The 115,343-nt window shown below is 73.6% G+C and carries 79 protein-coding genes (1 of these 79 running past the window's edge); 40 read left to right on the plus strand and 39 right to left on the minus strand.

Translation table 11 applies throughout. The features are described 5' to 3' along the window. Positions 1-137: 137 nt before the first annotated feature. The 14 genes from HHX33_RS28300 (at position 138) to HHX33_RS28365 (ending at position 37,078) form a co-directional block, all read left to right on the plus strand. Positions 138-10,151 carry a type I polyketide synthase gene (locus HHX33_RS28300; RefSeq protein ID WP_259402946.1) on the plus strand — a complete coding sequence of 3,338 codons (10,014 nt, stop codon included), beginning with the start codon at positions 138-140 and terminating at the stop codon, positions 10,149-10,151. A 63-nt stretch (positions 10,152-10,214) separates the two neighbouring features. Beyond that, entirely contained in the window at positions 10,215-21,023 is a 10,809-nt protein-coding gene (locus HHX33_RS28305; RefSeq protein WP_182877267.1) for a type I polyketide synthase, read from the plus strand. After that, positions 21,016-24,483, plus strand: a complete 3,468-nt coding sequence (locus HHX33_RS28310) for a type I polyketide synthase (RefSeq protein ID WP_182877268.1) — start codon at positions 21,016-21,018, stop codon at positions 24,481-24,483. The genes HHX33_RS28305 and HHX33_RS28310 overlap by 8 nt, the downstream gene beginning before the upstream one ends. Continuing rightward, positions 24,480-26,396, plus strand: a complete 1,917-nt coding sequence (locus HHX33_RS28315) for an HAD-IIIC family phosphatase (protein ID WP_182877269.1) — start codon at positions 24,480-24,482, stop codon at positions 26,394-26,396. Before HHX33_RS28310 ends, HHX33_RS28315 begins: the two co-directional genes overlap by 4 nt. A gap of 91 nt (positions 26,397-26,487) precedes the next feature. Continuing rightward, the gene (locus tag HHX33_RS28320; RefSeq protein ID WP_220502306.1) at positions 26,488-27,474 is read left to right on the plus strand and encodes an MsnO8 family LLM class oxidoreductase; all 987 of its coding nucleotides are present in this window, start codon (positions 26,488-26,490) and stop codon (positions 27,472-27,474) included. Between the two features lie 110 nt (positions 27,475-27,584). Next, positions 27,585-29,261, plus strand: a complete 1,677-nt coding sequence (locus HHX33_RS28325; RefSeq protein ID WP_220502307.1) for an ABC transporter substrate-binding protein — start codon at positions 27,585-27,587, stop codon at positions 29,259-29,261. Continuing rightward, positions 29,246-30,256: an ABC transporter permease gene (locus HHX33_RS28330; protein WP_182877270.1), complete on the plus strand. Its 1,011-nt coding sequence runs from the start codon at positions 29,246-29,248 to the stop codon at positions 30,254-30,256. Before HHX33_RS28325 ends, HHX33_RS28330 begins: the two co-directional genes overlap by 16 nt. A 2-nt stretch (positions 30,257-30,258) precedes the next feature. Next, positions 30,259-31,059 (plus strand): ABC transporter permease, encoded by an 801-nt coding sequence (locus HHX33_RS28335; RefSeq protein ID WP_220499863.1) that lies wholly within the window; start codon positions 30,259-30,261, stop codon positions 31,057-31,059. Next, positions 31,056-32,708 carry a dipeptide ABC transporter ATP-binding protein gene (locus HHX33_RS28340; RefSeq protein ID WP_182877271.1) on the plus strand — a complete coding sequence of 551 codons (1,653 nt, stop codon included), beginning with the start codon at positions 31,056-31,058 and terminating at the stop codon, positions 32,706-32,708. Before HHX33_RS28335 ends, HHX33_RS28340 begins: the two co-directional genes overlap by 4 nt. 126 nt (positions 32,709-32,834) lie before the next feature. Continuing rightward, on the plus strand, positions 32,835-34,022 hold the full coding sequence (locus tag HHX33_RS28345; protein WP_182877272.1) for a cytochrome P450: 1,188 nt from the start codon (positions 32,835-32,837) through the stop codon (positions 34,020-34,022). Between the two features lie 5 nt (positions 34,023-34,027). Next, positions 34,028-34,234: a ferredoxin gene (locus HHX33_RS28350; protein WP_182877328.1), complete on the plus strand. Its 207-nt coding sequence runs from the start codon at positions 34,028-34,030 to the stop codon at positions 34,232-34,234. Between the two features lie 116 nt (positions 34,235-34,350). Next, on the plus strand, positions 34,351-35,451 hold the full coding sequence (locus HHX33_RS28355) for an acyltransferase family protein (protein WP_220502308.1): 1,101 nt from the start codon (positions 34,351-34,353) through the stop codon (positions 35,449-35,451). A 131-nt stretch (positions 35,452-35,582) separates the two neighbouring features. Next, positions 35,583-36,821: a cytochrome P450 gene (locus tag HHX33_RS37435; protein ID WP_182877274.1), complete on the plus strand. Its 1,239-nt coding sequence runs from the start codon at positions 35,583-35,585 to the stop codon at positions 36,819-36,821. Between the two features lie 29 nt (positions 36,822-36,850). After that, complete coding sequence (locus HHX33_RS28365) at positions 36,851-37,078, plus strand: ferredoxin (RefSeq protein WP_182877275.1); 228 nt, start codon at positions 36,851-36,853, stop codon at positions 37,076-37,078. A 61-nt stretch (positions 37,079-37,139) separates the two neighbouring features. Here HHX33_RS28365 and HHX33_RS28370 read toward each other — a convergent pair whose 3' ends face one another. From HHX33_RS28370 to HHX33_RS28385, 4 genes are all read right to left on the minus strand, one after another. Further along, the gene (locus tag HHX33_RS28370; RefSeq protein ID WP_117409459.1) at positions 37,140-38,138 is read right to left on the minus strand and encodes an aldo/keto reductase; all 999 of its coding nucleotides are present in this window, start codon (positions 38,136-38,138) and stop codon (positions 37,140-37,142) included. A gap of 13 nt (positions 38,139-38,151) precedes the next feature. Beyond that, positions 38,152-38,697, minus strand: a complete 546-nt coding sequence (locus HHX33_RS28375; protein WP_165900865.1) for an allene oxide cyclase barrel-like domain-containing protein — start codon at positions 38,695-38,697, stop codon at positions 38,152-38,154. A gap of 77 nt (positions 38,698-38,774) precedes the next feature. After that, a complete protein-coding gene (locus HHX33_RS37440) occupies positions 38,775-41,534 on the minus strand; it encodes a helix-turn-helix transcriptional regulator (protein WP_182877276.1) in 2,760 nt (919 codons plus the stop codon). 281 nt (positions 41,535-41,815) lie between these two features. Further along, the gene (locus HHX33_RS28385) at positions 41,816-42,403 is read right to left on the minus strand and encodes a TetR/AcrR family transcriptional regulator (RefSeq protein WP_182877277.1); all 588 of its coding nucleotides are present in this window, start codon (positions 42,401-42,403) and stop codon (positions 41,816-41,818) included. Positions 42,404-42,542: 139 nt separating this feature from the next. On the opposite strand from HHX33_RS28385, the gene HHX33_RS28390 reads away from it, so the two are divergent. After that, a complete protein-coding gene (locus tag HHX33_RS28390) occupies positions 42,543-43,970 on the plus strand; it encodes an MFS transporter (RefSeq protein ID WP_182877278.1) in 1,428 nt (475 codons plus the stop codon). Between the two features lie 116 nt (positions 43,971-44,086). Here HHX33_RS28390 and HHX33_RS28395 read toward each other — a convergent pair whose 3' ends face one another. From HHX33_RS28395 to HHX33_RS28405, 3 genes are all read right to left on the minus strand, one after another. Further along, positions 44,087-44,845 (minus strand): AfsR/SARP family transcriptional regulator, encoded by a 759-nt coding sequence (locus HHX33_RS28395; protein ID WP_182877279.1) that lies wholly within the window; start codon positions 44,843-44,845, stop codon positions 44,087-44,089. Positions 44,846-44,988: 143 nt separating this feature from the next. Continuing rightward, complete coding sequence (locus HHX33_RS28400; protein ID WP_182877280.1) at positions 44,989-45,228, minus strand: hypothetical protein; 240 nt, start codon at positions 45,226-45,228, stop codon at positions 44,989-44,991. Beyond that, positions 45,225-45,881, minus strand: a complete 657-nt coding sequence (locus HHX33_RS28405) for a hypothetical protein (RefSeq protein ID WP_182877281.1) — start codon at positions 45,879-45,881, stop codon at positions 45,225-45,227. Before HHX33_RS28405 ends, HHX33_RS28400 begins: the two co-directional genes overlap by 4 nt. A gap of 209 nt (positions 45,882-46,090) precedes the next feature. Here HHX33_RS28405 and HHX33_RS28410 point away from each other — a divergent pair, with 209 nt between their 5' ends. After that, positions 46,091-46,798 carry a ThuA domain-containing protein gene (locus HHX33_RS28410; RefSeq protein ID WP_182877282.1) on the plus strand — a complete coding sequence of 236 codons (708 nt, stop codon included), beginning with the start codon at positions 46,091-46,093 and terminating at the stop codon, positions 46,796-46,798. Between the two features lie 120 nt (positions 46,799-46,918). On the opposite strand, the gene HHX33_RS28415 is transcribed toward HHX33_RS28410, so the two are convergent. Then, the gene (locus HHX33_RS28415; protein ID WP_182877283.1) at positions 46,919-48,007 is read right to left on the minus strand and encodes a glycoside hydrolase family 11 protein; all 1,089 of its coding nucleotides are present in this window, start codon (positions 48,005-48,007) and stop codon (positions 46,919-46,921) included. Positions 48,008-48,719: 712 nt separating this feature from the next. On the opposite strand from HHX33_RS28415, the gene HHX33_RS28420 reads away from it, so the two are divergent. After that, on the plus strand, positions 48,720-49,721 hold the full coding sequence (locus HHX33_RS28420) for a glycoside hydrolase family 11 protein (protein WP_182877284.1): 1,002 nt from the start codon (positions 48,720-48,722) through the stop codon (positions 49,719-49,721). A 118-nt stretch (positions 49,722-49,839) separates the two neighbouring features. Here HHX33_RS28420 and HHX33_RS28425 read toward each other — a convergent pair whose 3' ends face one another. Both HHX33_RS28425 and HHX33_RS28430 read right to left on the minus strand, forming a co-directional pair. Next, positions 49,840-50,046, minus strand: coding sequence for a DUF397 domain-containing protein (locus HHX33_RS28425; RefSeq protein ID WP_182877285.1), 207 nt, complete (start codon positions 50,044-50,046; stop codon positions 49,840-49,842). Further along, positions 50,037-50,864 carry a helix-turn-helix domain-containing protein gene (locus HHX33_RS28430; RefSeq protein ID WP_182877286.1) on the minus strand — a complete coding sequence of 276 codons (828 nt, stop codon included), beginning with the start codon at positions 50,862-50,864 and terminating at the stop codon, positions 50,037-50,039. Before HHX33_RS28430 ends, HHX33_RS28425 begins: the two co-directional genes overlap by 10 nt. A 301-nt stretch (positions 50,865-51,165) precedes the next feature. Between HHX33_RS28430 and HHX33_RS28435 the strand changes: the two genes are divergently transcribed. After that, a complete protein-coding gene (locus HHX33_RS28435; protein WP_182877287.1) occupies positions 51,166-51,651 on the plus strand; it encodes an ATP-binding protein in 486 nt (161 codons plus the stop codon). Between the two features lie 74 nt (positions 51,652-51,725). On the opposite strand, the gene HHX33_RS28440 is transcribed toward HHX33_RS28435, so the two are convergent. Continuing rightward, a complete protein-coding gene (locus HHX33_RS28440; protein ID WP_182877288.1) occupies positions 51,726-52,607 on the minus strand; it encodes an aminotransferase class I/II-fold pyridoxal phosphate-dependent enzyme in 882 nt (293 codons plus the stop codon). Positions 52,608-52,777: 170 nt separating this feature from the next. On the opposite strand from HHX33_RS28440, the gene HHX33_RS28445 reads away from it, so the two are divergent. Beyond that, on the plus strand, positions 52,778-53,584 hold the full coding sequence (locus HHX33_RS28445; RefSeq protein ID WP_182877289.1) for an arylamine N-acetyltransferase family protein: 807 nt from the start codon (positions 52,778-52,780) through the stop codon (positions 53,582-53,584). Between the two features lie 270 nt (positions 53,585-53,854). On the opposite strand, the gene HHX33_RS28450 is transcribed toward HHX33_RS28445, so the two are convergent. Both HHX33_RS28450 and HHX33_RS28455 read right to left on the minus strand, forming a co-directional pair. Next, positions 53,855-54,256, minus strand: coding sequence for a cobalamin B12-binding domain-containing protein (locus HHX33_RS28450; protein WP_182877290.1), 402 nt, complete (start codon positions 54,254-54,256; stop codon positions 53,855-53,857). Continuing rightward, the gene (locus HHX33_RS28455; protein ID WP_182877291.1) at positions 54,241-55,899 is read right to left on the minus strand and encodes an acyl-CoA mutase large subunit family protein; all 1,659 of its coding nucleotides are present in this window, start codon (positions 55,897-55,899) and stop codon (positions 54,241-54,243) included. The genes HHX33_RS28450 and HHX33_RS28455 overlap by 16 nt, the downstream gene beginning before the upstream one ends. Positions 55,900-56,065: 166 nt before the next feature. Between HHX33_RS28455 and HHX33_RS28460 the strand changes: the two genes are divergently transcribed. From HHX33_RS28460 to HHX33_RS37445, 5 genes are all read left to right on the plus strand, one after another. Beyond that, the gene (locus HHX33_RS28460) at positions 56,066-56,977 is read left to right on the plus strand and encodes an SDR family oxidoreductase (RefSeq protein ID WP_138462681.1); all 912 of its coding nucleotides are present in this window, start codon (positions 56,066-56,068) and stop codon (positions 56,975-56,977) included. A gap of 150 nt (positions 56,978-57,127) precedes the next feature. Further along, a complete protein-coding gene (locus HHX33_RS28465; protein ID WP_182877292.1) occupies positions 57,128-58,201 on the plus strand; it encodes a GNAT family N-acetyltransferase in 1,074 nt (357 codons plus the stop codon). Beyond that, entirely contained in the window at positions 58,201-59,517 is a 1,317-nt protein-coding gene (locus tag HHX33_RS28470; protein ID WP_182877293.1) for an MFS transporter, read from the plus strand. Before HHX33_RS28465 ends, HHX33_RS28470 begins: the two co-directional genes overlap by 1 nt. 61 nt (positions 59,518-59,578) lie before the next feature. Continuing rightward, positions 59,579-60,595, plus strand: coding sequence for an aspartyl/asparaginyl beta-hydroxylase domain-containing protein (locus HHX33_RS28475; protein WP_182877294.1), 1,017 nt, complete (start codon positions 59,579-59,581; stop codon positions 60,593-60,595). A gap of 67 nt (positions 60,596-60,662) precedes the next feature. Next, positions 60,663-61,619, plus strand: a complete 957-nt coding sequence (locus tag HHX33_RS37445) for a GNAT family N-acetyltransferase (protein ID WP_182877295.1) — start codon at positions 60,663-60,665, stop codon at positions 61,617-61,619. Between the two features lie 43 nt (positions 61,620-61,662). Here HHX33_RS37445 and HHX33_RS28485 read toward each other — a convergent pair whose 3' ends face one another. The 6 genes from HHX33_RS28485 to HHX33_RS28510 form a co-directional block, all read right to left on the minus strand. Beyond that, positions 61,663-62,439 (minus strand): cyclase family protein, encoded by a 777-nt coding sequence (locus HHX33_RS28485; protein ID WP_182877296.1) that lies wholly within the window; start codon positions 62,437-62,439, stop codon positions 61,663-61,665. Between the two features lies 1 nt (position 62,440). Next, positions 62,441-62,839, minus strand: a complete 399-nt coding sequence (locus HHX33_RS28490) for a Rieske (2Fe-2S) protein (RefSeq protein WP_111701505.1) — start codon at positions 62,837-62,839, stop codon at positions 62,441-62,443. A 93-nt stretch (positions 62,840-62,932) separates the two neighbouring features. After that, positions 62,933-64,540 carry an FAD-dependent monooxygenase gene (locus HHX33_RS28495; protein WP_220502309.1) on the minus strand — a complete coding sequence of 536 codons (1,608 nt, stop codon included), beginning with the start codon at positions 64,538-64,540 and terminating at the stop codon, positions 62,933-62,935. Continuing rightward, positions 64,537-65,910 (minus strand): hypothetical protein, encoded by a 1,374-nt coding sequence (locus tag HHX33_RS37450; RefSeq protein WP_220502310.1) that lies wholly within the window; start codon positions 65,908-65,910, stop codon positions 64,537-64,539. Before HHX33_RS37450 ends, HHX33_RS28495 begins: the two co-directional genes overlap by 4 nt. After that, complete coding sequence (locus HHX33_RS28505; RefSeq protein ID WP_220502311.1) at positions 65,897-67,138, minus strand: aminotransferase class V-fold PLP-dependent enzyme; 1,242 nt, start codon at positions 67,136-67,138, stop codon at positions 65,897-65,899. The genes HHX33_RS37450 and HHX33_RS28505 overlap by 14 nt, the downstream gene beginning before the upstream one ends. Further along, positions 67,135-67,842: a tryptophan 2,3-dioxygenase family protein gene (locus HHX33_RS28510; protein WP_182877297.1), complete on the minus strand. Its 708-nt coding sequence runs from the start codon at positions 67,840-67,842 to the stop codon at positions 67,135-67,137. The genes HHX33_RS28505 and HHX33_RS28510 overlap by 4 nt, the downstream gene beginning before the upstream one ends. Positions 67,843-68,023: 181 nt before the next feature. On the opposite strand from HHX33_RS28510, the gene HHX33_RS28515 reads away from it, so the two are divergent. From HHX33_RS28515 to HHX33_RS37455, 3 genes are all read left to right on the plus strand, one after another. Beyond that, entirely contained in the window at positions 68,024-69,427 is a 1,404-nt protein-coding gene (locus tag HHX33_RS28515; RefSeq protein WP_182877298.1) for an alpha/beta hydrolase family protein, read from the plus strand. Positions 69,428-69,530: 103 nt separating this feature from the next. After that, complete coding sequence (locus tag HHX33_RS28520) at positions 69,531-72,266, plus strand: alpha/beta fold hydrolase (protein ID WP_220502312.1); 2,736 nt, start codon at positions 69,531-69,533, stop codon at positions 72,264-72,266. Positions 72,267-72,279: 13 nt separating this feature from the next. Next, positions 72,280-73,491 (plus strand): ABC transporter permease, encoded by a 1,212-nt coding sequence (locus tag HHX33_RS37455; protein ID WP_310741565.1) that lies wholly within the window; start codon positions 72,280-72,282, stop codon positions 73,489-73,491. Positions 73,492-73,694: 203 nt separating this feature from the next. Here the strand turns inward: HHX33_RS37455 and HHX33_RS28530 are convergent, their stop codons facing one another. Further along, positions 73,695-74,282 (minus strand): flavin reductase family protein, encoded by a 588-nt coding sequence (locus HHX33_RS28530; protein WP_182877300.1) that lies wholly within the window; start codon positions 74,280-74,282, stop codon positions 73,695-73,697. Between the two features lie 437 nt (positions 74,283-74,719). Here HHX33_RS28530 and HHX33_RS28535 point away from each other — a divergent pair, with 437 nt between their 5' ends. Further along, entirely contained in the window at positions 74,720-75,796 is a 1,077-nt protein-coding gene (locus tag HHX33_RS28535) for a glycerophosphodiester phosphodiesterase (protein ID WP_182877301.1), read from the plus strand. Positions 75,797-76,228: 432 nt separating this feature from the next. Here the strand turns inward: HHX33_RS28535 and HHX33_RS28540 are convergent, their stop codons facing one another. Continuing rightward, positions 76,229-76,906, minus strand: coding sequence for a methyltransferase domain-containing protein (locus tag HHX33_RS28540; RefSeq protein WP_182877332.1), 678 nt, complete (start codon positions 76,904-76,906; stop codon positions 76,229-76,231). A 622-nt stretch (positions 76,907-77,528) separates the two neighbouring features. Here HHX33_RS28540 and HHX33_RS28545 point away from each other — a divergent pair. Further along, positions 77,529-79,442 carry a helix-turn-helix domain-containing protein gene (locus tag HHX33_RS28545; RefSeq protein WP_182877302.1) on the plus strand — a complete coding sequence of 638 codons (1,914 nt, stop codon included), beginning with the start codon at positions 77,529-77,531 and terminating at the stop codon, positions 79,440-79,442. Here the strand turns inward: HHX33_RS28545 and HHX33_RS28550 are convergent. Next, positions 79,386-80,750 (minus strand): transposase, encoded by a 1,365-nt coding sequence (locus HHX33_RS28550; RefSeq protein WP_182877303.1) that lies wholly within the window; start codon positions 80,748-80,750, stop codon positions 79,386-79,388. The genes HHX33_RS28545 and HHX33_RS28550 overlap by 57 nt on opposite strands. A gap of 613 nt (positions 80,751-81,363) precedes the next feature. Between HHX33_RS28550 and HHX33_RS28555 the strand changes: the two genes are divergently transcribed. Continuing rightward, on the plus strand, positions 81,364-81,711 hold the full coding sequence (locus HHX33_RS28555) for a chorismate mutase (protein WP_182877304.1): 348 nt from the start codon (positions 81,364-81,366) through the stop codon (positions 81,709-81,711). Positions 81,712-81,763: 52 nt separating this feature from the next. Then, positions 81,764-83,758, plus strand: coding sequence for an AfsR/SARP family transcriptional regulator (locus tag HHX33_RS28560; protein WP_182877305.1), 1,995 nt, complete (start codon positions 81,764-81,766; stop codon positions 83,756-83,758). A gap of 81 nt (positions 83,759-83,839) precedes the next feature. On the opposite strand, the gene HHX33_RS28565 is transcribed toward HHX33_RS28560, so the two are convergent. From HHX33_RS28565 to HHX33_RS28605, 9 genes are read right to left on the minus strand one after another with little or no spacing between them, the layout of a single operon-like run. After that, positions 83,840-84,250, minus strand: a complete 411-nt coding sequence (locus tag HHX33_RS28565) for an MmcQ/YjbR family DNA-binding protein (protein WP_220499856.1) — start codon at positions 84,248-84,250, stop codon at positions 83,840-83,842. Further along, entirely contained in the window at positions 84,247-85,323 is a 1,077-nt protein-coding gene (locus HHX33_RS28570; protein WP_182877307.1) for a [LysW]-lysine hydrolase, read from the minus strand. Before HHX33_RS28570 ends, HHX33_RS28565 begins: the two co-directional genes overlap by 4 nt. Beyond that, entirely contained in the window at positions 85,320-86,150 is an 831-nt protein-coding gene (locus HHX33_RS28575) for a [LysW]-aminoadipate kinase (protein ID WP_182877308.1), read from the minus strand. The genes HHX33_RS28570 and HHX33_RS28575 overlap by 4 nt, the downstream gene beginning before the upstream one ends. 7 nt (positions 86,151-86,157) lie before the next feature. Further along, positions 86,158-87,180 carry an N-acetyl-gamma-glutamyl-phosphate reductase gene (gene argC / locus HHX33_RS28580; protein ID WP_111701492.1) on the minus strand — a complete coding sequence of 341 codons (1,023 nt, stop codon included), beginning with the start codon at positions 87,178-87,180 and terminating at the stop codon, positions 86,158-86,160. Then, positions 87,177-88,046 (minus strand): lysine biosynthesis protein LysX, encoded by an 870-nt coding sequence (gene lysX / locus HHX33_RS28585; RefSeq protein WP_111701491.1) that lies wholly within the window; start codon positions 88,044-88,046, stop codon positions 87,177-87,179. Before lysX ends, argC begins: the two co-directional genes overlap by 4 nt. A 3-nt stretch (positions 88,047-88,049) precedes the next feature. Next, positions 88,050-88,226 carry a lysine biosynthesis protein LysW gene (locus HHX33_RS28590; RefSeq protein WP_111701490.1) on the minus strand — a complete coding sequence of 59 codons (177 nt, stop codon included), beginning with the start codon at positions 88,224-88,226 and terminating at the stop codon, positions 88,050-88,052. Further along, a complete protein-coding gene (locus HHX33_RS28595) occupies positions 88,223-89,236 on the minus strand; it encodes a transketolase family protein (RefSeq protein ID WP_182877309.1) in 1,014 nt (337 codons plus the stop codon). Before HHX33_RS28595 ends, HHX33_RS28590 begins: the two co-directional genes overlap by 4 nt. Then, the gene (locus tag HHX33_RS28600; protein WP_182877310.1) at positions 89,233-90,084 is read right to left on the minus strand and encodes a transketolase; all 852 of its coding nucleotides are present in this window, start codon (positions 90,082-90,084) and stop codon (positions 89,233-89,235) included. The genes HHX33_RS28595 and HHX33_RS28600 overlap by 4 nt, the downstream gene beginning before the upstream one ends. Further along, positions 90,081-91,439: a DegT/DnrJ/EryC1/StrS family aminotransferase gene (locus HHX33_RS28605; RefSeq protein ID WP_182877311.1), complete on the minus strand. Its 1,359-nt coding sequence runs from the start codon at positions 91,437-91,439 to the stop codon at positions 90,081-90,083. Before HHX33_RS28605 ends, HHX33_RS28600 begins: the two co-directional genes overlap by 4 nt. 463 nt (positions 91,440-91,902) lie before the next feature. Between HHX33_RS28605 and HHX33_RS28610 the strand changes: the two genes are divergently transcribed. The 7 genes from HHX33_RS28610 (at position 91,903) to HHX33_RS28640 (ending at position 98,471) form a co-directional block, all read left to right on the plus strand. Next, the gene (locus HHX33_RS28610; RefSeq protein WP_182877312.1) at positions 91,903-92,388 is read left to right on the plus strand and encodes a hypothetical protein; all 486 of its coding nucleotides are present in this window, start codon (positions 91,903-91,905) and stop codon (positions 92,386-92,388) included. After that, entirely contained in the window at positions 92,385-93,479 is a 1,095-nt protein-coding gene (locus tag HHX33_RS37460) for a M48 family metallopeptidase (protein ID WP_182877313.1), read from the plus strand. The genes HHX33_RS28610 and HHX33_RS37460 overlap by 4 nt, the downstream gene beginning before the upstream one ends. Beyond that, complete coding sequence (locus HHX33_RS28620; protein ID WP_182877314.1) at positions 93,418-94,608, plus strand: hypothetical protein; 1,191 nt, start codon at positions 93,418-93,420, stop codon at positions 94,606-94,608. Before HHX33_RS37460 ends, HHX33_RS28620 begins: the two co-directional genes overlap by 62 nt. Before the next feature lie 268 nt (positions 94,609-94,876). Continuing rightward, the gene (locus HHX33_RS28625) at positions 94,877-95,635 is read left to right on the plus strand and encodes an ABC transporter permease (protein WP_244302360.1); all 759 of its coding nucleotides are present in this window, start codon (positions 94,877-94,879) and stop codon (positions 95,633-95,635) included. A gap of 59 nt (positions 95,636-95,694) precedes the next feature. Continuing rightward, on the plus strand, positions 95,695-96,762 hold the full coding sequence (locus HHX33_RS28630; RefSeq protein ID WP_182877316.1) for an ABC transporter substrate-binding protein: 1,068 nt from the start codon (positions 95,695-95,697) through the stop codon (positions 96,760-96,762). Beyond that, the gene (locus HHX33_RS28635) at positions 96,746-97,573 is read left to right on the plus strand and encodes an ABC transporter ATP-binding protein (protein WP_310741567.1); all 828 of its coding nucleotides are present in this window, start codon (positions 96,746-96,748) and stop codon (positions 97,571-97,573) included. Before HHX33_RS28630 ends, HHX33_RS28635 begins: the two co-directional genes overlap by 17 nt. A 28-nt stretch (positions 97,574-97,601) precedes the next feature. After that, positions 97,602-98,471, plus strand: coding sequence for a TauD/TfdA dioxygenase family protein (locus tag HHX33_RS28640; protein WP_111701483.1), 870 nt, complete (start codon positions 97,602-97,604; stop codon positions 98,469-98,471). Between the two features lie 2 nt (positions 98,472-98,473). Here the strand turns inward: HHX33_RS28640 and mdlC are convergent, their stop codons facing one another. From mdlC to HHX33_RS28680, 8 genes are read right to left on the minus strand one after another with little or no spacing between them, the layout of a single operon-like run. Continuing rightward, positions 98,474-100,108 carry a benzoylformate decarboxylase gene (mdlC, locus tag HHX33_RS28645; protein WP_220502314.1) on the minus strand — a complete coding sequence of 545 codons (1,635 nt, stop codon included), beginning with the start codon at positions 100,106-100,108 and terminating at the stop codon, positions 98,474-98,476. A gap of 20 nt (positions 100,109-100,128) precedes the next feature. After that, positions 100,129-101,010, minus strand: a complete 882-nt coding sequence (locus HHX33_RS28650) for a prephenate dehydrogenase dimerization domain-containing protein (protein WP_182877317.1) — start codon at positions 101,008-101,010, stop codon at positions 100,129-100,131. Further along, positions 101,007-103,394 carry an amino acid adenylation domain-containing protein gene (locus HHX33_RS28655; RefSeq protein WP_182877318.1) on the minus strand — a complete coding sequence of 796 codons (2,388 nt, stop codon included), beginning with the start codon at positions 103,392-103,394 and terminating at the stop codon, positions 101,007-101,009. Before HHX33_RS28655 ends, HHX33_RS28650 begins: the two co-directional genes overlap by 4 nt. Beyond that, positions 103,391-104,482 carry a guanitoxin biosynthesis L-enduracididine beta-hydroxylase GntD gene (gene gntD / locus HHX33_RS28660; protein WP_208759244.1) on the minus strand — a complete coding sequence of 364 codons (1,092 nt, stop codon included), beginning with the start codon at positions 104,480-104,482 and terminating at the stop codon, positions 103,391-103,393. Before gntD ends, HHX33_RS28655 begins: the two co-directional genes overlap by 4 nt. 26 nt (positions 104,483-104,508) lie before the next feature. Next, complete coding sequence (locus HHX33_RS28665; protein WP_182877319.1) at positions 104,509-108,960, minus strand: non-ribosomal peptide synthetase; 4,452 nt, start codon at positions 108,958-108,960, stop codon at positions 104,509-104,511. A gap of 36 nt (positions 108,961-108,996) precedes the next feature. Continuing rightward, positions 108,997-109,197: an MbtH family protein gene (locus HHX33_RS28670; protein ID WP_182877320.1), complete on the minus strand. Its 201-nt coding sequence runs from the start codon at positions 109,195-109,197 to the stop codon at positions 108,997-108,999. Between the two features lie 43 nt (positions 109,198-109,240). Then, positions 109,241-112,375: a condensation domain-containing protein gene (locus tag HHX33_RS28675; RefSeq protein ID WP_182877321.1), complete on the minus strand. Its 3,135-nt coding sequence runs from the start codon at positions 112,373-112,375 to the stop codon at positions 109,241-109,243. Next, positions 112,372-113,145 (minus strand): thioesterase II family protein, encoded by a 774-nt coding sequence (locus HHX33_RS28680; RefSeq protein ID WP_182877322.1) that lies wholly within the window; start codon positions 113,143-113,145, stop codon positions 112,372-112,374. Before HHX33_RS28680 ends, HHX33_RS28675 begins: the two co-directional genes overlap by 4 nt. A 233-nt stretch (positions 113,146-113,378) precedes the next feature. On the opposite strand from HHX33_RS28680, the gene HHX33_RS28685 reads away from it, so the two are divergent. Then, a complete protein-coding gene (locus tag HHX33_RS28685) occupies positions 113,379-115,274 on the plus strand; it encodes an AMP-binding protein (protein WP_182877323.1) in 1,896 nt (631 codons plus the stop codon). Then, on the plus strand, positions 115,271-115,343 hold part of the coding region annotated (locus HHX33_RS28690; protein WP_182877324.1) for a non-ribosomal peptide synthetase (this coding region is incomplete at its 3' end). 3,238 nt of the annotated region lie beyond the right edge of the window; 73 of 3,311 annotated nt are visible. The genes HHX33_RS28685 and HHX33_RS28690, both read left to right, overlap by 4 nt.

Genomic DNA, 115,343 nt, shown 5'->3' on the forward strand with positions numbered 1-115,343 from the left:
CGGCTGATGGGACGGGGTGGGCCGAGGGTGTGGGTGTGGTGGTGGTGGAGCGGTTGTCGGCGGCGCGGCGGGCGGGGCATCGGGTGTTGGCGGTGGTGGCGGGGTCGGCGGTCAATTCCGATGGGGCCAGTAATGGGTTGACGGCGCCGAATGGGCGGGCGCAGGAGCAGGTGATCGGGCGGGCGCTGGCGGAGGCGGGGCTGGGTCCGGGTGATGTGGATGTGGTGGAGGCGCACGGGACGGGGACGCGGTTGGGGGATCCGATCGAGGCGCGGGCGTTGGGTGCGGCTTATGGGCGTGGTCGGGTGGCGCCGTTGTGGGTGGGGTCGTTGAAGTCGAACATCGGTCATGCTCAGGCGGCGGCGGGGGTGGGCGGGGTCATCAAGATGGTGATGGCGTTGCGGCATGGGGTGTTGCCGGCGACGTTGCATGTGGATGAGCCGACGCCGCATGTGGATTGGGAGGGTTCGGGGCTGGCGTTGCTGACCGGTCCGGTTGCCTGGCCGGAAGGGGAACGGCCGCGCCGGGCGGGGGTGTCGTCGTTCGGGATCAGCGGCACCAACGCCCACGTCATCCTCCAGCAACCACCCGCCACCGCCCTCGGACAACCACCCGCCACCGGCGACGACCCCTCCACCGGCCAGGACCCCGACGCGACGTCCGTCACCACGCCGTCCGTCACCACGACGACTGCGGGCCCCTCGACGGAGGAGGGCGTGCCGTTCGTCCTGTCGGCGAAGACGGAGACCGCGCTGCGCGCGCAGGCGGGCCTCCTGCACGACGTCCTCGCCGGCGGGTCCGCCGCGCCGAGGGACGTCGCGTTCACCCTCACTCGCCGGTCGCGGCTGGAGCGCCGGGCCGTGGTGGACACCGCGCTCGGGGACCCGGTGCGGGCTCTGGCCGCCCTCCGCGACGGCGTGCGCCACTCGGCCGTCGTCACCGGACGCGCCCTGCCGGACCAGCGGCTCGCGTTCCTGTTCTCCGGGCAGGGCGCGCAGCGGGCCGGGATGGGCGCGGGCCTGCTGGAGACCTCCACGGTGTATGCCGCCGCCTTCGACGAGATTTCCACGTTGCTGGAGCCCCACATAGGCACGAGACTGCGTGACCTGCTCGCCGACCCGGAGCGCCTGGGACAGACGCTTTACGCCCAGCCGGCGCTGTTCGCCGTGGAGGTCGCGCTCTACCGGCTCGCCGAGTCGTACGGCCTGCGGCCCGACTTCCTGATCGGCCACTCGGTCGGGGAGCTTGCCGCCGCGCACGTGGCGGGCGTGCTCGACCTCCCTTCCGCCTGTGCGCTGGTCGCGGCCCGGGGCCGCCTGATGCAGGCCGCCCGGGACGACGGCGCGATGGCCGCGTTCGCCGCCACCCCGGAGGAGGCGGCCGGGCTGGCCGCTTCGGCGGGCGGGACCGTCGAGGTGGCCGCGGTCAACGGCCCGGCGTCGGTCGTGCTGTCGGGCGACGCGGACGAGATCGACCGGCTCGTCGCCCGATGGAAGGACGAGGGCCGCAAGGCCACCCGGCTGAAGGTGAGTCACGCCTTCCACTCGGCGCACATGGACGGCGTGCTGGAGGAGTTCCGCCAGGTGGTGGCCGGGCTGACGTTCGCCCCCGCCCGGCTGCCCATCGTCTCGACGGCGACCGGGGCGCTCGCGGGCGAGCGCGAGATGTCCGGCCCGGACTACTGGGTGGCGCAGTTGCGCGGCACCGTGCGGTTCGCCGACGCGGTCAACGCGGCGCGGGAGGCGGGCGTGACCCGCTTCGCCGAGCTGGGCCCCGACGGGTCGCTCGCCGCGCACGCCCAGGAGACGTGCACCGCGCAGAGGGACACTGCGCAGAGAGACGCCGCGCAGAGAGACACCGCGAGAGGCGGCACGGCGGGGGGAGACGCGGCGAGGAGGGACGCCGTGGACGGAGAGGGTGCGCAGGGAGACACCGCGAGAGGCGACACCGCAAGAGGCGGCACGGCGGGGGGAGACGGCGCGAAGGGAGAGGCCGCGAAGGGCGAAGCCGGGGAGGTCGTCGCAGCGAAGGTGGTCGCCGCCGAGGTGGTCGCCGTGCCGCTGCTCCGGACGGGCCGCCCGGACGCGGCGGCGGTGCGGGCCGCGCTCGCCCGGCTGCACGTGGCCGGCGTGCCGGTCGACTTCGGGCCGCTCGTCGCGGGCGGCCGGCTCACGGACCTGCCGACGTACCCCTTCGAGACCAGGCGCTACTGGCTGCTGCCCGCCGCGGACGACGGCCCTCCGGCGGCGTTCGGGCTGGACGCCCCGCCGCATCCGCTGCTGGCCGGGACGGCCGAGCTGCCCGGGGGGAGCCGGCTGTTCACCGGCGTGCTGTCCACCCGCCGCCAGCCGTGGCTGGCCGACCACCGGATCGGCGGCCGCGTGCTGGTCCCGGCCATGGCCCTGGCCGACCTGGCATTGGCGGTGGGCGTGGAGGCCGGCCTGCCGACGCTGGGCGAGTTCGTGATGCGCGCGCCGCTCGAACTGGACGGCCCGGGGGAGGTCCGGCTCCAGGCGGCCCTGTCCCCGGACGGTGAGCTCACCGTGCGCAGCCGGGCGCGAGAGGCGGCGGAGTGGACCGTCAACGCCACCGCCACGCTCACGCGGGAGGAGGTCGCGCCCGGTGCCCCCGTCGGGTCCGGTCCCGGCCATCGCGTCGACCCCGGAACGCCCGAGGCCACCTACCGTCTGCTCGCCGAGCACGGGTACGAGTACGGCCCGGCGTTCCAGGGGCTGCTGTCCGCCTGGCGGGACGGCGACGACCTGTACGCCGAGGTGGCGTCGCCGCCGTCGCTCCGCGGCGACGCCGCGCGTCACGCGGCCCGGCCCGCCCTGCTGGACGCGGCCCTGCACGCCCTGTCGCTGGACGGGATCGACGGCCCGCGTCGCGTGCCGTACGCGCTGAGCGGCGTCCGGGCGCACGCGGCGCCCGCGTCCGGAGGACGGCCGCCGCACCTCACCCGGATCCGCGCCCGGTTCACCCCGCTCGGCACCGACGCCTACCGGGCCGACCTCATCGGCGACGACGGCCGGGAGGTCCTGACCGTGGAGCGGCTGCGGCTGCGGCCGCTCCCGTCCGCCGCCGCCGTGTACGGCCTGCACTGGGAGGCGAGGCCCCGGCCCGAGCCGGCGGCGGGCGCCGTCCTCGCCGGCGTCGCCGCCGTGGCGGACCTTCTCGAACGGCCTCCGTCGCTCGCGCTGCTGCACGGGCTCGACCGCGACGACGACCCGTACACCGCGCTGGACGAGGCCCGCGAGGTCCTGCGGCGGTGGGCGGCCGGTGACGGCGGGCGCCTGGTGGTGCTGACCCGGGGCCTCGCGGTGGACGACGCCGAGTCCGCCCGGCCGTCCACGGCCGCCCTGTGGGGCCTGGTCAGGGCGGCCCGGGCCGAGCACCCCGGCCGGTTCGCCCTGCTCGACATCGGCCCGGAGGACGGGCCGGAGGATCCGGAGCTGCTCGCGGCTGCGGGTGCGGCGTTCCCCGAGGCCGCGATCCGGTCGGGAGCGCCGCTGGTGCCGCGTCTCGGCCCCGCACCCGCGGCGCCGTCGTCGTCCGGACCGCTGTGGCCGCGCAGCGCCGCGGGCGGCACGGTGCTCGTCACCGGCGGGCTCGGCGCACTCGGCCGGCGGATCGCCGCCCACCTCGTCACCCGTCACGGCGTACGGAACCTGCTGCTGGTGAGCCGCCGGGGTGAGCACCATCCGGATTCCGGCGCGGCCCAGGCGGAGCTGGCCGCCCTCGGCGCCGCGGTCACCGTGCGGGCCTGCGACCCGGCGGACGCGGAGGCTCTCACCGCCCTGCTCGGCGGCCTGGACGCTCCGCTGACGGGCGTCGTCCACGCGGCGGGCGTCGCCGAGGACGCCACCCTGGAACGGCTCACCGGGGCGGCCCTGCGGCGGGCGCTCGACGCGAAGCTCACCGGCGCCCGCAACCTCGACGAGGCCACCCGCGACGCGGACCTCGACGCGTTCGTGCTGTTCGGTTCCGTGGCGGGCGTCCTCGGCACCGCCGGGCAGGGCGCGTACGCCGCCGCGAACGCCGCCCTCGACGCGGTGGCGCGGCGACGGCGGCGGGCCGGCCGGCCCGCCGTGACCGTTCACTGGGGCCTGTGGGACCTCGGCGAAGGCATGAGCGGCGCCCTGGGAGACGTGGACGTCGCCCGGCTCGGACGGGCGGGCATCCGCCCCATGGCCCCGGCCGACGGACTGGGCCTGTTCGACGACGCCCTGCGGTCGGACGTCCCGGTCGTGGTGGCCGGCAGCCTCGACCTCGCCGTCGCGGCGGCCCGGCACCGCCCGCGGGCCGCGACGCCCGCCCCCGCCTCGGCCGCCACTCCGGCTGTTCCGATCGTCGCAGGGCCCGGCCGCCGGGACACCGCCCGGCTGGTCCTCGACGCGGTCGCCGCGGTCCTGGGCCACGCCGACGGCGCGGAGATCGACCCGGACCGGCCGTTCACCGACCTCGGGGTCGACTCGCTGACCGCCCTGGAGCTGCGCAACCGGCTGGGCGACGAACTCGGTGTGCGCCTGCCCGCCACCGTCGTCTTCGACCACCCCACCCCGGCCGCCCTGATCGGGCTCCTCGACGCCCTGGCCGGCGATCCTTCCGAGGATCTGACGGGAGCGCCGGACGGCGACGCCCGCCCCGGCGCGGGCGCGCGGGAGCGGGAGCCGTACGACCCGGACGGCGACGCCGTCGCGATCGTGGGCATGGCGTGCCGGTTCCCCGGCGGCGCGCGCACCCCGGCCGAGCTGTGGGAGCTGCTCGTCTCGGGCACGGACGCGATCACCGAGTTCCCCGCGGACCGCGGCTGGGACCCCGACCTGTTCGATCCCGATCCGGAGCACCCGGGCACGTCGATCACCCGGCACGGCGGCTTCCTGCACGACGCGGCCGAGTTCGACCCCGAGTTCTTCGGGATCAGCCCCCGCGAGGCGCTGGCCGTCGACCCCCAGCAGAGGCTGCTGCTGCAGACCGCGTGGGAGGCGGTCGAGGACGCCGGGATCGACCCGGCGACGCTGCGCGGATCCCAGAGCGGGGTGTTCGTCGGCGTCATGTACTCCGACTACGGCGCGCGGGTCCACCAGCGGCGCGGCGCGGCCCGCGATCTGGAGGGCTACCTGGTGAGCGGCAGCGCGGGAAGCGTCGCCTCCGGCCGCATCTCCTACACCCTCGGCCTGGAGGGCCCGGCCGTGACGGTGGACACCGCCTGCTCCTCCTCCCTGGTCGCCGTCCACCAGGCGGTGCAGGCGCTGCGGCTGGGCGAGTGCGGGCTGGCCCTCGCCGGGGGCTCGACCGTGATGGCGAGCCCGGCCACGTTCGTCGAGTTCAGCCGCCAGCGAGGGCTGGCCCCCGACGGCCGCTGCAAGCCCTTCTCGGCGGACGCGGACGGCACGGCCTGGGGCGAGGGGGTGGGGCTGCTCGTGCTGGAGCGCCTGGCCGACGCGCGCCGCAACGGGCACCGCGTGCTCGCCCTGGTCCGCGGGTCCGCCGTCAACCAGGACGGCGCGAGCAACGGCCTCACCGCGCCGAACGGCCCCGCCCAGGAGCGGGTCATCCGGGCCGCCCTGCGCAGCGCGGGGCTGCGGCCGGCCGACGTCGACGTGCTGGAGGCCCACGGCACCGGCACCCGGCTGGGCGACCCGATCGAGGCGGGCGCGGTGCTCGGCACGTACGGACAGGACCGGGACGGGCGCGCACCGCTGCTGATGGGCTCGCTCAAGTCGAACATCGGGCACACCCAGGCCGCCGCCGGGGTGGCCGGGATCATGAAGATGGTGCTCGCCATGCGGCACGGGCGGGTGCCCGCGACCCTGCACCTGAGCCGGCCGACCGAGCACGTGGACTGGTCCGGCGGCGCGGTGGCCGTGCCCGCCGAGGCGGTGCCCTGGCCCGGCACTCCCGGCCCGCGCCGGGCGGCGGTCTCGTCGTTCGGGATCAGCGGCACCAACGCGCACGTCATCCTGGAGATGGGTGACGAGCCCCGGGTGGAGGGCCCCGCACCGGACGAGGCGACGCCGGTCGTGCCGTGGGTGCTGAGCGCGCGCACCGACGAAGGGCTGCGCGAGCAGGCGGCACGCCTGAGGCGGCACGTGGCGGCCGACCCCGGCCTGCGGATCGCCGACGTCGCCCTGTCGCTCGGCGTCACCCGGACCGCGTTCGACCGGCGGGCCGTCGTCCTCGGCCGGGACCGCGCCGAGCTGATCGCCGGGCTCGATCACCTGATCGCGGGTACCACGCCGCCGCCCGGCGCCTTCCCCGCCGTCGTCACCGGTACGGCGGTGCGCGGCCGGACCGCCGTCCTGTTCGCCGGGCAGGGCGGCCAGCGGACCGGCATGGGCACGGAGCTGTACCGGACGTTCCCGGCCTACGCGAGGGCGTTCGACGAGGTGTGCGAGCAGCTGCGCCGCGCCGACGGCGTCGACGTGGCGGCCGTGGTCGCGGGGGAGGGCGAGCCGGGGCTCATCCACCGGACCCGCTACACCCAGGCGTCGCTGTTCGCCCTGGAGGTGGCCCTCTTCCGGCTGCTGGAGTCGTGGGGCCTGCCGGTCGACGCCCTCGCCGGGCACTCGGTCGGCGAAGTCGCCGCCGCGCACGTCGCCGGAGCGCTGACCCTCCCCGACGCGGCGGCGCTCGTGGCGGCGCGGGGGCGGCTCATGCAGGAGCTGCCCGAGGGCGGGCTGATGGCGGCCGTGCAGGCCGACCGGGCGACGGTGGAGCTGCTGGCGCGTGAGACGGGTGTGCGGGTGGACGTGGCCGCGGTCAACGCCCCCGGTTCGGTGGTGATCTCCGGCGAAGCCGGTCCCGTGGAGCGGCTGACCACCCACCTCGCCGGGCTCGGGCACCGGGTGAAGCGGCTCACCGTGAGCCATGCCTTCCACTCCGCGCTGATGGAGCCGATGCTGGCGCCGTTCCGCGCGGAGATCGCCGGTCTGTCCGCGGCGCCCCCGCGGCGCACGCTCGTGTCGACGCTCACCGCCGAGGAGGCCGGCGCGGACGTCCTGGGATCGGCGGAGCACTGGGCGGAGCAGGTCAGGGGAACCGTCCTGTTCGCGGACGCGGTCGCGCGGCTGCGCGGGCTCGGCGCCGTCCGCTTCCTGGAGATCGGCCCCGACGCGGCGCTGACCGCGATGGTCCGGCAGTGCGACCTGGGTGAGGACGCCGTCGCGGCGGCGGCGCTCGGCCGCGGGGACGACGAGGCGGCCGCGCTGTGGTCGTTCGTGGCCCGCGCCTTCGTGGCCGGGGTCGCCTGGGACTGGCGGGCGCTGCTCGGCGGCGGGACCGTCGTGCCGCTCCCCACCTACCCGTTCCGCCGCGAGCGCCTGTGGCTCGCGGCACCGGGCGAGGACGGGTCCGCGGCCGGTGTCGGCGCGGAGAAACCCGATCACCCGCTGCTCATGGCCGCCGTCGCCGTCCCGGACGGCGGGCAGACCGTCTACACCGGGGTGCTCTCGGCCGCGCGGCAGCCCTGGCTGGCCGACCACCTCCTGGCCGGTGTCCCGGTGCTCCCGGCGGCCGCCCTCCTCGACGTGACCTCCTGGCTCGCCGACCGGCACGGCGGCCGCGCGGTCCGGGAACTGGAGCTGCGCTCCCCGGTGACGATCCCGGCGGAGCGGGAGGTCCACCTGAGGATCACGGTCGACGGCGCCCGGGTCCGCGTGCACGGCCGTCCCGCGGGGACCGAGGAGTGGATCCAGCACGCCGAGGCGGCGCTCGACGGCGACGCCGCCGCGCCGGTCTGGTCCGGCCACCGGCCCCCGGCGGCCGAGCCCGTGGACGTGACGGGGGCGTACGAACTCTTCGCCGCCCGCGGTTACGGCTACGGCCCGGCCTTCCAGGGGCTGCGGGCCCTGTGGCGGGCCGGGGACGAGCTGTACGCGGAGGTCGAGACCGGCGCCGGCCTGACGCCGGGGCTGCTCGACGCCGCCTTCCACCCCTGGATCGCCGCCGCGCAGGACCCTCCCGAGGGGCACATCCCCGTCCCGTACGCCTTCCGGGGGGTGCGCCTGCACGCCGTGCCCGCCGGACGGCTGCTGGTCCGGATCCGGCACACCGGCGAGGAGACGTTCGCGCTCGACGCGGTGGACGCCCAGGGGAGCCCGGTGCTGTCCGTGGCGGAGGCCCGGGTGCGCCCGGTCGAGGAGCGCGCACTGCTGGGCGCGGCCGGGGCGGCCACGCGGCCGTACGAGGTGGTGTGGGTCTCCGCGCCGCCGGATGAGCCGGCGGACGCGCGGCCGGACGCGCTCGCGGACCCGACCGCGGGCTCTGGAGACCTGGTTGTCCTGGCCCCCGACGGGCTACTCGCCGACGGGCCCTTCCCGGTGCTGGCATACCCGGCCGGGACGGGCGGCGCCCCCAGCGAAGCGGACGCCGACGAATTGGACGCCGATCGAGCGGACGCCAGCGGAGTGGACGCCGGTGGAGCGGACGACGTGGCGGGCGCGGTCCGGGAGGCGCTGCGCCGGGCGCGCGAGGCCATCCTCGGGCTGCCCGCCGACGGCCGTCTCGTGGTGGTGACCCAGGGAGCGGTCCCCGCCGACCCCGCCGATCTCACAAACCACCACCACACCGACGAGACCGGCCGCGTCGGTCGGGCCGGGCTTGTGGGGGCGGCGCTGTGGGGGCTGGTCCGGACGGCCCGGCTGGAGTTCCCCGGCCGGATCGGCGTGGTCGACGTCGACGCCCACCCCGAGTCCCTGGCACTCCTGCCCCGCGTGCTGGCGGCCGAGCCCGGCCAGCTCGCCCTCCGCCACGGCGAGACGCTGCGCCCCCGCCTGCGCCCGGTGACCGGCGCCCCGGACGCCCCGCCGGACCTCGGTGCGGGCACCGTCCTGGTCACCGGCGCCGGCGGCGCGCTCGGCGCGGAGGTGACCCGCCACCTGGTCACCCGGCACGGCGTCCGCAGTCTCCTGCTCGTCAGCCGGCGCGGTGACGCCGACCCGGCCCTGCGCGCCCTGGCCGGCGAACTGGCCGCCCGGGACGGCGTCGAGGTCCGTACGGCCGCCTGCGACGTGGCCGACCCCGCCGCGGCCGGCGCCCTGGTCGGCGAGGTGGCCGGTTCCCTGGCCGCCGTGTTCCACGTCGCGGGCGCCCTGGACGACGCGGTGCTGGAGAACGCGACCCCCGAGCGGATCGACCGGGTGCTGCGTCCCAAGGTCGACGGCGCCTGGAACCTCCACAGGCTCACTGCGAGGCTGCCGCTGCGGGCCTTCATGCTGTTCTCGTCGGTCGCGGGCGTGCTGGGCAACGCGGGGCAGGCGGGCTACGCCGCGGCCAACGCGTTCCTGGACGCGCTCGCCGAGCGGCGGCGGGCGGCCGGGCTGGCGGGCCTGTCCCTCGCCTGGGGCCTGTGGGACACGGGGCCGGGCCGGGGCATGGCCGGGGAGCTGAGCGAGGCCGCCCAAAGCAGGCTCGCCCGGATGGGCGTGCGCGCCCTGACCACCGAGGAGGCGCTCGGCCTGCTCGACGACGCGCTGGGGGCCGGCCGGGCGGTGCTGGTGCCGGCCCGGTTCGACCGCGGAGCGCTCGCCCGGCGGCCCGGCGACCTGCCCGAGGTGCTCGCCGACCTGGCGCCGGCCAGGCCCGCCGTACGGGCCCTGCCGCTGTCGCGGCGATTGGACGGGCTGGCGGAGGACGCGGCGCGGGCCCTGGTGCGGGACGTCGTCGCCGGCCGGGTCGCGGAGGTGCTGGGCCTCGCCGGCGGGGCGCGCGTGCCGGACGACCGCGGGCTGTTCGACCTCGGTCTCGACTCGCTCACGGCCATCGAGCTGCGCAACCGGCTGGGCGAGGAGATCGGGGACCGGCTCCCCGCGACCGTGCTGTTCGACCACCCGACCGTGCGGGAGCTGACCGCGCATCTGCTGGAGCGGCTGCGCCCGGAGCGGGAGGTGTTCGACCCGGCGGCGCTGGACGGGTGGGTGTCGGCCGCCGCGGACCTCATGGCGGACGACGGCCGGCGGGCCGGGCTCGTGCGCGCGCTGCGAGGCGCGCTGACCGCCCTGGGCGCGACGCGGGGCGCGTACGGCGGCAACGGAGGCAACGGCGGGAACGGCCACGACCCCGTGGGATCCCTGGACGGCTCCCTCGACGGGGTCGAGGCGGCCTCGGACGACGAGCTGTTCGGGCTGCTCGACCGGGAGCTGAGCGAGTGACCGCACAGTCGCGGACGGATCACGAACGGCCCTTTCAGGATGACAACGGAGAGCGGTTCATCGATGGCGAATGAAGACAGGCTGCGCGACTACCTCCGGCGGACCACGGCCGACCTGCTGCGCGCCCGGGCGGACCTGGAACGGCTGGAACAGGCCGCGCGCGAGCCGCTGGCGATCGTCGCAATGGCCTGCCGCTACCCCGGCGGGGTGCGCACCCCGGAGGATCTGTGGCGGCTGGTCGAGTCCGGAACCGACGCGATCACCCCGTTCCCGCGCGACCGCGGCTGGCCCCTCGACGAGCTGTACGACCCCGACCCGGACCGTGAGGGCACCAGCTACGCCACGGAGGGCGGGTTCCTGCACGACGCCGCCGGGTTCGATCCTGAGCTGTTCGGCATCAGCCCCCGTGAGGCGCCGGCCGTCGACCCCCAGCAGCGGCTGCTTCTGCAGGCCACCTGGGAGGTGTTCGAACGGGCCGGGCTGAACCCGCGCGGGCTGACGGGCGAGCGGGTCGGGGTGTTCGTCGGGGTCATGTACTCCGACTACGCGTCCCGGCACGCCCGCGCCCCCGAGGGCCTCGAAGGGTTCGTCGGCACCGGCAGCGCCGGGAGTATCGCCTCCGGCCGCATCGCGTACACCTTCGGCCTGCAGGGGCCGGCGGTCACGCTGGACACGGCGTGCTCGTCGTCGCTCGTCGCCCTGCACTACGCGGCCCAGGCCGTACGGCGGGGCGACTGCGAGATGGCCGTCGCGGGCGGCGCCACGGTCATGGCGACACCGGCGACCTTCGTCGAGTTCAGCCGCCAGCGGGGGCTGTCCCCGGACGGCCGGTGCAAGGCGTACGCCGCGGCGGCCGACGGCACCGGCTGGGCGGAGGGCGTCGGCCTGGTGCTCGTGGAACGGCTGTCGGAGGCGCGGCGGAAGGGCCATCCGGTCGTCGCGGTGCTGCGCGGCAGCGCGGTCAACTCGGACGGCGCGAGCAGCCGCCTGTCCGCTCCGAACGGCGCGGCCCAGCAGCGGGTCGTCCGGGCGGCGCTCGCCGACGCCGGTCTCGACCCCGGCGAGGTGGACGCCGTGGAGGGGCACGGCACCGGCACCGGCCTCGGCGACCCGATCGAGGCGAACGCGCTGATGGAGGTGTACGGCGGCGCGCGTCCCGCCGGCGACCCGGTGTGGCTGGGCTCGCTCAAGTCGAACATCGGGCACACGCAGGCCGCCGCGGGCGTCGGCGGGGTCATCAAGATGGTCCTGGCCATGCGGCACGGCGTGCTCCCGGCGAGCCTGCACATCGACGCCCCCACGCCGCACGTCGACTGGGCCGCGGGCGGCCTCGCCCCGCTCACCGCCGCCCGCCCCTGGCCCGAGCGGGACCGCGCCCGCCGCGCCGCGGTCTCCTCGTTCGGCATCAGCGGCACCAACGCCCACGTCGTCATCGAGCAGCCCCCCGCGGAGGCGGACCAGGAGAGCGGGGAGCATCCGGAAGGCCAGGAGCACCCGGACGGGCGGCCGGTGGTCTGGACGGTGTCGGGCGACACGGAGCAGGCCCTGCGTGACCAGCTCACCCGGCTGCGCGAGTGGGTGAACGGCCATCCGGACACCCGCCCGGCCGACGTGGCCCACACGCTCCGCACCGGCCGCGCCGATCTCCTCCACCGCGCGGTCGCGGTCGGGACGGACCTGCCGGGACTCACCGGGGCGCTCGCGGCACTGGAGGAGGGACTCCCGTCTCCGTACGCGGCGTCGGGGGAGGCGGGGGCCCCGGCGCGGCCGGTGTTCGTCTTCCCGGGCCAGGGGTCGCAGTGGGCCGGCATGGCGCGCGAGCTCTTCGCCTCCTGGGAGCCGTTCCGCGAGGAGATGCTCAAGTGCGCCGCCGCCCTCGCCCCGCACGTCGAATGGGACCTGGTCGAGGTGGTGACCGCGCCCGCAGGCGGCACGACCGGCGCCCTGCTGGACCGGGTCGACGTGGTGCAGCCCGCACTGTTCGCCGTGATGGCGTCGCTGACCGCCGCGTGGCGCTCCCTCGGCGTCGAACCGGCCGCCGTCGTGGGGCACTCCCAGGGGGAGATCGCCGCGGCGTACGCCGCGGGCATCCTGGACCTGGCCGACGCGGCCGCCCTGGTGGCCCGGCGCAGCCGAGCGATCGCGGACATCGCGGGCGGCGGGGCCATGGCGTCGGTCGAGCTGGCCGCCGCCGAGCTGCGCCGCCGGTTCGGCGACGTGGACGGCATCGCCGTGGCGGCGGTGAACGGGCCCGCCGCGACCGTCGTCTCGGGAGAGGCGGGCGCGGTGCGCGAGCTCGTCAGCCGGTGTGAGGCGGAGGGCGTGCGGGCGCGGCTCGTGCCCGTGGACTACGCGTCCCACTCACCGGCCGTGGAGCCGCTGCGCGAACCGCTGCTCGCCCGGCTGGCGGGGATCCGGCCCAGGCCGGGTCACGTCCCCTTCCACTCGACCGTACTGGCCGGTGAGGTGGACGGCGCCGCGCTCGACGCCGCGTACTGGTACGACAACCTACGCGAGCCGGTGCGCCTCGGCGAGACCGTCGCCGCCCTGGTCGAGGCGGGACACCGGTGTTTCCTGGAGGTCAGCCCGCATCCCGTGCTGACGGCGCCGCTGCGCGACACGGCCGAGGAGGCGGGGGCCGCCGCGCACGTCGTGGGCACGCTCCGTCGCGACGACGGTGGGCTCGACCGGCTGCTCACCTCCGCCGGGGCGTTGTTCGCCGCCGGTGTTCCCGTGGAGTGGGGCTCGTTCACCGCCGGAAGCAGGGTCGATCTTCCCACCTACGCCTTCCAGGAGCGGCGGTTCTGGCTGGACACCGTCACCGCCGCGCCGCCCGCCGCCCCCGGCCCGTCCGGGCTCCCGTCGGCGGGCCATCCCGTGCTCGGCGTCGCCGTCGAGGACACCGGTGGCCGGCGGGTGCTGTTCTCCGGCGTCCTGCCGGCGGAGGGGTGGTCGCGGCAGCACCGGCTGGGGGAGCGCCGGTTGCTCCCCGGGAGCGGGCTGGCCGAGCTGGCGCTGGCGGCGGGGGAGCGCGTCGGCCTGTCCCGGATCGAGGACGTGACGCTCCTGGCCCCCGTGGAGGTGGCGGAGGCCGCCGTCCGTCTGCAGGTCGAGGTGGAGGCCGCGCCGGGCGGCGCGACGTTCGCGATCCACGCCAGGACGGGGGAGGGGGACGCCGCAGGTCCGTGGCGGCTCCACGCGTCCGGCTCCCTGGCCCCGGGCGATCTTCCGGGCGACGGTCCCAACGACCTTCCCGGCGACGTTTCCGGAGACCTTTCCGGTGTTCTTCCCGGCGACAGCGACGGCGACGGCGACGGCGACGCGGCCGGACCCCCGGGCGAATGGCCGCCGGAGGGCGCGGAGTCCCTCGACGTCGAGGCCGGGTACGGACGGCTGGCCGAGGCGGGGGCACACTACGGCCCGGCCCTGCGCGCGGTGCGTGCCGCGTGGGCCCGGGACGGCGAGGTGTTCGCCGAGGTGGTCGCCGACTCGGCCACGAATCCGGTCACGAATCCGGTCACCGATCCGGCCGCCCGGGTGGCCGGGCCGGGCGGGCACGCGACGGGCCCGGCAACGGAGGGGGACGGGTACGCGATCCACCCCGCCGCACTGGACGGCGCGGTCCAGGCCGCCTTCCTCGACCGCGTGCTGCGGGCCGGGGACGACGGCCCGCCCGAGCCGGTCGTCCCCTTCGCCTGGAGCGGCGTGCGGGCGCACACGCCCCCGGCCGGGCCCCTCCGGGCCCGGGTGACCCGCACCGGTCCCGACACCTACGCCCTGCTCCTCACCACGCCGGACGGCCGGGTCGTGCTGACGGCCGACGAGGTCCGCGTACGGCCGGTGCCCGCGCCGGAGGCCGGGCGGCCGGAGCGGCCGGAAGCCCCGGACGCGTACGAGGACAGGCCACATCCCCACCCGCACCTGCACCCGCACCCGGGCCCGGCCCTGCGCCTGCGGCCGCCGCGGAAGCGCGCGCTCGCCGGGCACCACCCGGGAGAGGCGGGCGGACCGGCCGTCACACTCGCGGCCGGCGACGGCGGTCACGCCGGGGCCCACGCCGAACTGAAGGGGCTGACCGCGCGGGAACGGGAGGAACGCCTCCTCGACCTGGTGTCCCGGGGGATCGCGGGCCTCCTCGGGTACGACTCCGCGGGGGAGGTCCGGCCCGACCGGCCCTTCCGGGACCTGGGGCTCGACTCCCTGACCGGCGTGCAACTGCGCGACCACCTGGGGCGCGCGCTCGGCCTGCGCCTGCCCAGCACGCTGGTGTTCGACCACCCGACCCCGCGGGCCCTGGCCCGCCACCTGTCCGAGTCCGTGGCGGGCTCCGAGACGGTGGCTGAGACGGTGGCTGAGACGGGCGCCGCCCCGGCCGTCCCGCAGGCGCGCGACGACGCGGAGGACCCCGTCGTGATCGTGTCCATGGCCTGCCGCTACCCCGGGGGCGTCACCACCCCCGAGGAGTTGTGGGAGTTGCTGGAGGCGGGCGGCGACGCGATCGGGGAGTTCCCGGCCGACCGCGGCTGGGACCTCGCGACGCTGTTCGACGACGACCCGGACACGCCCGGCACGTCCTACGCACGCCACGGAGGCTTCATCCACGACGCCGCCGACTTCGACGCGGACTTCTTCGAGATGAACCCCCGGGAGGCACGGGCGGCCGACCCGCAGCAGCGGCTGCTGCTGGAGACGTCGTGGGAGGCGTTCCAGCGCGCCGGGATCGACCCCACACGGCTGCGCGGCTCGCGCACCGGCGTCTACGTCGGCCTCATCTACACCGAGTACGGCGCGCGGGCCCAGGACGACCCCCGCGAGCACGGCGGTTACCTCGGCACCGGCAGCGCCGGGAGCGTGGCGTCCGGCCGGATCGCCTACACCTTCGGCCTGGAGGGGCCGGCCATCACGGTCGACACCGCGTGCTCGTCCTCGCTCGTCGCCCTCCACCTCGCCGTACGGGCGCTGCGGGCCGGGGAGTGCGACCTGGCCCTGGTCGGCGGGGCGACGCTGATGGCCACGCCCGCGACGTTCGTGGAGTTCAGCCGCCAGCGGGGGCTGTCGCCCGACGGCAGGTGCCGCGCGTTCGCCGACGCGGCCGACGGGACGGGCTTCAGCGAGGGCGTCGGCCTGCTGCTGGTGGAGCGGCTGTCGGACGCCCGCCGCGAGGGCCACCCGGTGCTGGCCGTCGTGAAGGGGACGGCGGTCAACCAGGACGGCGCGAGCAACGGCCTCACCGCCCCGAACGGCCCCGCCCAGGAGCGGGTGATCGCCGAAGCGCTGCGCGCCGCCGGCCTCGCCCCCGCCGACGTGGACGCGGTCGAAGCCCACGGCACGGGCACCACCCTCGGCGACCCGGTGGAGGCGCGGGCCCTGCTCCGCACGTACGGCGCGGCCAGGGGCGACCGGCCGCCGCTGCGGCTGGGCTCGCTCAAGTCGAACATCGGCCACACCCAGGCGGCGGCCGGGGCCGGCGGCCTCATCAAGATGATCCTGGCGCTGCGGCACGAGACGCTGCCGCGCACGCTGCACGTCGACGCGCCCTCCCGCCATGTGGACTGGGACGGCGGCGGGCTCGAACTGGTCACCGAGGCCGTGCCCTGGCCGTCCGGGGATCGGCCGCGGCGGTTCGGCGTCTCGGCGTTCGGGATGAGCGGCACCAACGCCCACGTGATCGTCGAGGAGCCGCCCGCGCCGGACCTCGCCCCGGGCATCGACCCGGACCCCGATTCGGACGTCGAGCCGGAGCCGGCCGTCGCGGTTCCGCTGGTCCTTTCCGCCAAGTCGGCCGGGGCGCTGCGCGGTGAGGCGCGGCGGCTCGGCGAATACCTGGAACGGCACCCCGGCGTCCCGCTCGCCGACGTCGCGGCGGAGCTGGTGCGCACCAGGGCCGAGTTCGGGCACCGCGCGGTCGTGGTGGCCACCGGCAGGGAGGAGGCGATCGAGGGGCTCGCCGCCGTCGCCGGCGGGACGCCCTCCGCGACCGTCGTCACCGGACACGCGCGGCAGGCACGCCGGCCGGTCTTCGTCTACCCGGGGCAGGGAACGCAGTGGGACGGCATGGCCCGCGCGCTGCTGGAGGAGTCGCCCGCCTTCGCCGCGCGGATCGCCGAGTGCGCCGCCGCCCTGGACCCGGTCACCGGCCGGTCCCTGCGGGAGGCCCTGCTCGGCGGCGCCGACCTGGGGAGGGTCGACGTCGTGCAGCCCGTCCTGTGGGCCACGATGACCGGCCTGACCGCCGTCTGGGAGTCCTTCGGCGTACGGCCCGCCGCGGTCGTCGGGCACTCCCAGGGCGAGATCGCCGCCGCGCTGGCGGCCGGCGCGCTGTCGCTGGAGGAGTCGGCGGCGGTGGTGGCGCTGCGCAGCCGGGCGCTGCTGGCGTTGTCCGGACAGGGCGCGATGCTCTCGATCGCCGCCCCGGCGGACACGGTGCGCGCGGCAGTCGAGGCGGCGGGCGACGGGACGAGGATCGCGGTCGCCGCTATCAACGGGCCCGCCGCCACCGTCGTCGCGGGAGAGGCCGGGGCGGTGCACCGGCTGGAGCGGGCGCTGCGTGAGCGGGGAGTACGCGTCCGGCTCGTCGAGGTGGACTACGCGTCCCACTCCCCGCAGGTGGAGCCGCTGGAGGCCGAACTGCTGGAGGTGCTGCCCGAGCCCGCGCCGCTGCCCGAGTACACGGCCGACGTGTTCTCCACGGTGACCGGGGGGCGGGTCGAGCCCGGCGGGGAGACGGGGTTCGGGCGGCCCGCGTACTGGTACCGCAACCTGCGCAGCCCCGTGTTGCTGCAGTCCGCCGTGGAGGCCGCCCTCGCGGCCGGGCACGAGGTCTTCATCGAGGTCAGCCCGCATCCGGTGCTCGGCATGGGCGTCCAGGAGATCCTGGAGGCGGCCGCGGAGGACCGCTCGACGGCCGTCGTCGGAACCCTGCGGCGGGAGGACGGTGGTCTCGGCCGGGTGCTCGTCTCGGTCGCCGAGGCGTGGGTGAACGGCGTGCCGGTCGACTGGGCCGCGCATCCGCCCATCGCGCGGCGGGTCCGGACGCCCCGGCGGATCCCCACCCTGCCGACCTACGCGTTCGACCGCCGCCGCCACTGGCTGGAGCCCGCGAGACCGGCCGCGGCGCCGAGGGCCCGCGGGACCGGCCGTCCGCACCATCCGCTGCTGGACACCGTGGTCCGGCCGGCGGGCGAGGACCGCGTGCTGCTCCTCGGCAGGGTCGGCCTCGACGACCACCCCTGGCTGGCCGGCCACGCCGTGGACGGCGCCGTTCTGGTGCCCGGCGCGGTGCTCGCCGAGCTGGCCGCCTTCGCGGGAGAGTCGGCCGGGGTGCCACGCGTGGACGAGCTGACGCTGACCCGGCCGCTCGTCCTGGAGCCGTCCGGCGCGGCGGAGATCCAGGTGACGGTCGGGCCGGCCGAGCCGGACGGCCGCCGCGAGATCGCTCTGCACGCCCGGCCCGCGCCCGGCCCGGCCACCGCCGCGTCCGATTCCGTGGCCGATTTCGTGGCCGATTTCGCGGCCGATTTCGCGGCCGATTTCGCGTCCGATTCCGTGGCCGGTCCCGTGGCCGATTTCGCGGCCGATCCCCTCGGTCCTCCCTGGACCGCCCATGCGACCGGCTTCCTCGCCCCCGCCGTCCCCGCGCGGGTGAACGGTTCCCACAGTCCGGCGCCGGACGGCCGAACCGGCCCGGGCGGCGAACGGCCCGGCGGCGCGTGGCCGCCGGCCGGCGCCGTCCCGCTGCCGGTGGCCGGGCTGTACGAGGACCTCGCGGTCAGGGGGTACCACTACGGACCGGCCTTCCGCGGCCTGCGGTCGGCGTGGCGGTCGGGGGACGACGTCGTCGCGGAGGTGTCCCTGGAGGTCCCTGCGGGTTTCCGCGTCGCCCCGACGCTGCTGGACGCCGCGCTGCACGCACTCGCCCCCGCCGGGCTGTTCCCCGACGACGGCGCCGTACGACTGCCCTTCACCTGGAGAGGGTTCACCCTGCACGGCCGGGCGCCGGGAACCGTGCGGGTGCGCCTCGGCCGGGCGGGCGACGACGCGGTGGCGGTCGAACTTGCCACCGCCGAGGGCGTGCCGGTCGCGTCCGTCGAGGCGGTGACGCTCCGCGCGGCCGACCCGGCCGACCTCGCCGCGGCCTCCGTCGGCGACGCGCTGCACGAGCTCGTCTGGGAGGCCGTGTCGCCCGGCTCGGGGGTGCCCCGCGAGCGCGCGTGGGTGGTCGGCACGGACGCCGAGGCCGACCACCCTGACCTGGACGCGGCGCTCGCGGCGCTGGACGCCGGGAGCCCCGCTCCGGACGTGCTGGTTCTCGACGTCCCCTCCGCGCCACGGGAGGGCGACGTGCCGGAGACGGTCAGGGCGGCCCTGCTGGAGGTGCTCGGCACGCTCCGGCTCGGCCTCGCCGACCCCCGGCTGGGCGGGACGCTGTTCGCCGTACGCACCCGGGACGCCGTGGCGGCGGCCCCGGGCGACGCGGTGGACGCGCTCGACGGCGCCGCCGTCTGGGGCCTCGTCCGCAGCGCCCAGAGCGAGGAGCCCGGCCGGATCGCCCTGGTGGACGCCGGCTCCGCTCCGCTCGCCCGGGTGCTCGACGCCGTGGCCACCGGAGAGCCGCAGACGGCCGTCCGGAACGGCCTCCCGCTGGCGCCGCGGCTCACCACCCGCCGTCCCGACCTCGTACGGCCCCGCGGCGCCTGGCGTCTGGAGGCGGGGGAGGGCGGCGTCGCCGAGGACCTGGTGTGCCGGCCGGTGGAGGAACGGCCGCTCGGGCCCGGCGAGGTGCGGGTGGCCGTACGGGCCTCGGGGCTCAACTTCCGCGACGCGATGCTGGTGCTCGGCATGTATCCGGGCTCCGCCGACCTCGGCACCGAGGGCGCCGGGGTCGTCGCCGAGGTCGGCGACGGCGTCACCGGCCTCGCCCCCGGGGTCCGCGTGATGGGGCTCCTCCCCGGCGGCGTCGGCCCTTCGGCCGTCACCGATCACCGCCTGCTCGCGCCGATCCCGCCCGGGCTCACGTTCGCCCAAGCGGCCACGGTGCCCGCCGTGTTCCTCACGGCCTACTACGCGCTGAGGGATCTCGCCGGCGCGCGGCCCGGGGAACGGCTGCTCGTGCACTCGGCGGCGGGAGGCGTCGGCGGGGCGGCGATCCAGCTCGCCCGCCACTGGGGACTGACGGTCTTCGGCACCGCGAGTCCCGCCAAGTGGCCGCACCTGGAACGGGCGGGCCTGCCGCGTGAGCACGTCGCGAACTCGCGCGACCTGTCCTTCACGGAGGCCGTCCGTGCCGCGACCGGCGGCCGCGGCGTGGACATCGTGCTCAACTCGCTGGCCCGGGAGTTCGTCGACGCCTCGCTCAGGCTGCTCGCGCCGGGCGGCCGGTTCGTCGAGATGGGCAAGACCGACGTGCGCGACCCCGGCGAGATCGGCGACCGGCACGGCGTGCTCTACCGGGCCTTCGACCTGGCCGAGGCCGGGCCGGACCGGATCGCCGCCATGCTCGCCGAGATCGCCGCGCTCCTCGCCGAAGGGGTGCTCACGCCGCTTCCCGTCACGGCCTGGCAGACCGGCCGGGCCCCCGAGGCCGTACGGCACCTCGGCCTCGCCCGCCACGTCGGCAAGGTGGCGCTGCGCGTCCCCCGCCCGCTCGATCCGGAGGGGACGGTCCTGGTCACCGGCGGCACGGGAGGCCTGGGACGCCTCGTCGCGACCCACCTGGCCCGCGCCCACGGCATCCGGCATCTGCTCCTGGTGAGCAGGCAGGGCGAGCGGGCGCCGGGGGTGGAGGCGTTGCGTGCCGAACTCGGCGCGCTGGGGGCACACCTGACCGTCGTCTCCGCCGACGTCGCCGACCGCGCCGCGCTGGCGGGCGTGCTCGGCGCGGTGCCCGCTGGGCATCCGCTCACCGGGGTCGTGCACGCGGCCGGCGTCCTCGACGACGCCACGCTCGCCACCCTCACCCCCGAACGGCTCGACGCGGTGCTGCGGCCCAAGGCCGACGGCGCCTGGCACCTGCACGAGCTCACCCGGGAGCTCGACCTGGCCGCGTTCGTGCTGTTCTCCAGCGCGGCCGGGATCGTCGGCAGCCCCGGGCAGGCGGCCTACGCGGCGGCCAACGTCTTCCTCGACGCGCTCGCCGCCGCGCGGGCCCGGCAGGGGCTCCCCGCGACCTCCGTCGCCTGGGGGCTGTGGCGTTCCGACAGCGCCATGACGGGCGCGCTCACGGCGGCCGACCGGGCGAGGATGGCGCGCTCCGGCCTGCTGCCGCTGGCCCCCGAGCACGCCCTGTCCCTGCTCGACGCGGCGCTGGACGCCGCCGCGCCCGCCCTGGCCGCCGTACGGCTCGACCCGGTGCGGCTCGCGGCGATCCCCGACCTCGCCGCGCCGCTGCGGGCCCTGGCCCGCCGGGGCGCCTCCGCGCCGGCGCCCGCCGCCCCCACGGGCGATGGGAACTCGGGGGACTCCGGCGGGCTGCCCGCCCTGCTCGCCGCGGCGGACGCGGAACGGCGCAGGGAGCTGGTGACCGAGACCGTGCTGCGGAACGTCGAGGCGGTCCTCGGCCGGGCGCCCGAGGACGACGCCGGGGAGCGGCGCAGCTTCAAGGAGCTGGGGTTCGACTCGCTGACCGCGGTCGAGCTGCGCAACCGCCTCGGCAAAGCCACCGGCCTGCGGCTGCCGGCCACCGTGGTCTTCGACCAGCCGACCCCGGACGCCCTGGCGGCGTACCTGCTCCGGCGCCTGGTCCCGGACGACCCCGAGCCGGCGGCCCCGGCGCCGTCGGCCGCCGACGCCACGGAGGAGATCCCCGCGACCGCGGAGGAGCTGTTCCGGTTCATCGACTCCGAGCTCCGGTCCGAAGGGCGGCGGCATGTCTGACGAGAGGCTGGTCGAGTACCTGCGCTGGACGACCGCCGAGCTCACCCGCGTGAAGAGGGAACTGGCCGCGCTGACGGAGCCCGAGCCCGTGGCCGTCGTCGCGACGGCCTGCCGGTTTCCCGGCGGGGTGCGCTCGCCCGAGGACCTGTGGCGGGTGGTCGCCGAGGGCGCCGACGCGGTGGGGGAGCCGCCGGGCGACCGCGGCTGGGACCCGGCGCTGCGTGAGCGCGCGAAGGCCGGGGGGTTCCTCGACGACGCGGCGGGTTTCGACGCCGCCTTCTTCGGCATCGCCCCTCGGGAGGCCGTAGCGATGGACCCCCAGCACCGCCAGCTCCTGGAGGTGTCCTGGGAGGCCATGGAGCGGGCCGGCGTCGTCCCGGCCTCGCTGCGCGGCAGCCGGACCGGCGTGTTCACGGGGGTGATAAACGACGACTACGCCCCGCCGCTCGACGGCGTGCCTCCGGAGGCCGAGGGCTATCTGATGACGGGCAACGCGACCAGCATGGCCTCCGGCCGGCTGTCCTACACCTTCGGGTTCGAGGGCCCCGCCCTCACGGTCGACACGGCGTGCTCGTCCTCCCTCGTCGCGATCCACCTGGCCGTCCGGTCGCTGCGGGAGTCCGAGTGCGACCTGGCGCTCGCCGGCGGGGTGACGGTGATGGCCACCCCCCGCGTGTTCGTGGAGTTCGCCCTCCAGGGCGGGCTCGCCGCCGACGGCCGCTGCAAGGCGTTCTCCCGTACGGCCGACGGCACCGGCTTCGGCGAGGGCGTGGGCATGCTGGTGCTGGAGCGCCTCGGCGACGCCCGGCGCGCGGGCCACCCGGTCCTCGCCGTCATCCGCGGCTCGGCGGTCAACTCCGACGGCGCGAGCAACGGGATCACCGCGCCGAGCGGCCCCGCCCAGCGCAGGGTCATCGAGGCCGCCCTGCGGTCCGCGGGGCTGTCCCCGGCGGACGTGGACGCCGTCGAGGCGCACGGCACCGGCACCGCCCTCGGCGACCCCATCGAGGCGGGCGCCCTGATCGAGGCGTACGGCGCCGCCTCCGGGCGGCGCGAGCCACTGTGGGTCGGGTCCGTGAAGTCGAACCTGGGCCACACGCAGGCCGCCGCCGGAGCGGCCGGAGTGATCAAGATGATCGAGGCGCTGCGGCACGGCGTGCTGCCGGCGACGCTGCACGCGGAGGAGCCGTCCGAGCTGGTCGACTGGGCCGAGGGCGGGGTGGCGCCGCTGACCCGGCCCCGGCCCTGGCCCCGCGGCGACCGGCCCCGCCGCGCGGGCGTCTCCTCGTTCGGCATCAGCGGCACCAACGCCCACCTCATCGTGGAGGAGGCCCCGGAGCCGTCGCCGGTCTCCGCCCCGCAGCCGGAGTCGTCGCCGGTTCCCGCGCCGCAACCGCAACCGCAGCCGTCCCTCGCGTCGCAGCCGGAGCCATCGCGGGAGCCGGTTGATCACGCCGGTGAGCCGGCCGGGGCGGCCGCCGTGGTGACCGCGCCGCCGGCCCGGGAGCCCGCCGCGCCGCCGGCCGGGGCGCCCTCGGCCGTCCCCTGGGTGCTGTCGGGCAGGTCTCCCGAGGCCGTGCGGGCGCAGGCCGCTCGCCTGCGCGACCTCCTGCGTGCGCAGGACCGGCCCGGCGAGCGCGCGGAAGCGGCGCGGAGCGGGGTGGCGGCGTGGAACGGGGAGGCGGCCGGCCTCGCGGCGGTGGCGCGGACGCTCGTCGGCGCGCGGTCGTCGTTCCGCCACCGGGCGGTCGCGCTCGGCGAGGACGCAGCCGAACTGGCGCGTGAGCTGGACGCGCTCGCCGCGCCCGGCTCGCCGGTCACCGCCGCCCGGCCCGCCCCCACGGTGGCGTTCGTGTTCTCCGGTCAGGGGACCCAGCGTCCTGGCATGGGCCAGGAGCTGCACCGGCGGTTCCCCGCCTACGCGGAGGCGTTCGACGCCGCCTGCGCCGCCCTGGACCGCGCGCGTGCGCTGCGGGAAGCGCGGGGGCCGCGGGTGGCGGAGGTCGTGTTCGCCCCCGCGGGATCGCCGGAGTCGGCGCTACTGCGGCGGACCGAGTACGCCCAGCCCGCGCTGTTCGCCGTACAGATCGGGCTCGTCCGGCTGGCCGAGGACCTGGGCCTGGTCGCGCACGCGCTGCTCGGCCATTCCATCGGGGAGCTCACGGCGGCGCACGCAGCGGGGGCGCTGTCGCTCGACGACGCGGCGTCCCTGGTGGTCGCGCGGGCGCTGGCCATGCAGGCGGCGCCGGAGGGCGGCGGCATGGTGTCGCTGCGGGCGCCGGAGCCGGAGGTCGCGGCCTCGCTGGACGGGATGGCCGGCCTCGTGTCGGTCGCCGCCGTGAACGGGCCCCGCTCGACGGTGATCTCCGGGGACGCCGCCGCGGTACGCAGGCTGGCGGCCGAGTGGCGGGCGAAAGGCGTGCGCACCAAGGCTCTCGCGGTGAGCCAGGCGTTCCACTCGCCGCACATGGAATCCGTGCTGCCCGGCCTGGTGGAGGCCGCCCGCGCGCTCACCGTGCGGGAACCCGCGACGGCCCTCGTCTCGACTCGTACGGGAGGGCCCGTCACGCGCGAGGACCTGGCCGCGCCGGAGCACTGGGCCGCCCAGGTGCGTGAACCGGTCCGCTTCCACGACGGCGTCCGCGCGTTGCGCGACCTCGGCGTGGACACCTTCGTGGAGATCGGCCCGGACACGACGACGACCGGCATGGTCGCCGACTGCCTCGCCCAGGAGGGCGACGACGTGGCCGCCGTGCCGCTCCTGCGCGACCCGTCCGCCGAGGCCCGCTCGGTCCTGCGGGGGCTCGCCCAGGCGTACGCGCGGGGCGTGCCGGTCGCCTGGGGCAGGGTCGTCGGCGAGGGGCCCGCGGCCGACCCCGCCGCCGTCCCGACCTATCCCTTCCGGCACGAGCGGCACTGGATCACCGCCTCCCCCCGCGCGCGGGGCGGCTCGCCGCGAGAACGTGAGCTGTGGAGCGCGGTGGACGACCTCGACCCCGAGAGGTTCGCCGCCCTCGTCGGCGGCGTCGACGCGCCGCCGGGCGCTCTGCGTGAGGTCGTGACGGCGCTGCGGCGGTGGCGGTCCGAGGAGGCCGGGACGCCGCCCGACGGAACAGCCGGAAACGCCGGAGCCGCCGGGACGCCGCCGGTGGCGCTCGACGGCGTGCCGGCCGAGGAGCGGCACGGCGTGCTGCTGGCGATCGTCCTGGCGGCGGTGGACGGCGCCCTCGGCCACGCGGGCGGAGCGGTCGGCCCGCACGACGACCTCACCCAGGCCGGCATCACGTCGTTCGGCGCCCTGGAGATCGCGGGCCGCGTCGCCCGCGAGACGGGCCTGGAGGTCCCGCCGGGCCTGGTGCTCGACCACCGCACGGCCCACGAGCTGGCGGCCCGCCTGGACGAACTGCTCGCCCCCACGGCCACAGGCACCCACGGTGCGGACGACCTGGAGTCCCGATGACCACTGACACCGCCGCGGCGCTGGCGCGGCTGCGCCGGCTGCACCGCGAAGGGGCACTCGCCGAGCGCTTCGACGAGGTGGCCCCGCTCCTCGCCGCGATGTCCGCCGAGGACGCCGCCCGGGCGGCGCGGCTGCTCGCGCACGTCGACCTGGACGACGTACGGGAGCGCCATCCGGATCTGCCGCGGGTGCGGGTGACCGTCACCGGGCACGGCACGCTGGAGGCGCTGCGCGTCGCGCTCGTCGGCGAGCTGGCCCGCCACGGGTACGTGCCGTCCGTGCGGCCGGCCGGGTTCGGGTCGTACGTCTTCGAGCTGGGCGACCCGGGCAGCGAGCTGTACGCCGAGCGGCCCGACCTGGTGGTCTGCGTGCTCGACCACGCCACGGTGTTCGACGAGGTGGGCGTGCCGTTCACGGCGGAGGACGTCGAGCGGGTGCTCGGCGAGAAGCTCGCGCTGTGGCGGGGACTCGCCGCGCGGTACGCCGCGAGCGGCGGCTCGGGGACGCTCGTGCTCAACACGGTGCCGCTGCCCCGCCTGTGGCAGGTGCGGCTGCTCGACCACGGATCGCGGGCCCGGCTGGGCGCCGCCTGGCGGCGGGCCAACGCGGAGTTGCTGGAGCTGGGCGCGTCCTCCGGCCGGGTGGTCGTGACGGACCTCGACCCGCTCCTGACGTCCGCGACCGAGCTCGCCGACTCCCGCTTCGCGACGTACGCCGGAGCGAACCTGTCCGACGGGCTGCTCGGCGCGTACGCGCGGGAGCTCGCCCACCTCGTCAGGGCGCGAACCGGCCGGGCGAAGAAGGTGCTGGCCCTCGACCTGGACGGCACGTTGTGGGGCGGCGTCCTCGGTGACGACGGCGTGGAGGGCATCGAGGTCGGCCGCGGCCCGCGCGGCGAGGCGTTCCGCCGGTTCCAGGACGTGGTCAAACAGCTGGGTTCCCAGGGCGTGCTGCTCGCCGCGGTGAGCAAGAACGACCGGGAGCCGGTGCTCGCCGCCCTGCGCGACCACCCCGGCATGGTGCTGCGCGAGGACGACTTCGTCCGCGTCCTCGCCAACTGGAGTCCCAAGCCGGGGAACCTGCGCACGCTCGTGGAGGAGCTCAACCTCGGCGGCGACAGCGTCGTCTTCGCCGACGACAGCCCGTACGAGTGCGCCGCGGTCGCGGCGGAGCTGCCGGAGACCGTCGTGGTCCGGCTGGACGGCGACCCGGCGACGCACGCGGACGCGCTGCTGGCCGACGGGTGGTTCACCACGACCGAGGTCACCGCCGAGGACCGGGTGCGGACCCGCCGCTACCACGAGGAGGCGGCGCGGTCGGACTTCCTGGCGGCCGCCGGCTCGGCCGAGAGGTTCCTGGCCGGTCTGGGCGTGTCCGTGCGGCTGGCCCCGGCGCGGCCGGAGGAGGTCGGCCGCCTCTCCCAGATCACGCTGCGGACCAACCAGTTCAACCTCACCACCGAGCGCCTGTCGCCCGAGGAGGTGCGGGAGCGCGCCGGGCGTCCGGACTCCCGGGTGCTCACGATCTCCTCGGCCGACCGCTTCGGCGGCAACGGACTGGTCGGCGCGGTCTTCCTGAGAACCCGGCCCGACGGCCTGCTGATCGAGAACTTCCTGTTGAGCTGCCGGGTCTTCGCGCGGGGGATCGAACAGGCCGTGCTGTCGGCGGTGCTCCACGCCGCGAGGGACGCCGGTTTCCCCGCCGTGCGCGGCCGCTATCTGCCGACGGCCAAGAACGGCAAGGTACGCGACCTCTATCCGCACTACGGCTTCGCCGCCGACGGGGAGACGCCGGGGGAGACGCCGGGGGAGGCGTGGTTCGTGCACGGCCTGGAGGCCGTCACCGGCGTTCCCACCCACCTCACCTTGCACACCGAGGGGCGGGTGGTCCCGGAGCCGTCCCTGAGCCGTTGACAATCTGAGGCTACCTCAGGTTGACTGTCCGGCGACGTAACATGAGGAATCCTCCGCATATGCCCCTTTGACTCCCCTGAAGGAGAGGACGTTGGCCGAGGGAATCGCCGTCTCCGTGCACGACACCGCACCCGTCTGGCGTGGCGACAGCGCGGGCGACGCGCTGCGCCGCTCCGTCGATCTGGCTCAGGCCGTGGAGGCGCTGGGCTACCGGCGTCACTGGGTCGCCGAGCACCACAACACCCCGGCGCTCGCGACCTCCAGCCCGGCCGTGCTCGCCGGGTCCATCCTCGCGGCGACCTCCACCATCCGCGTCGGCTCCGGCGCGGTGCTGCTGCCCAACCACTCGCCGTACGTGGTGGCCGAGCAGTTCGGCGTCCTGGCCGGGCTCTACCCGGGCCGGGTGGACCTCGGGCTCGGCCGCGCCGCCGGAGGCTCCGGCGAGGCCGCCGCCCGCATGGGCGACCCGCGCGGGCTCGACTTCCCGAGCGCGCTGCGTGAGCTGGGCGAGTACTTCGCCGGCGGCAGCGGCGGCGTCCGGGCGATCCCCGAGCCGGCCACGCCGCCCGAGATCTGGCTGGTCGGGTCCAGCGCGTCCAGCGCCGCGGCCGCCGGCCGTCTCGGCCTGCCGTACGTGTACGCGCACGCGATCGTCGGCGCGGGCGCGCCGGAGGCCCTGGAGGCCTACCGCCGCGCGTTCCGGCCCTCGGCCGCCCTCGCCGAGCCGCACGCCTGCGTGGCCGTGATCGCGGTCGCGGCCGACAGCGACGAGCGCGCGCACCGGCTCGCCACGTCCTTCGTGTACGGCCAGATCCTCATGCGCACGGTCGACCCCGCGACCGTCCTGCCGACGGAGGAGGAGACGGCCGCGCACCGGTTCACCCCGGAGGAGGAGCGGTTCCTGCGGGACAAGATCGGTCCCCAGTTCGTCGGCAGCCCCGAGCGGATCGCCCCACGGCTCGGCGACCTGCTGCGGGCCACCCGCGCGGACGAGCTGTTCGTGCTCACCCAGGTGCCCGACCACCAGGCCAGGATCCGCTCCTACGAGCTGATCGCCAAGATCGTCTCGTCGCTGTAGTCCCTTCAAGCGACGGCGCCGCCGATTCAGCACGGCTTTAGAACCGGCGAGCACTGTGTCTGTGGCCGGAGATCCCTTCCGGCCTGGACGTCGCAACGATTGGGACGAGGATGGGTGCTGCCCCGAGGCCCGGAACCACCGCCTCCGCCGTCATGGCGGGGGCCGCCACGCTGATGCTGGCTCTCACCGCCTGCTCCTCCGGAGCGGACGACCCGGCCCCCGCCGCCCAGGGGAAGGCGGAGGCCGCGGGAGCGGCGTCCCCCCGCACCGGCGGCACGCTGCGCCTGGCGGTCGAGAAGGAACCGGAGTGCCTGGACCCCCACCAGAGCCCGACGGAGTCGGCCCGGCTGCTGACCCGGCCGTTGGTCGACTCCCTGGTCTACCAGGACCCGAGAGGCGGTCTCCATCCCTGGCTCGCCCGCGAGTGGACGGTCTCGGGTGACCGGCGGACGTACACGTTCCGGCTGCGGGAGGGCGTCACCTTCACCGACGGCGCGAAGTTCGACGCGGCGGCGGTCGTCGCCAACCTCGACCACGTGGTCGCCCCCGAGACCAAGTCGCTGCTCGCCGGCAGCCTGGTCGCGGCCTACGACTCGGCGAAGGCCGTCGACCCGCTGACCGTGGAGGTGCGGCTGAAGCGGCCCGACTCCGGCTTCCTCGCCGCGCTCGCCCAGCCCAACCTCGGGATCGAGTCCCCGGCCACGCTGAAGGGCCCGGCCTCGAAGCTGTGCGCCACCGTCGTCGGCACCGGGCCGTTCAAGAGCGACGGCGGGCTCACCCCGCAGAAGGGCATCGACTACGTCAGGAACCCGGCGTACGGCTGGGCCCCGGAGGGGGCGCCACGCACGGGCCCCGCGCCACTCGACCGCATCGAGGTCACGGTCGTGCCGGACAACTCGGCCCGGCTCGGGGCGCTCACCAGCGGCCAGGTCGACGTGATCACCGGCCTCGCGCCGTCCTCCGTCGGCACGTTGAAGGGCACCCCGGGCTTCGCCCTGCACACCACGCCGTTCCCCGGCGCCAACTACAGCTACTGGCCCAACACCGCGAAGGGCCCGCTGAGCGACGTCAACGTGCGCAAGGCCCTGCGGGCGGGCGTCAACTGGCGGCAGATCGTGAAGAACGTCTACTTCGGGGTGTACGACGGTGCGCAGGGGCCGTTGTCGGCCAGCACGCCCGGTTTCGACGGCTCGCTCTCCTCCGCGTACGGCTACGACCCGGCCGAGGCGAACCGGCTGCTCGACCAGGCCGGATGGACGCAACGGGACGCGCAGGGCTACCGGACCAAGGACGGCAGGCGGCTCACCCTGCGCCACATGTGGTCCGACCCGTCGGTGAGCACCCTCGCCGTGCAGATCCAGGCCTCGGCCAAGCAGCTCGGCGTCGAGCTGGTCGAGGAGAACCTCGACGGCGGCACTTTCGTCAACCGGCTGCTGGACGGCGACTACGAGCTGATCGACACGAGCTTCTCCTCACCCGGGCCGGACGTGCTGCGGGTGCTGTTCGGCGCCGACAACATCCCGACGCCCAAGCGCGGGATCAGCAACAACATGGCGAGGTACGACAACCCGCAGGTGGAGGCCTACTTCAAGCGGGCACTCGACGCCCGGGACCAGTCCGAGCAGTTCGGCGTCTACGCCGAGGTGCAGCGGCGGGTCACCGACGACGCGGCGGTGCTGCCGATCTACTCGCCGCTGTCCACCGTCGCGGCCCGCGAAGGCGTCCGGGACGTGCGGTTCAACGTCGACGGCACGCCCGACCTGTCCGGCATATGGCTGGCGTCCTGAAGACGTCCCCGGCGGGAGCGGCGGCGGCGCGGACCGAGGACCGCCGCTCCGGCCGGGGTCACGGGTCGCTCGTACGGCTGGTCCTCGTCCGCCTGGCCGCCTCGGCCGGTGTGCTGTGGGGAGCGGTGACGGTGACGTTCGTGCTGCTGCAGGTCATGCCGGGGAGCACGGCCGACGTCCTGCTCGCCCGGACCTCGGTGAGCCCCGAGGTCCGGGAGCGGATCGTGGCGGAGTACGGGCTCGACGACCCGATCCCGGTGCAGTACCTCACCTACCTCGGGCGGATCGTGCGGGGCGAGTTCGGCGAGTCGTACGTGCTGCGCAGGCCGGTGTGGGGCGAGATCGCCGCACAGCTCCCCTCCACGCTTCTGCTGGTGGCCACGACCCTGCTGGCGACGATCGTCGCGTCGGTCGCGCTCGGGGTGGTGAGCGCCAACCGCCGGGCCTGGGTGCGCTCGCTGTTCGCGTCGGCCGAGTCGCTGGTCGTGGCCCTGCCGCCGTTCTGGCTGGGGCTGCTGCTGCTGACCGTCTTCTCCTTCACCCTGCACTGGTTCCCGGCCATCGGGTCCTCCTCGCCGGCCGGGCTGGTCCTGCCGACCGCCGCCCTGGCCGCCGGGCCCACGGCCGTCGTCGCCGGCGTGCTGCGGGAGGGGCTGCTGCGCGCGGCGGACGAGCCGTTCGTGGTGACCGCCCGTGCCCGGGGCCTCGGCGAGACGGCCCTGCGCCTGCGGCACGTGCTGCGCCACGCCCTGGTCCCCGTCACCACGCTGCTCGGCTGGATCGCCGGCTCCCTGATCGGCGGCGCGGTCATCATCGAGATCGTCTTCTCCCGGCAGGGCATCGGGCGGCTGGCGCTGTCCGCCGTGGCGAACAAGGACATGCCCGTGGTCGTCGCGGTCGTCCTGGTGACGGCGATCGCGTTCGTGCTGGTCACCATCGCGGTCGACATCCTCACCTGGGTGATCGATCCCAGGACGCGGGACTCGGGGAGGTAGCGGTGCCCAAAAGCCTGTGGCCCTGGGCGGCCGTGCTGGTGCTGCTGGCCGCCATGGCGGCGGTCCCGTCGCTGTTCACGGGAATCGACCCGGACGCCGCCGACCTGGACGCGACGCTGCGGCCGCCCGGTGCCGGGCACTGGCTCGGCACCGACCAGAACGGCCGCGACCTGTACGCCCGGATCGTGTACGGAGCCCGGCCGTCCCTGCTGATCGGGGCCGGCGCGGTCCTGCTGGCCCTCCTGGCCGGCGTCGTGATCGGGGTCGCCGCCGCCCAGCTCGGCCGGGTCGCCGACCAGGTCCTCAGCCGGTCGCTCGACGTGGTCCTGTCCGTCCCCGGCCTGCTGCTGGTCTTCCTCGTCGTCGCCGTGCTCGGCCCCGGGAGCGGCACCGCGGCCGTCGGCCTGGCGGTGATCTCCACGCCCGGCTTCGCCCGGGTGGCCCGGGCCGAGGTGATCCGCCTCCGCGCGGCGCAGTACGTCGAGGCCGCCCACGGGTTCGGCTGGTCCCGCGCGCAGGTCGTCGTCCGCCACGTGCTGCCCAACGCCGCCGCCCCCGTGCTGGCGCTCGCGACGGTGAGCCTCGGCGCCATGATCGTCGCCAGCTCCTCGCTGAGCTTCGTGGGCCTCGGCCCCCGGCCGCCGACGGCCGAGTGGGGCGCCATGCTCTCCGACAGCCGCGAGCTCCTGGCCCTCGCCTGGTGGCCCGCCGTGTTCCCCGGAGTGGCCATCACCCTCGCGGTCCTGGCCGTCACGCTCGTCGGCCGCCATCTCAACGCCCGCGCCGAAGGGAGGCTGTCGTGACCACCGAGGGAGAGGGCCGCCCCCTCGTCGCCGTACGGGACCTCGCGGTGGGCTTCCCCACCCGGCACGGGACGGTGGAGGCGGTGCGCGGCGTGTCGTTCCGGATCGACCGCGGCCAGGTCGTCGCGATCGTCGGCGAGTCCGGCTCGGGCAAGAGCGTCACGGCGCGCAGCCTCGCCGGCCTGGCGGGGGAGGGCGCCCGGGTCGCCGCGGCCGAGCTGACGTTCGACGGGATCGACCTGCGCCAGGTGCGGGGCCGGGCCTGGCGGTCGCTGCGCGGGCGCCGCCTGGGGTTCGTCCTGCAGGACGCGCTGGGGTCGCTCGACCCGCTGCGCCGGGTCGGCGCGGAGGTGGCCGAGCCGCTGCGCACGCACCGCGTCGTGCCCCCGAAGCAGGTGGACGCCGAGGTCGAGCGGCTGCTCGGCGAAGTGGAGATCCCGGCCCCGCGCAGCCGCGCCCGGCAGTATCCCCACCAGCTGTCGGGAGGGCTGCGCCAGCGCGCGCTCATCGCCTCGGCGCTCGCCGCGCGGCCCGACCTGCTGATCGCCGACGAGCCGACGACGGCCCTGGACGCGACCGTGCAACGGCAGGTGCTCGCGCTGGTGCGCGAGCGGGTGAGCGACGGCACCGCCGTGCTGCTCATCAGCCACGACCTGGGCGTGGTCGTGGAGATCGCCGACTACGTGTACGTGATGAAGGACGGCCTGTTCGTCGAGGAGGGCCCGGCCGCGGCGGTTCTGGAGTCGCCGTCGCATCCCTACACCAGGACGCTGGTGGGCGCGGCGCTCGGGCACGGCCGCCGCGCGCCGCGGCCGGCCGGGCGGCCGGGCCGGGGGACGGACGAGGTGCTCCGGGCCGAGGGCCTGGCCAAGCGCTACACCCTCCCGGGGCGGGGCACGCTCACCGCGGTGGACGACGTGTCCGTCACGGTCGAGGCCGGGCAGACGCTGGGCGTCGTCGGCGAGTCGGGCTCGGGCAAGACCACCCTCGGCCGGCTGCTGATGGGCCTGCTGGAGCCGGACACCGGGCGGGTGCTGCTCGACGGCGCACCGTGGAGCGGGCTGCACGGCCAGGCGCGGCGCACGGCCCGCCGCGCGGTGCAGATGATCTACCAGCATCCGCTGTCGTCCTTCGACCCCCGCTACACCGCCCGGCAGATCCTGGAGGAGCCGCTGCGCGCGGGCCGGACGCCCCGCGAGGAACGCGACCGGCACGTGGCGCGGCTGCTGGAACACGTCGGGCTCGCGCCCGGCGTGCTCGACCGGCGCGCGCGGGAGCTGTCCGGCGGGCAGCGGCAGCGGCTCGCCATCGCCCGGGCCCTCGCCCCCGGGCCGCGGGTCATCGTCTGCGACGAGCCGGTCTCCGCGCTCGACGCGTCCATCCAGTCCCAGGTCCTCGACGTGCTCGCCGACGTCCAGGAGCGGCTCGGGGTGGCGTACGTGTTCATCTCCCACGATCTCGGCGTCATCCGCCGGCTGAGCCACCGGGTGGTGGTGATGAAGGACGGCCGGGTGGTGGAGAGCGGTGAAATGGAAAAGGTATTCGACCATCCCGAGCATCCGTACACGAAAGCGCTTCTCGACGCGGTTCCGCATTTCCGGCCGCGATCGGCGGCGGAATTCAAGGAAGTGGGCGCGACCGGCGCATAAGCCGTTCTAAGGCCGGGCTCAAGGCGACTTGTTCCGCGAATGGCGGCCTGCATACCATCGCGGCGTCCCGTTCACGGCAATTTGTGACGCCCGGTTCCCCAACTCTCGCCGAAGGGAAAAAGGGAAATGACGGAAGCTCCGCCGTACCCGCAGAAGCGCACCTGCCCCTACGAGCCGCCCGCGGGCTACCGCGAGATCGGGGAGCGGGGGCCGGTGCTCAAGGTGACCCTTTTCGACGGGCGCGAGGCGTGGATGGTGACCGGCTACCGGGAGTCCCGGGAGATCCTCACCCACCCGAACCTGTCCTCGCAGCGCACCCACCCCGGGTTCCCGATCGTGGCCCCCCGGTTCCGCTCCCAGATCGCCCGCACGCTGGCGCTGATCGCCATGGACCCGCCGGTCCACGACGTCTACCGCCGGTATCTCAACCCCCACTTCAGCCTCAAGGCGGTCCGCCGGATGCGCCCGGAGATCGAGCGGATCGTCGCCGGGTTCGTCGACCGCATCGTGGAGCACGGCCCGCCCGCCGACCTGGTGCCGCTGCTCGCGGTGCCGCTGCCGTCGCTGGTCATCTGCCGCCACCTCGGCGTGCCGTACGACGACCACGACTTCTTCCAGGACGCCAGCGGCAAGGTGATGCTGGGCACCGAGGAGGAGTCGGCGACGGCGGCGCAGGACCTGTTCGACTACATCGACCGGCTGGTCGCCGAGCAGATCAAGAACCCCTCCGACGGGCTGCTCGGCACGCTCGTCCGGGAGCGGGTCGTCACCGGGGACATCGGCCACGACGAGCTGGTGTCCATCGCCCTGGTGCTGCTCATCGCCGCGCACGAGACCACCTCCTCCTCCCTGGCGCTGGGTGTCATCACCCTGCTGGAGCACCCGGAGCAGCTCGCCCTGCTGCACGGGGAACCCGACCGGCTGCCGGGCGCGGTGGAGGAACTGCTGCGCTACATCGCCACCACCGACCTCGTCGCCACCCGGGTCGCCAAGGGCGACATCGAGATCGCCGGGCACCTCATCCGCGAAGGGGAGGGGGTACTGGTCTCGGGCACGCTGGCCAACCGCGACGCGGCGGTGCACCGTCGTGCCGACGAACTCGACCTCCTGCGCGAGGACAGCCACCACCTGACGTTCGGTTTCGGCATCCATCAGTGCCTCGGCCAGAACCTCGCCCGGCTGGAGCTCGAGGTCGCGTTCAAGGAGCTGTTCGGCCGGATCCCCGGGATCCGGCTGGCCGCCCCCGTCGGCGAGCTGCCCATTCTCGGCGCCGGCACCGTGCAGCGGGTCCTCGAACTCCCGGTCGAGTGGTGACGGCGATGTGGGTGTCGGCGGACCGGGAGCGCTGCATCAGCGGCGGCCGCTGCATGGCCGCCACCTCGGAGGTGTTCGACCAGGACGAGGACGGAATCGTCGTGGTCCTCACCTCGCATCCCGCACCGGAGCAGGAGGACCGGGTCCGCAAGGCGGCCTACCTCTGCCCGTCGCGGGCCATCCGGATCGGCGACGGCCCCGCCGGGGGCTGACGCCCGTCCGCCCCCGGGCCCGGCCGGGCCCACGGCTCACGCACTAGGAAACAGGCGGAACGCATATGACGACAGAGGCGGCACAGGAAGCCTCCCCCCTCCCCTCACTGACCGGAATGAGATTCGTCGCGGCGTTCCTCGTGTTCGTCTGCCACGCGTGCGTGCTGGGCTACTTCCACCCGGACGTCGCGGCCTCGCTCCAGACCTACGCCTTCACGTCCGGGTGGCTCGGCGTGGAGTTCTTCTTCGTGCTGAGCGGATTCGTACTGACCTGGTCGGTGTCCGAGGGCGAGTCGCGCACCCGCATGTGGCGGCGGCGGCTCGTCAAGGTCTACCCCAACCACGTGGTCACCTGGTTCGCCGCCCTCGCGCTGGCGATCTGGGCCGGCCAGTCCGTCGACCTGGTCAAGGCGCTGCCCAGCCTGCTGCTCGTGCACACCTGGCTCCCGCGCGCGGATCTCATCATCTCCATCAACGTGGTCACCTGGTCGCTCGCCTGCGACCTGCTGTTCTACCTGGCGTTCCCGTTCCTGTACGGGCTCGTCCGGCGGATCCCGGCCGAGCGGCTCTGGACGGCCGTGGCCGCCGTCGTCGCGGTGATCGCCGTGCTCCCCGCCGTCGCCCTCGCGGTCCTGCCGGGCACGCCTGCGCTGCCCGGGCAGGAGATGTCGCTCACCCAGAACTGGTTCCTGGTCTCGTTCCCGCCGACCCGGGCGCTCGACTTCGTCCTCGGCATCCTGATGGCCAGGATCGTCGTCACCGGCCGGTGGATCCGGCTGGGCTGGGCCCCGGCGCTGCTGATCCTGGTCGCCGCCTTCGGCCTGCAGATGTACCTGTGGCCGACGGTCTACGGACTCACCGCGCCGGTCGCGCTGCCGCTCGCGCTGCTCATCGCCGCGGTCGCCGTCGCCGACCACAGGGGCCGGTTCAGCCCGTTCCGCTCCCGCGTCCTGATCCGGCTGGGGGAGATCTCGTACGCGTCCTACCTGGTCCACTTTCTCGTCCTGAGCTACTCCCACATCGCGTTCGGAGCCGACCGGACCTGGGACACGCCGTCCGCGCTGTTCCTCGTCACGGCCCTGTTCGGGGTCACCACGCTGCTGGCCTGGCTCCTCACCCGGTTCGTCGAGGAGCCCGCCATGCGCGCCTGGGCCGGCGCCCGGGCCGTCCGGCCCGCGCCGCTGCCGGAGGCCCGCTCGCCCGAACCGACCACCTGACCCCGCACCCACCCCAGAGGCCGCTCAACCACCCAGGCCGGCTCACCCCCCGAGGCCGGCTCACCCACCGAGGCCGGCTCACCCCCCGAGGCCGCTCACCCACCGAGACGGAAGGACGAAGGAGCCACATCGTGAACGCTCCACCGACCACCGCGAACGAGGAACCGTTCGCCTACCCGCAGGACCGGGCCTGTCCCTGGCAGCCGTCCCCCGGATACCAGGACCTGGGGCGGCGGGGGCCGCTCCACCGGGTCCGGCTGTGGGACGGCCGCACCATCTGGATGGTCACCGGCCACGCACAGGCCCGGCGGCTGCTCGCCGACCCGCGCATGTCGGCCGACCGGTCCCGCGACGACTTCCCCGCGGTCCTGCCCCGGCTGGACGCGCCCATCTTCAAGCCCATCGCCATCATCGGGTTCGACCCGCCGGTCCACGACGTGCACCGGCGCCTGCTCGCCCCCGACTTCAGCCTCAAGCACGTGCGCGCCGTACGCCCGCAGGTGGAGGAACTCGCCCGGCGGCTCGCGGCGGACATGCTCCGGGCGGGCCCGCCGGTGGACCTCGTGCAGGCCTACGCACTGCCCATCCCCTCGATGGTGATCTCCGAGCTGCTCGGCGTGCCGTACGAGGACCACGAGTTCTTCGAGGCCAAGACGGTGGGCCTGCTGCAGGCGAAGTCGGCCGAGGACGCCGAGAGGGCGGGCCGCGAGCTGTGGGACTACCTTGACGGCCTGATCACGCGCAAGGAGCGCGAGCCCGGCGGGAGCGGCGTGCTGAGCAGGCTCGCCGGGCAGGTCACCGAGGACGGCGACCTCACCCGCGAGGACCTGCTGCGCATCGCGCTCGCCCTGCTCATCGGCGGGCACGACACGACCTCCCAGATGATCGCGCTCGGCGTCGTCACGCTGCTGGAGCACCCTGACCAGCTCGCCGCGCTGCGGGCGGACCCCGGGGCGCTTCCCGCCGCGATCGACGAGCTGCTGCGGCTGGTCTCGATCACCGACGTCTCCGGCGTCCGGGTGGCGACCGAGGACATCGAGATCGACGGGGAGGTCATCAGGGCCGGAGAGGGCGTCCTGGTGTCCTCCTCGATGACCAACCGCGACCCCGCCGTCTTCCCCCGGCCGTACGAGTTCGACGTCCACCGCACCGTGGGAGACAACGCGGCGTCGGGCCGTCAGCACCTGACGTTCGGTTTCGGCATCCACCAGTGCCTGGGGCAGAACCTCGCCCGGATGGAGCTGGAGGTCGCCTTCTCCGTCCTGTTCGAGGAGATCCCGGGCCTGCGGCTGGGCACTCCGCTGGAGGCGCTGCCCACGCGCAGCGGCGGCACGATGCAGGGCGTCCACACCTTGCCGGTCGAGTGGTGAGCCCCGGCAGGGGAGAGAGAGGAGTCGCGATGAAGGTGACCGCCGACCGGAGCCGCTGCATGGCCGCCGGGCACTGCGCGATCAGCGCGCCGGCCGTCTTCGACCACGGCGAGGACGGCCTGGTGGTGGTGCTCGACGCGGAGCCGGGGGAGGACCAGCGGCGGGCCGTGGAGGTGGCGGAGAACCTGTGCCCGTCCCGGGCCATCGCCCTCCTGGACGCCGCGGCCCCGGCACAGGGCGCCCCGCCCGCGGGCTGACCGGACAGACGGCTGGACGCCGAGGCGGCCGGGGACGACCCATGGGCCGTCCCCGGCCGCCTCAGCGGTCGACGAAGCGCATGCTCTGTTCGTTCCAGCGCTCGCCGTGCACCTCGCCGGCCGGGACGGCGGCCGCGGCCGCCGCCAGGTCGGCCCGGGTCAGGCTCAGGAACACCGCGTCGGCGTTCTCCTCCAGGTGGTCCCGCCGCTTCGCGCCGGGGATCGGGACGACGTCCGGGCCCTGGTGGTGCAGCCACGCGAGAGCGAGCTGGGCCGGTGTGATCCCCAGCTCCCGGGCGAGCTCGCCGAGCCGGTCGGCGAGGGGCAGGTTGCGCGGCAGGTTCTCCGGTGAGAACCGGGGCAGGCCGAAACGCCGGAAGTCGCCCTCCTCGAGCTGGTCGCGGGAGCGGACCGCGCCGGCGAGGAAGCCCCGCCCGAGCGGCGCGTACGGCACCACGGTGATGCCGAGCTCCCGGCAGACCGGCAGGATCCGCCGCTCGATGTCCCGCGACCACAGCGACCACTCCGTCTGCAGAGCGGAGACGGGGGCGACGGCGTGGGCCCGGCGGATCGTCTCCGGCGCCGCCTCGCACAGCCCGATGGCGCGGATCTTCCCGGCGGCCACCAGTTCGGCCATCGCGCCGACCGTCTCCTCGACGCCGACCTCGGTGTCCACGCGGGTCAGGTAGAGCAGGTCGACGTGGTCCACGCCGAGCCGCCGCAGGGAGTCCTCGCACGCCCGCCGCACATAGAGGGCGTCGCCGCGCACCCCGGCGCCGACACCGGGGCCGGGCCGCACCACGCCGAACTTGGTCGCGAGCACGGCCGACTCGCGGCGCCCGGCGACGGCGCGGCCGACCAGCTCCTCGTTGGCGCCGTGGCCGTACACGTCGGCGGTGTCGAGCAGCGTGACGCCGATGTCGAGGGCGCGCCGTATGGTCGAGATCGCCTCGCCCTCGCTGGTCGCGCCGTAGAACTCGGACATGCCGAGGCAGCCGAGCCCCTGGGCGCCGACGGTCAGGGGGCCGATCCGGCGGGTGGGGAGCCGGGTCAGGGTCATGGCGTCCCCCTCGCTACCGGTAGACGACGATCGCGGACTCGTACGTGTCGTGGGTCTCCTTCGCCACGGGCCGGAACCAGCGGAAGCCGATGGCTCCGCGCAGCGGCCCGGCGACGACGACGGCGGGGAACGTCGCGGCCTCGCCGGCCGTCAGCCTGGCGTCGTCGACCAGGCCCCCGGCGCGGATGACGTTGCCGTCGCGCAGCCGGATCTCCTCGCCGAAGTACGCGACGAAGTGGCCGTCGTGCTCCTGCTTGAAGAGCATCCGGCCCGCGCCGGACGTCTCGCCGAGCGGTTCGCCGTCCGGACCGAAGATCTCCAGCCGGACGGTGGCGAAGTCCTTCTCGGTGGGCGTCGTGCCGGTGGGGTCGGCGTTGTTGGAGCGGTACTCCACGACCTTCTCGGTGAGGTCGCGCAGGATGAGCGAGCGGCCGGGCCGGGCGAGCGCCCCGACCCGGTCCGACACGGTCTCCGGCGGCGCGGCCAGGAACGGCAGCAGGAAGGAGCTCACCGCGTGGCGCACCGGCGCGATCCGGTCGGACAACGCGCGTAAATCCATATTCGCCTCCCGAGACGGAAAGTTACGTTTCCGACCCTAGGCGGCGGCGCTCAAGCGTCCCTAAAAGCCGGTCGCCCCTAAAAGCCCATCGCGTACTCCTGTCCGGCCGCCTTCCGCTGAATGGCCAGCGCCAGCTCCATCCGGGAACTCACGCCGGTTTTCCGATAAATGCGAGTGAGGTGAACGTCGACCGTCCGCGTGCTGATCGTGAGCCGGTCGGCGATGTCGCGCCTTTTCATTCCCGAGCAGATCAGCAACGCGATCTCGCGCTCGCGGTGGGTCAGCCGGCCGAATACCTCCAGCCGCCCGAACATCTCCTGACGGGAGGAGGGCTGCGGCGCCGGCCGCGACGCAGGGCGCCTGCCGGTCTGCCTGTCCAGCCAGTGGAGCAGCGTCACCGCCTCCGACCGCCGGGCGATCTCCGCGGCGAGCCGCACGGTGTGGGCCGCCTGGTCGGCGCGGCCCTGCTCGGCGAGCGCCCGCGCCACCTGCCCGAGGGCGTAGCTCTGCTCGATCGGCATGCCGGCCGTGGCGAACAGTTCGGCCGCCTCGCGGTAGCGCCGGGCGGCCTCACCGGGCGCCGCCCGCGTGCGCAGCAGATGGCCGCCGGTCATGGCGGCGTAGGCGAGGTTGTGCGGCATGGGAACCGCCCGGGCGTGCTCCTGGGCGCGGCGCGCCCACTCGTCGAGGGGCATCCCGGCGTCCAGGCCGGCGGCGCACAGCGTCTCCCACATCGTGGGGCGGGTGCCGCTCGGGATGACCCGCAGGTCCGGCCCCCGGCCCTCGTTGAGCAGGAGGGTGACGCAGTGCGTCGGGTCGCCGTCCAGCCAGGCGCACTTGGCGAGCGTCAGCGCGGCGATCGAGGCGCTGCCGTTCACGTGGGTCCCGGTCAGCGCCTGCCGCGCGAGCGCCTGCTGGGCCAGGGACTTGGCCCGCCCGCTGGCCACCGGCTGCATCCACACCTCGGCGGCGGACTTGAGGGCGACCGCCTGCGCGTGCCGCAGCGGGTTGCCCGGGCCCGACTCGACGATCGCCGCGTCCGCCGCGTCGCGGGCCTGCCTGAGCCGGCCGAGGTGGCGCTCGGCCTCGCTGAGCAGGACCAGGAGCGTCGGCAGCAGGAACGGCCGCTGGCGCCTGCGGGCGACGTCGACGCCGCGCCGCACCTGCCGCTGGGCGTCGGCGTTGCGGCCGAGGTAGATGTAGGCGAGCCCGGCCAGCAGCAGGCACTCGACGTGACGCGCCACCAGATGCTCGGGGGTGCGGTCCAGCGACTCCGCGGCGGCGTCGGCGTCGGCCAGGGCACGCTCCACGTCCCCGGCGGCCACCGACGCCAGGGCCCTGAGCCCGAGCAGCCCCGCCGCGACGAGGTCGTCGCCGGCCGCCCGGGCGGCCCGCAGCGCGGAGTCGGCCTCCGCGCTGTCGGCCGCGCGGCCGAGCATCGACACGCGGAAGCTGCGCGCCAGGACCAGGCGCGGCCAGACCGGGGAGTCCCGCAGTCCGGGCCGGTCGAGGAGGTGCCCCAGCAGGTCGAGCATCTGCACGTCCTGGCTGAGCACGCCCTCCACCACCGAGACGAAGGCGACGTGCTCGGCGAACACGGCCGGGTCCACCGGCGCGTCCGACTCGTGCACCAGGAACAGCAGGTCGCGGCTCTCGGGCATCCGGCCGAGACGGCCGAAGGCGGTGCTGAGCGCCAGCCGGGCGCGCGCGCCGATCTCGGTCGAGGGCGGCGCCTCGGCGAGCACGGGCGTCAGCCAGGAGACGCACTCGCTGACGTCGGTCTCCATGATCTCCTGGGACGCGTCGACGATCTGGGCCAGCTCGCCGGCGCGCGCCCTCGACAGCGAGCTGACCAGGTGGAAGCCGATCTGTGTGCCGGCCTGGCCGCGGGCCGAGAGCCGGTGCAGCGCCCGCTGGTGGGCCAGCGCCGCCCAGCAGGGGTCGATCATCTGCCGCAGCAGCGAGCCGAACACCTCGTCCCTGATCGAGAACAGGGTGCCGACGGGCTCCACCCGCACCAGGTCCCGCCGGACGAGGCGGCGCAGCGCGGCGGAGGCCACCAGAGGGTCGAGTGCGGCGACCTCGGCGAGCAGGTCCGCGTCGAACCGGGAGCGCAGGATCGCCGCGGCGTGCAGCGCGTACCGCTCGGTGAGCGTCAGGTCGCGCACCTCGCTCATCACGGCGAACTCGAACGGTGCGAGCGCGCCGTCGCCGCCCGAGCGTGCGCTGCGCTCCAGAGCCTGCAGCGCGCGCAGGTTGAACGGGTTCCCGCCGCTGCGGTGGCGCAGTTCGTACGGCGCGGGAACGGGCGACATGGCCAGCATCCGCTCGTCGTCGAGAGGCGCGAGCTCGATCCGCGCGGTGCGTCCGAAGGCCGTGGTGGCGGCGATGGCCTCGGCCAGGAGATCGGGGGTCTGGCGCGGGCGCAGCGAGACGACGACGTCGGCCAGGGGCACGGGATCGCCGCCGGCGATGGCGGCCAGCTCGCCGATGGTCTCGTCGTCGGCGAGGTGGGCGTCCTCGATCACCACCAGCTCCCGGTCCGGCCGGCTGCGCCGCCGGGCGAGACCGATCACGGGGCGGGCGGGCTCCTCACGCTCACCGGCCCGGCGCGCCCGCCACAGCGCCTTGCGGACGGCGTCGATCGCCCGCTCCCGGTCGCCGGAGGAGCATCGGTGGACGGTGGCGGGGAGGGCGGTCCACTGCCGCTCGCGTACGAGCGCCGACAGCAGGTGGGTCTTGCCGGAGCCCGGCTCGCCGAGGACGGCGACGAGCCGTCCCTCGGAGCCCGGCTCCTGGGTCAGGGACCGCAGCAGGTCGAGCTCGGCCGTGCGCACCACTGTGGACGATGCGGTCTCGGAGATTCGTTCTTCATACACGCTCATTGTCTGTGACGACCCCAGGCGTTTCGTGACCGAAAAGAGCATTTCGGCCCGTAAGTCACTCCTTTCTCGCGTTCTGGGCCGAAACTTCCAGTGGTAGCGGAGAGTGAAGGATCGGACGCCGGTTCCTTCTCGAATCCGGCCTGCGAGAGAAGCTCCGACTTACTCTACATTACCTAGCGCCTTAGTCGGTTTTGTCAACACCAGTCGCTTTCCCCTTGCCGTTCCGGCGGAGGTCAGGCGCGGGAAATCGTGATGCCCTCAAGGACCAGCTGCAGGAAGCGCGGGCTGCCGTCCCTGCCGCCTGCCGCCTGCTCCCGCACCCAGGCGGCGCCGCTGAGGAGGTCGAACAGTTCGTCGGGGGTGAGGTCGGGCCGCACGCTGCCCGCCGCCTGCGCGGCGCGCAGCAGGTCGGCGCCGCTGCGGTGCATCGCGTTGCACATGGTGTGCGAGGGCGTCCCCTCGTCGTACATGCTCCGGGCGAGGATGCCGACCAGGCCGCGGAAGGTGCTGAAGTGCGCGACGGCCTCGCGCATCCACGCGGTGAGCGCGTCGAGCGGGTCCGGAGCGCCGGACAGCCGCTCGGCGTGGGAGACCAGGTTCTCCAGGCCGTCCCGGGTCGCGGCCTCGACCAGTGAGGCCCGGGTGGGGAAGTGGCGGTACAGCGTGCCGATCGCCACCCCGGCCTGGCTCGCGATGTCCTCCAGTGACGCGTCGGCTCCGGTGCTCTCGAACGCCTTGCGGGCCGCGGCCAGGATCGCGTCGTAGTTGCGCCGGCCGTCCGCCCGTTTGGGGCGCTGGGCGATGTAGGGCTTGCCGTCCATCGGCTACCTCCCGCTTGACATCCTGAGGGTGCCTCAGTTTGAATGCTCCCGATTAACCTGAGACGACCTCAGTATAGGTGCGGCCTGCAATCCGATCGCGCCTCACCCCTGCCCCCCATCAGCGGACCGTGGAGGTTCCATGGCCACCGAAACGACCCCCGAAAGCGTCTCCGGCACACCCCGGGACGTCCCCGACCGCGGCTGGGCCCTCGCGCTCGCCGCGATCGTCGGGGCCGAGTTCATGCTCCAGCTCGACGGCACCATCGTGAACGTCGCGCTGCCGACCCTGCAGTCCGACCTCCACCTGACGGTGGCCGGGGGGTCCTGGGTGCCCAACGGCTTCTTCCTCGCCTTCGGCGGGCTCCTGCTGTTCGCCGGACGCCTCGGCGACGTGCTGGGCCACCGCCGGGTCTTCCTCGCCGGGATCGGGCTGGTCGTGGTGGCGTCGCTGGTCGCCGGTCTCGCGCCCAACCTCGAAGTGCTGCTCGCCGGCCGGATCCTGCAGGGCGCCGGCGCGGCGATCTGCGGGCCCACCGGCCTGGCACTGCTGGCGATCGTCTTCCAGGGCGAGCGGCAGCAGCGCGCCTTCGGGCTCTACTCCACGGTGACCGGGCTCGGCGCCTCCGCCGGCATGGTCCTCGGCGGCCTGCTCACCTGGGTCGGCGACTGGCGCTGGAGCCTGCTGGTCAACGTGCCGATCGGGCTGGTCCTCGCCGTGGTCGCCGCCCGCGCCCTCGGCCTGCGCGACGAGACGAGGCGGTCGCGCTCGCTCGGCCTGCCGAGCGCGCTGCTGAGCACCGCCACCCTCACCACCGCCGTGTACGGCCTGGTCCACGCCGCCGAGAAGGGCTGGGGCGACCGCTGGACACTCGCGGCGCTCGGCGCGGCCGTCGTGCTGGCCGTGATCCTGCTGCTGGTGGACCGGCGCTCGGCCGAGCCGCTGCTGCCCCTGGCGGTCCTCGCCGGCCGCGAACGGGCCGGGGCCTTCCTCAACCTGGTGCTGCTCGCGGCGGTCCTGACCAGCTTCCTGATCTACCTGGTGCAGTACCTCCAGGGCGTGCTCCACCTCGACGCGCTGCGAAGCGGCCTGGCCATCCTGCCGTTCGGCCTCGCGCTGCTCGTCAGCACCCAGATCCTCACCTCGTACATCGCCAAGATCGGCCTCAAGACCCGCGCGGTGGCCGGCCTGGTGGTCGTGCTGGCCGGAGTCGCGTGGCTGACCCGCCTCGACGGCGACAGCACCTACCTCACCGGGGTGCTCCCGGCCCTCGTCGTCATGGGGCTCGGGGTCGGCGTGGCGATCATCCCGTTCAACATGATCGTGCTCACCACCGCACCGCCCGAGTACGCGGGTGTGACGGCCGGAGTGCTGCAGACGGCGCTCACGATCGGCGGATCGCTCGGCCTGGCCGCGATGCTGATCCCGCTCACCCAGGGCTCCGGCGGCCTCGCCGAGACGATCTCGTCGGTCTTCGTGTGGGCCGCCGCCGCCCTGGTGATCGCGCTGCTCGTCGCGCTCGTCTTCTGGTACCGCCCCGGAGCGCGGAGGGCCACCTCCGCCGCCTGACGGGGCTGACGGGGCCGTTCCCCCCGGGTCCCGTGGTGAGGGGCGAGCCGTCCGCAGCCGGCCCGCCCCTCACGTGCTCCCGCCCGGCGCTTCATGGCCGGCGGCGTACGTGACCCTCAGCCGGCGATGGCGAGTTCGGCGTCCGAGGAAAGGATCGCGAACTGCAGCCGGCGCATGGTCTTGCGGGGATCGAGCCCGAGCTCCTCCCGCAGCACCTGGCGGGCCGACTGGAAGACGTCAAGGGCCTCGGCGCGCCGCCCCGCCCGGTAGAGCGCGAGCATGAGCTGCTCGCGCAGGTTCTCGTTCAGGGGGTACTCCTCCACCCACCGCGACAGGTCGCCGATGAGCTCGCGGTGCCGTCCCAGCCGCAGCGAGCACGTCGCGATCACCTCCAGGCACTCCAGCCGTGCCTCTTCCGCCCAGCGGGCGAAGGAGCCGACGATGAGCCCGTTGTCGATGCCGGCGAGCACGGGCCCCCGGAACAGGCGCGCGGCGGCGGTGAACGCCTCCAGCGCGCTCCCGGGGTCGCGGTCCAGCATGTCCCGCCCCCGCGCGTGCAGGGACTTGAGGTGGAACACGTCCACCGATCCCTGGTCGACCTCCAGGAGGTATCCCTGGGCGTGCGTCCGGATGGCCGCGCCGTCCACGGCGGGCTGCACGAAGTTCTTGCGGAGGTGCGAGATGTACACGTGCAGGGCGGCGCGGGCCCGCTTCGGCGGTTCGTTCCCCCACAGCTCGTCGAGCAGCTCGTCCGTCGAGATCGGCTGGTTGGCGCGGATGAGAAGCGCGGCCAGCAGGGTCTCGACCTTGGGTGCGCTGATGGTGTGCGTCGCCTCGTCCACGAGGCGCAGTGGCCCGAGCAGTTCGTATCTCACGCGTCTCCTCCTCGCGGCTCTTACGGGACAGCAGTACTGAAAGCCGCACTTATCCACCCGATGACGACATTTTTGCGATCGGTCCACGCGCTGACATCAGCGAAAGTGCGTACGGCGGTCTCCGCGGGTGCGTACGCGGTGGATCAGTGGAGGTCCAGAGCCACGTCCAGGCGGAGGTAGGCGTCGACCCAGGCCCGCTCGGCCGTCTCGTCGCCGGTGTCGGCCCGCGCCGCCGAGAAGGCCGTGACGGCCCGTGCGACGCGGTGCAGCCCGAGCACGGTCAACCGCCGCGCCGCCGCGACGAGCCGGTCGTCGTACGTCGGCGGCAGGTGGGACAGGCCGTGATGGGCCGCTTCGGCGAGCAGCCCCCGGGTGTCGATCAATGCCGCGGTGAGTGGTTCGTGCCGGTGGTCCTCGGCGACCGCGAGCCTGCCGCTGCCGCCGGGAGGCCGAAGGTCGGGGACGACGACCCGGCCGCCGCCCCGCCCAGTTCGTCGAGCAGTTCCAGCATCCCGGGGGTGTGCAGCACCTCCTCCCTGGCGAGCGCGAACAACCCGGTCAGCCGCTCCCCGGCCGACGCGGGGACGAACGCGCCGCGCACGGCCCGCACGGGGTCCGCGGCGGCCGTACCACGCAGCGACCAGCCCAGTCCCAGAGACGCGCCGCGCAGGTTGGGCGGCGCGTCCCGGCAGGCGGCGAGCCGGTCCGCGACGCCCAGCGCCGCGGGCGTGTCCAGCCCGAGCGGCGGGCCCGCGTGCCTGAGTGCGTCGCGTACGGCGGTCATGGCGTCGACCCGCCGGAGATCGGCGGGGGCGGGGCCGCCGCGCACGCCTTCGGCCAGCCACAGCGCCCGGCGGGTGGCGGCCCGGACCACCGTGCCCACAGTGGTGCCGCCGCTGGTGCGGAACAGGTCGTCGTGGCGCCACATCGCCAGGGCGACGGCGACGACGCGGCCCAGCGCCCCCAGGTCGGCCGCCGCTTCGACGCCCTCGTCAGGTCGTCCAGCACCTGCCCGGTCAGGTCGCCGACGCCGCACAGCGCCGTGTCGAACAGCACCTCGGCCAGTTCGTCGAGGCCCGCGCCGGGGATCCGTGTGGCGAGGGCGGCGGCCGCCGCCTCCTGCGGGTCCACGCCGTACCCGTCGGCCGCTCTGCCGGCGTCGTGGATGATTTGTGGCCTTCGTCGCCTCAGTGGTGTGAGATGTGAAGATCACTGATGCTGATCCCGAGTGAGACAGGCGAGAGCATGACAGGTGACCAGGGCCGCAGGGCCCTCGTGGTGCGGGGTGGCTGGGCAGGGCATGTCCCGGTGGAGGCCACCGAGCTGTTCATTCCGTTCCTGGAGAAGAACGGGTTCGAGGTGGTCCGGGCCGACTCCCCGGCGCCGTACGCGGACAGCGCGTTCATGGCGGACGTCGATCTCATCGTGCAGTGCTACACGATGGGCACCATCGAGCCGGAGGAGATGCGCGGGCTGGACGCCGCGATCCGGGCGGGCACGGGGATGGCGGGATGGCACGGCGGCATCGCCGACTCCTTCCGCAGCGCCTCCGACTATCTGCACCTCATCGGCGGGCAGTTCGCCTGCCATCCGGGGAAGGATCCGGCCGAGTGGCGCGAGGGCGCGGAGGAGAACTACTTCGTGCCCTACACCGTGAACATCCTGCCCGAGGCGGCCTCGCATCCCATCACGGAGGGGATCGCCGACTTCGACCTCGTCACCGAGCAGTACTGGGTGCTGACCGACGAGTACGTCGACGTGCTGGCGACGACGACCCAGAAGGTCCGGCCGTGGGACCCCTGGCACCGGGAGGTCACCTCACCGGCGATCTGGACCCGGCGATGGGGGAGCGGGAAGATCTTCGTCGCGACCCCGGGCCACAACCTCGACGTCCTGCGGAACGACAGCGTGCGCACCGTCATCGAACGGGGGATGCTCTGGGCCTGCCGGTGAACGCGGGGAACCGCGGGCGCTGACGGCACGGAGAACGGCATGGAGAGGGGAGCGGGCGTGACCGCCCGCTCCCCTCTGTTCTTCACGTCGGCCGTACGTCGCGGCGCACGGCCCGGTGGGTCAGCCGATCGTGCAGGCCGAGCCGTTCAGGCTGAAGGCCGAGGGGGTGGGGTTGCTGCCGTTGTGCGTGCCCTGGAAGCCGAACGTGGTGCTGGCGCCGGGCGCCAGCGAGCCGTTGTAGGACACGTTGCGGGCGGTGACCGACGAGCCGCTCTGGCTGACGTCGGCGTTCCAGGAGCTGGTGATCTGCTGGCCGCTGGAGAAGGACCAGGTCACCGCCCACCCGTTGATGGCGCTGCTACCGGTGTTGGTGACGGTGATGTTCGCGGTGAAGCCGTTGTTCCACTCGTTCTTCACGTAGGACACGCGGCACGGCCCGCCGCCCTGCGGCGAGGAGGGCGAGGTCGAGGGCGTGACCGAGGGCGAGGGACGGGTGGAGGGCGAGGACGACGGCGAGGCGGAGGGGCTCGTGGTGGTGCCGTTGATCGTGACGTTGGAGTTGCCGCTGCTCTGGTAGCCCTCGGTGGCGAGGATCTGGTAGTCGTGGCTACCGAGCTGCATGCCGTAGCGGGCCCACGCGTCGAAGTGGTTGCCGACGGTGATCGTACCGCCGACCCGCTTCTGCTGACGGACGCTCCAGTACTGGTTGAACGTCTGGTTGCCGTCGATCGACGGGGCGTTGTAGCGGGTCGTCTGGTAGACGTCGTAGGTGCCGCCGTCGCTGGTGACGGTGCCCTTGAAGGTGCCGGTGGGACGCCAGGAGCCCCAGCTGTCGACGATGTAGTACTCCACCAGCGGACCGCGGGTCCATCCGTACAGGGCCAGGTAGGCGTTCCCGGAGGGGTTGAAGCTGCCGGAGTAGGTCACCGTTCTCCGCGCGCCGGGCTTCCAGCCCTTGCCGGCGACGAAGTTGTTGGTGTTGCGCCAGGAGGTGCTGTAGTTCCCGCCCGATCCCAGGTCCATGGAGACGGTGCCCTGGCTGTCGGTCCAGAACGAGAAGAAGTAGCCGTCGTGGGTGCCGGTCTGGTTGGTGGTGACGGCCGCGTGGGCCACACCGGGCAGCAGCGCCACCACGGCGGCCAGCACCACCGCGGTCACACGGCCGACCAACGACCGCAGACGGCCGCGGCCTCTCGAGTGCACGTTCATGTAGGTACTTCCTCCTCGTGAAAAGGCCGAAGGCGGCCGGGCGGCGTCGGGCCGTCGGTAGCGTGTGCGGGTCACGGTCGCCACCGGACGTCGGCGTCGCACAACGCGGCGGAGGGTGACCGGTCGCCATGTGGGTGACGAACCGGAGGACCACAGCGCGGTCGGTGACCGGTTCCGGCAGCGGCCCCTCGCCGACGAAACTATCGGTTGAACGGCGAAAGTGTCAGATGGCGTCCGTACCGCTGTCAACGACGCGTGTGAGACAGGCCGGGACCGACGATCTCGCCGGAGTCATCGCCCCTGGCCACCACCCCTAGCGGCCGGTCGCGGCACGAGGCGGACGATGAAAATTTCGAGGAAGGGGCCGGTCGCCGCCGGAAACGGCACATGATCCCATCGTACGATCAGTCGACGCACTCGCTTCGCCGCCCGCTGTGGCCGGAATCGTGAAATTTTCACCGAGACTGACCGGCTCTTCACCGCCCGGAGTTCGCCCTCGTGCGACCGGGCGATCGGCCACGACCAGCGTTTACGTGAATCGCCCCCTGCCCAAAGGGGGCTGTGTCCCCTCCGAAATCGTTGACACCCCAAGTCAGGCGTGCCGATACTTTCGTCAATACGCCGATAGTTTCGGGATCGAACCGATCACGATTGCCGGCCGCGACTCTTCTCCCGGCCGTTCTCGGCTTATTCATGAGGAGGAAGTACGTACATGAACGACGTTATGGCCCATTCGAGGGGCCGCGGACGCGGCTCTCTGCGGTCGTTGGTCGGCCGTGTGACCGCGGTGGTGCTGGCCGCGGCGGTGGCGCTGCTGCCCGGTGTGGCCCACGCGGCCGTCACCACGAACCAGACCGGCACCAACAACGGCTACTTCTTCTCGTTCTGGACCGACAGCCAGGGCACCGTCTCCATGGATCTGGGATCGGGCGGGAACTACAGCACCTCCTGGCGCAACACCGGCAACTTCGTGGCCGGCAAGGGCTGGAAGCCCGGCGGACGCCGGACCATCACCTACTCCGGCAGCTTCAACCCGTCCGGCAACGCCTACCTGGCCGTCTATGGCTGGACCCGGGGTCCGCTGGTGGAGTACTACATCGTGGACAACTGGGGCACCTACCGCCCGACGGGGACGTACAAGGGCACCGTCACCAGCGACGGCGGCACCTACGACGTCTACCAGACCACCCGCTACAACGCCCCGTCGATCGACGGCAACCAGACGTTCAACCAGTACTGGAGCGTCCGTCAGCAGAAGCGGACCGGTGGCACCATCACCGTCGGCAACCACTTCGACGCGTGGGCCCGCTACGGCATGCAGCTCGGCAGCCACGACTACCAGATCCTCGCCACCGAGGGCTACCAGAGCAGCGGCAACTCCAACATCACCATCGGGGGCTCCGGCAACCCCACGTCGAACCCGACCACCACTCCGCCCCCCGGTAACGGCGGCTGCACCGCGACGCTCTCCGCCGGGCAGCAGTGGAGCGACCGGTACAACCTCAACGTCTCGGTGAGCGGTTCGAGCAACTGGACCGTGACGATGAACGTGCCGTCCCCGGCGAAGGTCCTCTCCACCTGGAACGTCAGCACCAGCTATCCCAGCTCCCAGCAGCTTGTCGCCAGGCCCAACGGCAGCGGCAACAACTGGGGTGTGACGATCCAGCACAACGGCAACTGGACCTGGCCGTCGGTCTCCTGCTCGGCGAGCTGACCCACCCGCCACACGGCACACGTGGCGCGGCGGCTCAAAGCCGCCGCGCCACGTCTCTGTCCCACTCCGGCACGTTCATGGGGAGGTCGCGCCGGCGGCGGTCACCGCCCGACCTCCATCAGATCAGGGAGTCGAACTCTCCGGTCTTGACGCCGCTGATGAATGTCCGCCACTCGGCGGGAGTGAAGGTCAGTCTCGGGCCGTCCGGGTCCTTGCTGTCCCGTACGGCCACCACCCCCGGCAGATTGACGGCCACCTCGACGCACTGACCGCCGTTATCCGAGGAACGCGACGACTTCCGCCAGACAGCGGCACTCAGGTCCACTCGCGTCTCACTTCCTCGATGACTCGGAGGGATACGTGCTCAGGATAGGCCCACAGTCGTATCGCCTCATAGCGCTTCCAAATCGCGGAAACGTGGTCGCAATCGGTGGTGATATGTCCCTGCGCGGGTGAATCCGCGTGGACCGCATCGGGCTCCCCCCGCGCGAACTCGGCGATCATGAAGGCGCCTGCCAATCCCGCCACGCATTCCGGATCGACAACCTGGATGGCGACGGCGGGTCGCTGCGCGCTCTCAAGCAGGTGATCGAGTTGCTCCCGCATCAACTCGGCAGCGCCGATCCTGCGGCGCAACACGCCCTCGTCGATGAGGGCCAGGTAGAACGGGGGATCGTCCCGATCGAGGATCCGCTTCCGCTGCATGCGAGCTTCGACATGGTGCTCCACCTCATCGGGACCGATCTGCCGTCCTCGGCTGAACAGATGCCGGGCGTACGCCTCGGTCTGGAGGAGGCCGGGGACCAGGAGGGGGTCCCAGGAGCGGAGGACGCGGGCGGTGGGCTCGATCTCCTCGACCCAGCTGCGGAACCAGACCGGGGCGCCGGGCTGGGCGACGATGCGCTGATAGAGCCGCGTGAACGAGACCCCGTCGGGCGTGCCGAAGAGTCGGTCCAGCCGTTCCGCGTCCGACTTCGACGGGGTTCGGGTGGCCTTCTCCAGGCGGCTCACCTGGGTCTGGGTGCGGCCGAGGCGCGCGGCCACCGCCGCCTGCGAGAGCTGCGCGGCCTCCCGCAGGCGGCGTAGCTCGGCGCCGAATCGCACTCTCGGGGACGCCGGATCGAGAGACGGCACAACATTCATCGCATTACCTCCCGATCCAGGCAATTCCATGCGGCGTACGCGGGGTAATTCCGTGTCAAGTCCAAGACAGGCCAGGGGGCGTCATGGCCTGCGCTGTTTCGGCCTGATGAACCACTCGCCGGCCCGATGACGGAAAGGCAGTCTAGGCGCGGGTCGTCCATTCGGGAAAGCCGGATAAAAGCAGAGCGCTGATTTTCCCGGCGACTGCGGGGCCGATTCCGGATGAATGCGGTGATTCTCCTCCGCCAACCGGGCGAGGGGAGGTCCGCACAGGGCGGGGACCCCAGACTGGAGGCGATCGGTGACGGCGGGCGAGCGGCACGAGAGGTTCGGGACGGGCCGGGACCCGCGCGGCGCGGGCGTGCCCGCCTCGCCGGGCACGCGGCCGTACGGCACCTGGCGGCGGAGGTTCCCCGGGGCGGACAGGTCGGTCTCCGAGGCCCGGAAGTGGGCGCGCGGCCTGCTCGCGGAGCGGGTCGCGGCCCCGGTCCTCGACGACGTGCTGCTGCTGCTGAGCGAGGTGGTCACCAACGCGGTCACGCACTCCGACTCGGGCCGCGACCAGGACGGCCGTGTGACGGTGCGGATGACCCGCGACGCCGGAGGCGTACGCGTCGAGGTGCGCGACGGCGGATCGGCCGTGGATGCGCCGGTGATGCGGGCGCCGGACGCCGAGGCGGCCGGCGGGCGCGGCCTGTGGCTGGTGGACGGACTCGCCACCGCGTGGGGCTCGTGGCAGGACGACACCGGCGCATCGGTCTGGTTCCGGGTGGCCGCGCGCCGGTGACGTACGGCGGGCCGTCGACACGCACGTGATCGATGCGGCGGGACGTGCCGCACCACGGCTTCAGGTGGGTGGGGTCATCGGCTGGTGAGGCCGGCCAGGATCGTCCGGAGCCGCGAGAGGAGCGCGGCCACGTCGTCCTCCCGCCCGACCGGCACGCGCAGGTGGTCGCGCAGCCCGATGGGAGTCATGTCGGCGGCCCAGGCGTGGCCGCCCGCCCGCAGCTCGTCCGCGACCCGCGACGCCACCCCGGGCAGCCGGACGAGCACGAAGTCGGCGGCGGAGGGGAGGAACTCGACGCCCAGTTCCGCCAGCCCCCGGCACAGCGACTCCCGAGCGGACCGGTTGGCGGCGCGGAGGCGTTCCAGCAGGACCATGTCATGGGAGGGCGGGGCGGCGGGCGGACGCGGCGCGGCCAGGCGCCCCACCACCGCGGGCGCCCCGATCAGATAGCCGAACCCCGGCGACCCGTAGGTCCGCAGCACGCAGACGTCGGTCCCGTACCGCGCGCCCCACCGGGCGGAGGTGAAATCCGGGCCCAGCGCGAACTCCGCGCTCGACTCGTCGAACACGACGAGCGTGCCGTACCGCCGGGCCGCGGCGCAGAGCGACCGTACGGCATCCGCGCCGAGCACTCCGCCCGTGGGATCGTGCGGGTTGGCCACGATGACCATGCCGGCGCCGCGCGCCATCCGCGCGCACAGCTCCTCGGCGCAGATCCGGTAGTCGCGCAGGGGCAGTTCCACGAACGGCACCCCGGCGGCGCGCAGGCTGTCGGCGTGCCCACGCCGCGTCTGCGCGTTGATCACGACGGGCCGGGGATCGGCGCGGCGCGAGGCGGCGAGCAGGCGGATCAGCTCGTCGGCGTCCGCGGCGACGGCGACCCTGTCCTGCCCGACGAAGTGGCGCCGGGCGATCCGCCCGGCCAGGTCCGGGCCGGAACAGGACAAGGTGCGCATGGTCGTCCTCCTGCCAAGGACCACAGGGGCCAACAGGGCTGTTCGCACCGTAGCCGAGCGCGCTATCAGGGTGGTCTCACCGCCGCCGCGGCCTCAGGCCCGCCTCCGCGTGGTCTCGGACGGCTCTCGCGGGCCGCCTCCGGCGCGCGCGCGATGGCACGATCGAACGCATGGACCAGCGGATGATGCGAGCCTATCTCGACCGCATCGGCGCGCCGGCGCCGCGCGCGGCCGACCTCGACACGTTGCGTGAGCTGCACCAGCGGCACCTCTACCACGTGCCGTGGGAGAACATCTACACCCGTCTCGGTACGCCGGTCACGCTGGACGAGGACGTGTTCCTCGACAAGCTCGTACGGCTGCGCCGCGGCGGCGGGTGCTACGAGCTCAACGGCGCCTTCGCCGCGCTGCTGCGCGAGATCGGGTACGAGGTCACGCTGCTGGCGGCGGCGGTGTTCGAGGAGGACGGCACGCCCGTCTTCCCGCTCGACCACCTCGTCCTGCGGGTCGACCTGGACGGCCCCTGGCTGGTGGACGTGGGGTTCGGCCAGTTCAACGTGTTCCCGCTGCGCATGGACACCGACGAGCCGCAGCGCGACCCCGGCGGCGAGTTCCGGGTGGTCGAGGCCGGCCACGGCGACCTCGACGTGTACTGCGACGGCAGCCCGCGCTACCGGGTCGAGGCGCACCCCCGGCGGCTGCGCGACTTCGTGCCGTCCTGGGACTGGCACCAGGTGTCGCCCGAGTCGTTCTGGAACGCGATGGACCTCTGCTCGCTCAGCACCCCCGACGGCCGGGTGACGCTGCACGGCAACCGGCTGATCACGACGTCGGGCGGCCGTACGACGGAGGTGACGCTGGAGGACGAGCAGGCGGTCGTGGCGGCCTACCGCGACATCTTCGGCATTCACCTGGACCGGTCGCCGGGAGCCTGCTACGCCGAGCGCTTCGCGACGACGGAGTCCCTCAACGCCTGAAGCGCGACCTGAAGCGCGTGAGCGCAGCCCCAAGGCCTCGCGCGGTCGCCACCCCCCGGCGCCCGGCACCCGGTGCCCGGCGTACGCGACGCGACCCGCGAGGCCCCCGGGGCGCCGGGGAGCGCCACCGGCTCGGTTACAGAGCCCGGTGGCAGAGTTCAGTGGCAGAGTTCAGTGGCAGAGTTCAGTGGCAGAGCTCGGTGGCGGAGCTCAAAGGTCGAGCTCCGTGGTTGAGCTCGGTGGTCGAGGTGGTCAGCTCAGTGGTCGAGCTCAGTGGTCGAGCAGGGCGGCGACGTCGTCGACGATGACGTCGAGGCGGCTGCCGGTGCCGAAGATGCCGTCCACGCCCAGGGCCAGCAGCGTGTCCCGGTCCTCGGCCGGGATCGTGCCGCCGACGACGACCCGCAGATCCCCCAGCCCTTCGGCGTCCAGGGCGCTCATCAGGCGACGGCACTCCTGCAGATGGTTTCCCGTCAGAGAGGAGAGGCCCACCAGGTCGGGCCGCTCCCGGCGGACGGCGGCCACGAGGTCCGCGGGGGTGGTGTGCCCGAGATAGACCACGTCCATCCCGGCCTCCCGCAGCCCGTTGCACACCACGATGGCGCCCCGCCAGTGGGCGTCCATCCCCAGCTTCGCCACGACGCCCTTGCGGCCGCTCAGCACTCCTGCCACAACGGGAACTCCCATCGTCCCAGCTCGTCGCGGAACACCCGGCCGAGCTCGCCCAACGTGACATCCGCGTCGACCGCGTCGAGGACCGCCGGCATGACGTTCTCACCGTCCCGGCAGGCGCGGGCGACCAGCTTCAGGGCGACGCCGGCCGCCTCCCGGTCGCGGCGGGACCGCGCCCGCTCCAGGGCGGCCACCTGCCGTTCGAGGCTGCCTTCCGGCAGCTCGAAGCGGTCCAGCTCCTCGGCGTCGCCGTCGAGTTGCGTGTTGACGCCGACGACCAGCCGCTCGCCGTTCTCGATCGCCTTCTGGTCGGCGAAGGCGGTCCGTGCGAGCTCCGCGTGCACCCATCCCCGCTCGGTCGCGGCCACGATCCCGCCGAGCTCTCCGATGCGCTCCAGGACGCGCCGCGCGCGCTCCTCAAGCTCGTCGGTGAGGTACTCCACGAGGTAGCTGCCGCCGAGCGGGTCGGCGACCTTCGCCACCCCGGTCTCGTGCAGCAGCACGTACTGCGTGCGCAGCGCGGTCAGCGCGGCGTGCTCACTCGGGATGCACACCGCCTCGTCGTACCCGTTGACGTGCAGTGACTGGGTGCCGCCGCACACCGCGGCGAGACCCTGCAGGGCGCTCCTCGCGATGTTGACGTGCGCGTGCCGGGCGCTGTTGGTGACCCCTGACGTCTGCACGTGGTAGCGCAGCAGCTGCGCCCGCGGGTCGCGGACGCCGAGCTCGTCGCGCACCCAGTGCGCCCACATGCGGCGCAGCGCGCGATACTTCGCGACCTCCTCGAAGAAGTCGCTGTGGGCGCTGAGGAAGAAGGTGACCCGGGCCAGGACCGGCTCGGCGGCGAAACCGCGGTCGAGCAGCGCCCGTACGACGGCCTGCCCGTGGGCCAGGCACAGGGCCATCTCCAGGACCGCGTCCGCGCCGGCCTCGCGGTAGTTGTAGCCGCTCACGCTGACGGGGTTCCAGCGCGGCATCGTACGCAGCGCGAACTCGGCCAGGTCGCACGCCAGGCGGAAGGACCCGGCGGGCGGCAGCGCCTCGGGCGCGATGGTGATCGCCGTCTCCATCAGGAAGTCGTTCTGGCTGGTGCCCGCGAGGCGGGCGGGCGCGAAGCCGCGCCGCTCGGCCGACCGCACGTACATGGCGAGGTGGGGCACCGCCCCGATCGGCTGGGAGGAGACCAGGGAGACGCTCACCTCGTCCAGCGGGATGCCGTCGAAGAGCGTGTCGAAGTCGCCGCGCAGGTCCACGGCGACGCCGCCGCGGCCGACATCGGCCCCGGCCCTGGGGTCGTCGGAGTCGAAGGCCCGCAGGCTGGGATAGTCGAAGACGCCGTTGATCCCGGTGGCCCCGCCGTCGAGCAGCATCCGGTAGCGGGCGTTGGTCTCCTGGGCGGTGCCGAACCCGGCGAGCTGCCGGATGGTCCAGGGACGTTCGCGGTACATCCCCGGACGGATGCCGCGGGTGTACGGGAACCCGCCGGGCAGGCCGAGCCGGTCGTCCGGTCCGCCGGCGAGGTCGCCGGCGGGGTCCACGGGGTCCCGCTGCGCCGTACCGGGGACCGCGACCTCCGGCAACGGCACGCCGCTCGCCGAACGGATCCGCGCGTCCTCCGCCGGCTGCTCCATCACGCCGTCCATGAGGCCGAGGCTGACAGGTGCGCGCGGGGGTGACCAATCGCCGAGAGCGTCCCGAGATCGGCCGGAGTCGCAGGTGAGAGGGCGTGCGGCGGGCGCCCGCACCGGACCTGACAGACTAGGGGTCATTCCCCCTTGCCAGGGCCGACCTCGTCGTACGGTTTGCTCCATGACTGGATCCTTGACGGGCAAGGTCGCGCTGGTCGCCGGAGCGACCCGGGGAGCGGGCAGAGGCATAGCGGTCGAACTGGGCGCCGCGGGCGCGACCGTCTACTGCACCGGGCGGTCGAGCGGATCCGGGCGCTCGGAGATGGACCGGCCGGAGACCATCGAGGAGACCGCGGCCCTGGTCGACGCGGCCGGCGGCCACGGCATCCCGGTGCGGGTGGACCACCTCGTGCCCGACGAGGTGCGGGCGCTGGTCGCCCGCATCGAGAAGGAGCAGGGCGCCCTGCACGTCCTGGTCAACGACATCTGGGGCGCGACCAAGATGGAGTGGGACAAGCCGGTCTGGGAGTCGGACCTGGAGTACGGGCTCCACCAGCTCCGCCTGGCCGTGGACACCCACGCGATCACCAGCCACTTCGCGCTGCCTCTGCTGATCAAGAACCCGGGCGGCCTGGTGGTGGAGGTGACCGACGGCACCGACGAGTACAACGCCGCCAACTACCGGGTCTCCTTCTTCTACGACGTGGCCAAGGGCGCGGTCAGCCGCATCGCCTTCGCGCTGGCGCACGAGCTGAAGTCGTTCGGCTGCACGGCCGTGCTGCTCACCCCCGGATGGCTGCGCTCGGAGTTCATGCTGGAGCAGTTCGGCGTCAGCGAGGAGAACTGGCGTGACGCCACGAAGTTCTCCCCGCACTTCGCCATCTCCGAGACCCCCGCGTATGTGGGGCGCGCCGTCGCGGCGCTGGCCGGCGACCCCGAGGTGGCGCGCTGGAACGGCCAGTCGCTGTCCAGCGGGCAGCTCGCGAAGGTCTACGACTTCACCGACGTCGACGGCAGCCAGCCGGACGCGTGGCGCTACCTGGTCGAGGTGCAGGACCGCGGCCTGCCGGCCGACACGACGGGATATCGCTGACCGTCCGTCCGCCTCGGACGGCGGCGGGGAGACCGGGGTGAGAGCCCCCCTCGTTAGCGTGTGGCGGCGCTCCGACTCGCGGGCGTCGCCGTGGAAGAAGACGTCGCCGTCGAAGGCGAAACACGGCCGGGCTGAGGAGGAAGAACCGGTATGACGACGCTCACCGATGTCGCCTCCGGATGGTCGCTGTCCGACCACGTGCCGGACCAGGTGATCGCGAGCTGCCTCTACGACTCCCAGGGGTGGCTGCGCGAGTGGGAGAACAACCCCATCGAGCACCGTGTGCGCCACGCCTACGTCCACACCCGGCCCGAGGGCGCGGACGGGTCGTCCGTGCTGCCGCTCTACCTCACCACCCGCTCGCCCTTCTGGCACGGGTACGAGGTGCAGGTCGACCTGGTGGGCAGGTTCGGCAACCCGATCATCTTCGCCGGGTCGACGTACTCGATGTACAGCAAGCGCGGCCCGGTGCCCGCCGATCTGATCCGCGGCGCGTACGACACCGCGATGGAGTGGATCGCCGACGGCGAGGCGGAGACGCTGGTCGTGCCCAACCTCACCAAGGCGGGCGTGGCCGACTGGGTGGCCACCGTGGGCCCCCCGACGGGCCGGGTGCTGCTGGAGCGCACGTACTCCTGCGAGATGTCGCGCGACTACGAGGCCCACGTGCACGAGCGCCTGCCGAACAAGATCCGGCGGGACGTCGCGCGGCGGCTGCGCCGGGCAACCGAGCGCGGGCTGCGCGTCGAGATGGTCGAGGGCGACGCGGCGCACGACCTGGTCCCTGCGGCCTTCCCGCTGACCGTCGACACGAGCGACAAGAACGACTGGCCGGCGCTGTTCGACCAGGAGGCGCTGCACTCCATGCTGCGCGTGCCCGGGGCGATGATGCTCACCGCGAAGCTCGACGATCGGCTCGTCGGCGCGTTCTTCGCGTTCCGCCGCGGCGACGAGGTCACGTACATGTGCGGCGGGGTCGAATACGCGACGCTGAACGAATACAGCACCTACATCGCGCTGATGTACGGCGGCACCCGGTGGGCCTACGAGAACGGCATGCGCCGCATCGAGTGGGGCCGGGACAACTACCGCTTCAAGGAGCGGCACGGCCTGACCGGGACCAACCTGTACGCCCTGGTCTACACGCCGCGGCCGCAGCCCGACCTCAGCGTGGACATCGCACACATGCACTGGGTGCTGTTCGACTACATCGAGGCGCATTGATGACGCCTGCCCGGAGGCGTGCCGCGCTGCTGTTGATCGCGGTCATGAGCGTCAACGCCTCCTACACCGTGCTCATCCCGTTCGTGCCTGAGCTCCAGCACCGCGCGGGAGCCGACCCGACGGTGATCGCGCTGACCTTCGCCCTGTTCGCCGCGGCCAAGACGTTGTCCCAGCCGCTGGGCGGGCTGTGGGTGGACCGCTGGCGGCCGGGGCACGTGGCGTTCGTCGCCCAGCTGATCGCCGCCGCCGGAATCGTGATCACGGCGGTGGCCCGCGACCCGCAGACGCTGCTGGCGGGCCGCGTCTGCTGGGGGCTGGGGGAGGGGCTCGTGACGCCCGCTCTCTACGCGGGAATGGGCCTGCTGTGCCGTCGGTACGGCCTGTCGAGCAGCCGGTTGATCGGCAACTTCGGCACCGCCGCGATGGCGGGCTTCCTCATCGGCCCGCTGGTCACCGGCGTGGCCGCGCCGCTGGGGCTGGAGACGTTGTTCTTCGCGGGTGCCGCGGTCACGGCGGTGACCGCCTTCGGGCTGTTCCAGGCGATTCCCCGGTCCGGCGAGGAAGGGCCCGAGGAGGCCGAGGCGGACGACGCGCCGGCGGCGGACGGCGCGGGCGCGGGCTCGGCGGGCCCCTGGTGGTTGTGGGTGCTCGCGCTGGGCGCGCTGGACCTGTTCGCCAACGTGATCTACTCGGCCTTCGAGCCGATGCTGCCGCTCTACCTGAGCGCCGGGCGGGACGGCTCGGTACGCGGCACGATCTCGGTGGTCTTCTCCGTCGGCCTGGCCACCTTCGCCCTGTTCACCTGGGCGCTCGGCCGCTACACCGAGCGGCTGCGGCTGATGACCCTGATCCGCGCCGGCATGACGCTCATGGCACTCGGCCTGGCGGGCCTGACCCTGAGCGCGGAGGTGGTGCCGGTCGCCGCGTCCTTCGTCCTGTGCATGGCCGGCGCCGCGGTGCTCTACCTGACCGCACGGCGGGGCCTCATCGAGCTTCGCTCGGCGATGAGCCGTCAGGGGAAGGCGTTCGGGCTGTTCGGTTTCATCGGCGACTCCGGCAACGTGATCGGCCCGATCATCGGTGTCGCCCTGTTCGGCTGGACCGGCGCCACCTCCTTCCTGCTGCTCGGCGTGCTCTGCGTGGTCGCGCTGGTGGGGCTGGCGGCGGTGTCCGGGCGGCTCCGCGGCCCGCGGGCGGCCGAACCCACGGCGACCGCCGGAACCGCCGAGACCACCAAGACCAGCGGAACCGCCCCGACCACCGGGACCACGGAGGCGGCGGTGGCGGCGCAGGAGACCTCGCAGAGACCATCCTGATATCGGCTCGGGTGACAGTGATCGTCGGACTTGTCGAGCAGAATGCGGAGAGATCGAGCTCATGAGTGTCACGCACCAGCAGGTCTTGGAACCCATCGTCTGCGGTCATCCCGCGGCCGCCCGGTTGCTGCCCACCTTCGACGTCGCGCGGCTTCTCGAGGATCTGGACCGCCTGGACGACCACCAGTGGTCGTTGCAGCAGACCTTCACCTCCGCCGGGCTGGCCGAGCGGGCGCCCTACGACTGGCGCGCGCTGCCGCTCCGCAGCCCGACGGGCCGTCCCGAGCGCACCGACCCCGGCGGCGCGGGCCTGGACGAGTTCGCCGACACGCCCTGGCTCGCCCAGGCCCCCTACTTCGCCGAGATCCTGGCCTCGGTTCCGGCCCCCCTGCGCTGCGTGCGGTTGCTCGCGCTCGGGCCGGGCGCGATCGGTGAGGTCCACTTCGACACCAAGGTCGGCTTCCCGTGGGGGAACCTGCGGCTGCACGTGCCGATCACGACCAACCCCGGGGCCGCCCTGATCATCGAAGGGGTGGAGCACCGGTGGCAGCCGGGCACGTTCTGGTTCGGCGACTTCGGCCGGTGGCACCAGGTGCTCAACACCGGACAGGACAAGCGCATCCACATGATCGTCGACACGCTGATCACACCGGAGACGCTGAGCCTGTTCCCCCCGGACTTCCTCGAGACGCTGTCCGCCGACGAGGTGCTCTACGCCCGTCCCACGGTGCCGCTGGACGACCCCGAGCGCTACCACTGCGCGTTCGAGATCCCCGCGTCCTTCGCCGACTGGGAGGAGGCGGAGGGCCAGTTCCTGCTGCCCCAGCCGAAGCTCGCGGCGACCGTGAACAGCGACGACGACGGTAACCGCCTAGTCCTGACGCTGGACGGTGAGCCTGCCTTCGGTCTCGTCCACGTGGGCGAGGGCGAGTTCCGCTTCACCGGCTGGACGGAGGAGCGCACCATCCAGGTCGTGCCCGACGGCGCGGCCCCGACCGTCATCCTGCGGACCCGCAGGGGGACGGCCGAGCGCCGGCTGGAGATCCCCGCGACCCGGCGGATCCCGTCCGCGGCGTGAACCGTCGTCCCGTCCCGCCGGGCGGCGCGGCCCGGCGGGACGGTCACGACCGGCCCAGGAGGAGACAGTGAAGATCGAGACGGTGAACGGCCTGACGATTGGGCTGGTCGACGTCGGCGAAGCCGAGAACGGTGACTGGGAGCGCCACCGGGGCGAGCTGGACCTGGTCCGGGTCGTGGACCCGCCCCCGGAGTCGTGGCCGCGGCTGCGCGCCGCGGGTTTCGCCGTCCACCCCTCGTGGATCACGTGGATGGCCCCGGTCGCCGCGTCGGAGGAGGAGTTCCTGAGCCGGCTGTCGGTGCAGGAGCGGCGCAACGTGCGTCTCGGGTTGCGCTACGCGGCCGGGCGCGACGTCCGGATGGACGTGGCCGACCCGGTGGACGACCTCGTCTTCGACGACTTCCTCAAGCTGTACGAGCCGCACATCGGCGGCATGCGGCACGGCGTGCCGTACGCGAGCATGGAGCGCGAGGAGATCCTCGGCATGCGCGAGGACTACTTCGCCGTCCAGGCGTTCGAGGACGACACGCTCGTGGGGTGCTGCATGTGCCGCAAGCGCGCCGACGCCTCGACGGTGGTGATCCGGTTCGTGACGACGACCCAGGACAGCCGGCAGCACCGCATCGTCCGCGCGATGTACATGCGGGTGTTCGCGAAGGCCCGCGAGCTGGGGTACCGGAGCGTGTCCCTGGGCACCGACCCCGCGCTCTACGGCCACATCGCCAAGCCGGGGCTGTTCCGCTTCAAGAGCCGGCTGGGCTTCACCCCGATCCCGGCGCGGTTGTTCGGCACGATGGACGACCCCGACGAGGCCACCCGGGTGCTCCGCCTGGACACGCTCACCGAGCCGTCGCTGCTGATCTCTTACGCCATCGCCGACGACGCGGGAGCTGGCGAGATCACCTTCGACACCCCGCTGCGCCTGGACGTGCTGACCGGCGAGGACACCACCGACCCGGAGCAGGACCTGGGGCCGTACCGGGCGCCGTTCCTCACCGGCGTCGGCCTGGTGCGGATCGGCTGAATCCCCGTCCGGCCCCCTCGCCTGGTCCCTTGCGGGAGCGCCGTCAGGCCGGTCCCTGATGCTCCACCAGGGCGAGCGCCCTGGTGGGGCTGCCCGAGCCGCCCACGATGGGCAGCGGCCCCACCATCAGCACGGCGCCGGTGGGCGGCAGCAGGGAGAGGTTGCGCAACTGCGTCAGGCCGTACTTCCCCGCGCCGTGGAAGTACCAGTGACAGGGGTACGGACGGTCCGTGAACTCTCCCGCGAGGCCGGCGTCGGTGCCCACGGTCTCCACGCCGATGCCGATGACCGGGGTCTGCTCGGCCAGCCAGCGCGCGCACTCCGGCGCGACGCCGGGCGTGTGCCCCTCGTTGAGGAACCGCGCGGGGTCCTCGCGGCGGGCGTCCCAGCCGGTGCGGTAGAGCAGCCAGCCACCCTCCGGAAGCTCGCCGTGGCTCTCCTGCCAGCGCTCGACGTGCTCGCGGCGCAGCAGGAAGTCGGGATCGCCCGCCGCCTCCGCGGTGAAGTCGAGCACGACGGCCGGCCCCACGAGACGCCCGGGCGGCACCTCCGACACGTCGTGGGTGCCCTTGCCCGACAACCAGTGCACGGGCGCGTCGAAGTGCGTGCCGGTGTGCTCGGACAGGCGGATGTTGTTCCAGTAGACGGTGGGCCCGGCGGCGTCGTAGTCGCTGATGACCTCGCGGGAGAACGGCCACGGCTGGCCCCGCTCCGGCGGCAGCTTGATGATCGGCGTCTGCTCGGAGAGAGGGGCGGTCAGGTCGACGACCTCGACGACGCCGCGGCGCATCGCGTGGACGAGCTCGGTGAGCAGCCCCATGTCAGGCCACCACGATCTCGTCGCCGGACACCTTCAGCTTGAAGGCGGGCAGTGGCTGGTCCGCCGGGCCGAAGGTGACCGATCCGTCGGTGATGGCGAACCTGCTGACGTGGCAGGGGCAGACGATCTCGCCGTCCGACACCTCGTCCACCCGGCAGCCGCGGTGGGTGCACAGCGCGGAGAACGCCTTGAAGGTGCCGGCCTCCGGCTGCGTCACCACGACGTCGAGGTCGGAGAGCACGTGCCCGCCGCCGACGGGCACGTCGCCGGTCCGGCCGAGGGAGGTGCCGCTCGGCGGCGCGTCCGCCGTACGGGCGACCTCGCACCCGGAGAGCGCGGCGGCCGCGGCGGCCGCGCCCGTCCCCGCGAGTACGGCGCGTCGGCTGTAGGTAGGGCTCATCGGTTACCTCCGGGGAAGAACCCCGCCTCCGGCGGGGAGGAATCGGACCTGGTCGGGAGGACGGGTGGGAGGACAGGTGAGAGGAGGGGGCGGTCAGCCCTTCGCGAGCGAAAGCTCGCCGGCGGACGCCGAGGCGCGCAGTGCGGCCGCGAACCGCTCGCCGGACCCACCGGTGGCGGACAGGTGGCCGTCGGGCCGGGCCAGCCACCACACCGGCTGGTCCAGCCCGCCGTACGTCTCCGGCAGCGCCGCCCCGGTGGCCCGGGCGAGGGTGGTCCCGGCGGGCGCCGCGGCCGCCGGGGCGTCCGGGGGGACCACGATCACGAGGCGGGCGGGGAGGTCCCACGGCCGGGCCCGCGCGGCCTCGACGACCGGGAGCGCCTCGGCCACGCCGGGCGCGAAGACCAGGCCGGTGAAGCCCGCGCCGAGAAGCCGGCGCAGCCGGGTCGGCACGCCGTCCACGGTGACCTCGCCGTCGGGCGCGAACGCTCCCAGCAGCGGGTGTCCGCGTTCGACGATGGGGGAGTCGGTGTAGGTGTAGGGCTCGGCCATCTTGCCGCTGTTGACGTGGCGGCGGGCGAGGCCGAGGATGCGCGACAGGCGCAGCAGCGCCGCGCGGGTCCAGCGCCTGACCAGGTTGGGCGGCACCATGAAGCGGATGGTCGCCTCGGTCACCCGCAGGTTCTCCAGCGCGGCGGCGTACCGCTCGGTGTGGTAGCTCTCCAGCAGTTCCTCGCCGCCGCGACCGGACAGGACGAGCGCGAGCTTCCAGGCGAGGTTGTCGGCGTCCTGGATGCCGCTGTTCATGCCGCGCGAGCCGTACGGCGGCAGCGCGTGCGCCGCGTCGCCGGCGAACAGCACCCGGCCCACCCGGAGCCGCTCGACCACCCGCTGGTGGAAGCGGTAGGTGCTGACCCAGTCCACCTCGTACGGAATGTCGCCGATGACCGCCCTGACCCGCTGGTCGAACCGGCCGTCGGCGCGCTCGGCGTCGATGTCGGCGTCCGGCGGCAACTGCCAGTCGATGCGCCAGATGTCGTGCGGCTGCGGGTGCATGACGAGCTGCCGGCCGGGGTTGAAGTGCGGGTCGTAGTGGAAGTGCCGCTCCTGCGCCAGCGGCAGCTTGGCCTTGATGTCGGTGATCAGGAACCGGTCGCGATGGGTGTAGCCGGTCCACCGGACGCCCATCAGCTCCCGGAGCCGGCTGCGCACGCCGTCGCAGGCGACGAGGTAGGAGAAGGCGAGCTCCCGCTCACCCGTGCCGGTGCGCACGCGGACGGTGACCCCGTCCTCGTCCTGGCGCACGTCGGTCACCTCGTGGTCCCACCGCAGCTCGCAGAGGGGCTCGGTCTCCGCCGCCCGCACCAGGATCTGCTCGATGCGGTGCTGCGAGATGTTGACGAACGGCCCGAAGCCGGGGCCGCGGGGAAACCGAGCCGCCCTGATCTCCCGGTTGCGCACGTAGGTCCGGGCGACGTCCCAGGTCACGCCTTCCTCGGCGATCGGGTCCGCGCAGCCGAACTTGTCCAGCACCTCCAGGACGTCGCCCTGGATCAGGCACGCCTTGGACCCCTGCTTGACCAGGTGCGGGTTCGCCTCCAGCAGCACGCACGGCACTCCGTGGCCGGCCAGCCGCAGCGCCGCGACCAGTCCCACCGGCCCGGCGCCGACGATGCCGACCGGTGCCTCGATTCCGCTCACGGCGCCCTCCTCGTCTCCTTGTCGGCCTCCAGGACGGCCTCGCCGTCCGCGTGCAGGCCGTTCTCGCCGTTGCCGTGCAGGCCGTTGTCGTGCAGCCCGTTGCCGTTGCCGTTGGCGTGCACGCCGTTGCCGTGCAGGCCGCCGGCGGGCACGCCGTTCTGCAGAGTGCGGAACACCGGCAGGTCGCGGACGGCCGCCAGGTAGGGCGTGCCCTGCGTGTATCCGGTGCCGGAGGCCTCGCCCAGCATGCGTACGGCCAGCCGGTAGTGGGTCTGGCGCCAGCGGGCGAGGGTCCGCGCGAAGGACTCCATCGCCGCGCCCAGCCGTACGCGGTCCGGCTCGGGCACGCCACCGGTGCCGAGCAGCGCGGCGCAGGCCTCGTCGAGGGTCTCCTGACCGGCCAGCACCCGCATGCGCACGTCCGGCACCGAGAAGTACGCCTGTGAGTCGATCCGGCCCGGGTCGGGCATGCTGCACAGCGACTCGACCAGCTTGTAGTTGCGCGACTGGATCGCGCTGGCGCCCTCGGTGAACTGGCGGAAGGTGCGGAACGCCTCGACCTGCATGGTGGCGAGCATCGAGAACAGCGGTCCCGACTCCTCCAGCGCGGTCCGGGAGCCGTCGAGGAAGTACACCGCCCGGTCCACCTCGCCCTGCCGCAGCGCCGCGATCGCGCCGCGCAGGTGCGTGGACAGCAGCGCGAAGGTGGTCTCGAACGCCTGGAGCACGCGCAGGAAGAGGTACTCGTCGTGAATGGTGTCGACGGGCAGGATGCTCAGCTTCATGGCCCGCCGCTCGGCGAAGGACATGTCGCCGCGGACCGCCGCGCACGCCTGGCGGGCCTGGTCGGCGGGGCCCACCTCGGTCAGCCCCGAGTCGAGCGCCATCCGGCCCAGCACCGGCCGCAGCACCCGCAGCCCGTGCCGGTAGCGCTTGCCGACCACGGCCGCGTCCGGCCGCATGCGGGGCAGCAGCGTCGTACGGCCGTCCTGGGCGGCCAGCTCGAAGGCCAGCGCGTCGGCCACGAGCTGGGCGATCAGCCGGTCGCACCGCGGCCGCGCGAAGAGGGCCTGCTCCAGGGGGTCGTCCGGCCCGGGGAGCTGGAGCAGCGACAGCGCCAGATACGTGGGGTAGTCGTAGCGCTGGTCGGGTTTGTCCAGGGCGGTGTCGAGGAAACTGGCGAGCGTGTGGACGTGCGGCCACGGTCCGTGCAAGGACGGCAGCAGCGTCCGCGCCTCCGCCAGCATCCGGAGCAGTTCCGGGGGCACGAAGTGCTTGCCGACGTGGTGATACTCGCGTACCACCGCGGCGTAGGGGAACTTCATCAGGTCGGGATTGCGCAGCCAGGAGCTCAGCTCAGCTGTGGACACGGACACCACCGCACGATCCATGCTTGCTTCGGTACGCCGAGACGGCCGCGCACAGAGCCGCGACGTCGCCGGCGTCGTTGTAGAAATGACACGCGATCCGGACATACCGGCCGCGTGGGCTTACGCTGACGCCCTGTTCGGCGAGGAACCGGGCCAGCGACTCGGGCTCGGGGTCGAAGAGGCACAGGTGCGCGCCGCGGGTCCGCCGGGGCGGCAGGACGACCTGTTCACCCCGTTCGCGCAGGCCGCCGGCGGCCAGGTCGGTCAGGGCCAGCACGTGGTCGCGCACCTCGGCGAGGTCGAGCGGCTCGACGAGGTCGAACCCCGCGTTGGCCGCGTAGGCCGCCGGCACCGCGGGCGTCCCGGTCTCGAACCGGGTGGCCGCGGCGGGGAAGTCCAGCAGGCTTACGTCGAAGGCGAAGGGATCGACGCGCCCGAACCACCCGGTCAGCACGGGATCGAGGCCGAGTGACCCCGGCGCGCGTACGTAGAGGAAGGCCAGGCCGGGCAGGCCGAGCAGGTACTTCATCGTGCCGGCCACCAGGAAGTCGCAGCCGAGTTCGTCCACCCGTACGGGCCGGACCCCCACGGCCTGGTAGGCGTCCACGAACACCGGGGCACCGGCGGCGTGCGCGATCGCCGCGATCTCGGCGACCGGCATGACGCGGCCCTCGGCGTAGGTCACCAGCGGCACAGACACGAGCCGGGTGCGCTCGTCGATCAGCGCGGCGTAGTCGGCCACACAGTCGCCGGCCCAGTCGCCGGCACCGTCGCCGGCACCGTCGTCGCCGTACCCGTCGGCGGTCTCGTCCACGGGTTTCCCGGCACAGGGGGCGTGGACGACCTCCGTGCCGTCGCGGCCCTGCGCGAGCCACACGTGGGAGATCGACGGGAACTCCGCCGTGCTGCTCACGATCCGGTGCCGTCCCCGCCGCCGGCCCAGTGTGGAGGCCACCTGGTAGGCCCCGACGGAGGCGTTGGGCACCACGGCCACCCGCTCGGCGTCGGCGCCGATGAGCCGGGCGAACCGGGCGCGCGCCCGGTCGACCTGCCGCGAGAACCGCTCCCACGCGCCCGCCCCCAGGGTCATGTCCGCCGCCATCCGGCCCAGCGCGTGGTCGAGGTCGGTGGAGCGGGCGCCCAGGCTGCAACTCGACAGGTGCACGGTGCGTTCCAGCATCGGGAAGCGCCGCCGGAACGTCGCCGCGGCGCTGCTCGTGGCGCTCATAACGCGGTCTCTGCCATGGGGCCGGTGCGGGTGAGCTCGTCGCGCAGCTGCCACAGCTCCGGGAAGAACTTGTAGTTGATCAGGCTGGCCAGGACGTCCACGGGGGTCCCCTGGGTGCCCACGACCTGATGCCCGATCACCCGCGTCGCCATCTTGTAGTGCCGTACGCGCCACAGGGAGATGCGCTCGTCCCACTCGATGAGCGCCTCGGCCAGCCGGTGTTCGGGGCTGTGGAGCCCGCTCCGGTACAGCTCGGCGAGGTCGAGCCCGCGCCGCCGGACCATGGCGGAGAACGCCGCTTCGAGCCGGCGCCCGCACCCCCGGATGGCCCGCCAGCCGGGTGAGTCCGCGCCCGAGCCGTGCCCCAGCACCGTGCGGATCAGCTGGAAGTCCCACGGCGACAGGTGCCGCATCATCTCCAGCTGGCCGGTCACCAGCTCGATGCCCAGGGACGCCCGGCCGAGCAGGCCCGTGGCGCTCTCCAGCTCCTCCGCGCCGATGCGCTCCGCGGCCTCGTCGAGGTCGGCGCAGGTGAGCTTCAGCCACAGTTCGGTGGTCTGGTGCACGACCTGGAAGAGCAGCTCGTCCCGGTGCACGACCTCGTCCGGGCCGCGTTGCAAGGACAGCAAGGTATCGGTCCGCATATACCTCGCGTAATCGGTGTCACCCTCGCCGGTGAGCACCTGCTTGGAGTAGTCCTTCATGTAGCGAACCCCAATGTCTCACTCGTCGACATTCATGGGGCGACGGTACGAGGACGTCCTATCATCCGGGTCTCAGTGAATTGCCGGTTATGCGCGGGCGTACGGAGAATCGGAGACCCGGCACAGCCGGGCCGTCAATTCTTCCGCAGGGCGAATCGACAAACAATGGACGGGAGAATCCATGTTTGCTGCCCGGAAACTGCTGGGCCTTGTCGGCGTATTGCTGATGACGGCCGCGCTCACGCTCGCGCCGGGACGGGCCGGAGCCGAGGAGGTGACGTTCACCAGCGACGGAACGCGATTGAACGGCACCGTTTTCGCTCCTCCCGGGACGGGCCACCGGCGTCCCGGTCTGGTGCTCGTCTCCGTGTCCGGCTGGCTGCCGCGCGAGGAACTGCACAAGATGGTCGCCCCCTTCGTCGAGGCGGGCGTCGTGACGTTCGTCTACGAAAAGCGGACGGCCGGATATTCGGCGACGCAGCGGTCCTATTCCCAGCTCGCCGACGACGCGCTGGCCGCGGTGCGGCTGCTGCGCGCCCGCCCGGACGTCGACCCGGATCGGGTGGGGCTGTGGGGCATCAGCGAGGGAGGCTGGGTGGCGCCGCTGGTGGCCGCGCGCTCGCCGGAGGTCGGTTTCGTGGTGCTGCTGGCGGCCAGCGGCGTGCAGCCGGCCCGGCAGACGGCCTGGCACCTCGACAACCTGCTGCGGCACGACGGCGTGTCCGGCCCGCTCGCGCTCAACGGCGTCCGGCTGGCCGAGGGTCTGGGGCAGTTCCCCGAGGCCGCCTTCGATCCCGCGCCCGCGCTGACCCGGGTGCGTCAGCCGGTGTTCGCCGTGTGGGGGGCGGACGACCACACCGTCCCGCCCGCCGAGTCGATGGCGGTCGTCCGGAACGCGTTGGAGCAGGGCGGCAACCACGACTACACGATGCGGGTCGTCTCCTCGGCCACCCATCCGCTCGCCCGCGGCACGACCTGGATCGTCCCCGAGTTCTACGACCTGGTGACGGCGTGGCTGAAGAGCCCGAAGGCGGCCGGGCGGTCCGACGCGCCGCCCTCGCAGGAGCGGACCAGCCTGCCCGTCGAGCCGCACACCTGGTACGAGTCCGCCTGGGCGCAGGGCGGCGCGCTGCTGCTGATGGCGGTGCTGTTCTCCGCCTACCTGGGCGCCGGGCTCGTCGGGCGGAGGCGGCGGCGCCGGGCCGCGGCGCGGGGGCCTGAGCGGGGACCGGACCAGGGGCCGGACCAGGGGGCGCAGCAGGGGCCGGAGCGGGATCCGGGCATGCGCCGGACCGCCCGCCTCCTGGCGGTCTGCGGGCTGCTCGCCCCCCTCGGCCTCGTCTGCTACGTCGTCGCCCTCCTGCTCACCCAGAGTACGGGCGCCGTCGGCGGGGTGGTGGTGCCCTACCTGGCGCTCCGGGGGGTCGTCCTGCTCGCCGTCGCCGCGATGGCCTTCGTCGCGGCCGCATGGTGGCGCGCCCGGCGGCACATCACCCGGGCGGAGCGCGTACGGCTGGGCCTGCTCCTCGGCGGCGGCGCGGTGCTGCTGCCCTGGGCGGCCTACTGGGGCCTGTTGTTCGGATGACCCCTGACGACATCGACCAGGGGACATCTGGCACATCCCGTCCACGACCCGTCGGGCACGACCTAAGACCCAGGTGATAACCCGTATGTCTAGCGTCGCAGCCGTGGCACTTCTCGGGTGGCTGAAACCGCAGCGGGCGCGATTCCGGGTCACCGCGCTCGTCGTCGCCGCGCTCGGCGTGACCGCCCTGACCCTGCACACCCAGCGGCCCGCCGAAGTGCGCGTGGAGAGCGCCTTCGTCGAGGTTCCCGCCGGGCCCGGCGCGTCCGGGCAGGTGAGCCTGGACACCAGCCTCTACCTGCCGACGCGCACCCCCGCGCCCGCGGTCCTGCTGGCCCACGGGTTCGGCGGCGACAAGCACAGCGTGGACGCCGAGGCCTACGAACTGGCCGAGGCCGGGTTCGTCGTGCAGACCTACACGGCGCGCGGCTTCGGCCGCAGCGGCGGGCGGATCGGCCTGAACGACCCCGATCTGGAGGTCGCCGACGCGCGGCGGCTGCTCGACCGGCTGGCCCGCAGGGCCGATGTGCTCAAGGACGGCCCCGGCGACCCCAAGGTGGCGGTCTCCGGGGCGTCGTACGGCGGAGCGCTGTCCCTGCTGCTGGCCGGGCTCGACCGCCGGATCGACGCGCTCGTCCCGGTGATCACCTACAACGACCTGATGCAGGCGCTGCTGCCGAACTCGGCCGGTGCCCCGGCGGCGGCCACGCCGTCCGCGACGGCCTTCGCCGCCGGCGGCGTGTTCAAGAGCTCGTGGGCCGGCTGGCTGTACTCGATGGGCTTCGGCAGCGATCCGGGCGGCGGGGGCGGGCAGTTCGGCGACTCCCCCCAGTGCGGCCGGTTCACGCCGGAGATCTGCCGCGCCTACACCGAACTGGCCACCACGGGCACGCCGACCCCGGCGCTGGAGCGGCTGCTGCACCGGCTCTCGCCCACGTCGGTGGTGGGCCGCATCACCGCGCCGACCCTGCTGGTGCAGGGTGAGCAGGACACGCTCTTCGGGCTCGACCACGCCGACGCCACCGCCCGCCAGATCGCCCGCGCGGGCACCTCGGTGCAGATGGTGTGGTACGCGGGCGGCCACGACGGCGACCGTCCCGACGCCGCGCTTCGGGCGCGCATCGCGGACTGGCTGCGCCTGCGGCTGCTCGGCCGGGGGACCGATCCCTTCGGTCCCTTCGAATACCAGGTGCAGGGCTCGATCCGGCCGGACGGATCGGCGGCGGTGCGCACCGTGCGGGCCCGCGCCTACCCCGGCCTGCTCTCCGGCGCGACCGGAGGCTGGTCCGCCCAGCTCATCGGCGGCGAGCAGACGATCGTCAACCCGCCGGGAGGCCAGCCGGCCGCCGTGAGCGGCATCCCCGGCCTGAACGGCTACCTGTCGCGCACGCCGTGGCTCGCCTCGATGGTCGGCATGGACCTGCCCGGGCAGTCGGCGAAGTTCTCCACCGCCGCGCTGAAGGCGCCGCTGCTGGTGGCGGGCGTGCCCACCGTACGGCTGCGGGTCTCCGCCGTCGGCGCGCCGGGGGACGGCGCGCTGTTCGTCAAGCTGTACGACAAGGGCCCGGACGGGACCAGGACTCTGCCCGGAAACGGGGTCGCGGCCGTCCGGCTGCCGTCGCTGCCCGCCGACGGATCCCCCGTCGAGGTGAACGTGAGCCTGCCCGGCATCGTCCACTCCGCGGTGAGCGGGCACGAGCTGGAGCTGACCGTGGCGACCACGGACCAGACGTACCGCCCGTCGTCCGCCCCGGCGGTCTACCGGGTGGCGGTGATCGGCGCGCTGCGGGCACCCGTCGTGCCGGGTACGGCGATGGAGACGGCCTGGCCGGTCGGCAAACTCCTCGGCATCGCCGCCGTCCTCGGTGTGGGACTGCTGCTGAGCGTGCTCGCGGGCGTGCGCCGTCGGCAGCCCGACTTCGATCCCGCGCTGGCCGGCACCCCGCTGGTGGTCGAGGGGCTGACGAAGAGCTACCCCGGCGGGGTGAAGGCGGTGGACGGACTGTCCTTCCGCGTCGGGCGCGGCCAGGTCCTCGGCCTGCTCGGGCCGAACGGCGCGGGCAAGACCACGACCCTGCGCATGCTGCTCGGGCTGGTGACGCCCACGGCGGGCACCGTGCGGGTCTTCGGGCACCGGGTCACGTCCGGCGCTCCGGTGCTGTCGCGGATCGGGGCCTTCGTGGAGGGCGCCGGCTTCCTCCCGCACCTGTCGGGGGCCGAGAACCTGCGCCTCTACTGGGCGGCCACCGGCCGGCCGGCCGCCGAGGCCCGGCTGGACGAGGCGCTGGACATCGCCGGCCTGGGCGACGCCGTGGAGCGCAGGGTGCGCACCTACAGCCAGGGCATGCGGCAGCGGCTGGCCATCGCGCAGGCCATGCTGGGGCTGCCGGACCTGCTGGTGCTCGACGAGCCCACCAACGGTCTCGACCCTCCGCAGATCCACCACCTGCGCGGGGTGCTCCGGCGGTACGCCGCGACCGGCCGTACGGTGCTCGTCTCCTCGCATCTGCTGGCGGAGGTCGAGCAGACCGCGAACCGGGTGGTGGTCATCCACCGGGGCCGCGTGATCGCCGACGACGCCGTGGGCGCCATCACGGCGGGCTCGGGGGAGACCGGATTCGCCGTGGACCGTCCCGACGTCGCCGCCGGTCTGCTCCGCGCGGTGCCCGGCGTCTCCGACGTACGCGTCGAGGAGGGCACCGTTTACGCCAACCTCGACGGCGTCGCCCGTGGGGAGACCGTGCAGCGGCTGGTTCTCGCGGGCGTGGCCGTCGACCGGGTGGCACCCCGGCAACGGCTGGAGGAAGCCTTCCTGCGGCTCGTCCAGGAGGAATCGTGAGGAGTGTGACCCGGTGACCGCTCCGGAACGCGAGGCGACGACCACCCGCCAGGATGTGACCAGGCAGGACGTGGGCGATCCGGTCCGCGACGTGCCGCCGTACGACGGAGACGCGGCGACGACCGGCCAGAACACGGCCCCTCGCACCGGCCGCGACCTCGGCCAGAACTCCGACCGCGACACGGGCCGGAGCGCGGGCCAGAACATCGGCCCGGGCACGGGCATCGGCCACACCACCGGCCACACCACCGGCCACACCATCGGCCGGAGCGCGGGCGGGGACCTCGGCGCCTCCACCGGCGCCTCCACCGGTGCTTCGGCCGGTGCTTCGGTCGGCGCGGACAGCGAGGCCGGTGCGGACATCGGGGGTGCTGCGGACGCCAGGACCGGCGCGGCGGCGGGATACCGGCCGCGGGGAACCCTCCGCGTCCTGGTCGAGCTGCGCAGGCAGTGGCGCCGCAGACGCACCCAGCTTGTCTTCGCACTGATCGCGCTGCTGCCGCTCGTGCTGGTCGCGGCCTTCGAGATCGGCGGGGAGGACCCGGCGCGCAGCGCGGTGACCTACGCCGACCTCGCGGTCACGAGCGGCCCGAACTTCGTCGTCTTCACCCTCTACCTGGCGGGTTCGCTGCTGCTGCCGGTCGTGGTCGCGTTGTTCTTCGGCGACGCGGTCGCGAGCGAGGCGTCGTGGTCGAGCCTGAAATACCTGCTGGCGATCCCCGTGCCCCGGCTCCGGCTGCTGCGCCAGAAGGCCGTGACGGCCGCGCTGCTCTCCCTCCTCGCGCTCGGCCTGCTGCCCGTGGTGGCGCTGATCGCCGGCGTGATCTGGTACGGCCCGGGCGACGCGACCAGCCCGGCCGGCGACGCGGTCCCCTTCGGCCGCAGCGTGGTCATGCTGGCGGTCGCCGTGGGCTACACCGTGGTGCAGCTCGCCTGGGTGGGGGCCCTCGCGCTCTGGCTGTCGGTGACCGTCGACGCCCCGCTCGGAGCGGTCGGCGGCGCCGCGCTGGCGTCGGTGCTCTCCCAGATCCTGGACCAGATCACCGCACTGGGGTCCTTCCGCGACCTGCTGCCCACCCACCACGCCTGGGCGTGGATCGGCCTGTTCGCCACCGACGCCGACGTGACCGGCATGGCCGACGGCCTGCTGGTCTCACTGGTGTACGCGCTGGTCTTCGGCGTGCTCGCCGCCTACCGGTTCAGCCGCAAGGACATCACGACCTGACCACCAGGCGAGGCAGCGTCAGAGACGCCTTCAGGGACGGTGTGCGACGCGGGCACCGGGGGCGGGCGCGAAGGACGGCGCCACAGGCAGCGTCTGAGGCGCCTTTGAAGGCGCTTTTCGAGGGCGGCTTGAGAGGCGGGCGTCAGAAGAAGGACGACTGGGAAACGCTTGGAAGACGCCTGGGGGAACGGTCAGGCGGAGCGTCAGGCGGTGGCGCCGAGCCCTTCGCCGAACCCTTCTCCGATGCTGTCGTTGAGGCGGCGCAGTGGCGAGACGCGAGCGGCGCCCCGGCGGTGCCAGACGAGCCCGCCGCCGTCGCGCCTGTCCGGACTGACCACGCGGACGACCCGGGCCAGCAGGATCGTGTGGTCGCCGCCGTCCAGCGCGCCGGCCGGCTCACAGCTCACGCGCAGCCGTACGTCGGTCAGCTCCGGCGCCATGCCGGGGTGGACGTCCAGGCCGCGGAACCTGTCGACGGGTGAGGCGAACCGCAGGGCCAGATCCTCCTGGCCGGGTTCGAGCACGTGCAGGCACAGCTCCCGCGCGCCGACGACGGCGTCATGGCTCAGGTTGGCCCGGTTCAGGCAGACGAGCAGCATGGGCGGAGACAGGGAGACCGAGCACACGGCGTTCACGGTCAGGCCGCACATCCGGCCGTCCGGCGCGTAGCACGTGAGCACCGTCAGCGGTGCCGCCATCTGCGCCATCGCCTCGCGGAAGGTGTCGCCGTCGACCGACGGGGCGATGTCCGGCAGGGGTGTCGTCCTCGGGTCATCCCGTCGAATGATCACCCTCCGACCGTAACGGGGCTGCCTATCATCCAGCTCTCGCCGCCCTGCGGGAGACGTCCTCCGCGCAGGTCACAGGCCCCGGCGCGAGACCCCGCCCGCGATCAGGCCGTCATCCGCCGCGAGCCGACCGGTGCAGCGCAGGCCAGCGCAGGGCGCGGCGGGGCTGTGCAGTGCAATGCAGTGCAGTGCGGGACGAGAACGTCACGAGAGCACGTCGAGCCTGGGCGCTGGTGCAATTGCATCGCCGGTCCGCCCGCCGCCTGCCGCGCGTGGGCCGGACGTGCCACCCGGAAGCGTCCAGTCGAGGAGATCGCGTCATGACATCGAACCCGCGGAGGCTTCCTGCGCCACCCGCTCCCTCAGAACCGGCGAACTCGGCGCCCGTCCGCCTGCGGTCACGGCGGGGGAGGGCGGCACGCGCCGGCGCGGCCGTGGCGATGAGCGTGCTGGCGACGGTCGCCGTGCTGCCCGCGGCGGACGCCACCGCGCAGCGCACCGGTGCCCTGGGCGGCCAGACGTCCGGGCCGGTGATCATCGCGCATCGCGGCGCCTCGGCGTACCGGCCCGAACACACCCTCGCGGGGTACGAACTGGCGGTGCGCATGGGGGCGGACTACATCGAGCCGGACCTGGTGCTGACCAAGGACGGCGTCCTGGTGGCCTCGCACTCGCCCGAGATCGGCTCGACGACGGACGTCGCGGACCATCCCGAGTTCGCCGGGCGCATGAAGACCAGGAGCCTCGACGGCTGGGAGATGACCGGCTGGTTCGCCGATGACTTCACGCTGGCCGAGCTGAAGACCCTGCGCTGCAGGGAGGACGAGCCGTCGATCCGCCAGCACACCACCATCTACGACGGCCGCTACCAGATCCCGACGTTCCAGGAGATCATCGACCTGACCCGGCGGCTCTCACGGGAGCTCGGCCGCGACGTGGGCATGTATCCGGAGACGAAGAACCCCACCTACTACCGCAAGCTCGGCATGCCCATCGAACCCAAGCTCGTCCGCGCGCTGGAGGCCAACGGGCTGAACACGCCGCGGGCCAAGGTGATCGTGCAGTCCTTCGAGGTGGGAAATCTCAAGGAACTCCACAAGCGGCTGCGGGTGCCGTTGATCCAGTTGCTCTACAAGGACGGCGCACCGCCCGACTTCGCCGAGTCCGGCGATCCGCGCACCTACGCCGACCTGGTCACTCCGGCCGGACTGCGGGAGATCGCCACCTACGCCGCCGGCATCGGCCCGGACAAGGACATGGTCATCGGACGGAACCCGGACGGCACGCTGGGCCAGACCACCAACCTGGTCAGGGACGCCCACCGTGCGGGCCTCGTGGTGCACGCGTACACGTTCCGCGCCGAGAACGACACCCTGCCGAAGAACTTCCGGTCGTCGGACCGGGACGGCGACTACGGCGACCTGTTCGGCGAGCTGAAGAGGTTCTTCGCGGCGGGTGTCGACGGGGTGTTCACCGACAACACCGACATCGGCGTCGCGGCACGCGCCGAACGCTGACCCGCCGCCCGTCCCTGCCGCCCGTCCCCGCCGTACGGCGCCGCGCGAACAGCGCCGTACGGATCGGGGGCGGACCTCTCGTGACGTGCCGGGATGGCGGTAACCCGGACGGAGCCCCGCGTATCGGTGAATCTACGGGCGGAGCGTCAGGAAAGGGGCACCGCGGCAGTGCGGCGCTTCTCGGGTCACAGGGAGAAATGCCGGGTTCGGGGAAACGGCGTGGCGGCCCGCGGGCGACGATGAACCGGGTGAGGCGTCAGGGCGATTGTCCGCGCCGCACGCGAATGGAGGTGCCGAACACGCGGAGGGTCGCGTGGGCCGGAAGGATCGATGCGGTGATCTGCCCAGATTCGCGAACAAGGCGCGTGGCGTGGGGAGAACCGCGAGGAGTGAGGGAGAGGCTTTGGGTGAACTTGGACGGACTTCAGCCGATCACGCGTGCGCGGTGCCGTTCGAGCCGGCGAAGGCGAGATCCCGCCGGCGCGGCGCGCTCACCGTCACTTCGAGCAGCATGTGCTCTATGTCGAGTTCTCCTTCCCGCACCGTCCGGTCGGCCAGCAGGCGCAGGCTGCGGTCGCCGTCCCCGGCGCCCCGCAGGAGGGCCACCAGATCGCCGCGGGTGCTGAAATGAATGAGCGCGACGCCGTCCGGGGTGAGCCAGTTCGGCACTTCCTCGAGAAAGCGGCGGTGCGCTTGGTAACCCGCGTCGACGTACGCCCGGTCGTGCATGTTGGCGTATTCGAATCCGGGCGGGGCCAGCACGTAATTCGAACTCCAGAAAACGAGGTCGAAGCGCTCGCCTTCCCCGAGTGACGTGAACAGGTCGCTGCATCGGGCGTCCACCCGGTCGGCCACACCGTGGCGCGTGGCGTTCATCGCCGTGTTGCGGGCCGCCTCCGGGTTGATGTCGAGCGCCACCACGTTCGCGCACCCGGCCAGCGCGGCCGACACGGAGATCAGTCCGGTGCCCGATCCCATTTCGAGAAGGGAGCCCCAGCGGGGAATGTCCGGGTCTTCCACGAGCCCCAGGAATCCCATCGCGATCTGAGTCGAAGGAGAATAGATCGGAGCGAAAACCTCGGGCAGGAGGTCCCATTCTCGGTCGTACATGCTGAACACGCTCGGACGGTCGGTTCGTGTTCGCGAGCGCTGACTTCGTTCTAGTGAACGTAAGTAACTCTTTGCCTCCAGGGTCACGTTGTTTCTCTCCCTCCTTGTCGGCAATACGGCTTATGCTAACTTTCACCCGGTGAGGGGAGGCCGGGAAAGGTTGTGGCACAACACACTTTCCGGTCTCGGATGGTGACGGAGTCACCGCGTCGCCCGATGACGGGAGCCCGGGAGCGGGCGAGGCGGCGGCGCCGAACAGGAGGCGGGCAGGGGTGTTCGCCGGGGTCACGAGGCGGTCGGCGGCGGTTATGATCACCTCAACCGGACCTGGCGGTGGCGATGGAAGCGCCATCCGCCAGTCGATCCGACGCGTGGTTAAGGTCCGTGTCAACTTGACATCTAGTTGACATGTAGGACCGTAAGGACGGACATTTCGCCTATCGAGTGACCAGCCTGCACCCTCGTGCCCGGCCTCCATCACCCCCAGGAAAGGGCCCTGCTGTGACGACGAGTCAACGGGTTATACTCGCCGTTTCGTCCCCGTGTCCGCCACACGGGCTCCTCCGCCACCCCCGCACGGACGGTCGAGAGCCCCGCCAGTTTCCCGATTGCGAGGCGATGTATGGCTGACACGCTGTCCTTTCTCGAACTCCTGGCGAGGGAGGGGTCGCCGGACGAGTTCGAGATGGTCGTGGCCGTGGCACGGAGAAACGGGGTGACCGGGGAAGGGCTCGAGGAACTGGAGCGGGCCAAGCGCCTGAGCCTCGCGGTGCACGCCCAGCTCGAACGGCACCAGCAGCGTGAGGGGACCTTCGCGACGCTCGTCGACACGGCCAGGGAGCTCGCCAAGCCGCCGGATCTCGACGTCCTGCTCAACGTGACGACGAGGCGGGCGCGGCTGCTGCTGCGCGTGGACATGGCCTACATCGGCATGCCGGACGACGACCTGAAGGAGGTGTGCATCCGCGCGGCGGACGGCCACACCTCGATGCTCAGCGTCGGACTGCGGCTGCCGAACACCGGGGGCGTGGGGCGCAAGGTGCTCACCGACAGCCTGCCGTTCTGGACCCCCGACTACCTGGTGGACCAGCGTTTCGTGCACAGCGAGCGGACCGACGAGGTCGTGCGGGCGGAGGGGCTGCACGCGATCATGGCCGCGCCGCTGGTGTACGAGAAGGCGCCGTTCGGCATCCTGTACGTCGGCGACCGGAACGTCCGCCACTTCAAGGTGGACGAGATCTCGCTGCTGAGCTCGCTGGCGAGCCTCGCCAGCGCCATGATCGAGAAAGCCCGGTGGCTGGATGCGGCCACCGGCCGGGCGGAGTCGCTGCGCATCCGGGTGGAGGAGGCGGAGAGCCAGCTCGGCAGCCTGGCGGACCTCACCGAGGTGCACCAGGGGCTTATGGACATGGCCCTCTCCGGAGGGAACTTCCAGACGCTGGCCGAGGAGGCCGGGCACCGCCTGCGGGCCTCGGTCCAGTTGCGGGCCGCGGACGGCGCGGTCCTGGCCACGGCGGGACGGCTGCCGGAACGCGAGGACCTCGTCCTGCTGGCCCGGATGAACGCGCACGCCGCGCGGGAGCCGTTCCACCTGGAGGGCATGTGGGCGGCGCCGGTCCTCGCCGGCGACGGACACCTCGGCACCCTCCTGGTGTTCCCCACGGAGCCGCTGGACGAATGGGCGCGGCGGCTGCTCGGCATCGTCGCGCAGGTCGCCGCGGTGCTCGTGCTGCTGGACCGCAAACCGGGCATGCTCGAGGCGGGCGACCGTGGCGAACTGCTCGACGACCTCCTCGCCAACCCCCCGCGTCCGGCCCAGCGGCTGCGCAAGCGGGCCCGGTGGCTCGGCATGGACCTCGACACCGACCACGTCGTCGTGCTGAGCCGTACGGACGGCGCCGCCAGGGGGAAGGCCGCGGTGTGGGCCGCGTCGTACGCCCACAGCATGGGCGGCCTGCACACGGTCAAGAACGGGTGCAACGTGCTGCTGCTCATGGGGTCCGACCCGGGGGAGGCCGCGCGGGCCGTGTCCGCCAAGCTGTCCCCTCTGCTGGACACTCCGGTGACGGTCGCGGCGGCGGGTCCGGTCTCCGACCCCGCGTCGGTCCGGTCCGGGTTCGCCGAGGCGCTGCGCTGTCTGGAGGCCATGACGACCCTCGGAGCCGGCGGCTCCGCGGCCTCGGTCGGCGATCTCGGCTTCCTGGGCGTCCTGCTGGCCGACAGCCCGGACATCGACGGATTCATCGCCGCGGCGATCGGGCCCGTGCTGGAGTACGACCGGCAGCGGTCGACCGAACTGGTCCAGACTCTCGGGGCGTACTTCGAGTCGGGGAGCAGTCCCACGTACGCCGCCGAGAAGCTGCACGTCCACCCCAACACCGTGTCCCGTCGTCTGGAACGCATCGGCGAGCTGCTCGGCCCGGGCTGGCAGGACACCGAGCGTTCCCTGGACATCCAGCTGGCGCTCCGGCTCGTGCGTCTACGCCACCTGCTCGGTGGTTCCATCACACCCGGCACCGGGAGGGAAGGCGGGTGAGCCGCGCGCCGCGGTCCTGTCCCGCTCGGTGAGGACCGAGACGGCGCAGGCGGCCGAGGCCAGCGTGGTGTGGCGGTGCCATCCGGAGAACGACCGGCCGGTGAAGTCCCTCATCCCCACGTCGTCGGAGACGTCGGCGAAGTCCTCGTCGACGAGCCGAAGCAGCCGGGTCAGCCTGACCAGCGCGGTGAGATCCGGCGTGTTCAGGTTGGTGAGCCACAGCTCGCCCGGCCGTGCCTCGCCGATTCCGGAGATCCCCAGGAGGAGCAGCTCCCGGTCGTGGCCGCCCGTGTCGGCGGTCCCGGCGGCCCTGCTCACCGGAACTCCACCCGCCCGCGCGGCGCGGGGCCGTACAACCCCCGACTGTACGGCCCCGGCCGGTAAGGTCCCCGAATTCAGGGCCCCGGCATTCGAGGCCCCCGGATTCGGAACACGGGGGGCGGTGCCTCCGTCGTGGCGGTGCGGCGCCACGACGGAGGCCGTGGCCACCAGGCGGGTGTGCCGCCCGGGGTCGGTGTCCGGCATCTCGACGCGGCGCCGCGTGTGCCGCGCCGCCGACATGATCTGCCGGGCGGAGAGGGCACGCGCCCGGCCGGGAAGGCAGAGCTGCTGATCGCCGTCGATCCTGGCGAGCAGCGGGACGCCGGCGTCGCCGAGCCCCCGCGCGAGAACGTGGACGTCGAGCTCCCGCGCGTCGAGCACGACCGGCCGCACGGGCAGGTCCCATGCCGACAGGTCCAGGAAGGCGTTCAGCGCGCAGCCGGACGGCGTGTCGGCGGCGGCGCCCTCGGGAATGGCGGCCCGGCTGCGCCGCCGCTTGTCGTCCAGCCACGCCTCCGGCAGGTGCAGTCTCCAGTTCACCGGGCTGCACAGCTGCTCGGACGCCAGCCACACGCCCATGGCCAGCTGGGCCGTGCCCACCTGGCCGAGACCGGGGAAGAAGCGCCGGTCCACGCCCACCGAGTGCTCGCCCGCCTTGGGGATGAGCACCGGCCGAACGACCCAGGCCTGTGGCGGGGCGACACCGATCACGTATTCGGCCAGCGCCTGCCGCACCGGCATCCAGTCCCAGGTCGAGTCGCAGACGAAGTGGTGCAGGCTCTGCTCGGTGGCCGGGCCGCCGATCACGCCGGCGATGTTCCTGATCGACTTTCGTCCGGTCGCGGTGAGAAGTCCGTACAGGTAGTCCATTCCCCTGCTGCGCTGGTCGCGGCGGCGAAGAGGCGCGAAGAGCGCCGCGCAGAGCTCGGCGGGCAGGATCTCGTCGGGCAGGATACGGTCCGGATCTGCGCTGCGCGTGTCGCGCATGGTGGGTCACCCCGGGCGAATGGCGGGCGGACGTGTCGCCTCCACCATCGGCCGCGGGCGCGGCGCGCGCCTAGATGCGCTCGCCCTCATGTGGCCGTCCGCGGTGGTGACGCCGTCACCCCGCGCCCTTTTCGCGCCTCCAGGCCCGAGATCTTCTCGCTCCGGTCACTCGTCCGGGGTGTGGCCGGGCCACCACGGGCCGACACCGGGCGGGTGTGCGCGTGTGGCATGGTCACCCCGGTGTGTTCCGTACGGCCCGCGGCGGTGGGAGCGGCGCGGCGGCGTGGCCCGTGGTCCGGTGCCGGCCGGTTGGCTGAGGGCCTGGCGGAGACAGTCCCTGGTCACTGTGTGCGGTGGGCCCCAAAGTTGGCTGAAATGGCGATAATCTTGAGAAATCTGCCTTACCACAGACATGACGGATTTTGAGGATATCCGTTGACGACCCCCCAGGCCTCCCGGACGATCCTCCACATACCGGGAAGTTGCCGCACACCAGGACTAAGGGGGGAACACCGTGATACCGCCCTAAGAGATCCAACACCTAACTTTGCCGAGTGCGCGCCTCATCCTGTTGCGCCGCCGGCGCATCCGTTGGTTCGAAGGGACGTTTCCCGTGGCGAAACTCAACGTACTCAGAGCGCAAATAGACGGCCTCGACCGGAAATTGGCGGAAATTATCGCCGAACGTCTCGGGCTGTGTGCTCAGGTGGCTCACGTGAAGTTGGCCGAGGGAATTTCCATGATGCAGCCGGACCGCGTCACCGCAGTTCGTGAAGCCTACGCCGGCCGGGCGCGGGAGCTGGGCGTGTCACCGGACCTTCTGGTCCAGGTGGCCGTTCTCCTCATCGACAAGCCCTGCCGGCTGGAGGCGGGAATCATGGGAACGTCGATCGGACCCCACACCTCTGAACATACCCGGGCAGGCGGAGCTGGAGGCGTAGCCGATGGGACCCGAGTGTAATACCGAGACAGATGAGGGCGAAGTATTCTTTCGAATACTGGGCCCTTTTCAAGTGAGTGTGGGAAATACGGTCGTCAAGCTCGCCAAGAACAGGCAGCTGACCGTTCTCGCGCTTCTGGCGACCGAGGCAAACAAGATCGTGTCGGTGGGGAGAATCATCGACGCGGTCTGGGGGGACGCTTCGCCGATCACGGCGGACAAGCAGATTCAAACCTGTGTGTGGCGGCTGCGTTCGGTCTTCGAAGCGGCCGGCGCGCCCGCGAACATCATCGAGACCACCCAGGGGGGATACCGGCTGCGCCTGGGCGAGTCGGGCCTGGACGCGTGGCTGTTCGAGCGGGCCGTGGCCCGTGGCCGGAGCAGGGTGGAGGACGGTGATCTCGGCGGTGCGGCGGAGGAGTACCGCGCGGCCCTGTCGCTGTTCCGCGGCCAGCCGCTCGCGGAACTCGACAGCGCGGTGATCGAGGCGGTCGCCACCTACTGGGCCGAGCGAAGGCTGTCGGTGCTGGAGGAGTGCCTCGACCTCGAACTCGCCATGGGCAGGCACCGCGAACTGGTGGGCGAGCTCAGGCTCCTCGTGGAGGAGCACCCGCTGCGCGAGCATCTGCGCGCCAAGCTCATGACGGCGCTGTACCTGTCCGACCGGCGCGCAGACGCGCTGGCGGTGTACCGCGCCGGCCGGACCGCGCTGGTCAACAACCTCGGCCTCGATCCCTGCGCGCGCCTGCAGGACCTGCACCGCCGGATCATCTCCGGGCACCCCGTCCCCTCGCCGTTCCCGCAGCGTGCCCGGCACGCGGCGAAGATCCCCGCGCAGCTGCCCGCCGGCGTCGGCGACTTCACCGGCAGGCTCGACCAGGTCGACTGGCTGTGCCGGGAGCTCAACCACGACCGGGCCGACCGGCCGCGGGTCATCGCCCTGGTGGGCCGCGGCGGCGTGGGCAAGACGGCGCTGGCCGTCCACGTGGCACACAAGGTGCGCGACCACTACCCGGACGGGCAGATCCACGCCAACCTGCGCGGCAGCACCGAACCCCGGCAGGCGGCCGACGTGCTCGCCGAGTTCCTGCACGCGCTGGGGGTGCCGCAGCGGAGCGTCCCGCCGGACCTGTCCGGCCGCGCGACGCTGTTCCGCAGCGTCAGCGCCGGCCGCCGCCTGCTCATCCTGCTGGACGACGTGGCGGACTACGAGCAGATCGAGCCGCTGCTTCCCGGTGACCGGGGGAGCGTGGTGCTGTGCACGAGCCAGCCCAGCATGATCCAGGCGCCCGGTGTCGCGATGCGCCGCGTCGAAGGGCTCACCACCGCCGAGGGCGTGCAACTGCTCGCCCAGCTCGTGGGGGCGGAGCGCGTCGCCCAGGAGCCGGAGAGCGCCCGGCTGGTCGTGGAGCGTTGCGGGCACCTGCCGCTGGCGATCCGTGCCGCCGGCGCCCGCCTCAACGCCCGCCCGGCCTACCGGCTCGACCGGTTCGTCGACCGCCTGTCGGACGAGGACCGCAGGATCACCGAGCTGACCTACGGTTCCCTGGACACCGGCGCGCGGCTCGTCGCCTCGGCGGAGCGGCTGCCCGACGTGGCCCGCACGCTGTGGCTGCTGCTGAGCGTCATGAACCTGTCGCACGTGTCGGCCTGGGCGGCGGCCGCGGTCGCCGACCTGTCGGAGGACGAGGCGCAGCGGCTGCTCGACGTCCTGGTCGACCACCAGATGCTCGACGTGGTGAGCGAGGACGGCCTGGGCGGTTCCCGCTACGAGTTCCATTCGCTGGTGCGGATCCGGGCCCGTGCGCTCGCGACCGCGGAGCTCGACGCGACGACCCGCGCCAAGGCCCGTGACCGGCTCCTCGACGTGTTCCTGTGGCTGGAGGAGCACGCGCGGGTGGCCCTCCGCTCACCCCGCAACGGGCTGTCGCGTCCGGCGCCGGCCTCCGTGCTGCGCATCGGCCGGACCATCATCCGCGACATCGCCCAGTACGCCGACGTGTGGCTCGCCCAGGAGCGGCCCAACCTCGCCGAACTCCGCGAGCCGCTCGTCGCCACGAGCGTGTGACGATGCCACGGCCGGCGACGACGGTACGGGCGACGACGACCCCGGCCCCCAGGGCGGCCGAGCCGCCGGGGCCGGGGAGGTTCAGCGCTCCGGCGGCGGGTCCAGTTGTCCGGCCAGCCTCCTGGGCGCCAGGTGGCGGTAGCTCTCGGCGAGCAGCTCCGCCACCTCGGACCAGTCCACGTCCTCCTCGACGACCATGCCGACGATGTCGCGGAACCAGGGCGGCCGGAAGAACGGATGGCCGAGGCCGCCCAGAGCGGCCAGTTCCTCCCCGGACGACCGGAACGTCAGCACGACCGCCGGCCCGGACGTGCCGGCCGCCCGCGCGTACGCGGGAGGCCGGCCGTCCTGGACCACGAGCACGTGGGCGAAGGTCTTCCTGCCCACCCGCCACCGCGTGCCCACCCACGCCTGCTCCTCGTACGCCTCGGGCAGGCGCAGGCAGGCCTCCCGGAGGCGGGCCACGATCTCGCCGGGAACCTCCGCCGTCAACGCCACTCCGCCTGGGCGAGGATCCCGAGCGCCTCACGCAGGACCTCCACGGCCCTGCCGTACTCGATCATGTCGATGTGCTCCCGATCGGTGTGGTCGAGGCTGGAGTCACCGGGACCGTAGACCGCCATGGGCACCTGCCAGCGGGGCTCCACGATGTTCAGGTCGGCGGTCCCGGTCTTCAGCTTGAGCTTCGGCCGCTCCCCCCGGCGCCGGATGCCGGCGCACAGCGCCCGTACGGCGGGCCCCGCGGGGTCCACCCGCACCGGCGGCGTCCGGTCGTCGACGTACAGCGTCCCGTCCCTCGCGGCGTCGGTGACGAAGCGCTCGAAGGCCGCCAGGTCGAACCCCGGCGGGGTGCGTACGGACACGGTCATCAGCGCCTGCTCGATCGTGCCGGTGATGTCGTTCAGCGTGGGGATGGGACGGTCGAAGGCCCGGTCGCCCGCCCCCACCACCTCGCAGTAGGAGTCGCAGTAGGACCGGACCCGGTCCCAGAAGAGGGCCGCGGCCTCGGTGGCCTTCTCCTCCGGGCTGGCCGTGTGCACCGCCGGCCGGCTGACGTCGTAGCGCATCATGACGCGGCCCTTGTAGCCGATGCCGACGCCGGCCCAGCCGTTGGGCTCGCCGACGACGGCCACGTCCGGCCGGAAGGTCTCGGCGAGGTGCTGCGCGCCCTTGCCGAAGGTCTCCTCCTCGACGACCCCCGCCACCACCACCTGCATGCCGCGCAGGTCCGCCGCGGCGGCGGCCGCGATCATCGTGGCGAGCGGCCCCTTGGCGTCCACGGTGCCCCGCCCGTACAGGAGGGAGCCCTCCTGCCGGACCGGGATGTCGCCGGGCACGGTGTCCATGTGACCCATCAACATGATCATAGGCGCGTCGGGGTCGCCCCGCCTGCCGATCACGTTGCCCACCTCGTCGATGTGACTGCGGAATCCCCACTCGGGCAGTTCGCGCGCGAGCAGGGCGGCCAGTTCGGCCTCCTCACCCGTCGTCGACGGCACCTCCACCATGCGGCGCAGCAGGGTCTCGGCCCTGCTCGTCGTACCGCCGCTCACGCTGCTGGTCATCGCGCTCCTTTGACGAGGGTGGTTCCTGCTCCGGCCCGTGCGGCGAGCACCGGCGAGGGACCGCGTCCGTCGCCGAGGACGACATGCGGCACGCCCGCCAGGCACGCCTCGCCCGCGGTCCGCAGTTTGACCTTCATGCGCCCGCCGGCCAGGTCGAGGTACTCGGCGAGGTCCTCGCACGGGATCTCGGCCACCAGGCTGGCGGGGTCGCCGGCGTCCCGCAGGAGCCCCGGCACGTTGGACAGGATGATGAGCCAGTCGGCCTCCAGCGCGACCGCGAGATGCGCGGCGAACCGGTCGGCGTCCACGTTGAGCAGCCCGGACCCGCCGGACCCGGCGTCGGACTCCGGGTCGTACGCGGGCGGCGAGATCACCGGCACGTACCCCGCCGCGAGCAGGGTCCGCGGCAGGTGGGCGTCCACCGCCGAGATCCGCCCCGACAGGTCGTCGCGGACCACCCGCCGGACGCCGTCCACGACGACGTTCGCCGGAGGTGTCCGCCGGGCGGTGACCATCCCGCCGTCGGCTCCCGACAGGCCCACCGCGCGGACGCCGAGCCGGAGCAGCTCGGTCACCAGCGGGGGCTTCAGGCGGCCGAGCATGCCGAGGACGAGCACGTCGAGCGCCGCCGCGTCGGTGTACCGGCTGCGGCGCCCGCCGGGCGCGGTCAGGTACCGCCTCGGGCGGCCGAGCTCGTCCGCGAGCCGGTCGGCCTCGGCGCCGCCGCCGTGGACCACGACCACACTGTCGCCGCGGTCCACCAGCGCGCGGATGTCGGCGCACGCCCGGGACATGTCCGCGCCGAGCGACCCGCCGACCTTGATCACATACCGTTCAGATCGGGTGGAGTCCGACGAAGTCGAGTCCCGCGGTCTCCTCCCAGTCAGCGGCGATGTTGAGGCACTGGACGGCATTTCCGGCACCTCCCTTCACCAGGTTGTCCAGTGCGGCCACGACCACCAGGTGGTCGCCGCCGGGGGCGAGGGCCAGCCCGATGTCGCAGAAGTTGCTGCCGGCCAGGATCTTCGGTTCCGGCATGCGGTGCAGCGCCGAGCGTTCCCTGATCACACGGACGAACGGCTCCTCGCCGTACGCCTTGCGGTAGACGGCCCACAGTTCCCGTTCGGTGACCGTACGGGAGGGGGTGACGTGGCAGGCGACCTGCACCCCGCGCACCGCCTCGACGGCGGTCACCGACATGTGCGCCGTGATCCCGCACGCCTGCTCGATCTCCGCGGTGTGGCGGTGCCCGTGGGGTTTGGCCATCCGCATCGCGCCGCTGCGCTCGGGATGGTGGCTGCCCTCGTCGGGCGTCCGCCCGCCGCCGCTGGATCCCGTACGGGCGTCGACGACCACGGGGCCGCCGATCAGCCCCTCGGCCGCCAGCGGGTGCAGCGCGAGGATCGCCGCGTTGGCCATGCAGCCGGCCACCGCGATGTGGGTGGCGCCGCGCAGCCCGTCCCGGTTGAGCTCGGGGATGCCGGGCTGGAAGCGGGCCAGCCAGGCGGGGTCGGGCGGCGGCCCGGGGTAGAAGCGCGCCCGCCTCTCCGGGTCGTGGATCCGGAAGTCCGCGCTGAGGTCCACGACCGTCGGCGCGAGCCCCGACCAGCGTTCGACGGAGCGCATCGACGTGCCGTGCGGGGTCGCGAGGAAGACGACGTCGCAGGGCGACAGGTCCTCCTCGCGGGTGAAGCACAGGTCGGTCTGGCCGCGCAGGTTCGGGTGGGAGACCCGCAGGGGGCGCCCGGCCTGCCGTTCCGAGGTGACCTGTGCCAGTTCGATGTGCGGATGACGCAGCAGCAGCCGGACGATCTCCCCGCCGATGTAGCCGCTGCCGCCGACGACGGCGGCCCTCATGGCGCCAGCGCTCCGAGGACGTGGCCGACGACGAGGTCGGCCAGATCCACCTCGGTCGCCTGGATGAGCCCGTGGAACTCCATGGTGTGGTTCACCTCGGTGACCAGCAGTTCCCCGGTCGCGCGCTCGATCAGGTCCACCGCGAGCATGCCGCCGCCGACCGCCTGGGCCGCCCGCAGCGAGAGCTTCACCAGGTCGTCGGTGAGAGGGCACCGCTCCGTGGACGCGCCGCGGGCGGTGTTGGTGATCCAGTGGCCGGACCGGCGGTAGACCGCGGCCACCACCTCGTCCCCGAGCACGATCACCCGGAGGTCGCGGCCCGGCTTGTCGATGTACTCCTGCACGTAGAAGACCGAGTGCACCGGCGAGCGCAGCGACTGCTTGTGCTCGATCAGCGCCTCGGCCGCGTCACGGTCGTTGACCTTGGCCAGCAGCCGGCCCCACGAGCCGACGGCCGGTTTGACCACGGCCGGGTAACCGACGCGTTCGATGGCCTCCAGGGCGGCGTCGGGAGTCAGCGCGACGACCGTCACCGGTGTCGGTATCCCGGCGCCGGCCAGCGCCAGCGAGGTGAGGATCTTGTCGCCGCACGTCTCGATCACGGCGCTCGGGTTGAAGACCGGCAGGTTCCCGGCCTCGAACAGGCGCGCCGCGTACAGGCTGCGCGTGTGGGACATGCTCCGGTTGAGCACGCCCCGGTAGCGGCCCGCCACAGGCGCGCCGAGGTCGCCGATCACCCGGCGTTCGTCGATCTGCTCGTACGGCACGCCGCGCCGTTCGAGGGCCTCGAAGATCAAGCGTTCCTCGAGGCGCGTGCGGGTGGTCAGGACGGCGAGCGGACCGTCCTGACCAGCGCTGATTGTCACGTTCTACTCCCCGAAGTCTTCCTCGATCTCCGGCGCGAGCGCGAACTCGGCGGGGTCGAGGGCGATGACCTCGAGCTCCGCCTGGCAGGCCGGGCATACGACGATCGAGGTCACCCGCAGGTCCGAGGACGTGGGTACGGCCTCGGTGCAGTCGGGACAGGTGCTCACTGCGACGGTCATGGAGACTCTCCTTGTTCGGTGCTGATGCGAACATCCGGACGACCACGCAGGACGGACTCGGCCGCGCGGACCACGTGGTCCCGCGACACGCCGCACTGCGCGAGCTGTTCCTCGTGACTGCCGGGCCGGGAGCAGAACGCGTCGCCGACGCCCACGCGCACCACCCGCGCCGGCCGGTGTTCGGCCAGGGCCTCGGCGACCGCGCCGCCGAGCCCGCCGAGCACGGAGTGGTCCTCGACGGTTACGACGCCCGCGGTCGTCTCCGCCGCCTCCACCAGGGCGGCGACGTCCAGCGGCTTGATCGTGTGCATGTTCAGCACGCACGCCTCGATCCCCGCCGCGGCGAGCCTGCGCGCCGCGTCGAGCGCGAACCGTACGGGAAGGGCGCCCGCGGCCACGATCGTCACGTCGCCGCCCGCGCGCAGCCGTACCGCCCGGCCCACGGCGAAGTCGGCGTCATCCGTGTAGACCGGAGGGGTCGGGTTGCGGCCGAGCCTGATGTAGACCGGTCCCGGCAGGTAGGCGGAGGCCCGGACCATGCGGACGGTCTCCGCGGGGTCCGCGGGCGTCATCACGGTCATGTTCGGCAGGCCCCGCATGATCGCGAGGTCCTGCTGGGCGTGGTGCGTGGGACCGAGGTGGGCGGCGGACAGCCCGGAGTGGGTGCCGACGATCCGCACCGGAAGCGCGTGGTAGGCGACGTCGATCTTGACTTGTTCCAGGGCCCGCGCCGAGGCGAAGGCCGCCATCGTGTTGACGAACGGCAGGACGCCGGTGCTCGCCACGGCCGCCGCCACGGTGATCAGGTTGGCCTCGGCGATGCCCAGGTCGACGTACTGGCCCGGCAGTTCGGCCTCGAACTGCCGCTCCAGCCCGCCCATGTCGGAGTCCAGGCACCAGACGCGGCCGTCCGCCCGGGCCAGCTCCAGCAGCGTGGCCCGGTAGGCGGCGCGGTCGGAGTCGGGCGCCGGCGCCCGGGCCGGGGCGCCGCGCTCGCGCGTGGTGGTCATGCCGCGGCTCGCAGCGCGGCCAGGGCCCGCTCGTACGCGTCGGGGCCGAGCTTGGCGAAGTGGCTCTGCTTGCGGTGCTCCAGGTGGCGCACCCCCCGGCCTTTCACGGTGTCCGCGATGAGCACGGCCGGGCTTCCCGGCGCGGGCGGGGTGAGCAGGGCCGGCACCAGTTCGGCGAAGTCGTGCCCGTCGGCGTGCGACACCTGCCAGCCGAACGCGCGCCACCGGTCGGCCAGGGGCTCCAGCCGCATCCGGTCCTCCGTCGAGCCGTTGATCTGCAGCCGGTTCCGGTCGATCACCGCGGTGAGGTTGTCCAGCCGGTAGTGCGCCGCCGACATCGCGGCCTCCCACACCGTGCCCTCCTGCAGTTCGCCATCGCCGAGCAGGACGAACACGCGGTTGGCGCGCCCGGCCCGCTTGGCCGCGAGCGCCAGGCCGACGCCGAGGGACAGGCCGTGACCGAGCGACCCGGTGGCGAACTCCACTCCCGGGACCGCGGGGGTGGGGTGGGCCATGAGCCTACCGTCGGGGTGGCCGTAGCTCGCCAGCTCCGAGCGCGGGAAGAAGCCGCGCTCGGCGAGCGTGGAGTACAGCGCGGCGCTGGCGTGCCCCTTGCTCAGCACGAAGTAGTCGCGCCCGGACCAGCGGGGCTCCTGCGGGCGTACCCGCAGGACCTCGAAGTACAGCGCGACGAGGATGTCCGCGGCCGACAGCGACCCCCCTATGTGGGTGCCGACGGCCCCGGCGCCGATGGCCAGCACGTGCTCCCGCACCGCCAGGGCGGTGCGGGACAACGCGGCCGGGTCGACGGCGCCCTCGGGGCTCCGCGCGACGGTCTCGACGGTCATGCGGCCGCTCCGGCGTGCGCGTGACCGACGCCCTTCACCGCCGCCCACGGCGGGGCGTACGGCGCGGACCGCGCGAAGCGGCCGATCACGTCGAGGTTCTCCCAGACCCGCTGGAAGGCGTCGGCGTACTCCTCCAGCGCCGGCCCGGCGTCCGGGTTGAGGTGCATGCGCCGCAGGCACAGGGAGTCCTCGATGACGGCGCAGGTCACCGGGTAGTCGGCCAGGTCGTAACGCTGGGGGTTGACCCCCGGCAGCGACCAGGGGTAGCCCCGGCCGTACGCGTCCTGCTCCTGGAACACCGGCTGACCGGGCAGCGGGATGATCTGGTAGTGCGTCAGCGGCACGCCCTCGGCCAGCAGCGCGCGGCGCAGCGCCTGCCGGAACTGGCCGGGCGTGATGCCGTCCAGCCCCGCGGCCTCCGGGTCGAAGCGGAAGCGCAGCATGTGCCACATGTGGGTGCGGTCGTCCGGCACGGAGGGCAGGACGATGCCGGGCAGCTCGGCGAGCCGGTTCAGGAACACCGGGATGTTCTGCTCACGCCGCACCTGGTAGTCCCAGAAGCGGTCGAGCTGGGCCCGGGTGAAGGCGGCGAGGACCGCGCTGAGCTTGAGGTTCGACCCCCGCGTGGCGGAGACGTAGAGGCGCTCCTCCGTGCTCAGGTCCTCGCCCAGGATGCGCAGGCTGCGGCAGCGCTCGGCGACCCGCTCGTCGTCGGTGACGATCAGCCCGCCCTCCCCGCAGGTCGGGATGCTCTTCTCCACGTTGAGGCTGAAGCAGCCGACGTCACCGATCGAGCCCGCCGTACGGCCGCGGTACTTGCCTCCCTGGGCCTGGACCGCGTCCTCGATGACGTAGAGGTCGTACTTGCGCGCCAGCGCCAGGATCTCGTCCATGTCGGCCGGCAGGCCGCCGAGATGCACCGGGATGATCGCGCGCGTACGGTTGGTGATCTTCGCTTCGATCTGCGTGACGTCGATGTTGAACGACACGGGGTCGATGTCGACGAACACGGGGACGGCGAGCTGGTAGAGGGGAGCCATCGCGGTCGCGACGTAGCTCAGGGCCGGCACGATCACCTCGTCGCCGGGGCCGATGCCGAGCGCGGTCAGCGCCAGCTCCAGCGCCACCGTGCCGCTGTTGACCGACACCGCGTGACGGGTGTCGCAGAATGCGGCCCATTCGCTTTCCAGCCCGCTGATCTCGGGCTCTTCCTTCGCGCCCACGGTGAATTTTCCGTGGTCGAGCACGCGTAGTACGGCGTCCCGATCGGCCTGCGTCACCACCGGCCATTCCAGTCTGCGGTATTCCGGCCGGACCGCGGGCTTGCCGCCGAACATCGCCAGATCGGCCTTCATTTCTCTCCTTCTGCCGCACCATTTCCCTTATTCGGGCGTCAGGCGGAGACCACGCTAGGCGTTTGTTCTCTCGCCGTGGTATTGAAATGGCACGCCTTTTCTCTCGCCGTGGTATTGATTCGAGCTGATATTTCTCTCGGCAATGGAAATGGCGATGCGGACGGCTTCGCCCGGCGCGGGCGGCGCAGGGGAGAACGGCACGCGGTACGCGCCGGCCGTGTGGCCGCGGCCGTCCGGATGGCGCACTTGTGGTGGTCCGGAAAGGCCGCCCCCTGGCGCCGGCGCCCGGAATCACCGCTGGAGGTCACCTCCGGAACCGCGGTGAAAGCCGTGAATCGCGTGATCGTGTCCCAGAGGCGATTGAAGACCTCGGTCGAGATGCGCCGGTCGACATAGAATTGCGGGGGATACCGGAATCACGCTCGACGATGGTCTGACGACTCAGGCGTGTCCAGGAGGTGCCGTGGTCCGCGAGAGCGATCGACAGTTGGCGACGGTGCTGGCGCGTCATGTGGTCGCCCACGCCGCTCCTGGCGAACTGCCGTTGTTCGAGGTCACATCGGATGCCTTCTTCACGGCGCCCGGGCGGGCCGGGCGGGCCTTCAGGCGGAGCGAACCACTCGGCTTCGGCCTGGAGACCGCGGTCACCGTCGTCAGCACCATCGCGCTCACCGTGACCGTCGACGTGCTGAAGGAGATCACCACGCGCCATGCCGAACGACTGGTGAGCTCGTCGGCATCGCGGGTCGGTCGCGTGCTCAGGCGCAGGTTCGCACGCAGGTCGCGGCAGTCCGCCGAGCCGTTGCCGAGCCTCGATCAGGAGCAGCTCGCGGCGCTCCGCGAGCTGGCATACCGGCGGGCGCTGGAACTGCGCGCGTCCGACGAGCAGGCGGCACGGATAGCCGACGGCATCGTCTCAGCGTTGGCCGGGCCGACCAGCGACCCGTGAGGCCGGCCGCGGAGTCCGCGGCGGCGACGGAGGACGCCCGGCCCAGTCCGTTCGCCGTCCCTTCCGCCACCACCTCGCGATTCGCCCTGCTCGTCGTCGCGATCTCATTGATCACATTGACGTACGGCCCGTCGACGGTTCCGGGGATGGGCGAGAGGCCGACGGGCGACTACGCGGGCGTGACCTGCTTCCGGAACCTGGTGAACGAGGCCACCCGGCGAGCCGGCACACCGGTGAACCTGTTCGACGCGGACACGTACCGGTTGCACGGGAGCTGCCCGGAAGGGGCGGCGGCGAATCCGGCACCGGGCCTTCGGGTGCTCGCGGTGTACTGGCTGGTCGTGCTGGCCATGTGGTGGGCGACACCGCTCTGGCGGCTGCGGCGCCGGCGCCTCCGCCCGCTGCCTGTCGCCGAGATGCCGGAACTCCCCGGATACCTCGCCGAGTTGCGGCGCGTCGCCGGAGTCGGCACCCGTGTCACGTTCGTGGTCGACTACCTCGACCCGCGGATCTCCGGCCTCGCCTTCGGACGACCGGGGCGGCGGCACATCCTGCTCAGTGGCGGACTGCTGGCCACGTTCGTCTCCGACAGACCGGTCTTCCGGGCGGTCGTCCTGCACGAACTCGCCCATCTCCGCAATCGTGACGTGGACCTTGGATTCATCACGATCGCGGCGTGGCGGGTCTTCCTGGTCCTGATCCTCGCTCCCGACCTGTTCTCTTTTCTGAGATTGCCGGCCGAGGCCCGGCTCCGCCCCTCATACGGCTTCGCCGCGACGTTGGCCGGGCAACTGGTCGTGCTGGCGGTCTATCTGCTGCTGGCCGGCAACGCCGTGCTGCGCAGCCGCGAGCTGCACGCGGACGCTCGCGCGGCGCAGTGGAGCGGCGGCCCCGACGACCTGGCCCGACTGTTCGCTCCGCACGCGGGCGTCCGGATCGGACGGCTACGTCACTCGCTGGGGTCGCATCCCACGACCGGCGACCGGCGACCGGCTTCTGGCTCTGGCCGACACATCCGCGCTGCTGAGGATGGGTTTCGGCGAGTCGCTGACCATGGGACTGGCCATCAGCCTCGTTCAGGACATCGGTGAGACGGTGTTCGAGGGGAAAACGGCCTTCTGGGTCTTCGCCGTTCTGCTCGCGACCGGAGTCGGGCTCGGGATCTGGCGCATGGAGATCGCCGCGTACGTGCTGGGTGATCCGATGCGCGTCAACCGGGTGGGCCTGGGGCTCGGCCTCGGTCTCGCGGTGGGCGGGACAGTCTCTCCGGCCTGGCCCGCGTCCGAGGATCTGCTCGGGCGATCGTCGATCGGCGCCATCCTCCCCTGGTGCGTGCTGTTGTTCCTCGGGGGCTGGCTGTTCGTCCGCTGGATGGCGGTGGTGGCTCGGGCCTGGATGCCGGTGGCCGCCGCCGCGCGCCGCCCCGCCCTCGTCGTCGTGACGACCCTGGCCGTCGCGGCGGTCCTACTGGGCATCTGGTTCGTCTACGCTCTGCCGCTGGCGTTGATCGCGGGGCAGGCACAGGCGCTTCTGTTCCCGGGGCTTCCGCAGACATCGGTGTTCTTCGTCGAGGCCGTGGTCGTCCTCATCACCGCACCGGAGGCGCTCAGGATTCTCACCTTGCTGACCATCGCGGTGTATCCGCTCGTCGGAACCGTCCTCGCGCGTCGTCTTCCGTCGCGGCCCGCTCCGTCATGGCTCACGCTCGATCCGTTGCCGCCCGGCTGGCGGAGCGCCTCTCCGCTGCCGGGGGAGGGAGGAACCGCGATCAGGAGTGGTCTCGTCGTCGCGTGCTTCGCGCTCCTGCTCGCGTTCGCCGGCTTTCTTGTGGGCCTCTTGACGGCCCGCGACGTGGTCGCCTCCTTCATGCGTTTCTACGGCATGGAGGCGTTCGACTGGGCGACGATGGCGCTGACGTCAGTGATCGTCACGGCTCGCGCCAGGGACTCTTCCGTGCTCTGGGGTATCGTCGGCGCCTCTGTCGCAGGGCTGGTCGTGGTGATCGGTGAGAGCGTCGTCTTCCATACGGCGGCGGGCATCGCCACGGTCGCGTACGGCCGTTCCGCCATGCCCGTTCTCAGCTCCGCGGTGCGGGACTCGCCGATGTACCTGAGTTGGATGCTGTCCGTATTCGCCGAGGGCATCGAGCTCGCCTCTCTGGTGGCACTGGTGACAGCGGCCGTCGACCCCCGCCGCCTCCGCCGCACCCCGGCGCCGTAGGTGACCTGCCCAGAGATGGTCCCCGGGGTTCTCCCGATTGCCAAAAACCTTTAAACTTGGTAGGAAATACCTGTGTCTCTGGCATCGGGGCCGGCCCCGAGCGGCCCGACGTGCCCCGACCTTCGGAGCGACCACCGTGACGTCTTCCCCCTCAAGATCGCTTTCTCCCGCCCCCGTGGGCGGGCCTGCCGTATCGGGCGGGCTCCCTGACGGGGCGCCCGCCACCGCGACGCCGTTCCGGCGGGGTCGCGGGACCCGCCGGATCGGCGTGCGGGTCCTTTCGCTCCTGGCGCTGCTCGCGCTCTGGCAGCTCGCGGCCGCCGCCGCGGGCAACCCGTCGTTCGTGCCCGCGCCCCGGGCGGTGTGGGACCAGCTCGTCCTGCTGTCCACCACCCACGACGGCGTCCGCGGCTACAGCGGTCACCTGCTCGCCGAGCACCTGGGCATCAGCCTCCGCCGCATCCTCGTCGGCTCGGCGCTCGGCGTGGCGGCGGGGCTCGTCATCGGCGTCGTCCTGGGCGCCGTGCCGTGGATCCGTCTCGTGGCCGAGCCGGTCGTGACCTTCGTACGGGCGCTGCCTCCGCTGGCCTACTTCAGCCTGCTGATCATCTGGTTCGGCATCGACGAGACGCCCAAGCTGTGGCTGCTCGCCATCGCCGCGCTCCCGCCGGTCGCCGTGGCCACCGCCGCGGCCGTCCACGGCGCCCCGACCGGCCTGGTCGAGGCGGCCAGGGCGCTGGGCGCCTCCCGGTGGAACGTGATCAGGGACGTGGTGCTGCCCAGCGCGCTACCCGAGATCTTCACCGGTGTCCGGCTGGCCGTCGGGGTCGCGTACTCCTCGGTCGTCGCGGCGGAGACGGTCAACGGCGTGCCCGGCATCGGGGGGATGGTCCGCGACGCCCAGCGTTACCTGCAGACCGACGTCGTGGTGCTCGGGCTGCTCGCCATCGGCCTGTCCGGACTGCTGATCGACGGCCTGCTGCGCGCCGCCGAGACCCGGCTCATCCCCTGGCGCGGCCGGACCTGACCACCGCGTCCACCCGAACCCCCATGAAGCCCCCCAACCTGCAGAAGGAACCTTTCGCCATGCCACGACCACGCCCCGCGCGCCTGTCCACCATCGTCCTGGCCGCCGCGACGGCCGCAGTGACGGCCGCCGTCCTGACCGCGTGCGGCAACGGCACCGCGTCCGGCGGAGGTGGCGGCGGTACGACGGAGCGCACCATCCGCATCGCCTACCAGGCGTTTCCCAGCGGGGACCTCATCGTGAAGAACAAGGGGTGGCTGGAGCAGGCGCTGCCCGGCTACACGATCAAGTGGACCAAGTTCGACTCGGGCGCCAGCATCAACACCGCCTTCGTGGCCAAGAGCGTGGACATCGCGGCCATCGGGTCGAGCCCGGTCGCCCGCGGGCTGTCCCAGCCGCTGAACATCCCCTATCAGGTGGCGTTCGTGCTCGACGTGGCGGGCGACAACGAGGCCCTGGTCGCCCGCGACGGCAGCGGCGTCTCCTCGGTGGCTGACCTGCGCGGCAAGAAGGTGGCCACGCCGTTCGCCTCGACGGCTCACTACAGCCTGCTCGCCGCCCTCGACAGGGCGGGGGTGCCGGAGTCGGCGGTGAACCTCGTCGACCTGGAGCCGCAGGACATCGTGGCGTCCTGGACGCGCGGGGACATCGACGCCGCCTACGTGTGGCTGCCGACGCTGGACGAGATCAAGAAGACCGGTAAGACGCTCGTCACCAGCCGCGAGCTGGCGACGGCGGGCAAGCCGACCCTCGACCTCGGCGTGGTGTCGACGGCGTTCGTCAAGGCGCACCCCGACGCCGTCGACGCCTGGCGCAAGGCCGAGGCCAGGGCGCTCGACCTCATCGCGAACGACCCCGACGCCGCCGCCCAGGCGGTGGGCGCGGAGCTCAACCTCGGCAAGGACGACGCCAAGGCGCAGCTCAGCCAGGGCGTGTTCCTCAAGCCGGCCGACCTGTCCTCGCCGGAGTGGCTCGGCACGCCCGGCCAGGTCGGCGGCCTGGCCAAGAACCTGGTGAGCGCGGCGCAGTTCCTCAAGGACCAGCAGAAGATCGACTCGGTGCCCGACCTCGCCACGGTCGAGAAGGCCGTCTACGCCGAAGGGCTTCCCGGTGTCCTCGCGCCCTGACCCGGCCGCCGCCCCCACTGCCGCCCCCACTGTGGCGGACGAGGACGCCGCCGCCGTCCGCCTGCACGAGGTCGGGCACGTCTACGACGGCGCGGGAGGCCCCGTCGCCGCCCTGGGACCGATCTCCCTCACCGTCCCGTCCGGGACCTTCCTCGTGCTCGTCGGCGCCTCCGGATGCGGCAAGAGCACGCTGCTGCGCCTCGTCGCGGGCTTCGAGAAGCCCACCTCCGGCACCGTGCTCACCGGGGGCGCCGAGCCCGTCCCCGGCAGGGGCGCCGGAATCGTCTTCCAGCAGCCCCGGCTGTTCCCGTGGAAGACCGTGGGCGGCAACGTCGAACTGGCCCTGCGGTACGCCGGGGTGCCGCGCGCGGAGCGTGCCCGCCGCGTGCCGGAACTGCTGGAACGGGTCGGCCTGCACGACGTGGCGGACCGCCGGATCTGGCAGATCTCGGGAGGGCAGCAGCAGCGGGTTGCGATCGCCAGGGCGCTCGCCGGCGACGACCCGCTGCTGCTGCTCGACGAGCCGTTCGCCGCCCTCGACGCGCTCACCCGCGAGCGCCTCCAGGAGGACCTGCGCCGGGTGAGCGCGCAGACCGGCCGCACGTCGGTGTTCGTCACCCACAGCGTCGAGGAGGCCGTGTTCCTCGGCAGCCGGGTCGTCGTGCTCACCCGCCGGCCGGGCCGGATCGCGCTCGACCTGGAGGTCGGCCTTCCGCGCACCGGGATCGAACCCGACGAACTGCGCGCCCTGCCCGAGTACGCCGCGCTCCGCGCCGAGGTCGGCCACGCCGTACGCGCCGCCGCCGCCTGAAGCACAGCCGCCACCCGAGGAGAACGAGATGACCACATCGACCGCCGTCAAGCTGGACCTGCGACCGCTCGGCCCCCACTTCGGGTCGGAGGTCGAGGGGCTGGACCTGGCACACGCCACCGACGAGGAGCTGGCCGCGGTGCGCGCCGCCCTCGTGGAACGCAAGGTGCTGTTCTTCGGCGGCCAGAGCCTGGACGAGGACGGGCAGGTGGCGCTCGGCCGCCGTCTCGGCGAGCTGACCGCCTCCCACCCGGTCGTCGGGGGAGTCGACGAGGCGCATCCCGAGATCTACGCACTCGACAGCGCCGACAACGGCTTCGCCGACGTCTGGCACACCGACGTCACGTTCATGCCCCGCCCGCCGCTCGGCTCGATCCTGCGCGCGGTGGTCCTCCCGCCCACCGGCGGCGACACCAGCTGGGCCGACAGCCAGCTCGCCTACGACTCCCTGTCCGCCCCGGTGCGGGAGCTGGCCGACCAGCTCACCGCGGTGCACGACGGCAACCGCGAGTTCGGCTACTACCTCGCCCAGCGCCGGTCCGGCAGGGGCAGCGTCTGGGACGGCGAGGTCGTCACCCGCCTCGACCCGGTGGAGCACCCGGTGGTCCGCGTCCACCCCGAGACCGGCCGCAAGGGCATCTTCGTCAACCCCGGTTTCACCTCCCACATCGTCGGCGTGTCCGAGGCGGAGAGCCGGGCCATCCTGGATCTGCTCTACGCCCACCTCACCAAGCCCGAGCACATCGTCCGGCACCGCTGGAGGGCCGGAGACGTCGCCATGTGGGACAACCGGAGCACGGCCCACTACGCCAACCGGGACTACGGCGACGCCCACCGGGTGATGCACCGGATCACCCTGCGCGGCGACCGTCCCTTCGGCCCCGGACGACGTTCCTGAGCTCAGTACATGCGCGGCGGCGCAGGGTCGGTGCGCACGTGCAGCAGATGCGGCCGGTCGTCGGCGAGCGCGGCGGCGAGCGCGCTCTTCATCTCGGCGGGCTCGGACACGTACCGGGCCGCGCAGCCCATTCCCTGGGCCAGTGCGACGAAGTCGAGCCCGCCCAGGTCGACACCGGGGATGCCCGTGCCGCCGGACGCCTCGCCGAGCAGCCGCACCGCCGCGTACCGCGTGTTGTCCAGGATCACGAAGGTCACCGGCGTCCGCTCGCGCGCCGCGGTCCACAAGGCCTGGATGCCGAACATGGCCGACCCGTCGCCGAGCACCGCGACCACCCTGCGGCCCGGCCTGGCCAGTGCGGCGCCGACCGCGGCCGGGAGCCCGTAGCCGAGCGCGCCGCTCGCGGTGGTGAGGAACCCCGTGTCGGTCGCGGTGATCGGCAGGTGGTCGTGCAGCACGCTGCGGTGGCTGGGCGTCTCCTCCACCACGATCGCGTCGGCGGGCAGCAGTTCGGCGAGCGTGGCGTAGACCTCCGCCGCGGTGATCATCCCTTCCGCCGGTCCCGCCGGCCGGGCGAGGACGGGCGGGGCCGCCCTGCCGGTCACGCGCGCCCGGCGGACCGGCGCACCGTTCGCGGCGCTGCCGAGAGCCTCGTCCAGCGCCCGGAGGGCGAGCAGCGGCGTCGCCCTGATGCCGGGGCCCGTGTCCGCCCTGGCCAGCACCTGCTCGTCGTCGCTGACCACGAAGAGCGGGGGCAGCGGGACCTCGGCCTCGCCACGGTAGACGTGGTAGGTGAAGGCCGGGGCGCCGATCACCACGACCAGGTCGTGCCGGGCCAGCGCCGCGGCGGTGGCGCGCTTCTCCGCGTCGAGGAAGCCCAGGAAGAGGGGATGGTCCTCGGGGAAGGAGCACCGGGGCGAGACCGGCGCGGCCCAGACGCCCGCCCCGACGCGTTCCGCGAGGGCGACGAGGTCCGCGACCGCGCCGTCCGCGTCCACGCCGGGCCCGGCCACGATGCCCGGCCGCGCGCTGCCGTGCAGGGCCCGGGCCAGCGCCGCGAGGGCGGCGGGGTCGGGGCCGAAGCCGGGGATCGCCGGACGCGCGGCGACCGGCGCGCCCGCCTCCGCGTCCCAGTCGTCCGCCGGAACGGAGATGAAGACCGGGCCCCGCGGGGCCTGGGACGCCACGTGGTAGGCGCGGGCGATCGCCGCGGGCACGTCCTGCGCCCGGGCGGGCTCGCAACTCCACTTGACGTACGGCCGGGGGAAGGCGGTGGCGTCGGTGGCGCCGAGGAACGGGTCGCCGCGCAGCAGCGTCCTGCTCTGCTGGCCGGCCATCACGATCAGCGGGGCGTGGCCGCGCGCGGCGTTGAACACCTGCCCGAGGCCGTGGCCGAGGCCGCCCGCGCTGTGCAGGTTCACCAGCACCGGCCGCCTGGTGGCCTGGGCGTAGCCGTCGGCCATGGCGACGACCACCGATTCGTGCAGCCCGAGCACGTAGCGGAAATCGTCCGGCCAGTCGGTGAGAAAAGCGACCTCGGTGGTTCCGGGATTTCCGAAAACGGTGGTCAGGCCGAGTTGCCGGAGCAGCCGGCGGGTGGCGTCCCGGACCGTCCTGTCGCTCGCGATCGAATTCACGGGAAACGCCTCCCAAAATCTCAGGAACGGGCGGAAAGCCGCATGGTGAAAAGCCGGGCGCAATATCCCCGGAGTAGCGGCGCCCGGTCGCCGAGATGTTTCTCGACACCGTGCAACAGCGTGTCGAATCCGTCGCGGTCGCCCGTGGAGGCGAGCGTGTCGATCGTGGCGACGGCCTCGCGCAGCGCCGCCCTCGCCGCGGCGGCGTGCGGATTGGCCACCTGGATGTCCCAGTAGACCTCGGGGTTGCCGCCGGTGATCCGGGCCAGGACGGCGAGCATGGTCAGGTGCGGGGGCGGGGCCAGGGCGAGCAGCGCCTCGGCGTCCGCGCCGCCCGCGACGACCGCCTGCCCGAAGGCCAGCACGGCGGCGTGCGTGGCCGCCTGGAGGACCGCCGTGACGCGGTCGTGCTCCCCGGCGGTCAGCTCGACGACGCGGGCTCCGGCGGCGGTGATCGAGCCGAGCAGCGCGGCGGTGCGCGGGCCGTCCGCCACGCGTACGGCGGCCACGGCGTTGTCCTGCCAGCCCAGCGCGGGCGCGAACATCGGGTTGAGCCCGCACGCCTCCGCACCCTGGGTGGCAGCCGCACGGGCGAGAGCGGGCGTGACGGCCTCCTTGACCGACAGGGTCTCGACCAGCAGAGCCCCCGGCCGTACGGCCGGCGCGCAGGCGGCGACGGCCGGGACGGCGACCTGCTCGGGCAGCGCGAAGACCACCGTGTCGGCCCGCCGCAGCACGCCGAGCAGGTCCGCCGACGGACGGCACGCGTCCGCGACGATGACCGCCGTGCCGGGGATCTCCGCCGCCCGCACGTCCGCGCACACCACCGGGCCGTCCGGGAGCCGCAGGCGGGCGAGCAGCCCGCCCACCTCGCCCGCGCCGCCGACCACGACCGTCGTCATCGGGACTCCACCGGCTCACCGGCGCGCAGCGCGGCCACGTCGATCTTCCCGTTCCGGTTGCGCGGCAGTTCGGCGAGGACGACGTACCGGTCGGGCCGCATGTACGCGGGGAGCGTGGCCGCCGCGACCGCGCGGAGTTCGTCCTCGGTGGGCGGGGCGCCGCTCGCGGCGACGAAGGCGATCACCTGCTCCGCCCCGCCGGGTGGCGTCCGCAGGGTGACGAAGCAGCCGGTGACGGACGGATGCCCCGCCACGGCCGCCTCGATCTCCCCGAGTTCCACCCGGAAGCCCCTGATCTTCACCTGGCTGTCGGTGCGGCCGGCGATGTGCAGCTCACCGCCGGGTGACCAGAACCCGCGGTCGCCGGTGCGGTAGATCCGCCCGCCGCCCCTGGGGTCGGGCAGGAACCGCGCCGCGGTGAGGCCGGGACGCCGGTGGTAACCCCGCGCCAGGGCCGGGCCCGAGACGCAGATCTCGCCGATCACCCCCGGGGGCGCCGGCCGGAGCCCGGCGTCCAGGACCTCGACCCGGTAGTTGGGCAGCGGCCCGCCGATCGGGATCCGCCCGTCCGCGGCGTCGGCGATGCCGCAGTGGTGGGCGGTGGCCCACACCGCGCACTCGGTCGGCCCGTAGTCGTTGAGCAGCACGGCGTCCGGGCAGGTGAGCAGGTGGCGCGCGACCAGCCGGGGCGGCATCGGCTCGCCGCCCACCGAGACCAGCCGCAGCCGGCTCAGGCACTCCTCCCCGGCCGCCTCCAGGACGAGCCCGTAGTGCGACGGGACGGAGTGGATGTGGGTGATCGGCACCCGCCGCAGCAGGGCGCGCAGGGCCAGCGGGTCACGCGCCTCGGTCTCGGTCGGCAGCACCGCCGTCCCGCCGCCGGTGAGCGTCCAGTAGAGGCCGCCCGCGGCGCCGTCGAAGCACAGCGGCATGGTGACCAGGTCGCACTCGGGCGGCGGGCCGCCCACGCCGCGGGCGTGCGTGGACACCACGATCGCCCGGTGGCTGACCGCCACGCCCTTCGGCACGCCGGTGGACCCGGACGTGTAGATGACGTAGGCCAGGTCGGCCGTGCGCACCGGGACGCCCAGGTCGTCTCCCCGATCGGGGTCCTGGCCGGTGCCCGCGCCCGGCCCGTCCGGGTCCAGCAGGCGTACGCCCGGGAACCCGGCCGGGAAGCCGAGGGGGGCTTCGCCAGGGGAGCCGCCGGGGGACTCGCCCGGAGACTCCTCAAGGGACTCGCCGGGGGAGGCGGCTGCGCCATCGCCGGTCGGCCGGCCGACCGCGAGCCGCACGCCGGAGTCGGCGAGGATGCGGCGGATGCGGTCGGCGGGCTGGGACGGCTCGATCGGCACGTAGGCCGCGCCGGACTTGAGCACGGCGAGCATCGCGACGACCGACTCGGCGGCGCGGCCGGCGAAGACCGCGACGAGGTCGCCGGGCCCGGCGCCGGCCGCGCGCAGGCGCCGCCCGAGCCGGTTGGCCCGGGCGTTCAGCTCGCCGTAGGCCAGCGTGACGTCGCCGCAGACGAGCGCCGTACGCGCGGGCTCGGCCGCGGCCCGGCGCTCGATCAGCGTGTGCAGGCAGACGTCCTCCACCGGCTGCGGCTCGCCGCCGGACCAGGTGGCGATCGCCGCGTGCTCGGCGGTGGTGAGCGCGGCGACGTCGCGTACCGGGCGGTCCTCGGCGATCTCCCCGAGGACCGCGAGCAGCCGGTCGGCCAGGGCGGCGACCACCTCGGGGTCGAACAGGCCGGTGTCGTGGTCGAGGCACAGCCCGCCGTCCGACCACCGCACGACCAGTTCGTGCGGTACGGACGCGACGGCGCCGGGCTCCGCCGCCTCCCGGCCCCCTCCCGCGACGGCGACGCGGGCGACCACGCCGGCCGGGAGGGGTGGCGCGGCGCGGAGGTCCTCCGCCACCCGGCGGACCAGGTCGGCGGCCCGTTCGCGCTCGTCGACGAGCACGGTCAGCGCGACCGGGCGGGGGGTGACGACGACCAGGCGCACCTCGGGCTCGCCCGTGTGGCGGGCGAGGAGGATCGCCGCGGCCGCCGCCAGGACGGCCTCCGGCGCCGCGCCTTCGAACACCGTGCCTTCGAGCACCGTGCCTTCAGACACCACGCCGTCCGGCAGGGCGCTCTCCGGCACCGCGCCTGCTGTGCCCGCGCTGCCCGGCCGTGCGGTTTCCGGTGCCGCGGCTTCCGGCTGCGGGTGTTCCGGGGTCGCGCCGCCGGGGGCGGGCCACGGCCGGAACACCGTGTCGGTCGTGCCGGACGGCACGCTGCCGCAGCGGAGCCACGCCGGCAGCTCGCCGCCGTGGCGGACCCCGCCGTCGGGGTGCGGATCTCCCGGGAAGGCCGTACGGCCGGGCAGCCGGTTCACAGCAGCACGCGTTCGTGCGGCGCGGACCGGTGTGCCCGGGACTTGCGCAGGTCCCGGGTGACCAGCACCTTCTTCAGCCACCGGTCGGTGCCGTCGAACCTGGCGCGGAACGCGCTCCTGCCGTGCACGGCCCGGTAGTTGTCGACGATGAGCAGGTCGCCGGGGCCGAGCGCGACCCCGCACAGGTTGGCCTCCAGCGACCCGACCAGGGCGGCCAGCGCCTCCTCGGCCTCCCCGTCGCCCGGCAGCGCGGACATGAACACCGGGTCGATGCGCAGGTACGGCGCGTCGGGGTGGCCGAACAGGACCGCGCTCGGCTCGGGCTCGTCCTGCATCCGCTGGATGCTGTGCATCGCCATGCCCATCCCCGCCGCCTCCTCGGCCCGCGCCCGCAGCCGGTTGAGGTGCTCGTTGTCGGGGCGGATGAGGAAGCGCGGCTGGGCGAGCACCGCGCGGTGTGCGGGGTCGATCCGCACCTCGTCGACGCCGGCCACGGTGGTCGGCACCGCGTCGTGGTTGCGCATCCCGAGCAGGAGCAGGTAGTCGCAACGGAGGGGGTGGAAGCCGTCCTCCGTGTGCCACTCCAGCTGCACGGTGCCGTGCCCGCTCTGCTCGCGCTCCTCGGTCGGCATCGGCACCACGTCGTGCACGAGCTTGCCGTTCTGCAGGGACGACCAGCCGAAGACGTCGCCGAGCAGGCTCGCGACCAGCACCAGGTAGACCTCGTGGGCCGTGCGCGCGGGCACGGTCGAGGGTCTCGCCTGCTCCCGCCAGTCGAGCGGGGTGGGGCCGATCTCGTCGTCGGAGACCGGCAGTCCCCGGACGACCAGCGCCGGGCTGCTCTCGAACAGGCGGAGGGAGAGCAGTTCGCCGACCAGGCGCTCCGGCAGGCGGTGGGCGTACGTCGCGGCGCCGTCGAGCAGCGCCGGGGCGGTGCTCGAACCGTGGCGGGCGGCGAGGGTGCGGGTGTAGGTGTCGATCTGGGCCGCGTCGGCCGGGTCGAGGTCGATGTAACGGATGCTTCCCGTCCCGGTGCTTCCCGTTGCGGCCTCGCCGTCCGGCCGCGGCATCGTTGAGACGTCCTCCATGGTGGTCCTTTCTCGCCTCACGCCCGCTACGCCGCGGCCCGCGCGGCAACCTCTTCGGGGGCCGGGAGGTAGCCGTTCTCCACGAGGAAGCGGAAGCAGGAGTGGGCCCACTCCTCGTTGACCGGCGGGCACTCGATGCCGGACCCGTCCAGGGCCGCGGTCAGCACCCGGCACTCGTCCATAGGGTCGACCCGCTGCTGCAGGTCGGGGTCGAGGGCGGCGTGCCGCATGGACGCCACGCGCAGGATCGGGGTCAGCGGGTAGAGGATGTGGTCCTCGTCGACCGCGAGGGCCTGCCGCCTGGCCTCCTCCTCCTCGACGACGTTGAGGGCGTAGCCGAACGACCGCAGCCACTCGTAGCACTGCTGCATCGTGGTCGGTTCCCGGTTGGTGATGTTGAAGTTCCGGCCGAGGTTCTCCTCCCGCAGGGAGGTGTAGACGATCGCCTTGGCCGTGTAGTCGACGGGCACCGCGTTGATCACGTCGTTGTAGAGCGGCAGCACGCCGAGGTCCAGGAAGCCCTTGAGGTAGACGTACAGGTAGTCGGTCTCGTGGGAGGCGCCGGTCTGGGTGTGACCGGTGATCATCCACGGGCGCTGCACGGTGACCGGGACGCCGCGGTCGCGGGCGAGGGTCACGATCCGCTCGGACACCCACTTCGTACGGGGGTAACCGGTGGGGATCTTGGTGGGCCGGTCGGTGAGGTCCTGCTCGGTGAAGGGGCGCTCCGCGCCCGTGCCCATGAAGACGTCCACGCTGGAGATCAGGTGGAACGCCTTGAGCCGGGTGGTCGTCGCCAGCCGCAGCAGTTCCTCGGTGCCGAGGACGTTCGCGGCCTTCATCGCCTCGTAGGGGTAGGTGAAGTTGACGATCGCGCCGCTGTGGTAGATCGCGTCCAGCGACCCCGCCAGCTCGTCGTACGCCTCCTTCGACAGGCCGAGGGCCGGCTTCGCGAGGTCGCCGGTGACCACGCGCAGCCTGGACCGGTACGACTCGTCCCACGCCCGGTACTTGCGCAGCACCTCCTCCAGGCGGTCCCACGCCTCGTCCCGGCTCTGGCCGCGCACCAGGCAGTGCACGATCGCGTCGGTGCGCTCGATCAGCTCGACCGCGACGAAGGCGCCGAGGTAGCCCGTGGCGCCGGTGACCAGCACGTGCTCCGGCTCGAACCACCGGGCGTGCGGCAGGCCGTCGGGCCGTACGGCGGGGTCGAGCGTGACGTCGGCCTGCAGGTCGGCGAGCTGCTGCAGGTAGAGGGCGGCGTTGTCCTGCGCGCTGCGCTCGCGCTGCTGAAGCTCGACGACCCGGGCGATGCCCTCGACGGTCGGCACCCGGAAGATGTCGTCGATCGGCAGTTCGATCGTGTGCTGCCGGGACAGCTGCGCGGCGAGCCGGGCCACCAGCAGCGAGTTGCCGCCGAGGGAGAAGAAGTCGGCCGTGACGCTGAGCCGCGGCAGGCCGAGCACCGAGGCGAAGGTCTCGGCGATCTCCGCCTCCAGCGTGGTGCGCGGCTCGACGAAGTCGCCGGCGGCCACCTCCTGCGGCGTGGGCAGCGCGGCGAGGTCGATCTTGCCGTGCCGGGTCAGCGGCATGCGCTCCAGCGTGACGAAGGCGCTCGGCACCATGTAGTCGGGCACCTGCCCGAGCACGTGGTTGACCAGCGTCTCCTGGGTCAGGATGCGGCCGGACACCGGGACCACGTACGCGACCAGGCGCGGCATGCCGGGCTGGTCCTCGCGTACGGTGACCACGGCCTCGGAGACGAGGGGGTGGCGCAGCACCACGTTCTCGACCTCGGCCGGCTCGACCCGGAACCCGCGGATCTTGACCTGGGTGTCGGCCCGGCCGAGGAACTCGATGGTGCCGTCGGCCCGGTAGCGGGCCAGGTCGCCGGTCCGGTAGAGCCTGGACCCCGGGGTGAACGGGTCGGGCAGGAAGCGGTCCGCGGTCATCGCGGGGCGGTTCACGTAGCCGCGGGCCGTGCCCTCGCCGCCGATGTACAGCTCGCCCGGCACGCCCGGAGGCACCGGGTTGAGCCGCCGGTCCAGCAGGTGGATCCGCGCGCCCGGGATCGGGCGGCCGATCGGCACGCGGGGCGCGTCGGCGTCCGACGGCGACACCGGGTGCACCGAGGCCCACACCGTGGCCTCCGTCGGGCCGTACTCGTTGAACAGCACGGCGTCCGGCGAGTGGCGGTAGTGCTCGGCGACCAGGCTCGGCGGCAGCGCCTCGCCCGCGACGACGGTCGCGCGGACCGACGGGCGCGGCTCCGGGTCGGTCTCCAGCAGCAGGGCGTACTGCGACGGCACGCCGTCGACGTGGGTGACCTGGCGGTTCCGGATGAGCCGGCCCAGCAGGCGGGGGTCGAGCACCTCCGTCTCGGTCGGCAGCACGACCGTGCCGCCGCGGCTGAGCGTCCAGTATAGGCCGCCGCCGGCCGCGTCGAAGGTGAGCGGCGCCAGCACCAGGTAGCGCTCGGGCAGGCCCGGCCCTTCGCAGGCCGTACGGGCCTCGGTGGCGTGCACGATCTGCCGGTGCTCGACCGCGACGCCCTTGGGCCGGCCGGTCGATCCGGAGGTGTAGATGATGTAGGCCAGGTTCGCGGGACCCGCCGGGACGACCGCCCGGTCCGCCGGGTGCTCGGGGTCGGTGATGGGGACGCTGACCCGGGTCCGCCCGGCCAGCGTCACGGGCAGGGCGGCCAGGGCCTCCGCGCGGCCGACGAGCAGGCCGATCCCGGCGTCGTCGGCGATGAACGTCAGCCGGTCGGCCGGGTAGGACGGGTCGAGCGGCACGTACGCCGCCCCGGCCTTGAGCACGCCGAGCAGGGCCACCACGCTGTGCGGCGACCGGTCGACGACGACGCCCACCCGCGACTCGGGTCCGGCGCCCCGGGCGACCAGCTCGGCGGCCAGCGCGTCCGCGCGGCCGTCGAGGGAGGCGTAGCTGATCTCGACGCCGCCGCCGGAGACCGCCGTACGCTCCGGGTGCGCCTGGGCCGCCCGCTCGACGAGCGCGTGCAGGGTGAGCGACCGGTCGCGCTCGGTCCGCGTGTCGTTCCACCCGGCCACGATCCGCTCGTGCTCCTCCGGGGTGAGCAGCGGGATGTCGGCCAGCGGGTGGTCGGGGCGGGCCAGCCCCTCGGTCAGCACCACCAGGACGTGGCCGAGGAACCGCTCGACCGTGCCCCGGTCGAACAGGTCGGTGTTGTACTGCGCGCGCAGGTGCAGGCCGTCGCTCCGCCGCACCGCGAACAGGTCGATGTCGTGCGGGGTCCAGGTCACCGGCAGGTCGAGGGGCCGCGCCACCGCGCCGGGCAGGACGCGGTCCTCGGTGTCCTCCTCGAAGGCGAAGGTGGTCTGGAACAGCGGCGTGCGGCTCAGGTCGCGCTGGGGCTGCGCCGCGTCCACGATCCGGTCGAACGGGAGCCGCGCGTGCGCCAGGGCCTGCGCGCGGGCGGCGGTGACGCGCCCGGTCAGCGCGCCGAGGCCGTCGCCGGCCCGCAGCTCGACCCGCAGCGGCACGATGTTCTCCAGCGGGCCGACCGTGCTGTCCTGCGCGGCGCTTCCGGTGGCGGTCCACGATCCCGCCGCCGGGACGCCGATCGCCAGGTCGTGCTGCTGCGAGTAGCGCGAGAGCACGGCGGCGTACGCGGCCAGCAGCGTCGGCCCCGGGTCCTCGCGCCAGGCGGTCAGCGCGGCGGCCAGGGAGGCGGGCACCGGGACCGTGACCGCGTCGCCGTGGATGGTCTTCAGCGGCGGGCGCGGGCGGTCGGTCGGCAGATCCAGCGGGCTGAGGGCGGCCAGCCCGGCGCGCCAGTAGTCGACGGCCTCGCCCGCGTCGTCGCTCTCGCTCCAGGCGCGCTGGGCGTCCACGAGGGAACGGAAGTCGGCGGGCGTGCCGGCGGGCGCGGCCTCGGCGCCGCCGGACAGGGCCGCGTAGCGCGACAGCACCTCGTCGACGATCAGCCTGACCGAGCGCCGGTCGGCGACCATCTGGTGCGCGGTGAGCAGGAAGACGTGGTCGTCCGGGGCGGCGCGCAGCAGCGACGCGCGGACCAGCGGCCCCCTGCCGAGGTCGAAACGGGTCCCGGTCTCGGCCGCCGCCACCCGGGCGAGCTCACCGTCGAGGTCGCCGGGGTCGATGTCCTGGACGGGCAGCCGCAGCGTCACCGCCGCCGCGGTGGTGGCGATGGCCTGGCCGTTGACCTCGCGGAACGTGGCCCGCAGCACCTCGTGCCGCTGCACGACGGCGACGAGCGCCTGCTGCATCGCCGCCGGGTCGATCGGGCCGGACAGCCGCACCGCGGCGCTGACCTGCCAGGGTTTGGCGGAGTCCAATTGGTGCAGCAGCCACAGGCGGCGCTGCTCGAGGAGAAGGGTGCTGGGTGTCGTCTCGACCGATCCGTCCAGGAGCTTGGCGAGCAGCGCACGCTTCTCCTCCGGGGTCATCGACTCCAATTCCGGCCGCTGGCTCATGTGTCGCACTCCTGTCGGTGGATGTGAATCGGGGGGTCAGGCGGCGTGCTCGCGCAGCGACCGGGGGCGCATGTCGACCCAGACCTTCTCGATGTGGTCCAGGCACTCCTGCTTGCGGCCCGTGACGCCGACGCCGGACCAGCCGGGCGGTACGGGCCGGTCGGCGAACCAGATGGAGTACTGCTCCTCGTCGTTGAGGACGACCTGGAAGACGGTCTCGGGGTCATCGATGCCCATGAGGGACTCCTTGGGTTGGGTGGTCGTTCGGTGGCGGCCCGGGTCATCCGAGCCGGCGGAGCAACTGGTCGATCTCGGCGTCGGACAGTTCGGCGAGCCCGCCGTACGCGGCGGACGAGGCGTCGGCGGCCGCGCGGGCACGCTCCTCCTCCACCGCGGCGACGGCCTCCGCGAGACCGGCCACGGTCGCCCTGCGGAAGAAGTCGCGCACCGGGACGAGCACGCCGAGCTGGTCCCGTACGCGGCCGATGACCTTGGCGGCGAGCACGGAGTGCCCGCCCAGGGCGAAGAAGTCGGCGTGGACGCCGAACTCCGGCACCGGCAGCACGTCCCGGAAGATGGAGATGATCGCGCGCTCCAGGCGGTTGCGCGGCGGGGTCTCGTCGATGCCCTCCCGCAGCGCCTCCCCGCACATCGCGGTGAGCGCCGCCCGGTCGATCCCGCCGTCCGGCAGCCGGGGCAGCTCGCGCAGCACGCCGAACGCGGCGGGCGTCCCGGGCTCCTCCGATCCCGTACGGACCCGGTCGCGCGCGTTCGCCAGGGCCTCCCGCACCGTGGCCACCAGGGCCTCGCGCGACCGGGGCGAGGCGGCCGCCTGCGGGTCGGCGGGCACCAGCCAGCCGACGAGCCGCGGCCCGGCTCCGGTCTCCCCGGGCACGACGGCGGCCTCGCGCACCCCCTCGACCTCGGTCAGCCGCCGTTCGATCCGGTCCGGCCGCACGACGTGGTCGCCCAGGGTCAGGCGGCCGTCGGCGTAGCCCGCGAAGCGCAGCTCACCGGAGGGGGTGCACCGGTAGCGCTCGCCGGTCGCCACCGCGCCCGAACCCGCCGCGCCCGAACCCGCAGTGTCCGAACCCACGACGGCGGGACCCGACAGCCACAGCTCGCCGACGACGCCCGGGGGCACCGGCTCGCCCGTCTCGTCGAGCAGCCGCCGGATGGTCCCGGCGAGCGGCGGGCCGGATCCCTCTCCCAGGCGGGACAGGCTCACCGGGGCCGCCGACAGCGGCGTCCGCCTGCCCAGGAAGACGGTGTTCCCGGTGCGTCCGAGCGCCTCGGCCAGGTCGTCGGCGACGAACGGGCCCACGCAGACCAGCCGGGCCTCCGGCGGCGGCGCGTACCCCTCGGTCAGCAGCCGGCGCCAGACCTGCGGCGCGGCGACCACCACGGTCCCGCCGGTGGGTGTGTCCGTGAGGACCAGGCGGGCGCCGGCGCTCAGCGGTGCGAGCAGGGCGGCCAGGTCCACCGGCCCTCCGTCGTGCACGAGGACGACCTCGTCGTCCGCGCCGAGCCCCAGCCTCGCGGCCACAGCCGTCGCCGCGGCGGCCAGCGCGCGGTGGGAGAACACGACCGTGTGGCCGTCGCGATCGCCGTCGTCCACCTGCCAGGCGGGTGATCCGGCCCGTGCCGAGCCGGAGGGCACCGGGTCGAAGCGGGGGCCGGTGGTCACCAGCCAGTCGTCCGCCGTGAACGTGACGAACGCCCCGGCGCGCGGGTGGCGCGAGCCGTACGTGAGGACCGCGCCCGTCTCGAAGACGGCCAGCGCCGCGACGAGGAGCGCCGCCGACGGCAGTGGCGGCGTCGCGACGACGACGCCCGGCCCGACGCCCTCGGCCCGGAGCCGTGCCGCCAGTCCGGCGGCGGCCGTACGCAGGTCGGCGTGGCTCATCTCGGCGTCGGCGGCGCGGACCGCATGACTCTGGCTGGAGGACCGGCCGGCGAGCACGTCGAGGATGGTGCCGTCAGGCGGCGCGGGGGCCTCCTCGCGCGACCGGCGGTCGGCGAGCGCGCGCTCCCCGGCGTCCGCGCGCGGCAGCGCGCCCCAGCGCACGGCGGGGTCGCGGCGGATCTCGGCCAGCACCGCGCGGTAGACGTCCAGCAGCAGCCGCGCCGTGCCCGGGTCGTACAGGTCGCGGTCGTAGTCGAGCCGCAGCCGCAGGCCGTCGCCGTCCGGCAGGACCGTCAGCCACAGGTCGAACTTGGCCGACGTCACGGCGAGGTCGACCGGGACCATGGTCAGCTCGGGCAGCCGCGCGAGGACGCCGGGCGTGTTCTGCATGGAGAACATCACGTCGAACAGCGGGTTGCGGTCCACCACCCGCGGCAGGCGCAGCTCCTCCACCAGCCGGTCGAACGGCATCTCCTGGTGGGAGAAGGCCTCCAGGCAGGTGTTCCGTACGGCGCGCACGGCGTCGGCGAACCCGGCGCCCTCCGGCAGGCGGGTGCGCAGCACGAGCGGGTTGGCGAAGAACCCGATGACGTCCTCGGCGTCGGGGTGGTGCCGCCCGGCCACCGGGGTGCCGACCGCGACGTCCGGCTGCCCGGTGACGCGGGCGAGGGTCACCTTGAACGCGGCGAGCAGGAGCATGAACGGGGTCGCCTCCCAGCCTCTGCCGAGGGCGTCGAGCGCCGCCGCCTCGTCGGCGGGCAGCGTCTCCTCCAGCCGGCCCGCGGCCATGCGCCGCTGCGCCTGGCGGGAGTGGTCGACGGGCAGGGGAAGCGGCTGGACGCCCGACAGCGTTCCGCACCAGTGCGCAACCAGGTCGCGCAGCGGCTCGCCGGCGAGGGACTCCTCCCGCCAGGCGACGTAGTCGGCGTACTGGATGGGCAGCTCGGGAGCCGGGCCCTCGCCGTCGAGCAGGCGGCGGTAGCTCTCGGCCAGGTCGCGGTAGAAGACCTCGATCGACCAGCCGTCGCAGCAGATGTGGTGGATGACCACGATCAGGGTGTGCCGGTCGGCGGCCTCCCGCACCAGGAGCACCCGCAGCAGCGGCGGCTCGTCCAGGACGAACGGCAGGCTCGCCTGCTCCTCGGCCGCGCGCTGCACGTACTCCTCGGCGGCCTCGGGAGACAGGTGCGAGCAGTCGACCGTGGGCAGCGCCACCAGCGTCTCGACCGCGACGACCTGACGGGGGTCGCCGTCGACCACCCCGACCCCGGCGCGGAGGCTCTCGTGCCGGGCGACCACCTGGTTCAGCGCGCGCTGGAGCAGCACCGGGTCGAGCCGCCCGGTGAGCCGCACCGCGCTGGTGACGTTGTACGCGGCGTTGGCGGCGGGGTCCCACTGGCACAGGAACCACAGCTGCCGCTGGGACGGCGCGGCGGGCAGGATGATCATGTTGCCGTAGTCGCGTTCGGGGCCGCTGCCGACCGCGCCGACGTAGGACGAGCTGGTCATCGTTCGATTCCCCCGATGTCACCGGTTTCCCTGGCAGGCGTCGTCGTGGTCAGGGCCGCCTCGATGAGGCGGACGATCCGGCCCTCGTGCTCCCGGACGAAGAAGTGGCCGCCGTCGAACGTCGTCACGCGGCACTCCTCGGATGTCAGCTCCGCCCACGCGCCGCTCGCGGCGATGTCCACTTCGTCGTCCCGGCCGTGCAGGACGTGGACCGGCACCGGAAGCGGCGCGAGCGGCTGGAAGCGGTAGTTCTCGACCACCGCCAGGTCGGCACGGATCGTCGGCAGCATCAGGTCGATCAGCTCCGGATAGGCCAGCACCTCGGCGTCGAGGCCCTGGCCCTGGTAGAGCCACGCCACGAGCTCGTCGCGCGGCAGGTCGTGCGCGGGGTCGAACCGCACCAGGTGGGGCGCCTCCAGGCCCGCGACGAACAGCCCGGCGGGCAGCGGCAGGCCGGCGTCGCGGATCCGCCGGGTCAGCTCGAAGGCCACCAGCGCGCCCATGCTGTGGCCGAAGAACGCGTAGCGCCGATCGGTCAGCGGGGTGACCGCGGTGAGCAGGGCGTCGGTCAGCCGGTCGATGTCCGGGATCGCCGGTTCGCTGAGGCGCACCTCCCGGCCCGGCAGGCACGCGGCGGTGACACGCAGGCTCCGGGTGTGGCGCTGCCACCCCCGGAACACCGACCCGCTGCCGCCGGCGTACGGAAAGCACACGAGCTCGCACGCCGGATCCGGCACATCGGCGAACGAGGCCAACCAGCATGATCTCATGCGGGCCATGCACACCTCCGTGGGAATATCGGAACCCGCCGCGGGTAATTCGCGAATTCATGGCACAGCTTTGCCGTGGGGTCCGTCAAGAATTCGTTCGGAAACTGAGAGAACGCCGGTAGACGCCTGAGAACCGGGCGAGAGCGGGCCTTCTTACATTCTGATCGCCGCCTCGTCGGTAATGCCGCGCCGGGCTTCGCCCGCCGTAGTCACCACGCGAAGGAGCCCCAGCGATGCCAACTCCGGCCGATCGCACGCTCGCCCACGTCCTGGCCGACCACGTCGCGGCACGCCCCGGCCAGGTGGCGTACGAGTACCTGCACGAGGACGGCCGCATCGACTCGATCACCTACGGCGAGCTGTGGCGGCGGGCCTGCGGCCTGGCCGGGCAGCTGCCCAAGGAGGGGCCGGCGCTGCTGCTGTACCCGCCCGGCCTGGACCTCGTGGCCGCCGTCTGGGCCTGCTTCCTGGCCGGGGTGCCCGCTGTGCCGACGTACCCGCCGCTGATGGGGGCCGCCGACCGGATCGCGCAGCGCTTCGCCCGGATCCTCGCCGACTCCGGCGCGACGTCGCTGCTGGCCGACCCGGCGATCCTGGCGCTCATCCCCGTGGGCGACGTGCCGCTGCCGCCGGTGATCTCCGAGGCGGGCGAGCCGGTGGAGCCGAAGGTCCTGCCGCGGCCGCACGACGTGGCGCTGGTGCAGTACACCTCCGGCAGCACCGGGCAGCCGAAGGGCGTCGTCCTCGACCACTCCAATCTCGTCGCGAATATCCGGGCGATCAGCGACGTATTTCGCGTCGATCGGGACATCCGGGTTATCTCATGGCTTCCGCCGTACCACGACATGGGTCTGATCGGGTGCATTCTGACGCCCGGGTACGGCGGATTTCCGGTCCGGCTGATGTCGCCCGTGCATTTTCTCCGGCAACCGCTCGACTGGTTGCGGCAGATCTCCGAAATGGGTGTCACGCACACCGGCGGGCCGAATTTCGCCTACGACCTGTGCGTGCGCCGCGCCCGGGGCGCGGACCTGTCCGGGCTGGACCTCAGCCAGTGGCGGCTGGCGTTCAACGGCGCGGAGCCGATCCGCCCGGGCACGCTCCGGGCCTTCGCCGAGCGCTTCGCCGGCAACGGGTTCCGGCCGGAGGCGTTCCTGCCCTGCTACGGCCTGGCGGAGGCCACCCTGATCGTCACCGGGCGGCACTTCTCGCCCGAGGACGGCGTCGCCGAGGACGGACGGGTGGACTGCGGCCCGGCCGTCGACGGGCACTCCGTGGTGGTCGTGGACGACGGGACCCCGGTGGCGGACGGGGAGAACGGCGAGATCTGGGTCCGAGGGCCGAGCGTCTGCCGCGGCTACTGGAACGACTCCGACGACCGTTCGTTCGGCGAACTCGACGGCGAGCGCTACCTGCGCACCGGCGACCTGGGCTACCTGCGCGACGGGCACCTGTTCGTCACCGGCCGGTCCAAGGACGTGCTCATCCAGAGCGGCGTGAACTTCCACGCCCACGACCTGGAGTCCGCCGCGGTCGACGGGCATCCCGCGTTGCGGCCGACGGCGGCGGCGTTCATGGTGGAGCGCGCCGGGGGCGAGGAGATCGTGCTGGCCGTCGAGCTCGCCAGGGCCGGCGCGGACGTCGACCGGACCGCGATCGCCGCTGACCTCAAAACCAGGGTGCTGGCCGCCACCGGCGCCCGGGTGGACATCGTCGTGGTCTGCCCGCCCGGCGCCATCCCCCGTACGACCAGCGGCAAGGTCCAGCGCTCGCTGGCCCGCACCCGTTTCGCGGCCGGTGAGCTCAGGGGAGAGGTGATCGGCGACCGCGCGGTGCCCGTGGAGCGGTTCCTCGCCGGCGTCTTTGCGGCGGTGTGCGAGGTGGGCGAGTGCGCGCCGACGCAGAACCTGAGCAGCATCGGCGGCGACTCCGTCCGCGTCGCCGAGATCGCGGCGATCCTGGAGGACGCGCTCGCGCTGCCCGTGCCGATCGAGGTCGTGCTGGCGGCCCAGTCGCCCCGCGAGGTCACGGCCCGGCTCATGGCCGACTGGAGCGAGCGGGGCGTCTCCGGCGCCCAGGTCGCGGCCCGCATCGCGGCGCTGACCGCCGAGGCCGGTGAGTCGCGGTGAGCGAACACGTAGGCCGGGACCTGGTCAGGCGCTGGCGGGACCGGGCGTCCGCGGCCCCGTCCGCCGCTG

This window comes from Microbispora sp. H10670 (assembly GCF_014161385.1).
Classification (GTDB): domain Bacteria; phylum Actinomycetota; class Actinomycetes; order Streptosporangiales; family Streptosporangiaceae; genus Microbispora; species Microbispora triticiradicis.

What these genes read in the sequence shown, in the direction of transcription:
- HHX33_RS28305 (WP_182877267.1), top strand. Translation starts at nt 10,215, where the DNA reads ATGGCGAATGAAGACAGGCTGCGCGACTACCTCCGGCGGACCACGGCC.
- HHX33_RS28310 (WP_182877268.1), top strand. Translation starts at nt 21,016, where the DNA reads ATGTCTGACGAGAGGCTGGTCGAGTACCTGCGCTGGACGACCGCCGAG.
- HHX33_RS28315 (WP_182877269.1), top strand. Translation starts at nt 24,480, where the DNA reads ATGACCACTGACACCGCCGCGGCGCTGGCGCGGCTGCGCCGGCTGCAC.
- HHX33_RS28325 (WP_220502307.1), top strand. Translation starts at nt 27,585, where the DNA reads ATGGGTGCTGCCCCGAGGCCCGGAACCACCGCCTCCGCCGTCATGGCG.
- HHX33_RS28330 (WP_182877270.1), top strand. Translation starts at nt 29,246, where the DNA reads ATGGCTGGCGTCCTGAAGACGTCCCCGGCGGGAGCGGCGGCGGCGCGG.
- HHX33_RS28345 (WP_182877272.1), top strand. Translation starts at nt 32,835, where the DNA reads ATGACGGAAGCTCCGCCGTACCCGCAGAAGCGCACCTGCCCCTACGAG.
- HHX33_RS28350 (WP_182877328.1), top strand. Translation starts at nt 34,028, where the DNA reads ATGTGGGTGTCGGCGGACCGGGAGCGCTGCATCAGCGGCGGCCGCTGC.
- HHX33_RS28355 (WP_220502308.1), top strand. Translation starts at nt 34,351, where the DNA reads ATGAGATTCGTCGCGGCGTTCCTCGTGTTCGTCTGCCACGCGTGCGTG.
- HHX33_RS28365 (WP_182877275.1), top strand. Translation starts at nt 36,851, where the DNA reads ATGAAGGTGACCGCCGACCGGAGCCGCTGCATGGCCGCCGGGCACTGC.
- HHX33_RS28370 (WP_117409459.1), bottom strand. Translation starts at nt 38,138, where the DNA reads ATGACCCTGACCCGGCTCCCCACCCGCCGGATCGGCCCCCTGACCGTC.
- HHX33_RS28375 (WP_165900865.1), bottom strand. Translation starts at nt 38,697, where the DNA reads ATGGATTTACGCGCGTTGTCCGACCGGATCGCGCCGGTGCGCCACGCG.
- HHX33_RS28385 (WP_182877277.1), bottom strand. Translation starts at nt 42,403, where the DNA reads ATGGACGGCAAGCCCTACATCGCCCAGCGCCCCAAACGGGCGGACGGC.
- HHX33_RS28390 (WP_182877278.1), top strand. Translation starts at nt 42,543, where the DNA reads ATGGCCACCGAAACGACCCCCGAAAGCGTCTCCGGCACACCCCGGGAC.
- HHX33_RS28410 (WP_182877282.1), top strand. Translation starts at nt 46,091, where the DNA reads ATGACAGGTGACCAGGGCCGCAGGGCCCTCGTGGTGCGGGGTGGCTGG.
- HHX33_RS28415 (WP_182877283.1), bottom strand. Translation starts at nt 48,007, where the DNA reads ATGAACGTGCACTCGAGAGGCCGCGGCCGTCTGCGGTCGTTGGTCGGC.
- HHX33_RS28420 (WP_182877284.1), top strand. Translation starts at nt 48,720, where the DNA reads ATGAACGACGTTATGGCCCATTCGAGGGGCCGCGGACGCGGCTCTCTG.
- HHX33_RS28430 (WP_182877286.1), bottom strand. Translation starts at nt 50,864, where the DNA reads ATGAATGTTGTGCCGTCTCTCGATCCGGCGTCCCCGAGAGTGCGATTC.
- HHX33_RS28440 (WP_182877288.1), bottom strand. Translation starts at nt 52,607, where the DNA reads ATGCGCACCTTGTCCTGTTCCGGCCCGGACCTGGCCGGGCGGATCGCC.
- HHX33_RS28445 (WP_182877289.1), top strand. Translation starts at nt 52,778, where the DNA reads ATGGACCAGCGGATGATGCGAGCCTATCTCGACCGCATCGGCGCGCCG.
- HHX33_RS28455 (WP_182877291.1), bottom strand. Translation starts at nt 55,899, where the DNA reads ATGGACGGCGTGATGGAGCAGCCGGCGGAGGACGCGCGGATCCGTTCG.
- HHX33_RS28460 (WP_138462681.1), top strand. Translation starts at nt 56,066, where the DNA reads ATGACTGGATCCTTGACGGGCAAGGTCGCGCTGGTCGCCGGAGCGACC.
- HHX33_RS28465 (WP_182877292.1), top strand. Translation starts at nt 57,128, where the DNA reads ATGACGACGCTCACCGATGTCGCCTCCGGATGGTCGCTGTCCGACCAC.
- HHX33_RS28470 (WP_182877293.1), top strand. Translation starts at nt 58,201, where the DNA reads ATGACGCCTGCCCGGAGGCGTGCCGCGCTGCTGTTGATCGCGGTCATG.
- HHX33_RS28475 (WP_182877294.1), top strand. Translation starts at nt 59,579, where the DNA reads ATGAGTGTCACGCACCAGCAGGTCTTGGAACCCATCGTCTGCGGTCAT.
- HHX33_RS28485 (WP_182877296.1), bottom strand. Translation starts at nt 62,439, where the DNA reads ATGGGGCTGCTCACCGAGCTCGTCCACGCGATGCGCCGCGGCGTCGTC.
- HHX33_RS28490 (WP_111701505.1), bottom strand. Translation starts at nt 62,839, where the DNA reads ATGAGCCCTACCTACAGCCGACGCGCCGTACTCGCGGGGACGGGCGCG.
- HHX33_RS28505 (WP_220502311.1), bottom strand. Translation starts at nt 67,138, where the DNA reads ATGAGCGCCACGAGCAGCGCCGCGGCGACGTTCCGGCGGCGCTTCCCG.
- HHX33_RS28510 (WP_182877297.1), bottom strand. Translation starts at nt 67,842, where the DNA reads ATGAAGGACTACTCCAAGCAGGTGCTCACCGGCGAGGGTGACACCGAT.
- HHX33_RS28515 (WP_182877298.1), top strand. Translation starts at nt 68,024, where the DNA reads ATGTTTGCTGCCCGGAAACTGCTGGGCCTTGTCGGCGTATTGCTGATG.
- HHX33_RS28535 (WP_182877301.1), top strand. Translation starts at nt 74,720, where the DNA reads ATGAGCGTGCTGGCGACGGTCGCCGTGCTGCCCGCGGCGGACGCCACC.
- HHX33_RS28540 (WP_182877332.1), bottom strand. Translation starts at nt 76,906, where the DNA reads ATGTACGACCGAGAATGGGACCTCCTGCCCGAGGTTTTCGCTCCGATC.
- HHX33_RS28545 (WP_182877302.1), top strand. Translation starts at nt 77,529, where the DNA reads ATGGCTGACACGCTGTCCTTTCTCGAACTCCTGGCGAGGGAGGGGTCG.
- HHX33_RS28550 (WP_182877303.1), bottom strand. Translation starts at nt 80,750, where the DNA reads ATGCGCGACACGCGCAGCGCAGATCCGGACCGTATCCTGCCCGACGAG.
- HHX33_RS28570 (WP_182877307.1), bottom strand. Translation starts at nt 85,323, where the DNA reads ATGACCAGCAGCGTGAGCGGCGGTACGACGAGCAGGGCCGAGACCCTG.
- argC (WP_111701492.1), bottom strand. Translation starts at nt 87,180, where the DNA reads ATGAGGGCCGCCGTCGTCGGCGGCAGCGGCTACATCGGCGGGGAGATC.
- HHX33_RS28590 (WP_111701490.1), bottom strand. Translation starts at nt 88,226, where the DNA reads ATGACCGTCGCAGTGAGCACCTGTCCCGACTGCACCGAGGCCGTACCC.
- HHX33_RS28595 (WP_182877309.1), bottom strand. Translation starts at nt 89,236, where the DNA reads ATGACCACCACGCGCGAGCGCGGCGCCCCGGCCCGGGCGCCGGCGCCC.
- HHX33_RS28600 (WP_182877310.1), bottom strand. Translation starts at nt 90,084, where the DNA reads ATGACCGTCGAGACCGTCGCGCGGAGCCCCGAGGGCGCCGTCGACCCG.
- HHX33_RS28605 (WP_182877311.1), bottom strand. Translation starts at nt 91,439, where the DNA reads ATGAAGGCCGATCTGGCGATGTTCGGCGGCAAGCCCGCGGTCCGGCCG.
- HHX33_RS28620 (WP_182877314.1), top strand. Translation starts at nt 93,418, where the DNA reads ATGGGTTTCGGCGAGTCGCTGACCATGGGACTGGCCATCAGCCTCGTT.
- HHX33_RS28630 (WP_182877316.1), top strand. Translation starts at nt 95,695, where the DNA reads ATGCCACGACCACGCCCCGCGCGCCTGTCCACCATCGTCCTGGCCGCC.
- HHX33_RS28640 (WP_111701483.1), top strand. Translation starts at nt 97,602, where the DNA reads ATGACCACATCGACCGCCGTCAAGCTGGACCTGCGACCGCTCGGCCCC.
- HHX33_RS28650 (WP_182877317.1), bottom strand. Translation starts at nt 101,010, where the DNA reads ATGACGACGGTCGTGGTCGGCGGCGCGGGCGAGGTGGGCGGGCTGCTC.
- gntD (WP_208759244.1), bottom strand. Translation starts at nt 104,482, where the DNA reads ATGGAGGACGTCTCAACGATGCCGCGGCCGGACGGCGAGGCCGCAACG.
- HHX33_RS28665 (WP_182877319.1), bottom strand. Translation starts at nt 108,960, where the DNA reads ATGAGCCAGCGGCCGGAATTGGAGTCGATGACCCCGGAGGAGAAGCGT.
- HHX33_RS28670 (WP_182877320.1), bottom strand. Translation starts at nt 109,197, where the DNA reads ATGGGCATCGATGACCCCGAGACCGTCTTCCAGGTCGTCCTCAACGAC.
- HHX33_RS28675 (WP_182877321.1), bottom strand. Translation starts at nt 112,375, where the DNA reads ATGACCAGCTCGTCCTACGTCGGCGCGGTCGGCAGCGGCCCCGAACGC.
- HHX33_RS28680 (WP_182877322.1), bottom strand. Translation starts at nt 113,145, where the DNA reads ATGAGATCATGCTGGTTGGCCTCGTTCGCCGATGTGCCGGATCCGGCG.
- HHX33_RS28685 (WP_182877323.1), top strand. Translation starts at nt 113,379, where the DNA reads ATGCCAACTCCGGCCGATCGCACGCTCGCCCACGTCCTGGCCGACCAC.